Here is a 94226-nt window from a genome sequence, read left to right on the forward strand (position 1 = left end):
GCCGTCCTTCCGACCAACCAACACCGCCTCAGCAGCGCCGGTGAAGGGCGTTCTAAGGATAACTACAAATCACCGCAAGCAGAAAATGACAGGAATAGGAAAAAAATCGCGAAAACAAAAACTATTGTTTATTTTCAATATATTGTTGCCGTCATACCTCCCCAGAACTCAGTTTTTGCCTAGGCCTCGCAGTGAGAAATCACTCACTGTCTGACTTGCCCACATGGTTACCCACAGCCCAGCCCCCGAGTCATGCGGAATCGGCGTGCCGGGACGCCGTATTGAATGCCGGTTTGGGCAGCCGCAGCAGCAACAGGGCAAGAATCACGAACAGGTAGATCAGAGGCTCGATCTGAAAGCCCTTCACCAGCATGACGTAATGCAGCCCCGCAAGAATGGCTGCCGGGTAGACCAGCTTGTGCAGGCGCCTCCAAGCTGCCCCCAGCCACCGGACCGAGGCATTGTTCGACGTGATCCCAAGCGGCAGCATCAGAACGAATGCCACCATGCCGACCGTGATGTAGGGTCGCTTTATGATGTCTGCCCAAATTTGACCTGGGTCTTGCACGTCCAGAACCAGCCAAACCAAAAGGTGGCACACCACATAGGACAGGGTCAAAATGCCGATGGCCCGTCTGAACTTCATGAGGTTCAAGCCGGTGAGCCGCCTCAACGGCGTGACCGCCAAACCCAGGATCATCAACTGAAGTGCCAGTTCTCCATATTCATGTTCCAAAGCCTCGATCGGTTCGACCCCAAGGCCACCGGTCATACCTTGGTAGAACAACCAGGGCACCGGAACCAATCCGGCGATGTAGACCGCCCAGACAGGAACGCGGCGCAGTATTTGGTTCAGCTTGTGCATGGCATCAGTAGTATTCCCTGAGATCCATACCGTTATAAAGCCCTGCGACCTCTTCTTCGTAACCGTTGAACATCAGTGTTGGTTGTCGCTTGGCAAACAACCCGCCGCCGATGCGGCGTTCCGAGGCCTGAGACCACCGCGGATGATCCACGGTCGGGTTCACGTTGCTGTAGAACCCGTATTCACGCGGGTTGGCCATGTTCCAACTGGTTAGCGGCTCTTCGTCGGTCAAAGTGATGCGTACGATCGATTTGATCGACTTGAAGCCATATTTCCACGGAACCACCAGGCGCAGCGGGGCGCCGTTCTGATTGGGGATCGGGCGGCCATAGATACCCGTTGCCATGATCGTCAACGGATGCATGGCTTCATCCAGCCTTAGACCTTCCCGATACGGCCAGTCCAGAACCGGATATGCAACTCCCGGCATCTCGTCGGGGCGCAGCGCGGTTTCGAAGGCCACGTATTTCGCCCCCTCCTGCACACCCGCCATGTTCAGCAGATCGGCCAGCTCGAACCCGTTCCAGGGCACGACCATCGACCAGGCCTCGACACAGCGGAAACGGTAGATGCGTTCTTCGATCGTCATTTCGGACATGATGTCCTGGAAATCATACTCTCCCGGGCGGTCAACCAACCCGTCGATCGTGACGCTCCATGGTTCGGTCTTGAGGGTATGGGCGTATTTCGCAGGGTCGTCCTTGCGGGTCCCGAACTCATAGTAGTTGTTGTAGGACGTGATCTCTTCCCACGTGTTCTGCTCCAGCGCATCTTCCGCACCTGCACGGCCCGCGATCATCGCCAGTCCCGATCCGGCGAGTCCCGCCATGATCTGTCGGCGGTTCAGGAACGCCGCCCGCGGGGTCGTATCGGCTTGTGTCAGAGTGTTGATCCAGCGGTGCGCCATTCCGTTCTCCGTTCATTTACAAAAATCAGCCTTGAATTAGCCCCGTTTTAACACCGGACCAACGCAACTTGCGTCACGATTGAGAGACGGGACTGTAACGAAGCCTGCGTTGCATTCCCGTCGCGCACAGACGAACACCTGTTTGGAACGGCATCAACGGGATGGAAGCTGCACATCCGATAAGGTATCGCCGAAACCACCAGAGACTGTGTGAAGGCCGCCCCGTGTTACTGACCAAAACCATTCCTTTGTCCCTTTCGATCCTGTGGCGCTTTGCGGTGACGTTCCCGATCCTGCTCATCGGCCTTTTTCTGTACGGCGCGTTGGGTGGCGTGATCGGGTTCGTCATCGGGTTGATCCTGCCCGGAACACTGTTCATCGCAACCTTCCTGATCAGCGCCTCATCCGGCGTGATCCCGATCATGGTCGGCGCCCGGTTCGGGTTCCAGTCAAAGCTGATCCGACCCGGCGTGGGCTATCGCAAGCTGATCGTTCCCGCCATTGCCTATGGCGCGGCGGAGTCCCTGGCGATCGGCCTGATCCTTGCGCCAGTGGTCGGGTTGGCCTTTGTTCAGGTCGCGCCCAATCTGGTCGATCTGACCAAGACCCCCGAAACACCGGCACTGGACTGGCTGACCTCGGCCGGCGCGTCGGTTTCGGTGGCGGGCCTCGTCGTCACGGTTGCGGTATTCACGGTAGCCTCGGCTGCGCGGGCCAGTCTGCTGGTTCCCCTGGCTGCGGCGGCCTTGGGCAGCGATCCTGACGACCGACCCTATACGCCCTTCCGCAATCTGGGTGCCTCCTTCTGGCCGCTCTTTGCTTTGGTAGCCATCAGCTATGTGTCGATGATGGTGCTTTACGTCCTCGCCTTTCTGGCCGTAGCATTCGTGGCGGGGCTACCGGCGTTGGCAACGTCCGTCACCGAAATCGAAGGCCTGTTCCGAGGCGGCGCCATCGAAAACCCGATCTGGCCTGCCGTGGCCTTGTTTCTCAGCTTTATCCTGGTCGGGCTTTGGGGGCTGAGCCTGCAATCCGCTGGCGCGGTATTGGCCTATCTGAAACTGCAGGGCGGGCGCCCCAGCCGCCATATGGTGGATCCGGCCCAGCGCATGGCTCCGCCGGCACCCCCACCATCGCCCGAGTCCGGTCCGCGCCTGAGTGCCGACGACTTGCGAGCATTGCGCAAAAGCCGTCAGAACCACGACTGATTGGTGCGCATGAAAAAGGCCCGCCATTTCTGGCGGGCCTTTCCTGTTTCAGCCAAGCCGCAGGTTAGTGGACCACGGCCTCGTCCGGGCGCGGGCGGTCGCTGGTGCCCAACCGGTCGCCGATGATCAGACCATCGGGTCCGGCAGTTACCGGCACGGTGTCGCCATCCCGGATGTCGCCGGCCAGCAAAGCCTCGGCCAGCGGGTTCTGTAGGGCACGCTGGATCACGCGCTTGAGCGGACGCGCCCCGAAGACCGGGTCGTAGCCTTCGTTGGCCAGCCACTCCTTGGCAGCATCGTCCAGCACAAGATCGATCTTGCGCCCAGCAAGCCGCTTCCGCAGGCGGGACAGCTGGATGTCGACGATTGCATCCATGTCCGACCGCTGAAGCCGGTCGAAGATGATGGTCTCATCCAGACGGTTCAGGAACTCGGGCCGGAAATGCGCCCGGACCGCGTCCATCACATCGCGCTTGGCCTGCGCCGTGTCGGCCCCTTCAGCCAACTGGCTGAGCGCCTGCGACCCAAGGTTCGAGGTCAGCACGATCAGCGTCTGCTTGAAGTCGACCGTACGGCCCTGGCCATCGGTCAGCACACCGTCATCCAGCACCTGCAACAGCACGTTGAACACGTCCGGATGTGCCTTCTCGACCTCGTCGAACAGCACCACCTGGTACGGCCGGCGGCGGACGGCTTCGGTCAGAACGCCGCCTTCCTCATAGCCGACATAGCCCGGCGGAGCACCGATCAGGCGGGCGACGGCATGTTTCTCCATGAACTCGGACATGTCGATCCGCACCATCGCGTGTTCGTCGTCGAACAGGTATTCGGCGACGGCCTTGGTCAGCTCGGTCTTACCCACACCGGTCGGGCCGAGGAACAGGAACGAGCCCAGCGGGCGGTTCTCGTCGTTCAGACCGGCCCGGGCCCGGCGCACGGCATTGGCCACGGCGCGCACGGCCTCGTCCTGGCCGACCACGCGGGCATGCAGCGCTTCTTCCATGCGCAGCAGCTTTTCGCGCTCGCCTTCCAGCATCTTCGAGGTCGGGATACCCGTCCAGCGTTCGACCACGGCCGCGATCTGTTCGGGACGCACCGTTTCCTTGGCCATGACCGCGTTGCTTTCCTGGCTTTCGGCCTCGGCCAGCTTGCGCTCCAGCTCGGGGATCACGCCATAGGACAGCTCACCGGCCTTGGCCAGATTGCCTTCGCGCTTGGCGATCTCCAGCTCGGCACGAGCCTTGTCCAGCTGTTCCTTCAACTCGCGGGCGCTGGCCAGCTTGTCCCGCTCGGCCTGCCACTGGGCGGTCATCTCAGCGGATTTCTCCTTGAGCTCGGCCAGTTCCTTCTGCAAGGCCTCAAGCCGATCTTTCGAAGCCGCGTCATCTTCAAGCTTCAGCGCCTCTTCCTCGATCTGGAGCTGCAGGATCTGGCGATCCAACTGGTCCAGCTCTTCGGGCTTGCTGTCCACTTCCATGCGCAGACGCGAGGCGGCCTCATCCACGAGGTCGATCGCTTTGTCAGGCAGGAAGCGGTCGGTGATGTAGCGGTGCGACAAGGTCGCGGCCGACACCAGCGCCGAATCCGAGATGCGCACGCCGTGGTGCAGCTCGTATTTCTCTTTGATGCCACGCAGGATGCTGATCGTGTCTTCGACCGTGGGCTCCTGCACGAAGACGGGCTGGAACCGGCGGGCGAGGGCCGCGTCCTTTTCGACGTATTTGCGGTACTCGTCCAGCGTGGTGGCGCCGATGCAGTGCAGCTCGCCCCGCGCCAGCGCGGGCTTGATCAGGTTGGCCGCATCCATCGCACCGTCGGATTTGCCGGCACCGACCAGCGTGTGCATCTCGTCGATGAACAGGATGATCTCGCCGGCGGCGGCGGTGACCTCGTTCAGAACGGCCTTCAGGCGTTCCTCGAACTCGCCACGGTATTTCGCACCGGCGATCAAGGCACCCATGTCCAGCGCCAGCAGCTTTTTGTCCTTCAGCGATTCCGGAACGTCGCCGTTCACGATGCGCAAAGCCAGACCTTCAGCGATGGCGGTCTTGCCCACACCGGGCTCACCGATCAGAACCGGGTTGTTCTTGGTCCGGCGCGACAGAACCTGCATGGCGCGGCGGATTTCCTCGTCGCGGCCGATGATCGGGTCGATCTTGCCCTCGCGGGCGGCCTCGGTCAGGTCGCGGGCATATTTCTTCAGCGCGTCATAGCCTTCTTCGGCATTGGCGCTGTCGGCGGTGCGGCCCTTGCGGATGTCATTGATCGCCTCGTTCAGCTTCTGGGCGGACACGGCACCGGCTTCCAGGGCCTCCTTGGCCTTGGATTTGACGATGCACAGCGCCATCAGCACGCGCTCGACCGGCACGAAGCTGTCGCCGGCCTTCTTGGCGATCTTCTCGGCCTCGTCCAGAACCTTGGCGGTCTGGCCGTCCAGATAGACCTGGCCTGCGTCGCCGCTGACCTTCGGGATCTTGGCCAGGGCAACATCCAGCGCCTCGATCACGCGCTCGGGCGCGCCGCCCGCACGTTTGATCAGGTTGCTGGCCAGCCCCTGGTCATCATCCATTAGTGCTTTCAGAATATGTTCGGGAGCCAATCTCTGGTGTCCCTCGCGCAGCGCAATGGTCTGCGCTGCCTGCACGAAACCTCGTGCACGCTCGGTGAACTTGTTCAAGTCCATGGCATTCTCCTTTTCCAAGCGCCCGTTAGATTTGCGCCTGCTTGGCAGCACGCAGTGGTCCGGGCCTCATGGATCAATTTGGGAAATGTTCCCGCTGCTTCAAGAGGGTAGCGGGTGAAAAAACGCTCAGCCGCGGGGAATCGTATAGACGGAATAGCCGCCGGTTTCTGCCACCTGCTGAGCATTCTGCATTTCGACCAGCGACTGCGCGGCGGCGCTGCCGGTGGGGCACGAGACGAGGTCGGCCGTGTGGTCCAGGAAATTGACGGTAAAGGCGGTTTCGCCGGTCAACTGGCACCAGTCATCCTCGGACCGATAGCCGCCGACCAGGTACAAATCATCGTTGGTGGGCGGCGGGGCAGCGCCCGTCTCGGGTTGTGGAGGGGTGTCTTCACAAGCGGCGAGCGCGGCCACGGCGGCCAGCGGAAATAGGTGCTTCATGGTCTGTCCCTTTGGTGCAATTTTTGGTCCTGAATGGCGGCACCATAGCACAGTTGGGCCAAAGCGGGGAAACCAGGGTCTCCCCTGCCAGCCGGGGGGGTCAATCGCCTTCGATTTCCCGGATCAGTTTTGTTGCAACGTCGTCGCCCTGCTCGGCTGCAAGACGGTAATATTTCAACGCGCCTTCGATCTCGCCCGCCTCGTGCAGCAGCCGGCCGAACTTACGCTGCGAGGCCATATGACCAAGCTCGGCCGCCCTGCCCCAGAGCACAAAAGCCGCCTGCGTGTCCTGGGGCACGCCGTCCCGCCCGTGATAGGTCAGCGACCCCAGATTATGCAGCGCCACGACGTCATCCTCTTCGGCGGCCTGAAAATAATACTCCAGCGCCTTTTCGATATCCTTGGGATATCCATTCTGGCCGGTTTCGTAGATCAAGCCCAGATGCACCGCGGCATCGACGTTTTCGTGATCGGCGGCCCGCTCCAGATAGTCGACCGCGCGGTCCATGTCCTGTGCGACATGCGTGCCGTCTCGGTAGAACAAGCCCAGCCGCAACAAAGACCGATCATATCCAAGGAATGCGGCCTTTTCGTAATATTCCAGAGCCTTGTCGATGTCGGGCGCAACACCTTCCCCGTTCTCGTAGCCATAGGCGACGTTGTGCATCCCCATCGACAGCCCGGCATCGGCGGCCGCCATGTACCACCCGAACGCCGTTTCATCGTCTTCGGGAACGATCTCACCCTCATTATAGAGCGCGCCGAGCGTGTTCATGGCCAGCCCGCTCCACTCCATCGCAGCCATTTCGGAAAACTCAAGCGCCATCTGCAATTCGCCGCCCTTCAGAAGCGCGCGGGCAAACGCCGCCACAACTTCGGCATCAGCTTCGTCCGCGTTCAATAGGGCATCGGCGCAGATGCCGATTGCGTCCTCAGCGTCCATGTCGGACCAATCCACCCCATTAATATAAGGGGACTGCCCCGGAGCAGAGGCGACCACCAGGCACTCATATTCTCCGTCCGAATAGTCGGGCTCGTATGGCGGATCGTCGGGGTCTGGTTCCGGCCGGGGTCGCAGGTCGGTAACAAGCAGGCGTCGTGTGTCTTCATTGGGGGCGCTGACCTCCTCCGGTTCAGGTGCGCCTCCATTGAATTCGACCAGTTGCTCGCGTGCAAGTTGCGAGTAGATCGGGCACTCCGCATAGACCTCGGCAAAGCTTTGGATGGCCGCCGCCGACCCGCTGTCCTTGACGTCCGCCCAGACCAGTCGGGCCTCTCCGCAATCGGTTTCGCCGGCCCAGACAGCGCCCGCCCCGGCCAAAACAGCTGCCGAAGCCATCACACCCAACCGTATCATCCTGTACTTCCCTGCGTCTTTTCTTGTCTGATTGCGCCACACGCTCTACAGAAGCGCCGATCCCGTCAAGCCTGAAAGGTCGAAACAATGCCCAAAGCCCTGCCCCAAACCGCAGATGACCGCCTGATCGTCGCCCTCGACGTGCCCAACGCGCTGGAAGGGCTGAAAATGGCCGAGACGCTGGGCGACGCGGTATCGTTTTACAAGATCGGTCTGGGGATGCTGACCGGTGGTGGGTTGGCCTTGGCAAACGAGTTGAAGCAAGAGCACGGCAAGCGCATCTTTCTGGACATGAAGCTGTTCGACATCGGCAACACGGTCGAGAATGCAGTGCGGGGGCTGGCGCAGTTCGATCTGGATTTCCTCACGGTGCATGGCGACCCCCACGTTGTGCGTGCCGCCAAGGAAGGCGCAGCAGGCAAGGACCTGAAGATCCTGGCGGTGACCATCCTGACCTCGCTGAACCGTGACGATCTGGATGCAGGTTTGATGAAGTCCGGCGACATGCAGGACATGGTTCTGGAACGCGCGGCCCGCGCATTCGAGGCGGGCGCCGACGGCGTGATCGCCAGTCCGAAAGAGGCGGCCCCGATCCGCGCCCTGCCCCAGGCCAACGGCCGACTGATCGTCACCCCTGGCGTGCGGCCGTCCGGATCGGATCTTGGCGATCAGAAACGCGTCGCGACACCCGCCGCCGCAATCAGTGACGGGGCCGATCACATCGTGGTCGGGCGGCCGATTTATCAGGCCGCCGACCCCAAAGCTGCAGCCGACGCCGTACTGGCCGAGTTGCGTTCGGTGTAACATTTCGAGGGCAAGTCGCGTCAAATCCCCATTCCAGAAGCACGATTTGGCCCGCAAGCGGTTGACCTTGCGTCACTTTTGGCCGCTGCCGCGCCAAATTGCCTCTGTGCCCCAAAACACACATGAAAAACACGAGTTTTAGGACCTGCTTCGTAGGCCTATCGAAATCGACATTTTTGGGCGATTCTGATCAAGAGACACTCCCCAACGGGCCGCGTCTTCCTGAGGCCCGTTACCTCCCCCCGCGAAACTGCGGGGGGTCTTCTTGTCGGCCCCACCTTTTCGTTCAATCGCTTTGCGCTGCAGCGTGCTGTGTTGTACTTTTGGCACCTCGGACAGGCCGCTCATTCGCGGTGCCCGTGGAAAGGAAATGATGCCCGCTCTCTGTCGCGATTGCCTTGCCAGTCTTCACGACGAACGGCGCTGCCCCTCCTGCGGCAGCCCGCGGGTGTTGCGGCATCCAGAGCTGTTCGATCTGACAATCGCCCATATGGATTGCGACGCGTTCTATGCCTCGGTCGAAAAGCGCGACAACCCCGAACTGGCGGGCAAGCCGGTGATCATCGGCGGGGGGCGGCGTGGCGTGGTGTCAACAGCCTGCTATGTGGCGCGTATTCGCGGCGTGCGCTCGGCCATGCCAATGTTTCAGGCGCTGAAACTATGCCCCGATGCAGTGGTGATCAAACCGCGCATGTCCATCTATGTCGAGGTCTCACGACAGATCCGCGCGATGATGGACGAACTGACACCGGATATCGAACCCCTGTCACTGGACGAGGCGTTCATGGACCTGTCAGGCACTCAGCGGCTGCATGGCGCGCCGCCCGCGGTGATGCTGGCACGGCTGGTCAAACGCATGAAAGACGAGCTGGGTCTGACCGGCTCGATCGGGCTTTCGCACAACAAGTTTCTGGCCAAGGTGGCGTCCGATCTGGACAAACCGCGCGGGTTTTCCGTGATCGGCATGGCGGAAACCGCCGAGTTTCTGAACGACAAGCCGGTGCGGTTGATCTGGGGCATCGGACCGGCTGCGCAGGAGTCACTGGAGCGGGCCGGCATTCGCGTATTCTCAGACTTACTGCGATGGGATCAAGAGGCCCTCACGGCGCGCTTTGGCTCGATGGGCTATCGGCTGTGGCACCTGGCCAGAGGGCAGGACAAGCGGCGCGTTTCAGCCCACGAGCCGATGAAGTCGATCAGCAATGAAACAACGTTTTTCGAGGACACCGCCAACCCCGACATTCTGGACGGCCACCTTTGGCGCATGGCCGAAAAGGTGGCCGACCGAGCGAAGGCCAAGGGGCTGGCCGGGCGGGTCGTGACGCTGAAGCTCAAAAAGGCCAACCACAAACTGCTGACCCGCCGGGTCTCGTTGCGGGATGCGACACAGATGGCTGACCGCATCTACCGCACCGCTCGCGGGCTGTTCGATCAGGTCGGCGATCAGGGCCCCTATCGTCTGCTGGGCTGCGGATTGTCAGACCTATGCGCCGAAGATCAGGCCGACATATCCGGCGACCTGCTGGACCCTGGAGCCACGCAACGCTCGAAAGCGGAACGTGCGACCGACGAGATCCGCCGAAAATATGGAACTGATGCAATCGTGAAGGGCCGAGCGCTGCGGTGACTCTTCCTATTCGGCGGCCAACCGTGCCGGCTGAGATCCAATTCGGGCGATATCCGCGATGACTTCTTCCAGAACATCCCTGAACGCCAGAAAATTGGCGTTGGGCTCGATCGTGTTCTCATTCATGTAGAGCGCCCGGTCGATCTCGATCTGAATCGCATGCTGATGACGGGCGGGACGTCCGTAGGTTTGGGTCACGTACGCCCCTGCAAAGGGCGTGTTGCGGGCCACGGTCAGACCGGCGGACGAAAAGGCCGCTTCGATCTGATCAACAATGACGCCCGATGCCGAGGCACCAAATCGATCCCCCAGCACGATCTCGGGACGGCGCCCCTTGGGGTTCCCGGCCATGGCAACGGCCTCGTGCGGCATCGAGTGGCAGTCGATCAAAATGGCCTGTCCGAACATGTCGATCGAGTCGGCCAAAAGAGACTTCAGGCGGGCGTGATAGGGGCGCCAATAAGTGTCGATGCGCAGGCGCGCTTCGTCCATCGTAAGCTTGCCGCTGTAGATTGCGCGACCGTTGGATACGACACGGGGGATCACGCCCAACCCCGATACCACGCGCGGGTTGTGTCCCTGACGGCGCGCGCCCAGAATCAACGCAGGATCCAGTTCCTCGGCGCTGCGATTGAGGTCAAGGAACGCGCGCGGCATCTGTGCCGCAATCAACGGTGCGCCATGGATCGAGGCGGAAGCGAACAGTTGATCGACAAAGGCATCTTCGGAAGAGCGAATCACATTGCGGTTCAGAACCGAACGATCCAGAAAGCCCGGCAAATAGTTCCGGCCGCTATGTGGCGAAGAAAAAACAACGCACGACGTGCGTTCTGCGGGTATTTCCAAAGCGTATGCGGCGCTGTGCATGGCCTCTCCTTCTTTGCCGATAACATAGACCGGAAAATTGTTGGACCAAACCCCTTGAACCCCTTCGCGACTCCTTTTATAGACCCCTCCACCGGCGCGGAGATCCGCGCCCCGTTTCGTTATGGGGTAGGATACGCAAAGGGAAAGTGGGCGGTTAGCTCAGCGGTAGAGCACTTCGTTGACATCGAAGGGGTCACAAGTTCGATCCTTGTACCGCCCACCATCGTTTCACTGTTTCGGGTCTGACCCGAGGCACCCGCTAACCCAGGCGCTGGCCACGTCCTTGATGAAGGCGCCGCAGAATTGGAGAGAGACCATGAAGGTCAAGAACTCGCTCCGCTCGCTCAAGAACCGGCACCGCGACTGCCGGGTTGTGCGTCGCAAAGGCCGCGTCTATGTGATCAACAAGACGCAGCGCAAGTTCAAAGCTCGTCAGGGCTGAGAACGGCAAATCGCTGTTTCAAAGAACCGCGCCTCCGGGCGCGGTTTTTTTGTGCCGCGCGCCGAGACTGACCGTTCGTGTTAGGCTGTTGAAAACAGCCGGGAGCGCGAAACGGATGAAACACTCTTGCATCGACATATTGGTGGGCACCACCAAGGGTGCCTTCGTGATCATCGGAGACCGGGAGCGCGAATCTTGGCGCGTTACGGGTCCGCATTGCGGCGGCTGGCCCATCAACCACGTCGTCGGAGATGACGAAACCGGGACACTCTGGGCCGGCGGCGGCGGCGACTGGCACGGAGCCGGCGTCTGGCGCTCCGAGGATGGGGGTGAGAGCTGGGCGGTCACCAAGCTCACCCAAGGGCAGCAAGACGAGTGGGCCGCAAACGATCCCGACTTTGCCGAGTTAATCGGATGGACCGGGGAAGCAGCACCTTTCAGCGATGAATTCTCGCAGATCTGGTCGCTGCATTATTCAGGCGGCGCCTTGTACGCGGGAGCAAAACCGGCGCGGTTGTTGGTCAGTTCGGATGCTGGGCAGACCTGGGAAACGGTCAATGGCCTGACCGATCACCCCTCAGCCGAAGACTGGTCACCGGGGGCCGCAGGCTTGGTGCTGCACACGATCGTTTCCGATCCAGACGATGCGCAAAAGCTGTGGGTGGGCATATCGGCGGCCGGAGTATTCGCCTCGGAAGACGGCGGCACTACGTGGGAGCGGCGCAACCGGCTGTCGAACGCCGAGAGTTGCGGGCAGCACGACCATCCGGCCGCGCCGCGGGACGGTCAAATCGGTCATTGCGTACACAACATGGTCCGGGCGCCCGGCACCAAAGGGCTGCTGTATCAACAGAACCATCATGGCGTCTGGCGTTCGTCCGATGGCGGGCGCAGCTGGGACGATATCTCCGGCGGGTTGCCGTCGACCTTTGGATTCCCAATCCACGTCCATCCCCACGATCCCGATACGATCTGGACCATTCCCCTGAATGGAGACAGCATCGGACGGTATCCGCCGGATGCGGCGGCGGCGGTCTGGAAATCGACCGATGGTGGCCAAAGCTGGACCGCTTGTCGCGAAGGGCTGCCGCAGACCAGCTGCTTTTTCACTGTTCTGCGCCAGGCGATGGCAGGAGATTGTCGTGACCCTGCGGGTGTCTATTTCGGAACCAACAGCGGCTCGGTGTTTGCAAGCGCCGACGAAGGCGAAACCTGGACCGAGATCGCCAGGCATCTGCCGACCATTTTGTCGGTCGAGACAATTCAACGCGCGCGCTAACCATCCCAGCCCGGCGCACCCAAACACGCTGCGGCAAATTAGACCAAGTAATTTTGTCGGATTTTCTTGCATCCCGCCCGAAATCGTTTAATTGAGCAAATCAGTCGGGAAATACCCCGCTCATGAGATTCGACAACCGGGACATCCACAGATGAAAACCACGAGCTTTATCGCCGCCGCACTGTCGGCCCTGATCGCCGGATCGGCCGCCGCTGAAGGCGAGCTGAACCTGTACTCCTCGCGCCACTACGACACCGACGAGCGTCTCTACACCGATTTCGAAGAAGCCACCGGCATCAAGATCAACCGCATCGAAGGCAAGGCCGACGAGCTGATCGCACGGATGGAAGCGGAAGGCGCGAACTCGCCCGCCGACATCCTGCTGACCGTTGACACCTCGCGCTTGGCGCGGGCCAAGAACGCGGGCCTGCTGCAGGCGGTCGACAGCGAAGTTCTGGAAGAGCGCATCCCCGCCAACCTGCAGGACGAAGATAACCAGTGGTTCGGCTTCTCGCAGCGCGCGCGCATCATCTTCTACGACAAGAATGACGTGACCAACCCGCCGGCCACCTACCTGGATCTGGCCGACCCCGAATACAAAGGGCTGGTTTGCATCCGGTCGTCCAGCAACACCTACAACCAGACCCTGCTGGCCTCGATCATCACCCATCACGGCGCCGAAAAGGCCAAAGAATGGGCCGAGGGAGTCGTGGCCAACATGGCGCGTGAACCTCAGGGTGGCGACACCGATCAGCTGCGTGGAATCGTGTCCGGTGAATGCGAAATCGCCGTGTCGAACTCGTACTACTTTGCACGTGCTCTACGCAAAGACGTCAAGGGCCTGTCGGACAGCGTCGACATGATCGGAATTCAATTCCCCGCGCAGGATGCCGAAGGCGCACACATGAACCTGTCGGGTGCGGGCGTCGCGGCCCATGCCCCGAACAAGGACAACGCGGTCAAGTTCCTGGAATACCTCGCCAGCGATCAGGCACAGGTCTACTTCTCGAACGGCAACGATGAATTCCCCGCCGTCCAAGGCGTTGAGCTGGCCGAGAACGTGGCCGCTCTGGGTGAATTCAAGGCCGACGAAGTGAACCTGTCTGAAGTCGCCAAGAACATCCCCGAGGCCCAGAAGATCTTCAACGAGGTTGGCTGGAAGTAAGCCGCCATCATATCGAGCAGTTGAAGGGGCGCAGCAAAGGCGCCCCTTTTTATTTTATTTATTTCTGCTAACTTTCTCATTATCGAAACTGATTCTCGGATATGAGAAATGCTCGACAACCTGTCCAGCCGCCTCGCGCGCCACCTGAGCGACCTGCGCCGCAGCCGGGGCTGGTCGCTTGAACAACTCGCCCAGGCCAGCGGGGTCAGCCGGGCCACCCTGTCGCGCATGGAGAAGGCCGAGGTCAGCCCGACGGCCGAGAATCTTGGCCGATTGTGCGCAGCCTACGGACTGCCGATGTCGCGCCTGTTGATGATGGTCGAGGACAGCTTCGACCCCAAGGTTCCTTACGAACGGCAGATCGAATGGCGCGACCCCGAAACCGGGTTCACGCGGCGGTCGGTGTCGCCGCCCTCGGCGGGGCTGACGGGCGAGGTTCTGGAATGTCACCTCCCACCCGGCACAACGATCACCTATGGCGCACCGCCTCGTCCCGGGCAGGAACATCACTTGATCGTGCTGGATGGCGCAATGACCCTGACCGTTGATGGAACGTCCCATGCGCTGAACGGGGGTGATTGCCTGCGTTATCATCTGGCAGGCGCGACCCGTTTTGAAACCGAGGCGTCCCGCGGCGCCCGCTACATTATGGTGCTGATATGATTGCACTCCTGACCGAAACGACTTTTGACCAAGCGGTGGAGGATCTGGCGGATATCCTGCATGGCTGCGTGCATACCGGCGCCAGCATAGGGTTCGTTCTGCCGTTTTCCCGTGACGCCGCGCGCGCCTATTGGCAGGAGCGCGTGCGCCCTGCGCTGTCAGCCGGAGAGTTGGATCTTTTCGTGGCCTATGGCGACGGACGCATCCAAGGGACGGTTCAGCTGATTCCGGCTGCGATGCCCAACCAGCCGCACCGCGCCGATGTGGCCAAGCTGCTGGTGCATCCCGACGCACGGCGGCGCGGGCTGGGCCGCGCCTTGATGGGTGCCCTGCAAGAGCGCGCCGTCGAACTTGGCCGAACCCTGTTGGTGCTGGACACGCGCAGCACCGACCCGTCGCGCATCCTGTACCAAAGCCTGGGATTCGAAACCGCCGGAGAGGTTCCCGGCTATTGCCGCAACCCGTTCGAACCCGTGTTCGAACCCACCACCTACATGTACAAGGCGCTGGGCTAACGCAGCACCAGGTCGGCAGCGCCCGAGTTCTGCACCGCGCGTCGGGCGTTGGGAATGTCATTGGCGAAGGCTCGGCGCTCGGCTTCGTCGCGCGGCAGGCCCAGCCCGATCCAACGGTCCAGCAGGCGCGCCTCGAGTGTCGGCAGGGGCACGTCCAGAAACACGGTCAGCGCCCACAGGTCGCGCAGATCGTGCCACCCCGGTTCGTCCAGCAGGAGATAGTTCCCCTCGACGATCACCACCCGCTGGTCGCGGGTCACGAACGAACAGGCTGCTATGGACTTGTCGAGCACGCGGTCGAACTCGGGCACGGCGACCTCGTCTTCGGCCTGAAGGCGGCGCAACAAGGCATGAAAACCCGGCAGGTCGAATGTCTCGGGCGCGCCCTTGCGCGGCAGCAGATCGCGTGCCGTCAGGATCTGGTTGTCATAGTGGAAACCATCCATCGACAGCAGCCCGGTCGGAATGCCGCGCCCCTGCAGCGCCTGTTGGGCAAGAGCGGCCACGGTGGATTTCCCCGCACCCGGCGGCCCGGCCACGGCGACAAGCTGGCGCGCTTCGCCGCTCGCCAGCCCGGCTGCGGCGTCGGCGATCCGCTCGGCCAGCGCCTGTGGCGATGACCCTTCGGCCGTCATGCCGCGCGATCCTGTTCCGGCGGTTCTTTGGCGCCCGTCATGAAGGCCACGGCATCGGACATGGTGTAGTCTTTGGGGTCGATCACGCAAAGCCGCTTGCCAAGTCGATGCACATGGATGCGGTCGGCCACTTCGAACACATGGGGCATGTTGTGGCTGATCAGAATGATCGGAATGCCACGGGATTTCACGTCCTGGATCAGTTCCAGAACCCGCCGGCTTTCCTTGACGCCAAGCGCCGCGGTGGGTTCATCAAGGATGATGACTTTGGACCCGAACGCCGCCGCACGGGCCACGGCCACGCCCTGACGTTGTCCACCCGACAAGGTCTCGACCGCCTGGTTGATGTTCTGGATCGTCATCAGCCCCAGTTCGTTCAGCTTGTCGCGGGCGAACTTCTCCATCGCCGGACGGTCGAGCATCCGGAATACCGAGCCCAACGGCCCCTTGCGCCGGATCTCGCGCCCCATGAACATGTTGTCGGTGATCGACAGGGCGGGCGACATGGCCAACGTCTGATAGACCGTTTCGATCCCGGCTTCGCGCGCGTCGATGGGCGAGTGGAAATCGACCTTGCGCCCTTCCAGCCAGATCTCGCCCTCATCCGGGGCGACGGCACCGGAAACCGCCTTGATCAAGGTCGATTTACCTGCGCCGTTGTCGCCGATCACGGCCAGGATTTCGCCCGGCATAAGGTCGAAATCGCAGTGATCCAGCGCCGTGACCTTGCCATAGCGTTTGACCAGATTGCGCCCTTTGAGAATGGGTTCCATCACGCTGCTACCTTTCTGATCCACTGGTCCACGGCCACGGCGGCGATGATCAGCATACCGATAAGAAGGAATGTCCACTGCGCATCCGCGCCCAACAACCGCAGGCCCAGGGTGAACACGCCGACGATCAGCGCCCCGAACAACGAGCCCAGGATCGACCCGCGCCCCCCGAACAATGAAATGCCTCCGATCACGACGGCGGTGATGCTTTCGATGTTGGCCAACTGTCCTGAGGTGGGCGAGACCGAGCCTATGCGCCCGATCAGCGCCCAGCCGGCAAATGCGCAGATCAGCCCCGACAGCATGTAGACCGACATCAACGTGCGATGCACGTTCACGCCCGACAGCTCGGCGGCCTCGGGGTCGTCGCCCACGGCATAGACATGGCGCCCCCACGCGGTATGCCGCAGCGCATAGGCCAGCACCAGGATCAGCACCAGCATGAAGATCACCCCGACCGTGAACACAGCCCCGCCGACATTGAACTTGGCGCCGAACAGCTGAAGGATCGGGGCGTTGGCCTCGATTTCCTGCGACCGGATGGTTTCATTCTGTGAATACAGGAAGTTGGCTGCCAGAACGATCTGCCACATGCCCAGCGTCACGATGAAGGGCGGCAGCTTGACCCGGCTGACCAGGAACCCATTCACCGCGCCGATGGCGGTCCCGATGGCCAGACCGCACAGGATCGCCACCGTGGGCGGCAGCCCATAGCGGAAGGTGAACTGGCCCATCACCACCGAGGACATGACCATGATCGCGCCCACGCTCAGATCGATGCCGGCGGTCAGGATCACCAAGCTCTGGGCGGCGGCCACGATGCCGACGATCTGCACTTGCTGCAGGATCAGGGTCAGTGCGAAAGGCGAAAAGAACTTGGCGCCCAACAAGGCGCCGAAAATCAGGATTGCAGCGACCAAAACGATCAGCGGCACCAGCGAAGGGTTCACATGCAGAAAGTGTTGGACCGTCCCCATGAACCCGCGGTGGTGATCTTCGAATTCGGCAACTTGTTCCGGGCTGCCTTTGGCTGCGGCTTCGAAGTCGTCGGACTGTCTAGATGTGTCGGACATCAGTAAGGTTCCCCCATGCGTCAAGCTCCCGTCTTGGGGCGACTCTAGCAAAATTTCGGGTGAGGTCGTGGTTCAATTCAGGGGCCGCGCTGCGGCCCCTGAAGGGATCAGATCAGCCCCAGCAGAGGTCCATGCCCTCTTTGACCGAGATCGACTCAACGCCTTCGGCCGGCTTGTCCGTCACCAGCGCAACACCGGTGTCATAGAAGTCCTTGCCGGGCGTGTTCTCGGGCTTCACGCCCTCGTCGGCCCATTTCTTGACCGCCTCGACGCCAAGCGACGCCATCAGCAGCGGGTATTGCTGCGAGGTTGCGCCGATCACACCGTCGGCCACGTTCTGCACACCGGGGCAGCCGCCGTCGACCGAAACGATCAGCACATCGTTTTCGCGGCCGATGGCCTTGAGCGCCTCATACGCACCGGCGGCAGCCGGTTCGTTGATCGTATAGACCACGTTGACCATCGGGTCCTTGGCCAGAAGGTTCTCCATGGCCTTGCGGCCACCCTCTTCGTTCCCGGCGGTGACGTCATGGCCTACGATGCGCGGGTCGGTCTCGTCGCCCCATTTGTTCGGGTCGCCCAAGTCAATGCCGAAGCCCTGCAGGAATCCCTGGTCGCGCAGCACCCCGACCGAGGGCTGGCTGACTGCGAGATCCAACATCGCGATCTTCGCGTTCTGGGCTTCGTCTCCCAGCGTGGCTGCGGCCCATTTGCCGATCAGCTCGCCCGCCAGAAAGTTGTCGGTTGCAAAAGTCGCATCCGCCGAGTTGATCGGTTCGAGCGGTGTATCCAGCGCGATGACCAGCACACCGGCGTCGCGCGCCTGCTGGACGGCCGGAACGATCGACGATGTATCGGATGCGGTCAACAGGATACCCTTGGCGCCGTCCAGAATGCAGGTCTCGATCGCCTGCACCTGAGTTTCATGGTCGCCGTCGATCTTGCCGGCGAACGCCTTGAGCGTCATGCCCAGCTCTTCGGCCTTGGCTGTGGCACCCTCTTTCATCTTCACGAAGAAGGGGTTGGTGTCGGTTTTGGTGATCAGGCAGACCGTGTCCTGCGCGGCGGCAGCGCCTGCCATGGCTGTAAGGGCCAGCGCGGTCGCGCCAGCGAATGCTGAAATCTTCAAGGCTTTTCCTCCCAATATCTCCGATACCCGATGGGCATCTAAGGAGTCCGGACGGAATTCTGCCGGCTCCCATATGTAAAACCATCCGGTGATTCTCGGGTTCTGTCAATAAATAAATCACTCTTATTTATTATTGACACCGGGTAGGCGCATCCACATTCTTGATCGTAGGAGGAGCGGCCCGTGCCCGAGGAACAATCAGCGCAGAGCAATCCGCCCGAGCGCGTTTCGACCGTGCGCGGGACGAACCAAAGTGGCATGCGCGCCCACAACGAACGACTGGTGCTGTCACTGGTCCGCCGGCACCAGGCGCTCGCCAAGTCGGAGCTGGCCCGCATGACCGGATTGTCGGCGCAGACTGTCTCGGTGATCATGCGCCAACTGGAAAGCGATGGGTTGCTGCTTAGGGGCGAGCCACAACGTGGCAAGGTTGGGCAACCCTCCGTGCCAATGCGCCTGAATCCGGATGGGGCCTATTTTCTGGGGCTGAAGGTCGGCCGCCGCAGCACCGAGTTGGTATTGACCGATTTCCTGGGCAAAGTACGGGAGCGCGCGCGCGAGACCTATGACTATCCCACCCCCGGTGCGACATTGGATTTCGCCACGGGCACATTGGACCGGATGATGCACCAGATGCCGGAAGCATCGCGTGACCGGGTTGCCGGGTTGGGCATTGCGATGCCCTTCTATCTCTGGGATTGGGCGCAGACCCTGAATGTCCCACAAGAAAGGATGGATCCATGGCGCTCAGCCGATCTGCAAGCCAGTCTTTCCCAAGCGCGAGACATCCCCGTCTATTTGCAGAATGATGCCACCGCGGCTTGCGGGGCAGAGTTGGTGTTCGGGCCATCCGAAAGGCCGCGGAACTTTCTGTATTTCTACATGGGGTACTTCATTGGCGGGGGTGTCGTCCTCAACGGCGTCATTTTTTCCGGGCGCGGGAATGCAGGCGCCTTGGGTCCGTTGCCGGTTCCCGTCGGCTCGGGCGAAGTCAAACCCCTGATCGATGTCGCCAGCCTGTGCGTGCTTGAGCAGAAGCTTGTCGCCGCAGGGCTGGATCCCTTCCACATGTGGGAGACCCCGGACCATTGGGAAATGCCGGACACGCTTCTCGAAGCATGGATGGACGAGGCCGCGAAAGGTCTGGCCTATGCGATCCTGTCTTCCTGCAGCCTGATCGACTTTGAAACGGTGAAAATCGACGGCTGGATGCCCGAGAGCGTTACCGCGCGCTTGATCGAACGTGTTGAGACGCATCTCTCCCAGCTCAACTTCACCGGGCTCGAGCAACCCTCGGTTCTGGCCGGGTCGGTGGGTCCGGATGCCCGCGCCCTGGGGGCAGCCAGCTTGCCTCTGTCGGACAGATACCTTGTCGAAACCTGAGCGACAGCTGCGGACCTCCAATAGCATTGGCGAGGTTTCGCCTGACGAACGATCACAAAGCCCCCGCCAACCCTTCCCCGTACAGCTGGTCTAAGATATTACAGGCACGGCGCCAGCACTGCTTGGCGGGCTGCAGGTACCACGTGTTCAGAATGAGGTTCTATCATTGAAACTGCGTCACCTTTTACCCGCCCTTATCGCATGGTCAGCCCTCCCCCTTGCGGCTGATGCGCAATCATCTGACGCCGATGGCGCAGGGTTGTCACTGGAACTCAACGCGGCGCAGGATGTGGGGCAGGCCTGTCGGCTGTCATTTCTGATCACCAACGAAACCGGACAGGCGATCGACAAAGCCGTTTTCGAAACCGTGATCTTCGACACGCAGGGTTCGGTGATCAAACTGTCATTGTTCGATTTTCGGGATTTGCCGCAGGACCGCCCGCGTGTGCGCCAGTTCGACCTGCCCGACAGACCATGCGCAACGGTCGGGCGCGTTCTGATAAACGGAGCCAGTTCCTGCGTAACAGACGGTTCCGAGAGTGATCTTTGCAATTCGGCCCTGTCGGTGACCAGCCGCTTGGAAATGGAGCTTTTGGGATGAACATCTTCAACGCGCTTGGCCAGATCCTTGCATTGGGCGGGCCAGTAGTGGCGATCCTTCTTGTGATGTCGATCCTGACCGTGGCGGTATCGATCTACAAGCTCTGGCAGTTTGCGGCCTGTGGCGTCGGCCGCCATATGGTGCTGTCCCAGGCATTGGCAGCCTGGGATGCCGGAGACCACGACACTGCGCGCGAGCGTCTGGCCGCCAGCAGCAGCTACCTTGCCCCGATCGTGGGTGCGGCAATGAACGCCCCGGATACGGCGGGGCTGGACGAACGGCTGGACGCCGAAGCCGGATTGGCGTTGGCCGGGCTCGAGCGCGGTTTCCGGCTTTTGGATACGGTCGCGCAGTTGGCCCCCTTGCTGGGGTTGTTCGGCACGGTTCTGGGCATGATCGAAGCGTTCCAAAGCCTGCAGACGGCCGGGGCCGGTGTAGATCCGTCGCTGCTGGCTGGTGGGATCTGGGTTGCGCTGGTGACGACAGCGGTGGGTCTGGCGGTTGCGATGCCCACATCCATGGTCTTGTCCTGGTTCGAGAGCCGTACCGCGCGCGAGCGGGTGTTCGCAGATAAGGCCTTGCGCACGATTCTCGTGCCGACCCAGGCGCTGCCTACAGCAACGACCAGCACCGCGTTTGTCGCCGCGCCGGGACATGCGTAACGCGGCCCCATTTGTCCGGCGCGCCATGTCGATGACACCGCTCATCGACGTGATTTTTCTGCTTTTGCTGTTCTTTATGCTAACGTCGACCTTTTCGACATTCGGAGAGATTCAACTCAGCAGCGCAGCCGCGGGCCCATCAGAGCCCAGCGCCCCGTCGGATCGCGCTTTTGTGCAATTGGGGGCGAACCGCGTGGTGCTGAACGGAGCACCGCTCTCGCTGGATGAATTGGCACAGGCACTGCAGCCCGGGCAGGTGCTGGTCAGTCTTGACGGCGACGTCACCGCCCAACGGCTTGTTGACTTTCTGGCGAAATTGCGCGGCCTTGACGGTCTGTCGGTAACGGTTCTGGAGTGACGCCATGATCCGCCACGACCGCCCAAGCCGCAAGCGCGACTCGACCATTCCGTTGATCAACGTGGTCTTTCTGATGCTGATCTTCTTTTTGATCGCCGGAACCGTTGCTCAACCGTTGGACCCGGACTTGGAACTGGTCAACACATCCGATCTGGACGGCCGCGAACCGCCCGATGCACTGGTTCTTCACGCGGACGGGACGCTCAGCTTTCGCGGAACACCGACGGATCCGCAGACCTACATGACCGGCCGGGGGGAAGAACCCGTGCGGATCGTGCCTGACCGGAACGTTTCCGGGGCACGCCTGATCGAAGTCACCGGCGCCTTGCGCCGTCTCGGCGCCACCGCAGTCTTTGCGGTGACCGAACGGGCGCTCGAATGATCCGGGAATCTCTGTTTGTCGCGGCGCTGGCTGTTGTGCTTTCGGTGCTGTTCCACCTTTTCCTGCTGCTGCCAGCCGCGCGGGACCCTGCGGAACCTGCGACGGCCGGACCGCAACCGGACACGGTTGCATTGGGCAACGCGTTCGAGGATCTGGCGGAAACCGCGACCCCGCCCGAGCCGCCAACCCCCGCAAAAGAGCCCGAGCCCGATGTCGAACAGCCGACAGAGCCGGACCGGGCCGAAATACCCGTCAGCGAAACACTGGTCGCCTCGTCGGACCCGCAAAAGGTCAACTCGCCTGATATCGGACAAACCAACCCGGTGCAGCCTGATCAGCCCGTTCCGGAAATCGTTGAGCCGGCGGACTCGGCCGAAGGTGATCGGCAGGCCGCCGATGAGGTCGACGAAACACCCCCCGTCCAAGCCGAAACGCAGTCCGCAGCGGCGCCCGAAGCACCGGTCGAACCCATAGAGGCCCCGGTTTCGGAACCAGAGCAACTGGCTGCCCTGCCTGCCCCCTCACCGGTTCCGGAGCCTTCAGTGCCGGCAGAGGAGCAGCAACCGGTCGAAAGCGACACCGAAGACGGCGTCTCGGATCTGGCGGTTGCAACATCGATCCGCCCGCGCCTTCCGGACCGGCCCCCTGCTCCGGCCCCTGTACCCGACCAAAGGGCCAGTCGGCTCGACAGTTTTGACAACCTGCGATTTCCCAACAAGCAGATCGACTCGCCGCTGACGACCTATCGCCGACAGGGGGTCGATGCCTTCACCCGAGGGAGCAATTCCAATCAGTCCGGCGGTCGAGGCCCAGGCAACTCGAATGTCACCAATTACGCCGGGCAGGTTCTTGTCCACCTCAACAGAACTCCGCCGGTCTATGTCTCGGTTCGCGGCTTTGCCAAAGTTTTCTTTGAAATCAACCCGGACGGAACACTGGCCTGGGTCGATATTATCGACAGTTCTGGCTCGACCGAGGTCGACAGGGCCGCCAAGGAACAGGTCCGCCGCGCATCGCCCTTCCCGAAACCTCCGGGCGGGGTCAGCCGGAAGCTGTCGTTCTACTTTCAGAACGGCTAATCGGGCCTTTGCTGCGCTGGCCCGAAGCAACTGGACGCAATCAGTCAGTCTAATGATCTTTCCCACGGAGGCTTCACGCCGATCTCGGTGATCAGAAAATCCATGAAGACCCGCACCTTTGGCGACAATACGTTCGACTTGGGATAGATCAGCCAAAGCACGTTGTCTTCCGCCGCCTCATATTCGGGAAGGACATGACGCAACTTGCCCGAGGCAAGCTCCTCCTGAACGCTCCACAGTGAGTTCATCGAGATCCCCGCCCCTGCCACGGTGGCCAGCTTCTGGCTGAGACCGTCATCCATGATCAATGGACATTTCGTGGCTCCGGGATCGAAACTTGCGACAGCTCCCCGGGCAGTTTTCAGCGCCCGGGCCCGGGTGTGGCGAAATGCAATCAGCCGATGATGCGCCAGATCATCCGGCGTCTTGGGCTCTCCGTGGGCCGACAGGTAATCTGGTGCCGAGCAGAGGATGCGTTTGTCATCCGCCAGCTTGCGCCCCTTGAGGCTGGTATCGATCAGCGGTGCGTTCCGCAAAGCAAGATCATAGCTGCCTTCGATCAGATCAAACTGAGCATCCGACAGACGCAGGTCCAGGGTCACACCCGGATGCTGTTCCTGGAACTTTGCAAGGATCGGAGCAATGTAGAGCTGTGCAAACGTGCTGGGCGCAGTAAACCGCAGTGTGCCGGTGGCTTGGGCCGACCCCTGCCCCAAAGCGGCCAAGGCCGCATTCTCCTGCGCCAGAATCTCGCGCGCATAAGGTAGAAACTCAGCGCCCTCCAGAGACAACGATACTTTCCGGGTCGAGCGGTGAAGCAACTCGACACCCAGATGATGCTCCAGCTTGGCAAGTCGGGCGCTGGAGACTGCGGGCACCAAACCCAGTTCGCGCCCGGCGGCCGATATGTTCAGCTTGTCCGCTGCAAGCACGAAAAGACGAAGCGCTTGTGTGTCCATTAGCTTATTATACGCAAAATCCGAAAACTGAAACCTGATATCCGCCGTTTCATCGGATTCTGCAAGTGATATTTCTGGCTCCACGGAAGACAAACCAAATGGAGCCACAAATGTCCGTTCGCCCGAACGTTCAGTCTCAGATCCTCGAAGCCTTCAATTTCCGGCACGCGACAAAGGTCTTTGATCCCGACCGCAAGATCAGCAACGCCGATTTCGAAACCATTCTTGAAGCTGGCCGCCTGTCGCCCACCTCTTTCGGGCACGAGCCATTCAAGATTCTTGTCATCCAATCGCCCGACAAACGGGAGCTTTTGCGCGAGTTTTCCTGGGGCGCCAATGGCATGATGAACGGCAGCTCCGGCCAATTGGGGACAGCCAGCCATTTTGGCATCATTCTGGCCAGCACTGCGGCAACCATGACCGCTGGGTCTGATTATCTGCAGGACCACTATCGCAAGGTCAAACAACTGCCCGAGGACGTCATCGAATTATTCAACGGTGCGTATGGCAAGTTCCAGTCAACCGACCATCGCATCACCACTGAACGCGAGATCACCGACTGGTCCGGCAAACAGGCCTATATCGTTCTGGCCAACATGATGACGACCGCAGCCTTGATGGGTATCGATTCCTGCCCCATCGAAGGGTTTGACATGGAACTCACCACCCAGACTCTGGCCGAGCATTTCGGGGTGGATACCTCGAAATGGAAACCCGCGGTGATGTTTGCCTTTGGGTATCGCGCCAGTGATCCGCAATTCCCCAAGACCCGCCGCCCGATGGCCGAAACCGTGAACTGGTTCTGAGCCAACGTCGATTAAGCCAGGGGCTGCGTCATCCGCAACTCAGTGAGATTACAGATGCAACGAACCGGTATCGTAAACTATCACGTTCACAAACCTGAACGGCAGGCGTTCCAACTGGACGCCAGCGGCATTGTCGGCAACCTGATTTCGCCGGAACTGTTGCCGACACAGGTGAACCTGACTGATATGCGGACATCGGGGCAACCCCTGCGCTTTGACCCCGACGGCGTCGAGTTTCTGAATGCGCCCAGTGCCATCCGCGATTTTTCCGGGGATCAGTGGAAACGGACCTACGAACACGAGCTCACTCAACTGCTGACCAAAAAGATCGGCGTTCGCGAGGTCGTGATCTTTGACCATACCTTGCGCGTGGACGACCCAAAGGCGACACGCAAGCCGGCGCGCAATGTCCACAGCGATTACAGCGCGGACGGCGCTCGGCAACGACTGGTGGATTTGCTTGGCCCCGAGCGGGCGGCCGAGTGGAGCAAAGGGCACTATGCCTTTGTCAATCTATGGCGGCCGGTCGGTCACCCGATCAACAGCGCGCCGCTGGGGTTTGTCCGTCCTTCGTCCGTCGAACCCAAAGACTGGATCCTGCTTGACCTGATCTATCCTGACCGCAAAGGGCAGATCATGGGGCTTGTCGGGAATGCAAGCCATGACTGGGTCTATCTGTCTCGAATGAGCCCGGATGAAATCGCTATTTTCAACATCTACGACAATCGGGGGTTGCCTTCCGTCGCTCACAGCGCGCTCGATATGGTCGAGGACCCGACCGTCAACACCATCCGGAAGAGCATCGAGACCCGCACTTTGGTGCGGTACTGAGCAAGGAACCATCATGTTGGACAAAAACCAAAACCTGTCCTTTGCCCCGATCAACAAGGCCTACGGTCAGGTTTTTCGGCCAGATCAGCTGACGCTAGGGCTGGTATTGCCGCTCGAGGCCTACCCGGTGGGATCCGAGCCCACGATGAAGGGCCACATGAAGGCCGCGCAATTGGCCGAGTCTCTGGGCTTTGCCGCGCTTTGGCTGCGCGACGTGCCGTTCAATGTTCCAAGTTTCGGGGACCCCGGCCAGATCTTTGATCCGTTCGTCTATCTGGGTGCACTAGCGACCGCGACGGATCGCATTGCCCTGGGGACCGCCAGCATCGTTTTGCCGCTGCGCCATCCGGCCCATGTGGCAAAGGCAGCCGCGTCGGCGGATGTTTTGTCCGATGGCCGTCTGCTGTTGGGTGTGGCGTCTGGCGATCGACCGGAAGAGTATCCGGCAATGCGTCAATCCTTCCCCGATCGAGGTGAACGGTTCCGCGACAGTGTCGACTATATCCGCGCAACGGCAACACCCTATCCGAAGCATGAAAGCCTGCAGGGACATCTGTCCGGCGACATTGACCTCCTGCCGAAACCCTCGAGAACGCGCCTGCCTTTGTTGATCACGGGCGGCAGTCGGCAATCCCCGGATTGGGTGGCTGAAAACGGCGATGGGTGGATGACCTATCCGCGCGATGCGGCATCGCAGGGGCGCGCGGTGGCCGATTACCGAATTCGTCTGAAAGCACTGGGGCAACCGGACAAACCGGTGATGCAGTCGCTCTATGTCGACTTGCTGGAAGACCCAAATGCCCCCGCACGTCCCATACATCTGGGGTTCCAGTCGGGTTCGAATTTCCTGCGCCGCTACTTGGCTGAAATCCGTGACTTGGGGATGAATCACGTCGCCCTGAACCTGCGTTTCAACGAGGCTGCCATCGAACCGACACTCAAACGCCTGGCAGATACGATCCTGCCGGAATTCTCATAAGGAACTGATCACATGACCAAAACCATTCTGATCACAGGCGCTACCGACGGTATCGGACTGCTCACCGCCAAGAAGCTGGCGGCTGACGGTCACCGTGTTCTGTTGCACGGGCGGAACACTACAAAGTTGGAGGCAGCCGCCCTGGAGGTTGGAGGGCAGCCGGAAACCTACAGCGCCGATCTGTCCGACCTATCAGCCGTGAGGTCGTTGGCGGAGGCCATCCGGTCCAATCACGACCGGCTGGATGTGCTGATCAACAACGCCGGCGTCCTGAAGGCTCCGCAGACCACTCTCGAAAACGGTCTCGATATCCGCTTCGTCGTCAACACGCTCGCGCCTTATTTGCTGACCGAACTTCTGCTTCCGATCATTCCCAAGACTGGCCGCGTCGTGAACCTGTCCTCGGCCGCACAGGCCCCTGTGGATGTGGATGCGTTGACCGGCAAAACGCGGTTGGCCGATATGAGCGCATATGCTCAAAGCAAGTTGGCAATCACGATATGGACGCGCGAACAGGCCCGCGCCCTGCCCGCTGGACCGGCGTTGATTGCGGTCAATCCGGGTTCATTGCTGGCGTCCAAAATGGTCAAGGACGGTTTCGGAGTCGCCGGCAACGACCTCAACATCGGCGCCGACATCCTGACCGACGCCGCACTTAGCGATCGGTTCGCGCAGGCGTCGGGCGCCTATTTCGACAATGACGGCGGTACCTTTGCAGACCCGCACCCCGCGGCGCTGAAGCCCGAACACGCAGCCGACGTCATGAAGGCCATTCAAGACACTATCCGCCAATACGGCTGAGCCGGGCGCACTCCCGCGCCCTGCCAATTCACGCAAACCCTCGCATCTTTGATGGCGAGAACAGGAGAGGACTGTCCAATGAAATACGAAAATTTCCAGACCTTCGACGTCGCGGTCGAGAATGCAATTGCCACCGTGACGTTCAACTTCGGAGCGGTCAATGTTCAGGGCCAGGAGATGCTGGCCGACCTCAACAGCCTTGCGATGCGGCTGGAGCGGGACCGGGAAACCAAAGTGGTGATCTTCCAGTCTGCGAACCCCGAAATCTGGGTCTGTCACTACGATACCGAGTTGCTCAAGGATCTTTCGACCGAAGCCGTCTCGCGCGAAGACGCCCAGCTGCTGGACCTGCAGTCCGTGTGCGAACGGCTGAGCAAGGTCCCGCAGGCAACAATCGCAAAGCTTGAAGGCTTCGCGCGTGGCGGCGGACACGAACTCGCACTCGCGCTGGACATGCGTTTTGCGGCACGTGGGAAGTTCAAGTTCATGCAGATGGAAGTTGGCATGGGTATCCTGCCCTGCGGCGGCGGAGCTTCGCGCATGGCGCGCCAAACTGGACTTGGCCGGGCATTGGAAATCATCCTGAGTGCGCAGGACTACGATGCCGACGATGCCGAGCGCATGGGCACCATCAACAAGGCGCTGGATTCCGACGAGATCGGTCCCTATGTCGATGCTCTGGCCAGGCGCATTGCCCAGTTCCCCGCCGAATCCATCAACGCGTGCAAGCAGATGGTCTACGAATCCATCGACAAACCTATTTCCGAGGCGTTGAGGGCCGAGGCCTATTGGCTGTACCAAGCGACAAGCAAGACGCCGGCGGTCAAACGCTTTCGAATTGCCGATGAACAAGGGCTCGAGCATGATATCGAGAACCAGCGAAACTGGAACGAATTGGTCATGAAGGTGCAAGAAATCACCAACTGACCATTGCCCCTTGATCCGCTGAAATCGGTTTCAGCGGATCATATCCCGCAGCAGGTTTGGGCGTTCCGACGGCAAGGGGGCGGAGGCACGCAGGTCGCGATGCTGCGGTTGTCAAGGAATCCAAACACCAATGTTCCGAAGCCGGCGATAGGCCAAACGATGGACGGCAGCAGCACCGACAGCCGGGTTGATCAACGGTGCGCGGCGCTTTTCGGTCGCCAACGCACGGGATCGAATGTGCCGGAACGACCGACAGACTTACTGAACACACACCAAAAAACGTTCAGCAGGCCGTTCTTTGCTCCAAAAGCAGAAGAAGTGCTCCAGAAACCGCATTGGCGTGGCTCCGAGGTTCGACGTAACTCGTCTTGATCAACCACGCCTTGAAGCGCGGAGAAAAGTCTCGGCCGGCTCGTAAATCAAAGCCATCAAAGTCGATCGGATCTCTTGGATCACTTGCGCGTTTCCGCCCGAAATCCCGAAAGCCGCAAGAACACCGACAAAACCGCCAAATTTGTGGTAGGTTACTCGGTATTAACAAGAAATTTTGGGAGGACGAAAATGAAATACAAAACAAGATCAACAATAATGGCGGCCTTGTTTGCTGCAGCTGCCACAGCCGTTTCCGCACAAGATGATCCCCCCCTGAACTTCCTGATTATTTGGGGAGATGACATTGGATTTTGGAATATCAGTGCCTACAACCATGGCATGATGGGGTATCAGACACCCAACATCGACCGCATAGCCAAAGAAGGCGCGCTATTTACTGATTGGTACGGTGAGCAGTCCTGCACCGCAGGACGAGCGGCCTTTATCACAGGACAATCTCCCATCCGCACGGGCTTGACCAAAGTCGGCCTTCCAGGCGCGCCCGAGGGCATGCCTGTCGAAGACCCAACCATCGCCGGGCTGCTCAAAAACCATGGTTACATGACTGGCCAGTTCGGCAAAAACCATTTGGGTGACCGTGACGAGCACCTCCCAACAAACCATGGTTTCGATGAATTTTTCGGAAACCTTTACCATCTCAACGCAGAAGAAGAGCCCGAAAACCCTGACTACCCCAAGGATGAAGCCTTCAGGGAAAACTTCGGCCCGCGCGGGGTGATCAAGTCGACCGCTGATGGCTCGATCGAGGACACCGGGCCGCTTACGAAAAAGCGCATGGAAACCGTTGACGAAGAAGTCACGGCCAGCGCGTTGGATTTCATGGATAGAGCCGTCGAACAGGACAAACCTTTCTTCCTTTGGTGGAATTCAACCCGCATGCACATTTTCACGCATCTGAAGGAAGAATCCGAGGGAGTGACGGGACTTGGAGTTTATCCCGACGGCATGGTCGAGCATGATGGGCATGTCGGTGTACTGCTTGATAAACTTGATGAGCTCGGAATCGCGGACAACACCGTCGTCATGTATTCAACCGACAACGGAGCGGAGACGTTCACGTGGCCAGACGGCGGTACGACACCCTTCCGCGGTGAGAAAAACACGCAGTGGGAAGGTGGCTATCGCGTCCCGACGGTCATCAAGTGGCCGGGCGTCATCGAGCCGGGATCGAAGGTCAATGGCGTAGTATCGCACACGGATATGTTGCCTACCATTCTGGCTGCGGTGGGTGAGCCGGACATCAAAGAAAAGTTGCTCGATGGCGACGTTGAAGCGATCGGTCGCCAATACAAAGCCCACCTTGACGGCTACAATCTTCTGCCGTCGCTCTCAGGTGAAACGGATGAGTGGCCGCGCAGCGAGTTCATCTATTGGACCGATGATGGCAGCGTCGCCGCCTTGCGATACGAACAGTACAAGGTGACATTCCTGAAGCAGAATGCGCATGGGCTTGATGTATGGCTCTCACCGTTTGAAGTCCTGCGCGCACCGATGCTGGCAAACCTCCGCAGCGATCCGTTCGAGCGAGCCGAGGAAGAGAACGCTATGGGATACCAGCGCTGGTTCCTCGAGCATATGTTCGCGATAGCTCCGGCCTCCGCCTTCGTTGGGCAATGGCTGCAAAGCTTCGAGGAGTTTCCGCCAAGGCAAAAGCCCGGCAGCTTCAACCTCGACAACGTCATGGAGGAACTCACGAGCCGTGCCGGGAACCAATAGCACCAACGGGACGCCGTGAGCTGTGTTCGCCAGCCTGAATTCGCAAACAACTGTTTGTCGAATTCAGGCTGGTAAATCATGCCCTTGGACTGAAGACCAGCGCAGTCCAAGGGAAGGGATGAACGGCGGCTTGGTTCCGTTTTTCGGGTATTGAGCGCTGCTTGCTGGACAGAACCCTGAGCGGTCTTTGGAATAACGTACAGGTGCTGCTCCGCTATCATTCTGTTGCCGACCTGACTCAACAAGGCAGCAACTGGCTTTTTGGGCTTTCTGCCATGAGAACCAGTCGCCTTTCACTTTCATTCCACTTTTCCTGAACCAATTCGCGCGGAGGAGTTTTCAGACGTGAAAAACCGAAAGCTCTACCTTGGCCCCCTGACCGACAATAGACGCTGGGATATGGTTCGCATCCGCCCCGATGATGTGTTCGTGGTGACACCTCCGAAATGCGGCACGACCTGGATGCAAACCATCGTATCGCTGTTGTTTTCTGGTGATCCCGAAGTTGAAACGGAGTTGTCAGTGAAGATGCCGTGGGTAGACATCCGAATCCGAGAAATGCCTGAAGTCGCAGAGCGGCTCGAAGCCATGCAGCATCGGCGTAGCATGAAAAGCCACACACCGATGGATGGGTTACCTCTGGATGATCAAGCACAGTACATCTGTGTTTTTCGTCATCCCCTCGATGCGCATTTCTCGTTTCGCAAACACATCAGAAACATTCCAATGACCTGGTTTGACACCTGGTATCCCGAGAACGATGAAGAAGGAATCACATTCCGTCGCTTTCTGGACGGCGGGGCGGAAGGGTTCGATACCGATGCGATGCCACTGGCACATATCATCCGGCATTACAAAGCCGCTGCGGCGGTTTCCGACCGGCCGAACGTGTCGCTTTTCCACTACGCAGACATGACCCGGGACTTGAGAGGAACGTTCTTCAGGCTGGCTGACACCCTGGGCACGACCCATTCAGAGGCAGTCATGGATCAATTGGTTCAAGCTGCGACCTTCGACAATATGAAGGACAAAGCAGAACGCTATGCCCCCTCAGGTGGCAAAGGGTTCTTCAAGTCGGATGCCGAGTTTTTTCACAGCGGAACGAGCGGCAAATGGCGCGGAAAACTGACGGCGGAAGAACTGGCAAGCTACGACGCGATGATGGATGCACACCTAGATCCCGAAGACCGCGACTGGTTGGAATATGGCTCTCAGGGGAGCTTCGCTGCGTAGATATCGCTACCCCGGGCGAACCAGCAAAAACCGAAGACCTTTTTCACGATTGAATATGGAACAGAGGTTTCCCGAGGTCGCCAATCTGAGGGGGCGGCATTCAGGCAAGCATTTCCCCGGGTTGGCCGACACTTAGGGTTCCGCCTTTCGTCACTTCGACATAGACCCCCATATCCATGTGCCCCATCAACTTCCTAATAAGATAGGGTATTTTCAAGTCACGCTCGGCCGTGTCCGGGTTCACTTCAGTGGCCGCACACCTTTTCGTTCGCGATAGTATCTTCAACTCAACATCGCCAAATCTCAGAACTGATCCGACCGCCTCCAACTCGAACAACGCAGGTAAGCCGTCTATCTCGATGTTCGCGCGGAACCGCGCTGGCTGGATCTCTGCGTTCAGTTTTTCACCCAACTCTCTCACCGACGCGCGATTAAGAACGGATATCGCGTTCATCATTTTTGGTGAGACGACGGACACATCCGTAAACCGATGAGGAGCGGACGAGACGAATTCCGGCAGTTCGGGATCTTTCAAGCCGATCTCTGAGGACAGGAAGCTTGCCGCATTCATCCGGTCGTCTAGTGTTCGCATATTGAAGCTTTGCGTTTTGCCGTTCGCTTTGATCTCAAGATCTTGGGTCTCAAAATCAAAACTCGTCTCGACGCCTGCCAGCGCTGCCTCATTCAACAGAACAACAAAGCGATCTTTCGGCAGTGGCTGAGGGTTCTGTGGGTCGAAACCGGAATTGTAGCGCGCAAATCCGAACAGGCGATCACCTGGGATCCCCTCCCCTGCCAGCAGCGTCACGGTTTGCATTGGCTCTGCACTCAAGCCTTTGATTGGGAACCGGTTCAATCTGACGATAGAGAGCGTGTTCATACGTCTGCACCTGTCAATACGAGTCACGCACGATCCAGAGTGACCCGTGCCGTTTGACGCTATCTCCAATCCTCAAAGGTATCGACCGAATAATCCGCTGGAGCCTGATAAGCGGGCTCCAAAATCCGGTTGGCCGCATGATGGCCGTGATTGTGAGCTGGGCCAATTTTGGCGGGTGCGGCCCTTAAGTGCCTCACTGCTGAAAATACATGCACACCGACGAAATGGAATAAAATTACATGAAATCAGTGGTTAAGAGGAGAACTAATCGTCAACCACCGCCCGCTTGAGGTACGAACCTCAAAAATATCTAGACTTGATGTGCGTACCTCAAATAGCCTTGGAGGTATGCCGCGATTCGCACATCCTCGATTGACGGCGAAAAAAGGGAGGAATGGATGACTTACACAAAACTGGCCTCGGCCAGCGCAATAGTCCTTGCCGCTACTACTCTTTCCACCAAGGCGAATGCTGAAGATCTGACGCTTTGTTGGGCTGCATGGGACCCGGCCAACGCGCTTGTTGAGCTTTCAAAGGAATTCGAAGCCGAATCCGGTCACACGATGAACTTCGAGTTTGTTCCCTGGCCGAATTTTGCGGATCGGATGCTGAACGAGCTGAACTCTGGGGGCAAGCTCTGCGACTTGTTGATCGGTGACAGCCAGTGGATCGGCGGGGGCGCTGAGAATGGCCACTATGTCAAACTGAACGACTTCTTCGATGCTGAAGGCATCAGCATGGACGATTTCGCGCCGGCCACCGTCTATGCGTACTCGACCTGGCCCAAGGGCACGCCGAACTACTATGCGCTGCCAGCGATGGGTGATGCGAATGGCTGGTTCTACCGCAAGGACTGGTTCGAAAACCCCGACATCCAAGCCGCTTACAAAGAGGCGACGGGTCAGGATCTTCGCGAGCCTCAATCGCAAAAAGAACTTCTGCAGATCGCACAGTTTTTCCAAGGTCGTGAGATCGACGGCAAGACTGTCTATGGTGCAGCCATCTTTACCGAGCGCGGCTCGGAAGGGATCACCATGGGTGTGACCGGAGCGCTGTATCCTTGGGGTTTCAAATACGAAAACACGCCGGGTTCCTATGACATGGAAGGCGCCGTGAACTCGCCCGAAGCGGTTGAAGCTCTGGAATTCTACAAGGAATTCTACGAAACGGCGACGCCTCCGGGATATACCAACTCTTACATGGGTGAGAGTCTGGACGCCTTTAAGTCCGGTCAGGTCGCCATGGCGATGAACTGGTTTGCGTTCTTCCCGGGTCTCTACGCCGATCCCAATACCGGCGGTGACAAAATCGACTTCTTCGTGAACCCACCACAAAATCAGGCAGGTTCGACACTGGGCGGACAAGGTATCTCTGTTGTCAGCTACTCTGACAAACAAGACGCCGCACTTGAGTACATCAAGTGGTTTGCACAGCCGGACGTTCAGGCCAAATGGTGGGAGCTCGGCGGCTACTCGGCCCATAACTCCGTACTGGAAGATCCGGGTTTTGTTGACAGCCAGCCGTTTGCCGGTGACTTCCTGGAAGCGATGGCCGGGGTGCAGGATTTCTGGCAGGAGCCTGCTTATGCGGAACTGCTGCTGGCGATGCAGAAGCGCATCCACGACTACGTGGTTGCGGACCAGGGCACCGCTCAAGAAGCGCTTGACCTTCTGATCCAAGACTGGACCGAAGTCTTCGAAGACGAAGGCAAGCTGTAGTCCGGACACAGGCAGGAGCGGGTGCAATCCCGCTCCACCTTCACCCGTGAGTCCTAAACCAACAAGAGCTGGCAAAGAGATGTCTGACAGGACCGTAGATCGCGTTGCGCAGGCAACGCCCGAGCGAGTTGCGCGAAAAATCCGGGGATTGTCCGACCGCGCGATCGCCTGGATTTTCATCTCCCCAACGATTTTTCTATTGCTGGCGATCAACATCTTTCCGTTGATCTGGACCATCCAGCTGAGCTTTACCAACTACAAGGCCAACCGGATCGGGCGCGAAGTCAAAGACGTCGGACTCAGGAACTACGAGCGTATCCTGACGGACTCGGATACCTGGCTGAATATGCAGGCAACAGCGCATTTCCTGTTCTGGACAATCTTTTTCCAGGTCCTGATCGGGTTCACGCTGGCGTGGTTGATCAACAAGAAATTCAAGGGCAACGATCTTTGGACCACGATCATCGTGCTGCCGATGATGCTGTCCCCGGCCGTCGTCGGGAATTTCTGGAAATTCCTGTATCAGCCTCAAATCGGCCTGTTCAACTACATCGTGTCCTGGTTCACCGGCAAGGACCCCTCAAGCTTTGAAATGCTGGGGTCGGTCACTTTGGCCCCTTGGGCGATCGTGATCGTTGACACCTGGATGTGGACCCCCTTCGTGATGCTGATCTGTCTGGCCGGGCTGCGCAGCATCCCCGACTACATCTACGAGGCGGCTGAGATCGACAGGGCCAGCAAGCTGCGACAGTTCTTTACGATTACCATTCCGATGGTGCTGCCGTTCCTGATGCTCGCGGTGCTGTTTCGAGGGATCGAGAACTTCAAGATGTTCGACCTGGTTGTTCAGTTGACAGGCGGTGGGCCGGGATCTGTAACGGAACTCACCTCAATCAATCTCAAGCGAGAGGCGTTTGAGAAGTGGCGGACGGGCTACGCCTCGGCCTATGCGATCATCTTGTTCGTCACCGTGTTCGGCCTTGCGTCGATCTACGTCAAAGCCCTGAACAAGGTGAAACAGCGATGAGCAGTTTTTCGGTCACTGAACCTTCGAACCGGTCCAAATGGATCGCAGGCTTCCTGGTCATCACTTATGCGCTGATCACGATGATCCCGCTGGTTTGGATCTTGCTGACTGGCTTCAAGTCTCCGGCCGACGCGATCAGCTACCCGCCCAAAGTGGTCTTTGACCCAACGCTCGAAGGCTACGTAAACCTTTTCACCACACGCACCAGGCAGACGCAGGAGTTTCTGGAAGCCAACCCGCCGCAGAACTGGGCCGATGAGATCGTACGCCAATACGACATGGTGATCGTTGGGCCCTCCAAGTTCGGCGAGCGCTTCATGAATTCGGTCATCATCGGATTTGGCTCGACGTTCTTGAGTATCTTCCTTGGCACGTTGGCTGCCTATGCGTTCAGCCGATTTAAGGTCCCGCTTAAGGATGACCTTCTGTTCTTCATCCTGAGTACAAGGATGATGCCTCCGGTCGCTGTCGCCATCCCTATCTTCCTGATGTTCAGAAACCTCGGTTTAAGCGACACGCATCTCGGGATGATCCTGCTCTACACGGGCGTGAATATCTCCCTGGCGGTCTGGTTGCTGAAAGGATTCATCGACGAAATCCCCAGAGAGTACGAAGAAGCCGCCCTTATCGATGGGTACACGAGGTTTCAGGCCTTCTACAAAGTGGTGCTGCCGCAAGCCGCTACCGGAATTGCGTCAACTGCGATCTTCTGCCTGATCTTCGCCTGGAATGAGTACGCGTTCGCCGTGCTGCTAACATCCGCAAACGCGCAAACTGCACCACCGTTCATCCCGACCATCATCGGTATCGGCGGCTTGGACTGGCCTGCCGTTGCGGCCGGCGCGACGATCTTCCTGATCCCGGTCATGATTTTCACCATCCTGATGCGCAAACACTTGCTGCGCGGGATAACATTCGGAGCCGTACGCAAATGAGCGAGTTTCTTTCCGGATTGGTGCGGCTCCGCCGCGGCCCATGGGAGATGGTCGCAACCATCCTCATCGCACTGGGTGTCTTCATGCTGATGCAGCCCTTTGTCCTTTGGGCCTTCACTTACTCTTTCATCGTCACGCTGATCGGAACCGTCATGTTCATCATCGTCAGCCATTTCCCGGAGTAGAAATGGCCCAGATCGTAGTCAAAAACGTAAAGAAGATGTTCGGCGATTTCACGGCTGTCCGCGAAAGTTCGTTCACGATTGAAGACGGCGAGTTTTTCATGCTGCTGGGCCCCTCCGGTTGCGGGAAAACGACGACGCTGCGGATGATCGCGGGATTGGAGCTTCCAACGTCGGGCGAAATCTATCTGGACGGCGAAGAGATCAGCCAGCGGCCGCCATCAGAGCGGGACATTGCCTTCGTGTTCCAGATGTTCGCGCTGTATCCCCACATGAACGTGCGCAAGAACATCAGCTATCCGCTTATTTCGCAGGGCATGCCGCGTGCTGCTGTCAAAGCCAAAGTCGAAGAAGTCGCGGGAATTCTGGGGATCAACGACATCCTCGACAGCCCGGTGGGTGGGCTTTCAGGTGGCGACAGGCAACGCGTGGCGCTGGGTCGCGCAATTGTTCGCGAACCCAAGGCATTCATGATGGACGAACCTCTTGGCGCTTTGGATGCCGAGTTTCGTGAGCACATGGCCGAAGAACTGCGCGCGCTCCACGATCGCATGGGCGCAACCACTGTTTACGTCACACATGACCAGTTGGAAGCCATGCAAATGGGCGACAAGATCGTTGTGATGAACAACGCTGTGATCGAGCAATTCGGCACGCCTCAGGAAATCTACGACAAACCGGCCACAATGTTCGTTGCGGATTTTATCGGGTCTCCGTCGATGAACTTCCTGCCGTTTCAAGGAAAGGTCGCGCCTGGCTCGGAAATGGTTCGACTGAATGGCCATGACGAAGCCGTGCCCAAACTGATGGAAGGTGCGGAAGGTGACTTGGTTTTCGGCGTTCGACCCGAGCATGTTTTTCTGTCAGATGCCAGCGCCTACCGTGCCAAGGTGCTGGCCGCAGAATATCTTGGAACCACCCAGATCGTGACGCTGCAAAGCCCGAACGGAGAGTTGAAAGCCCGGATTGATGCACGCGAAACCGTCAATCCCGGCGAGACGGTCGGATTGGAATTCCGCTCATCCGCAGTAACCCTTTTCGAAAAATCTACCGGACGCGCGTTGAGGTCCGCACTGAACGACGAGGTACTGAGCAATGGCTGAAGTCGTTCTGGAAAACATTTCGAAGTCATTCGGCGACATCAAAGCGGTGGATGATATCTCAATGACGATCCCCAACGGAGCCTTTGTGGTGTTGTTGGGTCCGACGGGTGCGGGAAAAACAACGACGCTGAGATTGATATCCGGGCTCGAGAAACTGGATTCAGGCACAGTTCGCATTGCCGGGCGCGACGTCGGGATGGATACACCCGCCCAGCGCGACGTGGCGATGGTTTTCCAGCAATACTCGCTGTACCCGCATATGACCGTGCGTGAAAACCTGTCTTTCCCTCTGCGGTCGCCGATCCTGAAAACACCAGAGGATGAGATCGCGAGGAAGGTCAAAGAAGTCTCGGAGATCCTGCAGATCCCGCACAAGCTGGATAACAAAGCCACTGAACTGTCAGGGGGCGAAATGCAGCGTGTGTCGATCGGACGAGCGCTGGTGCGCGACCCCCAGATCTTCCTGATGGACGAACCGCTCAGCTCTTTGGACGCCAAGCTTCGGGCGGATTTGCGGGTCGAACTGAAAAGAATTCAGGCCGACCTGGGATCAACCTTGCTTTATGTGACCCATGATCAGGTGGAAGCCATGACAATGGCCACACATATCGGCGTTTTGGAGAACGGAAGGCTGGTTCAATACGGTACCCCTCGCGATATCTATGAAAACCCCGGCAGCGTTTACGTGGCCAGCAGGTTGGGTCTGCCACGGATCAACATCCTGCCGTCCGAGTTGTTCGGAGGCGACCACAAGGGTCCGCAGATTGGGCTTCGCCCGGAAAACATCGTTGAAGGTGAAGGCAGTGAGGCGCGCGTGATACGCGCCGAGCATCTGGGCGATCAAACACGGCTGCACCTGGACCTAAACGGTCACCCGGTCGTGACGTTGATAGATGTCCACCAGGACTATCCATCTGGAAAAATTATTAAAATCCGCCCCCACAACCCATTGTATTTTGACGCGTCCGGCGCGCGGGTGAATTAAGGAGCAAAGCATGGCCCAGTTCCTCAACACAAAAGAAACTCTGGTTACAGATGCGATAGACGGTCTTCTGGCCTCCTCGGGAGGGAGGCTTACCCGGCTGGACGGCTACCCGCATATCAAAGTTGTCTACAGGTCGGATTGGGACAAGTCGAAGGTGGCGTTGGTGTCCGGTGGAGGGTCAGGTCACGAACCCGCCCACGCGGGCTTTGTCGGCGCTGGTATGCTGACGGCCGCAGTCTGCGGCGAAGTGTTTGCGTCCCCGTCGGTTGAGGCGGTTCTGGCGGGCATTCTTGCGGTCACGGGTGAGGCAGGGTGCTTGCTGATCGTCAAGAATTACACCGGTGACCGGCTGAACTTTGGGCTGGCCGCTGAACGCGCCCGTGCATTGGGTCGCAAGGTTGAGATGGTGGTCGTCGACGACGACATCGCCCTGCCCGACCTGCCGCAACCACGTGGCGTGGCAGGCACGTTGTTCGTGCACAAAATCGCCGGAGCGCTTGCGGAAAGCGGTGCTGACCTGGACACCGTTGCCAAAGCAGCCAGTAGCACCATCGAGAAGGTTGTCAGCATTGGTATGAGCCTGGACACCTGTACCGTTCCGGGATCTCCGAAAGAAGAGAGGATCGCACCCGGCAAGGCGGAACTTGGTTTGGGCATCCATGGCGAGCCGGGTGTGCAGCAAGTCGAGTTCTCAAATGCCGTCTCGGCCATGTCCACAGTGGTGGAGAAGCTGAGGCAACGGCTTACGGCCGGAGAATGTGTGGCATTGGTCAACAACCTCGGTTCCACGACTCCGCTGGAAATGGCCGTCCTCACGCACGCCTTGTCCGAAACCGGTATTGCCCACCATATCATCGGCCCGGCCCCCATGATGACATCACTGGATATGCACGGGTTTTCTGTTTCCATTCTACCCGTGGATCAGGCCAATTTGTCAGCTCTTGAAGAACCCGTTGATCTGGCCGCGTGGCCCGGGGTCAATTCCATCGACCCGATCAAAGTGGCGCCATTGCCAGACGGCCTGACGCCGATCGATCCAATTCCTTCGAACAATCCCACCACAAGGGAAACGATCTCGCGCTTGTCTGAACTCCTCATCAACGCCGAGAAGAACCTGAACGAACTGGACGCGAAATCCGGTGATGGCGATACAGGAAGCACATTGGCGACGGCCGCAAGAGCGCTGCAAGGCAGCCTTGATCGCATGCCGCTCGCTGATTTGACTCAGCTGTTTCCGGCGTTGGGCAATGAATTGAGCCAGACTATGGGTGGCTCCTCCGGCGTGATACTTGCAATTTTCTTCAATGCAGCTGGTGACGCATGTGCCAATGGGGCAACCGTAGCCAAATCCCTGGAAGAAGGCCTGAAACGCGTCAGCCAAGTTGGAGGCGCCAAGGTCGGCGACAGAACTATGATTGACGCCTTGGCACCCGCGCTTGCCGCTCTCCCATCGGGGTTGACCCATGCCGCACATGCCGCCCGCGAAGGAGCGAACAATACGGCCAAAATTCGCCGTGCGAAGGCGGGCCGAGCAGCTTATGTTCCCGAAGAAAACCTAGTTGGACATAACGATCCCGGCGCTGAGGCCGTTGCCTTGTTGTTCGAGGGCTTGGCGCGGGAGCTTGAGGGCTGAGGAACACGTGGCAGACCAAAAACAAAAACTAGAATTGGTGAAGAAGCCAACCGTCAATGACATCGCGCGGGTTGCGGGCGTCAGTCTTGCGACTGTGGACCGGGTCTTGAACAGGCGCCCCGGCGTGCGCGCAGTAACCGTTCAGAAAGTACAAAAGGCAATTGATGAACTGGGGTATGTGCGCGACACCGCCGCGGCCAACCTCGCACGAAACCGGGTTTACAATTTCCTTTTTGTTTTGCCGGACACCGACAATGAATTTGTGGAAGCGATCAGCAACCAGATCGCAGAGCAATCCCGTGACCAGTTTATCGAGCGGACACGCATTACGATCAAAAGGGTCGCTCCGTTTGAACCGCAGGATATCGTCAACATTCTGGATGCTGTCGATAGTTTGGATGTTGATGGAGTTGCCGTTTTCGGACCCGAAACGCCTTCTGTTCGCGATGCCGTGAGACGGCTCAAGGACAAAGGGGTTCCGGTGGTTGCCTTGGTGTCTGACCTGCCGAGTTCCGAGCGAGACCACTTTGTAGGAATTGACAACGTTTCCGCAGGACGAACCGCCGGTCAATTGATGGGGCGTTTCGTGCATCGGGAAGGCAAGGTCCTAGTTCTGACTGGCTCTCGTTTGGCACGTGACCACCTAGAGCGTCGCCAGGGCTTTGATCTTGTTGTGGCCGAGGAGTTTCCGCATCTCGAGGTCGTGGCGTCTGTTGAGGGCCGGGATGACCCGGATCTGATTTACAAGATGATGCCCGAGATCTTCGAAACCTACCCGGATCTGGTCGGAATATACTCGTCAGCAGCGGGCAATGCCGGCCTTATTCAATTCCTTTCGGAAAACAAGCTCAGCAAGGATCTTGTGATCATAGCGCATGAGCTGACTCCGCTTAGTCGAGAGGCTCTGAGGCTTGGCACGTTTGACGCTCTGATCTCGCAAGACACCGGGCACATTGTTCGTTCAGCCGTCCGCCTTCTGCGTGCGACTTCAGACAAAGTCCCATTCAACAAAGCGCAGGAACGTATCCGTATCGACATCTATCTGAGGGAAAATTTACCGCCATAGCGGCTTAGGTTTTGGGGAGGAAACTTATGAAAACGATCAAAGGTCCAGCATTATTTCTTGCACAATTCGCAGGGGACGAAGCACCGTTCAATTCGTGGGACGCGATTACCAAATGGGCGGCTGACTGTGGATACAAGGGCGTCCAGGTTCCCAGTTGGGATGGCCGGTTGTTCGACCTTGAACAGGCCGCGTCCAGCGCCGGATATTGCGATGACTTCAAAGGCAAAGCCAGAGAAAACGGCGTCGAAGTCACTGAACTGTCAACGCACCTTCAGGGTCAGCTTGTGGCCGTTCACCCAGCCTATGACAGCGCCTTTGATGGCTTTGCCGCCGAGAGCGTCAGAGGAAACCCGAAAGCCCGGCAAGAATGGGCCGTAGACCAGGTCAAAAAAGCATTGTCCGCTTCGAAGAACCTGGGCATTTCGGCGCATGCGACATTCTCGGGCGCGTTGGCGTGGCCCTACGTCTATCCCTGGCCGCAGCGCCCTGCCGGCTTGATTGAGACGGCATTTGATGAACTCGCCCGCCGCTGGGGGCCAATCCTTGATCACGCCGAGGAATGCGGCGTTGATGTCTGCTATGAAATTCACCCCGGAGAGGACCTCCACGACGGCGTGACCTACGAGATGTTCCTCGAACGGACAGGCAATCACCCAAGGGCTTGCATGTTGTACGACCCGTCGCACTACGTACTGCAATGCCTCGACTATCTGGACAATATCGACATCTACAAGGATCGGATCCGGATGTTCCATGTCAAAGATGCCGAGTTCAACCCGACCGGGCGGCAAGGGGTTTATTCAGGATACCAAAGCTGGGTGGATCGTGCCGGCCGGTTCCGGTCGCTTGGTGATGGCCAGGTGGATTTCGGGGCAGTCTTCTCAAAAATGGCGGCGAACGACTTTGATGGCTGGGCTGTGGTCGAATGGGAATGCTGTCTCAAACACCCCGAGGATGGAGCGCGTGAGGGCGCTCAGTTTGTGTCGGATCACATCATCCGTGTGACCGAGAAAGCCTTTGATGATTTCGCGGACGGTGGCACTGACGAAGCCGCCAATCGCAAAATGCTGGGGATCGAATAATGGTTACTGGACGCAGTGAAGAAGCCTCGGGTCGCATTCGGCTTGGCATGGTCGGCGGCGGAAATGACGCCTTCATAGGCGGCGTTCATCGCATAGCAGCACGATTGGACGACAGGTTCGAGCTGGTTGCAGGCGCTTTGTCTTCGACGCCTGAAAAATCCATTGAAAGCGGCCGGGCATTGGGTCTCGAACGGGTCTATGAAGACTTCAAACAAATGGCGATCCGGGAAGCCCGGCTCAAATCCGGGATCGAGGCGGTCTCAATCGTCACGCCAAATCACGTCCACTATGCCGCCGCGCGTGAATTCCTGAAACGTGGGATTCACGTCATTTGTGACAAGCCACTCACCTCGACCCTTGCCGATGCAAAAAAACTGGTCAAAGCGGCGGAAAGCGCGAATGCCCTGTTCATACTGACCCACAACTACACGGGCTACCCGATGGTTCGGCAGGCGCGTGAAATGGTTGCCAACGGCGATATTGGCAAAATCCGCGTCGTCCAGGTTGAATACCCGCAGGACTGGCTGACCGAGCAGCAGGATTTCAAACAGGCGGAGTGGCGAACCGATCCCGAACGCTCGGGCGCGGGCGGATCAACCGGTGACATCGGAACCCATGCCTACAACCTCGCTTGTTTTGTGACCGGGCTGAGGGCGGAAAGCCTCGCGGCGGATCTGCAGGCCTTTGTGCCGGGGCGCAAAGTCGATGACAACGCACATGTCTTGCTTCGCTTCGAGGGCGGAGCGCGGGGTATGCTGTGGTCCTCTCAGGTGGCTCCTGGCAACGAAAACGCACTTCGGTTGCGGGTCTACGGCGAAAAAGGTGGGCTGGAGTGGGCTCAGGAAGACCCGAACTATCTCTGGTTTACGCCCTACAACGAGCCAAAGCGTCTGATCACACGCAATGGCGCTGGAGCTGGTGACGCTGCCAATCGCTTGAGCAGAGTTCCTCCGGGCCATCCCGAGGGATATCTTGAAGGGTTCGCCAATATATATGGAGAGGCTGCTGAGGCGATCCAGGCTTTCCGAAATGGGATTTCACCTGAGGCGAGCGTTGTTTACCCAACCGTGCATGACGGGCTAGACGGTGTTAAATTTGTAGCCGCTTGTGTGCAAAGCTCGTCCAGAAACGCGGCTTGGGTCAAGTTGGAGTAAGTCTGGCTGTGGGCATAGGGTAGGCACCGGATACTGAGCCAGACAACCCTTCCCTGCCACTCGGCTCGTCCGACCACCAGTTCGCCGCAGTATTGAAACTCTGTGGCCGCCAAAACCACGGCCCGCCGGCGAAGCAATCCTTCGCCGCATCGTCCACCGATGGCCGCTCTGCGGACGAAGCCGCCAACGCGGCCAGCAAGTACAAATGGCCCGAACCGGCCCACAAAGGAACTATCGGCAAGAGCGTCAATCCAGCACATCGGCTCAAAGATATCGGCAACCGCTTTCAGAAAGATCGCTGCAACGGAAGGCGATCACGGCAAAACTGGATGGGTACGAATAGCCTCCAACCATCACGTATCCGCTGCCGGATTTTGAGGTCTCGGTTTGCGCCTCCAGGCCAAGCAACCGAGCGCGCCAGCCCCCTCGATTTGAAGACCCTGTATTTTTTCTGATAGATACCACGCCCTTTCCCAAAAAAAGGAGGACCTGCAGATGTGGGTAGCATTCTCGACGCCCGAGGGTTCGGGCTTTTTCTCAGCCGTTGCCAAGGATGAGGACGGCAACACCAGCGGGCCGCACATGGGATCCCGCGTCTGCCTGCGGTTTCGCCGCGCACAGGACGCCGAATTGCTGCGCGACTATGGCATGGACGGTCAGGTGATCGAAACACCGGGCGGCGATTTCCGTTACCGGGCATTCATACCGCGCAACCACCTCGTGACCGTGCTGATGAACTTGGGCAACCACATATCTTACCCCAATTTCAAGGCCAGCATCCCAAAAGATGATGTGGCGTTCGAGCGCGCCTGTAACGAGGTTTGGGCGGCATTCGGCGAACTATAGGAAGGCGGACCATATGGAATGGGGTGAAACACCCTGTTTAACCCAACGCGGTTGCCTCGAAGTTGTCTTGAGACAAAACACCTCGGGTTCACTACATGGGCCACACTGCCAAAAACACTGTTTTTCGGGAGTTACCAGTGGCGGACCGAGGAGGATTCGAACCCCCGACCCCTTGATTCGTAGTCAAGTACTCTATCCAGCTGAGCTATCGGTCCGCGTTGGTGAGGCGGTATTTAGACCCGGCGTTCGGGACGTGCAACCCGATTCTTAAAAAATAATTCAAAAACCCATCTCCCCCCGTGGGAGCCTTATTTCAAAGACCGTGCCCTCGGGGCCGGTGCTGGTCAGCACCAATTCTCCCCCGTGGCCGCGCACCAGTTCCTGCGAAATCGCCAGACCCAGTCCCGAGCCACCTTTGCGCACACCACCCTGAAACGGCGTGAACAGATTCTCCTGCGCTCGTGGCGGCAAACCGGGGCCGGTATCCCGAACCTCGATGACCCATGCGTCCTGATCTTCGCCGGCCGAGATCGTGATTTTTCCTAGTTGGCCGGATGTCATCAGTGCTTGGCGTGCGTTGCGCACAAGGTTCATGATGACCCGGAACATCTGTTCCGGATCGGCCCGAACGACCAGGTCTTCGGGAACGTCGTTGGCAATTTCGATACAACCGCCGTCTACGGCCAGAGCCTCGCTGGACGCTACGTCGGCAGCGATATCGCGCAACCGCACCATGGTCAGGGTGGGCGCGGGCTCTTCCGCCCGCCCGAAGGCCAGCGTACTTTCGCACAGGGACACCGCCCGGGTGATCGAGTTGACCAGCTTGGGCGCCATCCGTCGGACCAACGGGTCGTCGCTGGCTTCGATCCGGTCAGTGAACAGCTGGGCCGAGGTCAGGATGTTGCGCAGATCGTGGCTGACCTTGGCCACCGCGCCACCCAGCTGAGCCAGCCTCTCGCGCTGTTTCAGGGCCTGGGTCAGGTCGGTCTGCAGCATCTGCAGGGCTTCTTCAGCCTCGCGCAGTTCGGTCACCTTGGATTGGGGGGAGATGATGCCGCGCGCATCCTCGGGTGCACGGGCGTAACGCTGCATGTAGCCCACCACGCTTTTGATCGGGCGCACCAGAACCACCCGCACCGCAAGGAACAGGAAAAACGCGGTGATGATCGAGATGACAAAGGACAGGCCGAGGATGCGCAGGCCATAGTCGATCATCGCCATACGCAGGGGCGCGCTGTCCATGGTGACTTCGATAAGCAGACCCGCATCCCGCACAGGCTGCCCGATGACGCGAATGACCTGGTTCTCGGGCGTGAAGAAACGGATCATCGCGTCCCGAATGAGAACCCAGGGCCCGGCGCCTCGCAGATCATAGGTCTTGGCGACCTGGTCTGGGATAGGGGAAGACAGCATCAGCTGGCGCACTTCGTCCCGGCGCAGCACCACGTTGTAGACCCCGGCATTGGCCAAAAGCTCGGCCTCCAGCTCGTCGGCCAGCATGTCGTCTGCCAGCAGCGCGAGCGAGGCGATCTGGGCGCGTTCCAGCCGGTTCAGAAGAAAATCCTCTCGGAAGCGCGCGATCGACGGCACGAAGATCAGCACCTCGGCCAACATCACGAAGACCGTCGTCAAGATCAGGAAACGACCCGACAGCGAGTTCAAGTGGCGCTCCTTTCCCGATCAGGGGATCCAGCGCTGGACCAGCCTGACCACTCGTTCAACCATCTGATTCTCAAACAGTCTTGGCGAGAAATAGGCGCCCGCCACCCGTTTGTTAAGCTCTCCGATCGTGGGATAGGGCGACACCATCGCCGCGATCTGGCTCATCTTCAGGTTATTGGCCAGCGCCAGAGACCACAAGTTGATCAGTTCGCCCGCCTGATGACCCACGATTGTGGCCCCCACCGGGCGCCCCTTGACGACCATGACCTTGATGAACCCGGTCGTTTTGCGTTCGGCCACGGCGCGATCGTTGTGGGCATAGTCGAACCGGGCGATCTCGACCTTGTCGCCGTGGCGGTCGCGCGCCTGCGCCTCGGTCAGGCCGAGCTGGGCCAGTTCGGGGTCGGTATAGGTCGCCCAGGGGATGTGCGCCGTCTTGGCCTTGGACGGCAACCCGAACAGGGCCGACCGGATGATGACCCCTGCGTGATACCCCGCCACATGGGTGAACTGCAGCCCGCCCGCGACGTCGCCGATCGCATAGACCTTTCGGTTGGTGGTGCGCAGGCTGTCATCCACCTTGATGCCCGTGCGCGTCTGGTCGATGCCGGCAGCCTGCAGGTTCAGGCGGTCGGTGTTGGCCTTGCGGCCCACCGCCAGCAGCAGGTGCGTGCCTGCATGGACCACGCCGTCCTCGGTGACGACCTCGACCGCCCCGGCCTTCCCGCGCACCCGGGCCACCATTGCATGTTCCAGAATTTCGACCCCTTCGGCGCGCAGAGCCTCCAATACCACTGCGGCCGCCTCGGGGTCATCCTTGCCCAGCGCCCGCGCGCCTTCGATCACCGTCACCTTGCAGCCCAGCCGGACATGGGCCTGCGCCATTTCCATGCCGATGGGTCCCCCGCCGATGATCAGCAGGTGGTCGGGCTTGTCGCGCAGGTCGAAGATGGTCTCGTTGGTCTCAAACGGCACGCCATCCAGCCCCGGGATCGGCGGAACCAGCGGGGACGAGCCCGTGGCCAGCACCACGCGACGGGCGGTGATGACGAAATCGCCGGCCTGAACCTGCCTGGGCGACAGAAAGGTCCCCCAGTCGCGAATGACGCGCACGCCGAAACCTTCGAACCGTTCCTGGCTGTCCATGGGCTCAATCTGCGCGATCACGTCCCGCACATGATCCTTGGCGGCGGCATAGTCCACCTGCGGCGCGTGGTCGGCAACGCCGAACGGCGCGGCATGGCTCTGCGCATGGGCCAGCTTGGCGCTGGCCAGCAGGGCCTTGGACGGGACGCAGCCATAGTTCAGGCAGTCGCCACCCATCTTATGCCCTTCCAGCAGGATCACGTCGGCGCCCATCTGGCTGGCCCCGGCAGCCACCGACAGGCCGCCCGACCCGGCCCCGATTACCAGGATGTCGGTCTTGAGCTCTTGCATAGATCAAAGGCCCCTTCGGCCGCGAATGAGTTTGAGGAGAATAGGCAAAGCCGCCAGCGCACACAGCCCCAGGATCGGGCCGATCACGAAAGGCTCGGTCAGCAGCGACAGGTCCGGCGTCTCGCCCCGGTCGAACACGCCACCCAGACCGACGCCGATCCAGGTATAGACGATGCCGCCCGGAATGATGCCCAGCGCCGTGGTCAGCAGAAAGTTCCGGAACTTTACCCCCACCAGCGCCGGCACCAGATTGGCGACAAAGAACGGCACCATCGGCACCAGCCGCATTAGGAACAGCACCGGGATCTCGTTCTCGCGCAACCCGTCCTTGATTCGCTTGACGGTGCCTTCCGAAGCCTCCAGCCGCGCCGTCAACGTCTCACCCAACCCCCAACGGGCCGCCAGAAAGATCGCCGAGGCCCCCACGGTTGCGGCAAATACGTTGAACACGGTGCCCGCGAACAGCCCGAACAGGAACCCGCCCGTCATCGAGGCCACGGCCGCACCGGGCAAAGAAAAGGTGACGATCAGGACGTAAAACAGGATGAAAACGCCCGCCAACGACCAGTAATTGGCATCGCGCCAGGCCAACAGCGCCTCGCGATTGTCGCGTAGGGTCTCAAAGGTCAGGTAGTCGCCCAGCGCAAAAAAGCCGACGACGGCAACCGTCAGGATCACGATCAGGGGAATATGTCGTGCCAGCCCGCTGCGCGGCACCTGGGTGGTTTCGGTCATTTCGTCGTCCGGGTTCGAATGCTTCATCTGCCCCACAAGATGCGCACTTGACCCTCTGTGCAACAGGGTCCTCACGCCGGGTTGAACACGCACCGGTTCAATGTGAGAAATCCGCCGTCCTCGGGCTGATTCTGAAACTTTTGCCCGGTCGCCCGACAGAATTGTTGCAAAAGGCACGAAAACCGTTGCGATGGGGTTTGACTTGCCCGCCGGTTCCCAGTAGAGGACGGGCTTCGAACACCACGGGCAGGCGAATCCGCGCCGCACCCGACCGCCAAAGATTGGAGACGGAGCGATGAAACGCACCTATCAGCCTTCGAACCTGGTTCGCAAACGCCGCCACGGTTTCCGCGCGCGCATGGCCACCAAGGCCGGCCGCAAGATCCTGAACGCACGCCGTGCCCGCGGCCGCAAGTCGCTGAGCGCATAAACCGCGCGACCTTTCAGGTTTTGAACATGACGCCGCCGGAGGCCCCTGTGGATGGCACTGACCACCCCGGGGATATGCCCCCGGCGGCGTCCGTTTGCGCGCCTGCCCTGTCGGTGCTGCGCAAGCGCAGCGATTTCCTCAGGGCCGCACGGGCGCGCAGACAGGGCACGCCTTCCATGATGGTGCAGGCCCGCAAGCGCGCCCCGGATGAGGCCGAGGGCATTCGTGTCGGATTCACCTGCTCAAAAAAGGTCGGCAATGCCGTAGCCCGCAACCGGGCCAAGCGCCGCCTGCGCGAGGCGGCCCGCGCCGTTCTGCCGGACCATGGCCGGGACGGGTGGGATTACGTCCTGATCGGACGGGTCGAGGTGACCGCCGCCCGCCCCTTTGACGCTTTGCTGGACGATCTGCGCCAAGCCCTGCGCAAGATCCACAGCCCGCGCAAATGACCCTGCTTGCCCATATCCTCGCGCTGCCTGTCCGGGCCTACCGGCTGATCTTCAGCCCCTGGGTGGGGTTCAACTGCCGCTATCAACCGACCTGCTCGGCCTATGCGCTGGAAGCGCTGGAAAAGCACGGCCCGATCAAGGGCGCATGGCTGGCCGCGCGCCGCATCGGGCGCTGCCACCCCTGGGGCGGCGACGGCTATGACCCGGTGCCCGACGACACCCCCGACGCACCCTGATCTGACACCCCGTCACGCTTGACCCAAGGGGGGTGCGCCGCTGAACATCGGTTTCATCAACAACCGTCCGAGGCGCCCATGTCCAGATCCAACGCCCGCCAGTCTCTGCCCACGCATGAGGTGACGAACCAACCGCCCGAGCGCGGCGACGTTGACCTGTGGACCTCGGACCCGGTTCTGCGCGATTGCGCCACGCGCGCCGGGGCACGGGCGGCCCCGCTGGCCGCCTACGGGGCCGCTCTAGGTCGGGCCGAAACGCGCGACGCCGGGCGCGACGCCAACCTGCACCCGCCCGAACTCTGCCTGTTTGACCGGGGCGGCCGCCGCCTGGACGAGGTGCGGTTCCACCCGGCCTATCATCACATGATGGATCTGAGCCAATCGGCAGGCTATGCCGCGCTCGCCTGGAACGGAGCACCGGGCGGTCACGCGACCCATGCCGCGATGGTCTATCTGGCCAGCCAGGTCGAGCCGGGCCATTGCTGCCCGCTGACCATGACCTATGCCGCCGTGCCGGCGCTGGCCGCCAACCCCGAACTGGCCGAAATCTGGCGCCCGAAACTGACCGCCGACACTTTTGACCCAGCCCCCCGCCCGATCTGGGAAAAACGCTCGGCGACCTTGGGAATGGCGATGACCGAAAAACAGGGCGGCTCGGACGTGCGTGCCAATACCACCACCGCCACCCGCGACGGCGATGCCTGGCGGCTGCGCGGCCACAAATGGTTCTGCTCGGCCCCGATGTCCGACGGGTTCCTCACGCTGGCGCAGGCGCCGGGCGGGCTGACCTGTTTTCTGCTGCCCCGATGGCTGGAAGGCGAGCGCAACGCCATCCACCTGATGCGCCTCAAGGACAAGCTGGGCAACCGCGCCAACGCCTCGTCCGAAGTCGAGTTCCATGACGCGCTGGCCTATCAGCTGGGGGATGAGGGGGCCGGCGTGCGCACGATCATCGAGATGGTGCATCACACCCGGCTCGACACCGCGATGGCTCCCGCCGGCCTGATGCGCGCGGCCCTGTCCGAAGCGCATCACTGGGTCAGCCACCGCAGCGCCTTTCAGCGCCGCCTGATCGACCAGCCTCTGATGCGCGCAGTTCTGGCCGATCTGGTGCTGGACTGGGAAGGCGCGCTGACGCTGGGCCTACGTGTGGCCCGCGCCTTTGACGGAAACACCGCCGAAGACCGCGCCTTTGCCCGGATCGGGGTGGCGCTGGCCAAGTTCCTGTCGAACAAGCGCTGCCCGGTCGTGGCGGTCGAGGCGATGGAGGTGCTGGGCGGCATGGGCTATGTCGAGGACACGCCGATGCCGATGATCTATCGCGAGGCCCCCCTGAACGGCATCTGGGAGGGGTCCGGCAACGTGATCTGCCTGGACATTCTGCGCAGCCTTGCGCGCGATCCGCTGGCCGCGCAGACCGTGCAGGCCGAACTGGACGCCGCAACCGGAGCCGACCGCCGCTATGACGCCGCCCTGAAGGCGCATCGTGACCGCTGGCCGACCCTGCCCCCCGAGACCGAGGCCCGCTGGTTCGCCGAGGCCACCGCGCATCTGCTGACCGCCGCACTGCTGCTGCGCCATGCGCCCGGTGCGGTGGCCGATGGATACATCGCCACCCGGGTTCTGGGCGAAAGCGGGCGCATTCCCGGATCGGTCTCCGGGCTGGACACCGATGCCCTGCTGGGCCGGCTGTCCGGCTAGGCGGACCTTGCCCGGCCGGCGCATCTGCGGTAGGGGCTGCGCATGTTCGACGAAGCCGACGATATCCATCCGCTGTTTGCCGGTGCGCCCTCGACCACCGAGTTCAAGAAACTGCGAAAACGCATCGTGCGCCAGACGCGCGAGGCGATCGAGCAATACGGCATGGTTGACCCGTCGGCCCACGAAAAGGACGGCAAGCCGCCGCGCTGGCTGGTCTGCCTGTCCGGCGGCAAGGACAGCTATACCCTGCTGGCCGTTCTGTACGAGTTGAAATGGCGCGGCCTGCTGCCCGTGGACCTGCTGGCTTGCAATCTGGATCAGGGGCAGCCGGGCTTTCCGGCCACCGTGCTGCCCGAGTTTCTGGAACGGGTGGGCGTGCCGCACCGGATCGAGTATCAGGACACCTATTCCATCGTGGTCGACAAGGTGCCGCAGGGGCGCACCTATTGCGCCCTGTGCTCGCGTCTGCGCCGTGGCAACCTGTACCGGATCGCGCGCGAGGAAGGATGCTCGGCCGTGGTGCTGGGGCATCACCGCGATGACATTCTGGAAACCTTCTTCATGAACCTGTTCCACGGCGGCCGTCTGGCGACCATGCCCCCGAAACTGGTGAACGAAGAAGGCGACCTGTTCGTCTACCGCCCGCTGGCCCATGTGGCCGAGGCCGATTGCGAGAAATTCGCCAAGGCGATGAACTATCCGATCATTCCCTGCGACCTGTGCGGCAGTCAGGACGGCCTGCAACGCCAGCAGGTCAAACAGATTCTGGACCAATGGGAAAAGAACAGCCCCGGACGCCGGCAGGTGATGTTCCGTGCGCTTACCAATGCTCGGCCTTCGCACCTTCTGGACTCGAAACTTTTCGATTTTGCCGGCCTGATGCTGGACCCCGGCAAAAACGGCGAAAATCCGGAAGAGATTCCGCTTCTGCGTTAACGTCTGGCTCAGATTGATTTCCTAGCCTCCCATTGGACGCAGTTCGCGCAATTGGAAGGCCGGAATCGATGCTGAAAAAATTCTCACCCCAGAGTCTCCAGAATGCTCTGCTGACCGTTCTGGCAATGCCGCAGGTTTTGGCATTCGTACCTGCATTGTGCCTGGCTGCTTTCTGGCTGGGCGGCGACACGGCGTTGGTCGTTGTCGCCCTGGGGCTACCCTTGTTGTTTTCGGCCGCCCAACGGCTGCAACCGGGTGTGGGTCTTGGTTCGGCGACGCACATGCGGCCCAGGGGACTGTTACCACGTGATGTTTTCTACGCCGAGATGGAGTATTTGCACAGCACATCGCGGGCAACCGGAGAGGATTCAGCCTGCATCGTTGTGTCACTGGATGATTTCGACGATATTGAAGAGCTGCACGGAACCGCGGCAGCCGGCTATGTGGCAGGGCGCTTCTGCGACCGCATCCTGGCGGTGATCCGAAGCGAGGATATTGCAACACGCCTGTCGAGAAACACGTTCCTGATCGGGTTGCGGCCCTCACGGCATCTGGACTTGGAAAGCTGCATCCAAACCTCGGGCCGCATACAAAGCACGGTGGAGGAACCGATCGCTTTGGACAATGCCAGCCTCTATCTGTCCTGCTCTGCTGGATTTTGCCTGCACTCTGCCGTTGCCGATGAAGCGCCGGACAGCTGGATCGAGGCCGCTCGGGCCGCGCTGGCCGAAGCACAGCGGAACGGGCCTTCCACGATCCGCGCCTACTCCGAGGCCACGCGACGCAGATCAGTCGTCCATATCAATTTCCGCAAGGAGTTGGAGACTGCTCTGGAAACCGGTCAGATCCGCCCATGGTTTCAACCACAGGTTTCAACGGACACCGGCGACATCACCGGGTTTGAGGCCCTTGCTCGATGGGAACACCCTTCCAAGGGAGTTGTCGGGCCGCAGGTGTTTCTGCCTTTTGCCGAACAGGCCAAGCTGATGCCCAAGCTGGGCCAGACGATCCGCCACAAAGCCTTTCGCGCGATGCGTGACTGGGACTGCGCTGGTGCCGTCATTCCTCGGATCGGCATCAACTTTTCGTCGGACGAATTGCGGGACCCCTCACTTGTTGACCGGGTGCGATGGGAGTTGGACCAGTTCGACATTTCGCCGGACCGGCTGGCCGTGGAAATCCTCGAAACCGTTTTTTCGCGCCGCCCCGATGATGTCATCACCCGCAACGTGACCCAGTTGTCCAAGCTCGGCTGTTGCATCGATCTGGACGATTTCGGCACTGGTCACGCATCATTTTCGTCGATCAAACGCTTTGATGTCTCCCGCATCAAGATCGACCGGTCTTTCGTGTCCAACGCGGACCGGGATCCGTCCCAGCAGAAAATGGTCAGCGCCATTCTGATGATGGCCGAGAGGTTGAACCTTGAAACCCTGGCCGAGGGGGTGGAAACCCCCGGCGAGCACGCGCTGATGGCGCAATTGGGGTGTCACCATGTCCAGGGGTTTGGGATCGGCAAGCCGATGCCGGTCGAGCATACGCTCGACTGGATCAAGGACCGCCGCGCGAAACTGGAAGGCGCACCGCGGATTGGCCGCGAAATGGGCCGGAAATCCTGATTTCGGGGACTGGATTGCCCTACACTCAAGATTTCCGGGGCGATTCCGCTTGACCTTTTGGGCTGCACTCTGTTGAACCCTGCGGTGTCTTTCACTGCTCAAGGTGGCTGTCCCAGATGGACGATCAGAACAAGAATCTCATCCTTGCAACCGCGCTTAGTTTCCTTGTGATCCTGGTCTGGTTTGTGCTGTTCCCCCCACCGGAACCGACCACAACGCCTGAGCAGGCTGAAATCAGCGCCTCGGAGGGGGAAGAGATTCAGACGCCCAGCGCCGGAAGCACGACTGTCGGCGAGGCAACCGCCACCGCAGAGGAAACCCTGCCGGAAGCCACCGCGCCGCGGATCCAAATCGACACGCCGCGTCTGTCGGGCAGCCTGTCGCTTTCGGGTGGACGGATCGACGAACTGTATCTGAAAGACTACAAGGTCTCGATCGACGAAGGCGCTCCGATCGTCGAACTGCTGTCGCCCGTTGGGTCCAATTCGGCCTACTACGCCCTCTACGGGTGGGCGCCCGGTGCCGGTTTGGCTGGCTCGGACGTGCCGGGCCCGAATACCATCTGGACGCTGGAACAGGGCGAGACTCTGTCGGTAGACAGCCCCGTAACCCTGAAATGGGAAAATGGCGCGGGCCTGACATTCCGCCGCACGATCGGTGTGGATGCGGATTACATGTTCACCGTGACCCAATCCGTCGAAAACGGCACCGGAGCCGAGGTCGGAATGGCCCCATACGGCATTCTGGCCCGCCACGGCATCGGCGAGGATGGCGATCTGCCGGGGTTGAAGAACTTCTTCATCCTGCATGAAGGTGTGATCGGCATGGCCGACGGGACCCTGTCCGAGGTCGACTATGGCGATGTCCGCGATTTCGACATCGACCCCAACGAACGGGCGCAGGCCGAGGTCTATCAGGTCAAGGAAAACGGCTGGATCGGCTTTACCGATCATTATTGGATGACCACGCTGATCCCCGATCCGGGGTCGGCTTTCAAGGCGGCCGCGAAATATGACGCGCGTCGGAAGATCTACCAGGCGGAAACGGTGTTGCCGACGATGACGGTTGCCCCCGGCGAATCCGCCGAGGTTACCACCCGGCTGTTTGCCGGGGCCAAGGAATGGGAGACCATCCGCGAATATCAGGCCCAGGGCGTTCAGAAGTTTATCGACAGCATTGACTGGGGTTGGTTCTTCTTTCTGACCAAGCCGATCTTCTGGCTGCTGCACAACATCAACGCCCTGATCGGCAACATGGGTTGGTCGATCATCGGGCTGACCCTGATCATCAAGGCAATCCTGTTCCCTCTGGCGTTCAAATCCTACGTCTCGATGGCGAAGATGAAGGAACTGCAGCCACAAATGGAAGCCCTGAAAGAAGCTGCTGGCGACGACCGCCAGAAGATGCAGCAGGGCATGATGGAGCTGTACAAAAAGGAAAAGGTCAACCCGGCCGCCGGCTGTCTGCCGATCCTGATGCAGATCCCGATCTTCTTTTCTCTCTACAAGGTGATCTTCGTCACCATCGAACTTCGGCAAGCCCCCTGGTTCGGTCCTTTCCGGGACCTGAGTGCGCCGGATCCAACCTCGATCATCAACTTCTTCGGCTGGCTGCCGTGGGCCGGACCTGAGCCGGGCACGCTGATGGCGACGATTTTCATCGGCATCCTGCCGCTGCTGCTGGGGATCTCGATGTGGCTGCAGCAAAAGCTGAACCCGGCGCCCACCGACGCGACCCAGGCCATGATCTTTGCCTGGATGCCATGGGTATTCATGTTCATGCTGGGCAGCTTTGCCAGCGGCCTGGTCGTTTACTGGATCGCGAACAACACCATCACGTTCACCCAGCAATACCTGATCATGCGCAGCCAGGGCTATACGCCGGATGTGTTTGGCAACATCAAGTCGGGGTTCAAGAAAACCCCCAAGACGGACAAGAAATGACCGGACAAGTCACGCAGATCTGGCGCCATCCGATCAAGAGCCATGGCAGGGAATCCCTGCAGGAAGTCACCGTTATCCCCGGGCAGACCATGCCCGGGGATCGCGTTTGGGCGGTGGCGCATGAGATGTCCAAGGCCGACGGATCCGAGTGGGCGCCCTGCGCCAATTTCAGCCGCGGCTCTAAGGTGCCCCAGCTGATGGCGATATCGGCCGTTCTGGACGGGGATCGCGTGACCCTCAGCCACCCGGATCGGCCCGATCTGACCTTCCACCCGGACACAGAACAAGACCTGTTTCTGGAGTGGGTCCGCCCGCTGATGCCCGCCGACCGCGCCGCATCGGCGCGGGTCGTCCGGGTTCCTGGCCGTGGTATGACCGACAGTGACTATCCTTCGGTCAGCCTGTGCAACATGGCCTCGCACCGGGCGGTCGAGCAGCGTCTGGGCCGCGAACTGTCGATCTGCCGCTGGCGTGGCAACATCTGGTTCGATGGCCTTCCTCTTTGGGAAGAATTCGATTGGCTGGATAAGGATGTGCAGATCGGCGAGGCCGTATTTCACGTGCGCGAACGGATTACGCGCTGCATGGCAACGACTGCGAACCCCGACACCGGAGTGCGGGACGCGGATACGCTGGGCGCTCTGCGCAGCTGGGACCATCAGGATTTCGGAGTATACGCCGAAGTCATTCGCCAAGGCACGATCCGCCCCGGAGACAAGGTGCAGGTTCTATGAAAGCTCTGCCATTTCCCCTGGCGGCCGATCCCGACGACCACGCAAAAGAGGCCGGCCGCAAGCTGTTTGCCGGACCGTCCGAGTTCGTCAAGGGCGTGGTGGCAATGAACGGCCTGCCCGCCCCCGACCGGCTTGAGGTCTGTTTCGCCGGCCGCTCGAACGTGGGCAAGTCCAGCCTGATCAACGCTCTGACCGGCACCAAGGGGTTGGCTCGCGCCTCGAACACGCCGGGCCGCACGCAAGAGATCAACTTTTTCACCCAGGGCCCCGACCTGTATCTGGTTGACCTGCCCGGCTATGGCTATGCCAACGCGCCGGTCAAGGTGGTCGAGAAATGGCAACGCCTGCTGAAACAGTATCTGAGCGGGCGGCAGACCCTACGCCGGGCCTTCGTGCTGATCGACTCCCGCCACGGCGTGAAACCCGTGGATGACGAGATCATGAAGCTGCTGGACACCAGCGCCGTGACCTTTCAATGCGTGATGACCAAGGCCGACAAGGTCAAGGCCAAGGACCGCGAAAAGGTTCTGGAACAGGTGCGGGGCGCCCTGTCCAAGCACCCCGCCGCCTATCCCGAGATCGTGCTGACCTCGTCCGAGAAGGGCGATGGCATCCCGACGCTGCGTTCGATCATCGCCAATTTGGAATGATGCTGCGGATGCGCGTCATTTCGGTGCTGACGCTGGTTGCCGTGATGGTAGCCGGTACAATCCCGATGGGCTGGATGCCCACGCGCAGCTCGGACGGGGCGATCCTGATGGTGATCTGCACCGGCGACGGCCCGGTCGAGCGCTGGATCGATCCGGGCGAGGACGCCCCGGACCACAACGAAACCGACGAACGCAGCGCCTGCCCCTATGGCGGGATTGTTCTGGCAGGCCAATTGCCCGAAGTCGGCGCAGTGCTGCCCGCCGACTGGCCGATTGCCGCGCGTTGGGCGCATGTGGATTTCACCCATCGCAGCGCGGGCTTTTTCGCCCGGTACGATGCCCGAGGTCCACCCCACCTCTCCTGAAACCGCGAACAAGACCTGAAACCTCGGCCGCCCGGCCGGGGACGTTCCGAATTTCTGGAGACTGAAATGGCACAAGACAGCCAAACCGGGGTCGCGCAGACGGCCCGGCGCGAGCACGCGCAAAAATTCTATAGGGCCGCTTGGCGGTGGCGCTTCTATGCGGGGCTTTTTGTTGTCCCCTTCCCGATCATCCTGGCGGTGACCGGCCTGATGATGATGTTCATTACCCAAACCGATGGCCGCGACGGAGAAAAGATCGCGGTCGAGATCACGGGCCAGGCGATGCCCGCATCCGAACTGGCCGATCTGGTGCAGGCCCGCGTTCCGGGCCGCGTGGTCGAATGGATCGGCCCCAAGGCGCCGGATCTGGCAACCGTGTTCCGCGTCAAGGCCGAAACCGGCCAGCGCATGGTGGCGATCGACCAGTATTCCGGCGAGGTGATCCAGGTCTGGGACCGCCGCGCGGGGTGGTACGATCTGGCCGACAACATCCACTCCACCCTGCTGATGGGCGATACTGGCGACCGGATTCTGGAAATCGCGGCCGGGATGGCGCTGCTGCTGGTGTTCACCGGCCTTTACATGTGGTGGCCGCGCGGCAACGTGGTGGCGGCCCTGGTGCCCGACCTGCGGGCGCGGGGCCGGGCCCTGTGGAAATCCCTGCACGCGGTCACCGGGTTCTGGATGTCGCTGTTGCTGGTCGGGTTCCTGATCTCGGGCATGTCCTGGACCGGGATCTGGGGCGGCAAGTTCGTGCAGGCCTGGAGCAGCTTTCCGGCCGAGAAATGGGACGACGTCCCACTGTCGGACGACCTGCATGCCAGCATGAACCACGGCAGCCAGAACGACGTGCCCTGGGCGCTGGAACAGACACCGATGCCGGCGTCGGGTTCGGAAGCGGGCGTGGCCGGGATACCGGCGGGCGTTGCGGTCAATATCGATGCGATGGTTGCGCTGGGTGAGTCCCTGGGCATGCAGAACCGGTTCCGCGTCGCCTATCCCAACGGTGACACGGGCGTGTGGACCCTGAACCGCGACAGCATGAGCGGCGATTCGACCGACGCCACCGAGGACCGCACCGTCCATATCGACCAGTACACCGGAAAGATTCTGGCCGACGTGCGGTTTCAGGACTACTCGCTGATGGGCAAGGCAATGGCGGTGGGCATTCCTCTGCATATGGGTCTGGCGGGTCTATGGAACTTTGTCCTGAACGTGGTGTTCTGCCTGTCGGTGATCTTTGTCTGTGTGTCCGGCGTGGTCATGTGGATCAAGCGGCGGCCCTCCGGCGCCAGCCGTCTGGCGGCGCCGCCGATGCCGTCTGAGATGCCCCTGTGGAAGGGCGCGGTGCTGGTCGGGCTGTTCACGGCCATGGCCTTTCCGCTGGTCGGGCTGACGCTGCTTGCGGTGCTGGCCGTCGACCTGCTGGTGGTCAGCAACATCCCCGCGGTTCGGCGCGCATTCAGTTGACCGGTTCGGGCGGTGCCCCTGGGGTCCGCCCGTCTGCGTGGCGCGACAGCGTCCCCCTTTTGGCGCGCCACGCAACAAAACCTGCGGCCTACCCGTTCCGGGCTTGGCAGTTCCGGCCAAAGGCCCTAACAGGGAAGGCCAGAGGGACGACAGTCATGAAGAAACAGGACATGAACCGGGATTGGATAGCCACCGCCGCCACGCTCAACAGCGCCCTGCCCTATCTGCAGCGTTATGACGGGGCAATCGTCGTGATCAAGCTGGGCGGGCACGCCATGGGCAGCGACGAAGCGATGGAGAGCTTTGCCCGCGACGTGGTGCTGATGCGTCAGGTCGGCGTGAACCCGGTGGTCGTGCATGGCGGCGGGCCGATGATCAACGCGATGCTGGACAAGCTGGACATCCAGTCCGAGTTCGTGAACGGCAAGCGCGTCACCGATGCCGCCACGGTCGAAGTGGTCGAGATGGTTTTGTCCGGCGTGGTGAACAAGCGCATCGTGCAGGCCATCAATGCTCAGGGCGGAACGGCCGTTGGCCTGTCGGGCAAGGATGCCAACCTGATGACCTGTGACCAGACCGACGGGTCGCTGGGCTATGTCGGCACGCCCGCCGAAATGAACCCCAAGATCCTGCACGACCTGTTCTCGCACGACGTAATCCCGGTGATCGCTCCGCTGGGGGCGGGCCGCAATGGCGAGACGTTCAACGTGAACGGTGATACCGCTGCCGGAGCGATTGCCTCGGCGCTGAAGGCCGACCGCCTGCTGCTGCTGACCGACGTATCGGGCGTCAAGAACGCCGCCGGAGAGGTCGTGACCGAACTGAAGGCCGGCCAGATCCGCGAAATGACCCGCGAGGGCACCATCGCAGGCGGCATGATCCCAAAGACCGAAACCGCGCTGGACGCGCTGCACAGCGGCGTGCGCGCCGTGGTCATTCTGGACGGCCGTGCCCCCAATGCCGTACTGCTGGAATTGTTCACCGAACATGGTGCGGGGTCTCTGATCCGCCCCGACTGAAGCGAGCAAGCCCGCCCTTGCAGTTCACATTCACATGCTTAAATTTGAATGCATGGAGTGTGAACTCATCATCCGCTTGGGCATCTTTCTGACGCTGCTTCTGACCTTCGCGTTGGCCGAAAGGCTTGCCCCGCGCCGCCCGCTACGCGTGCCTCGATCGCGCCGCTGGCTGACCAACCTGTCGGTCACCCTTTTGAACACACTGACACTGCGGGCGATGGCGATCGGGTTCCCTTTGCTGGCGGTCGGGGCGGCTTTGGATGCCGGCCGGTTGGGCGTCGGAGTTTTCAACACTCTGGACTGGCCCAAATGGGTCGAGGTCACCCTTTGTGTCCTGGTGCTGGATTTCGCCATCTGGGCGCAACATCTGATCACCCACAAGGTGCCGATCCTGTGGCGTCTTCATCGTGTGCACCACGCCGACCGGGATATGGATGTCACCACGGCCGTTCGCTTTCATCCGGTCGAAATCGCCTTGTCGATGGGTCTGAAGATCGGTCTCGTCTACCTGCTGGGGCCCAGCGCGCTGGCGGTCATCCTGTTCGAAGTCCTGCTGAACGGCACCGCTTTGTTCAACCATTCGAACATCCGCCTGCCCTCCGCCGTGGATGCCACCATGCGCCGAATACTGGTCACACCGGACATGCACCGGGTCCACCATTCGGTGCTGCGCAGGGAACATGACAGCAATTATGGCTTTGCATTATCCATCTGGGATCGTTTGATGGGGACGTATGTGGCACAGCCCGAGGCCGGCCACGACGACATGACGGTGGGGCTGGAATGGCAGGACGATCGACCGACGAAGCTGGGGTGGAGCCTCGCTCTGCCGTTTCGGCGCAAGTGACCTATGATAAAGTGGTGGCCACATCCGAGACCGCGGGCCTGATCGTTATGGGCGCGCAACACCCGCACGTAAGTGGCGCCAAACAATTAAATGGTGGCACGCTTATTCTGCTCGGGGCAGGCAGCAGCTTTTGGCCGGTCCTCACCGCTTCGGCCGAGTGGTTGGACGGCAAGCCGGATCCGGTCGACCGTTGGTCGCTCCGAGTGGTCGGCACTCTTGCAGAAAACCTGCGCGCCCAGGCGTGGTATCCATTCGGCGGCCCCCCGTATGCGCCATTCATAGATTGGGCGTTGAAATCGGGACGTACGTTTCAAAGCCCGGTGGGCGCGCTGGTGCACGACACGGTGGGAATGATGATTTCATTCCGTGGGGCCCTGCATTTTGATCACGAGTTCGACATTCCCGTCGCAGATGACCCGTCGCCATGTATCAATTGCCCTGCGCCCTGCGCATCGGCCTGCCCGGTTGGGGCCTTGAACGCTAAGACGTTCTACGACGTCGACGCCTGCCACGGCTACTTGAGAACTCCGCCTGGTCAGGCCTGCAAGACACAGGGATGCGCGGCCCGGCTGGCCTGTCCGCTCAGCGCGGGGGCCGGACGTCGGGCCGAGCAATCCGCCCATCACATGAAAGCCTTTCACCCGGAATGACCTGCACGCTTATCCTGACCCGCCACGCAAAATCCAGTTGGGACCATCCCGGCCTGCCCGATCATGACCGACCGTTGAACAAGCGCGGCCGAGCCTCCGCCTCCGCCATCGGCGATTGGCTGCGGCGCAAGGGGTACTTGCCAGACGAGGTCCTGAGTTCTTCATCCGAACGCACGCGTGAGACCTGGCTTCGGATGGGGCTGAGTGCGTGCAACATCCGGTTCCTCTCCGAACTCTATCATGCCTCGCCCGATCAGATCCGGCAGGCGCTGTCCAGGGCGACGGGTCAAACGGTCCTGCTGCTGGGCCACAATCCGGGGATCGCGGAATTCGCGGAACGTATTGCTCGGTCTGCACCAGAGCACCCGCGGTTCCTCGACTATCCGACCTGTGCGACCACGGTTCTTCGTTTTGATATGGCGGACTGGTCCGGAATAGGTTGGCACGGCGGCCGGGTGAGCGAATTCGTCACGCCGCGCGCGTTGCTGGAATGAAAAAAGGGCGGGATCACCCCGCCCTTTCCAACGTAGTACTCAACCCGCGTCAGTGACCCAGAATCTGGCTGAGGAACAGCTTGGTGCGTTCGCTCTGCGGGTTGTTGAAGAACTCTTCCGGCTCGTTCTGTTCAACGATCTGACCGGCATCCATGAAGATCACCCGGTTTGCCACCTGGCGGGCAAAGCCCATCTCGTGCGTCACGCAGAGCATGGTCATGCCTTCCTCGGCCAGCTCGATCATCGTGTCGAGCACCTCTTTGATCATCTCGGGGTCCAACGCCGATGTCGGCTCGTCGAACAACATGATCCGCGGCATCATGCACAGCGAGCGGGCAATCGCCACACGCTGTTGCTGACCACCGGACAGCTGTCCCGGATATTTCAACGCCTGATCCGGGATCTTCACCTTCTCAAGGAAATGCATCGCGCGCTCTTCGGCCTCTTTCTTGGGCGTTTTACGCACCCAGATCGGGGCCAGCGTGCAGTTCTCCAGAATGGTCAGATGCGGGAACAGGTTGAAGTGCTGGAACACCATGCCAACCTCGGACCGGATCTTGTCGATGTTTTTCAGATCGTTCGACAACTCGGTTCCGTCCACCACGATCTTGCCCTGCTGGTGTTCTTCCAGCGCGTTCAGGCAGCGGATCAGAGTGGATTTGCCCGACCCCGACGGCCCCGCGATCACGATCCGCTCGCCCTGATTGACGGTCAGATTGATGTCGCGCAGCACGTGGAAGGACCCGTACCACTTGTTCATGTTGGTGATTTCGATGGCGACCTCGTCGCTCACCTGCATTTTAGAGCGGTCAATTTCGCGGTCGATTGCAAGTTCAGACATGTGTTGAACTCCTTAGTGATGGTCCGTGGCAAGGCGACGCTCGAGCCACTGGGAATATTGAGAGATGCCGTAGCAGACGACGAAGAACAGAAGCGCGGCAAAGCCCAGAAGCTCCCAATAGACGCCGTTCCATTCGGTCGACGCCAGGATGGGACCCCGGATCATGCCCACCAGATCGAACATCGAGATGACCGAAACCAGCGTTGTATCTTTGAACAGACCAACGGCCACGTTCACGATACCAGGGATTGAGATCTTCAAGGCCTGCGGCAGGATGATCAGACGCATCGCCTGCGGGTAGTCCAGACCCAGACTGTCTGCTGCCTCATACTGACCGCGCGGAAGCGCCGCCAGACCGCCGCGGATCACCTCGGCGATGTAGGCGGCAGAGAACATGGTGATCATGATCACGACGCGCAGGAACAGGTCGACCGTGCTGTCAGGCGGGAAGAAATAAGCCAGCATCACCGAAGCCACGAACAGCAGCGTGATCAAAGGCACGCCACGGATGAATTCGATGAAGATGACGCAAACCCACTTGATCAGCGGCATATCGGACTGACGACCCAGAGCCAGTGCAATACCCAAGGGCAAGGACAGTGACACACAGGTCACGCCCAGCATCAGGTTCAGCATAAAACCACCCAGGTCACGGCTGGGCACCGCAGTCAGCAGCGCACCTTCGTTGGCGTCTTCGGGAATGAGTGCCCCGCCGACATTCCACACGACCAGCGCCACGACAATGGCCCCAAAGAACCCGGCTGCAAAGCTGTTGCGGCCAAATTTCTGGAACACCACGCCTGCCGCGACACAGCCCAGCAGGGCCACGATGGGCACCATGATGGTTCCACCCCAAATCAGCCAGAAAGCGATAAACGGGTAGAGCGCCGTAAACAGCAGCAACTTACGAGGCAGGTCGAAGAACAGAACAGGTGCCACAGCGACCAGCATCAGCACAAACGCCAAGTTCGGGCGCCAATACGCTTCTACTGGATATTTGAACCCGTAGATCAGTTGATGCCAGCGTTCGGTCAGTACTGCGAAACAGGCCCCAGTTTTGCCGTCCAGAATCTCGCGGCATTGCGCCAGCGAGTCCGCATTCCAAACGCCGTTCAGAATCCACGGCAAGGTGTTCTTGAGAAGCACATAGATCAGCAGAATCGACAGAAGGGTGAGGATCGTGTTTGTGACGCCCGAGAACAGGTTCTCGCGCAGCCATTTGACGATACCCGTCTGGTTTGCCGGCGGAGGCGACGGAGGAATGGTGCCGTCGGCCACAAAGGCGATCGGATTTGTTGTTTGATCAGCCATGGCTCAGCGCTCCTTCAACTTGACGGATGCGTTGTAGATGTTCATCGCCATCGAAATCAGCAGCGAGGCTGTCAGATAGAACAGCATCAGCAGCAAGACGCACTCGATCGCGCGACCGGTTTGGTTCAGCGTGATGCCACCCAGCGTTGCGGTGATATCCGCATAGCCGACTGCAATCGCCAGAGACGAGTTCTTGGTGATGTTCAGATATTGCGAGATCAACGGCGGGATGATGACCCGCAGCGCCTGAGGCAGGATCACAAGATTCATGATCCGACCGGGACGCAGGCCCAGCGCGGCCGCAGCCTCGGTCTGACCTTTTGAAATCGCCTGAATACCCGCACGTACGTTTTCTGCGATGAAGGCGCCGGTATAAATCGACAAAGCGAACCACAATGCGATCAGCGGACCGCCGACCTTGATACCACCGCTGAAGTTGAAACCTTTCAGCGCGGGGACATCCCAGGTCAGGCCCATCAAAATCATCAGCAGCGCAAAAGGCACAAGCCAAACTGCAAGCTTCACAAGGCCAGTCTTTGGACGCTCGCCCGTCTGTTCCTGTTTGAGCGTGGCGCGTTTCTCAATTTCACGAGACGCAAACCAGGAAGCGACCAAAACCGCGATGACCAGCAGCCAATTCAGAAAGGTCGAACCGAACAGCCCATTCGCAAACACAGGGCGCGGGACATAGACGCCGCGGTTGGTAAAGGCGAACAGATCAAACAGCATGCTGGATGTTGGGTTATCGCCCCGGAACTCCCTCGGTCCCGGCAGAACGGCTGTCATGATCGTGAAGATGATGATGATCCAGATCAGAACCGGAATATTCCGGAAGATTTCCACGTAGACCGCCATCAGCTTGGATACGAGCCAGTTGTTTGACAGGCGTAAAACACCTGCGATCACGCCAAACACCGTCGCAGTGATACAAGCCAGGAATGCAACCAAAAGCGTGTTGAGAATGCCGACGACAGCCGCACGCCCATGCGAGGACTGGCTGTCATATTCGATCAAACGCTGGTTGATGTCATACCCGGACGGATCGCCCAGGAAAGAATAGGAAATGTTGAGCCCTGCGGCCCTAAGGTTCTGGATCAGGTTGTTACCAAGATACCAGATGCTGAGCGCAATAACGATTGCCGCGATCACCTGAAATGTAAGAGAGCGATAGCGTGTATCGTTTATGAGCATCGACAACCGAAAGTCAGCCTTCGGTGGGTCAGTCATAGTCGACATATTTTGGGATCCCCGTGCTTTTCGGACGCTTCCTTCCCGGCAGGGTTTTCCCCGCTCCCGAGCAGCCCGTAGCATTCTGTTCTGCGAAAAAGGGCGCAGGTTACCCTGCGCCCTTTTCCGTGGATTTTAGCGGAACGGCGGCGAGTACAGCAGACCACCATCGGTCCACTGTGCGTTCAGACCGCGTGCCAGACCGATCGGGGTTTCCTCACCGATGTTCTTGGCAAACACTTCGCCGTAGTTGCCACCCGCCTTGATTGCGCGCATAGCCCACTGTGCGTCCAGACCCAGCATCTCGCCCAGGGTGCCTTCGCTACCCAGCAGACGGTTGATTTCCGGGTTCTCGGTACCTGCAGCCATCTCGTCGATGTTCGCCGAGGTGATGCCCAGCTCTTCGGCCGAGATCAGAGCGTTCAGGGTCCAGCGAACGATGTCGCCCCACTCGTTGTCGCCGTGACGGACCAGCGGGCCCAGCGGCTCTTTCGAGATGATTTCGGGCAGCAGAACGTGATCACCGGGGTTTTCGAACGTGGCGCGGGTTGCGGCCAGGCCCGAAGCGTCGGTGGTGTAAACGTCACAGGCACCTGCCAGGTACTGCTGCTGCGCTTCGGCGTTGGTTTCGATCGGAACCGGCTCGTAGCTGATGTTGTTCGAGCGGAAGAAGTCCGCCAGGTTCAGCTCGGTGGTGGTGCCGGTCTGGATGCAGACAGTGGCGCCGTCCAGTTCCTTGGCCGAGCTGACGCCCAGTGCCTTGGGAACCATGAAGCCCTGACCGTCGTAGTAGTTCACACCCACGAATTCGAACTTCAGGTCGACGTCGCGGCTGAAGGTCCAGGTGGTGTTACGGGCCAGCATGTCAACTTCGCCCGAAGCCAGAGCGGTGAAGCGGGTCTTGCCGGTGGTGGGAACGAATTCAACAGCGTTCGCGTCACCCAGAACGGCGGCGGCTACTGCGCGGCATACAGCAACGTCAAAGCCCTGCCATTCGCCATTCGCGTCAGGTGCAGCAAAGCCAACCAGACCGGTGGTTACACCGCAGTTCAGCTTGCCGCGCGCTTTGACGTCGTCCATGGTTCCTGCCGCGGCCGCGCCGGCAGCAAGACCGGCAATCGTCGCCGCGCCCAAGATTACGGATTTTTTCATTTTTACCTCTTCCTGATTTCCCGCCCCATCCCGGGACGGATCTTGTCCGACACACAAAGGTAGCCGGATAGGTTACCCCAAAGGTGTCTCCCCTTTAGTGCGCCCGAGTTTGGGCGCATTCATAAACAAACGTCAAGGGTCGGATCAGTGAAAACGATATGTTCCCGGCAAGGCAACTGCCCAAGCCTCTCAAATCAGGACCAGAAAGGCTCAAACCGATAGATCGTAGAAGGTTTTCGCGTGCAAAAAGGCGATCTTCTTCAGTTCGGCGGCTTGGACCGCCTCGTCGTCATCGCCCCATTGCTCGGCCTGCCACGATTCATCCAGCCGAGAAATGCGCCATATCTCGTCCGGGTTGCGCCAGTTTTGGGCAGCAGCAAAACCCAGAATCAACGAACCCGACAGACTCACAAGGTCGTGAAACGCTGCCAGACGGAACGCGTCCAGGTCGTGAACCTGCCGACGCAGCCGGTCCAGTGCCTCGGGGGCCTGAGGCTGATGCCGTACGCCTTCGACCGGGATCAGTCTGGCGCCCAGCGTTTCCGCGGCCCAGTCCAGCGCGGGATCCCATTCGCGGCGCTGACGTTCGATCAGGGCTTCGGGGTGGGTTGCGCGATAGCACAGCAGGTCCGAATCGCCATAGTCCGACAACATGTCGGCCACTTCCGCGTGCTGATGCTGCACCTTGTCGATTGCCGCGTTGGCCGAGCGGGTGAAGGGCATCGCCGCCGGATCGATTTCCTTTTCCTGCGCGTCCCACTCGCGGGCCACCGCCTCGGCCATGGCCCGGGTGGGCAGGACCAGAGCAGCCTTGGCCGGTGTCCGCACCCGGCGGCCATCCAACTCGACGGTAAAACCGCTATCGGTCGCGACCACGGCACTGGCTGTCCAAAAGCGTTTCGGTTTCCACTCACTCATATCGTTATCCCCAGACTGCGGTCAGGACGCCGGGCAGCTGCTCGAACCGGTCGATCACCGCGGTCGCCGCACCCAGCTGCGACCGTTCATGATAGCCCCAGCCCACGCCGATCCCCGCAACCCCGGCGGCCCGCGCCATTTCCATGTCAAAGCTGGTGTCGCCGATCATCACCGCATCACCGGCCGACACCCCTGTTTCAAAAAGCGCCGTTTCGATCATCGAGGGATGCGGCTTGGAAGGATGATGGTCCGCCACCTGACGGGTGACGAAGACAGAGTCCAACCCGTGCGCCTCGAGCAAGGCATCCAACCCCCGCTGCGATTTACCCGTCGCCACGCCAAGAAGGATCTCGGGCACGGCCTGCAACGATCCGATAACCTCGCGCGCGCCGGGATAGAGCGGAGAACTTGCCGCCCCCATCTCAAGCCGATGAGCGTGATACGCCTCTTTGTAACCCTCGACCAACCGGTGTTGAGTTGCCTGCGACTGATCCGGCGCGAGGCGTGCGATTGCAATCGGCAAGGACAGCCCCACGATCGACAGGATCGCCGCGCGATCTGGCACCGGAAGGGACAGAGCTTGGAAACTGGCGGTCATGGCCGACACGATACTGGCCTGGCTGTCCACCAGCGTGCCGTCGACATCGAACAGAACCAGGCGCAGAGGCGCGGTCATTGCAACTCCTCGAACGGGTCCTGGGCGGCCAGATCCTCGGTCCATCCCAAGGTGTCCCAGCTGTCCTTCATGTGCGGCGGCAGCGGGGCATTAATCGTGACCTGCTTGCCGGTCATCGGATGCTTGAACGACGCGGTTCGGGCGTGCAGATGCAGCTTCTTGCTGATGACGCCGCCCAATTGTGCGCCCCAGCCGTCGCCCAGGTTTTCCTGACCCGAGCCGCCATATTTACCATCGCCGACGATCGGGTGCCCGATGGCCGCCATATGCGCGCGCAACTGGTGCGTGCGGCCGGTGACAGGCTCCATCGCGACCCAAGATGCGCGCCCCGCCACCCGATACAGCGTGGCATAAAGCGTATGGGCCCGTTTGGCACCCGGCGTGCTGTCGATCTCGTTCAGGTGGACGGCGATCATCTTTTCGCCCTCGCCCTGCTTGCCATGGCCGGGGGCCTTGACCAGCCCGGTCTTGATCTCGCCCAGATACGGGGTCGGCACACCAGCCACCAGCGCCCAATAGATCTTGCGCGTGTTGCGATGCCGGAAGGCCGCGGTCAGCCCCTTGGCCGCTTCGCGCGTACGCGCCATCAGCAGAACGCCCGAGGTGTCCTTGTCGAGCCGGTGCACCAGCCGCGGGTTCTCGTCATAGCCAAAACGCAGCGCCTCGGCGAGGCCGTCCACATGCCGGGCCTGGCCGCTGCCGCCCTGAACGGGCAGGCCATGGGGCTTGTTCAGTGCCAGCACGTCGTCGTCGCGATAGATCACGCAGGACTGGATCATTTTCGCATCGGCATCCGTCACGCGGGGGCGGGCCGGGGCCGGTTTGTGATCCGGGTCCGGCAGGGGCGGCACGCGCACCACCTGCCCCGCCTGCAAGCGGGTCGAGCCCTTGACCCGGCCGCCGTCCACGCGCAGTTCACCCTTGCGGCACATCTTTTCGATCCGGCCCTGGCTGACATGCGGGAACAGGCGCCGCAACCAGCGGTCCAACCGCTGGTCGCCGTCGCCCGGCTCGACCGTGATCATCTGTACGCCGCTCATGCCAATACCTCTTGCGACCGGATGCTGCGCGCCCGGAAAATCGCCCGTGTCAGTGCCTCAGAAAACATCCGCGTCTGTCGCGCGCCGCAAGGCAAGAGTCAAGCAGGCTGACGGGTTCGGGGGCCAAGGCCGCTCAGATATCAGTGAAATCCCCGTGCCGCCCGGCCCCATCGCGGAACCGAGCCGCGCCGGATGTGCCCTCGCGGCGGATGGCGTCCAGCCCGTTGGCCCATTCGACCTTCAACGCCTCGTGCATCGGCATCCCCCGGGTTTCGATGATCGAGCGGCGGTCGGCGCGGACGGCCTCCTGCGGGAACCGGGCAATCTCTTGCGCCATCGCTTCAGCCGCCATTCGGGTTTCACCCTGCGGCACGATTTTCTCGGCAAGTCCGATCCGTTCGCACTCGTCAGCCTTGACCTTGCGCCCTGTCAGCGCGATCTCGAGCGCCTTGCCCTGCCCGACCAGCCGCGGCAGCCGCACCGAACCGCCATCCATAAGCGTGATCCCCCAGCGGCGGCAATAGACGCCCATATAGGCGTCCTCGGCCATCACCCGGATGTCGCACCACAGGGCCAGTTCCATGCCGCCGGCCACTGCGGCACCCTCGATCGCGCCGATGACCGGCTTTGACAATTCCAGCCGCGATGGACCCATCGGCCCCAGCAACGACGGCGCCGCCCCGACCGGAAAGGCGTGCTTGTCGAAATACGGCTCACGCAGGTCCGGGTCGGACAGCGTGGCTGCCATCTTGAGGTCCCAGCCCGCGCAGAAATTACCGCCTTTGCCCCAGAACACGGCGGCTTTGGCCGCGCTGTCCTCGAAGGCGATGAAGGCCTCGGCCAAGGCTGCCGCGTGTTCGGCATCCACGGCGTTTCTGGCCTGGGGCCGATCGTGGATGATGGTCCACACGTCGTCTGTCTTGTCGATGGAAACGGTCATCTGCGCTCCTCCCTGGCGGCATGTAACCCTAGGGAAACCTGGCCGGGCCTTAGGTGTCGCGCAAAACGCGACGGCACGGACTGATCTGACCTTGCGTCACGACCCGTTGCGTTGACTGCGCAGTTTCGAAAAGTAGTCCAGACGCTTTTTCAACTCGCGCTCGAACCCGCGTTCGACCGGCTGGTACAGGACCGGGCGCTTCATGGTCTCGGGAAAGTAGTTCTGCCCCGAGAACCCGTCCTCGGCATCGTGGTCATAGGCATAGCCCGCGCCGTAGCCCTGATCCTTCATCAACCCGGTCGGCGCATTCAGGATGTGTTTGGGCGGCGGCTCGCTGCCCGACTGTTTGGCCAGACGCATCGCCGCCTTGTAGCCCACATAGGCCCCGTTGGATTTGGGCGCCAGCGCCAGATACACGACCGCCTGCGCCAGCGCCAACTCACCCTCGGGCGACCCGAGCCGCTCGTAAACTTCCCACGCATGCAGGCAGATCGACTGGGCCTGCGGATCGGCCAAGCCGATATCCTCGACCGCCATCCGGGTGATGCGGCGGGCCAGGTACCGCGGATCTTCGCCCCCGGTCAGCATCCGGGCGAACCAGTACAGCGCCGCATCCGGGTCGGACCCGCGCACCGATTTGTGCAGCGCCGAGATCAGGTTGTAGTGCTCGTCCCCCGATTTGTCGTATTTCGCGGCGCGGCGCATCAGGCGCTTGGCCAGCGCGTCGGGGTCCAGCGGCGCGTCCACCGACCAGGCCGCGATCTGTTCGATCAGGTTCAACAGCGCCCGGCCGTCTCCATCCGCCATTTCCTGCAGCGCGTCCCGCGCCGCGGGCGTCAGGGGCAGCGCCTTGCCCAGCTCTTTTTCGGCACGCTGTGTCAGGCGTTCCAGATCGGCCAGATCCAGCCGTTCCAGCACCAGCACCTGCGCGCGGCTGAGCACGGCGGCGTTCAACTCGAACGAGGGGTTTTCGGTGGTCGCCCCCACCAGAAGGATCGTCCCGTCCTCCATATGCGGCAGGAACCCGTCCTGCTGGGCCTTGTTGAAGCGATGGATCTCGTCCACGAACAACAGCGTCCCCCGGCCGTTTCGCCGCCGCAACTTGGCAGCCTCGAACACCTTCTTGAGGTCGGGAACACCAGTGAAGATCGCGCTGATCTGTTCGAAATGAAGGTCGGTTTCCTTGGCCAGCAGCCGCGCGATCGTGGTTTTTCCCACCCCCGGTGGCCCCCAGAAGATCAGGCTGGAAAGGCTGCCCGACGCCAGCATCACCCCCAGCGGCGCCTCGGGGCCCAGAACCTGTCGCTGCCCGATCACCTCGGACAGCGCCTGGGGCCGCAGCCGGTCGGCCAGCGGGCGGTTCGGGGCCGGTTCCGAGGCCTGGTCTTCGGTATCGAACAGGTCACTCATGCGGTCACAGCCTGAACCGCAACGACACGGGTTTGCCACCGCGCACCAGGTCGATCTGCACACGCCGCCCCGGATCGCGCAGCGCCCTAACGACGTCACGCGGGCGTTCAGCCTTTCGCCCGTTCACGGCATTGATGACATCACCGGGCCGCAACCCGGCCCGCGCGCCATAGGGGCCGGGGTCGACCACGACCACACCGGTCTGCGACAGCAGCAGACCCATCTTGGCAATCATTGCCGGGTTGATGCGCGCAACCGTCATTCCCGGAAGAACCGTGCGATCGTCCAGAGTGGTTTCCTCGGCCGGAGGCGTCTCGGGCGCGGGGACCAGATCGACGGCGACCTCAGCGCGCTCGCTGCCGCGGAGCCGGGTCAGAACGGATGTCCCACCAACACCCGCCACAGACATGCGGAACTTCATCTCAGCCGGAGAATTCACCTCCTCGCCATCCACGTGGGTCACAATATCGCCAACCCGCAACCCGGCCTCGGCCAACGGGCTGAGCGGATGGAGGTCCGAGATCACAACGCCCTGCGGCAGCGAAAGCCCAAGGGATTCGGCGATGTCCGCGCTCATGGTCTGTCCGGCCATACCCGCCCAAGGGCTGACGAAACCTTCGTTTCCTTCCTGGGCCTGCCGCAGAAACTCTGCGACCAGATTGGCCGGAATGGCGAAGCCAATCCCATTGGACCCACCCGACCGCGTCAGGATCGAGGTGTTGATGCCGATCAGGTCACCATTCACGTCGATCAGGGCGCCACCGGAATTGCCCGGGTTGATGGGCGCGTCTGTCTGGATGAAATAGCCCCGTGCATTGCCGGTGGCGGTGCCAGACCGCGCCAACCCCGAGATGATGCCAGACGACACGGTCTGCCCGACGCCGAACGGATTGCCGATGGCCAGAGCCAGTTCCCCCACCTCGACATGGTCAGAATCCCGCAGACGCAGAAACGGCAGTCCCTGCGCGTCCTGCAGGCGCAGGATGGCAATGTCGCTTTCCTCGTCGCCCAGAACGACCTCGGCCTGGAACTCGCGACGATCCGTGGTCACGACCCGGATCTCGGTCGCGGTGCCGACAACGTGATAGTTCGAGACGACATAGCCGTCCTCGGTCAGGATGACGCCCGACCCCAGCGAGTTTTGCACCCGCGGCCGCGGTGCACCGAACCCACCGCCGAAAAAGTCGCGAAAGAACGGATCCGTGAAAATCGGGCTGCTGCGCCCAGGCCGGACGATCTTGGCATAGATGTTCACCACCGCCGGGGCAGCCTTTTTGACCACCGGGGCAAAACCCATGGAAATCTCGACCTGTGACTGAGGAACCCGTGTCTCGGCACCGGCATGGGTGGCCAGTGTCATCAGGCATACGGCCAGGATCGTGCGTATCATGACAGCTCCGTTCATCATCCGCCGAAGATATGCGGAGGTCGGCACGCGAATGCAATAGAGCACGCGAAACCTTGCCGCTGCCATGTCCGCCGCAAGCGTGGCGATCCATAAGAAAAAGCCCCTGACCGGGATATCCGGACAGGGGCCATGAAACGGCAATGCAGCCGGTTCTTATTCTTCGTCAACGTCCACTTCTTCAGCGGCGACGCGGGCCTTGTCGGCTGCGCCTTTGGCGTCGATGTCACGATCAACGAATTCGATGATCGCCATCGGAGCCATGTCGCCATAGCGGAAGCCAGCTTTCAGGATACGGACATAGCCGCCCTGACGGTCCTTGTAGCGCGGGCCCAGAACCTCGAACAGCTTGGCGACGTCCTTGTCTTCCTTCAGCTGAGCTGCGGCCTGACGGCGGGCGTGCAGGTCGCCGCGCTTGCCCAGGGTGATCAGTTTTTCAACGATCGGGCGCAGTTCTTTTGCCTTGGGCAGGGTCGTCTTGATCTGTTCGTGCTCGATCAGCGAGCCGGCCATGTTCGAGAACAGGGCCTTGCGGTGCTCATGAGTACGGTTCAGGCGGCGGTAACCACGTGCGTGACGCATTTTTCAATTCCTTCTTTCGCGTTTTGCTTTGTCTGGCCGGCGATGCGTGTCACCGGCTCTCCTTGGGGCGGAAATGCCCATACGGTCCCCGGCAGCCCGGGCATTGGCGAAGACGCGTTTAGAACGCGTCTTCGAATTTCTTGGCCAGATCTTCGATGTTGTCGGGCGGCCAATCCTCGACATCCATGCCGAGGTGCAGACCCATGCCGGACAACACTTCTTTGATCTCGTTCAGCGACTTGCGGCCGAAGTTCGGGGTGCGCAGCATCTCGGCTTCGGTCTTCTGGATCAGATCGCCGATATAGACGATGTTGTCGTTCTTCAGGCAGTTCGCCGAACGGACCGACAGTTCCAGCTCGTCCACTTTCTTCAGCAGCAGCGGGTTGAACTCCAGACCATCGTCCTCGTCCTGGCGACCGGCCGATTCCGGTTCGTCGAAGTTGACGAAGATCGACAGCTGATCCTGCAGGATGCGGGCGGCGAAGGCCAGCGCGTCCTCGGGCGTGATCGAGCCGTCGGTTTCGATCTTCATGGTCAGCTTGTCATAGTCCAGAACCTGGCCTTCACGGGTCGGCTGAACGTCATAGGCGACTTTCTTGACCGGCGAGTAGATCGCGTCGATCGGGATCAGGCCGATGGGCGCATCTTCGGGCTTGTTCTTCTCGGCCGAGACATAGCCTTTGCCGGTGTTGACGGTCAGTTCCATGAACAGCTCGGCGCCATCGTCCAGGTGGCAGATGACGTGATCACGGTTCAGAACCTCGATGCCGGCGCTTTCGCTGATATCACCGGCGGTGACAACTGCGGGGCCTTTGGCATTGATCGACAGGCGCTTGGGCCCTTCGACTTCCATGCGCAGAGCGACCTGCTTGAGGTTCAGGATGATGTCGGTGACGTCTTCACGAACGCCTGCGACCGAGCTGAACTCGTGCAGGACGTTGTCGATCTGGACGCTGGTGATGGCCGCGCCTTGCAGCGAGCTCATCAGAACACGGCGCAGTGCGTTGCCCAGGGTCAGACCAAAGCCACGCTCAAGCGGCTCCGCAACCAGGGTTGCCTGCCGCGCGGGATCGTTGCCCGGCTTACCTTCCAGCTGGGTCGGCTTGATCAATTCTGCCCAATTCTTGTGGATCATGTAATCCCTCCATTCCTGTCTGCGCCCCATGACCAATCAGGTGCAGACGCCCGAGGTTTCAAAACGGCGAACCGGGGCCGTGTAAAAACACGGCCCCAGCCTGGTAATTCGATCGGTTAGACGCGGCGGCGCTTCGGCGGGCGGCAGCCATTGTGGGCAATCGGGGTCACGTCGCGGATCGACGTGATATTGAAGCCCACGGCAGCCAGCGCACGCAGAGCCGATTCACGACCCGAACCGGGGCCCTGAACTTCGACTTCCAGCGTCTTGACGCCATGTTCCTGCGCCTTCTTGCCTGCGTCTTCTGCAGCCATCTGAGCGGCGTAGGGGGTCGATTTCCGCGATCCCTTGAAGCCCATGGTACCGGCCGACGACCACGAAATGGCGTTGCCCTGCACGTCCGAGATCAGGATCTTGGTGTTGTTGAAGGTCGAATTCACATGGGCGACGCCCGATGCGATGTTCTTACGCTCTTTGCGCTTAACGCGAGTCTTGTCACGTGCCATCAGTCAGACCCTCCCTTATTTCTTCTTACCAGCAATGGCCTTTGCGGGGCCTTTGCGGGTACGAGCGTTGGTGTGGGTACGCTGACCGCGAACCGGCAGGTTGCGGCGGTGACGCAGACCGCGATAGCAGCCCAGGTCCATCAGACGCTTGATGTTCATCTGAACTTCGCGACGCAGGTCACCTTCGACGGTGAAGTTGGCGTCGATGTATTCGCGGATGGCCAGAACTTCGGCATCCGACAGTTCATTGACGCGACGGGTCGTGTCGATGCCAACGGCTTCGCAGATCGCTTTGGCCGAGGTGTTGCCGATACCGGTGATATATGTGAGGGCGATTGGTACCCGCTTTGCAGTCGGGATGTTTACGCCGGCAATACGTGCCACGTGTCACTTTCCTTTCGTTGCGGTTCCGTAGTTCCAGAACCTTTTTTCACAACGCCTAACCGTGGCAGTGTGGCCAGAGGGTTCAGCATTATTCGAGGTGGTCTATACATGCGGAACGAATCCCGCGTGCGCGATTGATTCCCCAAAGGGATGGGGGTCGATATGGGCTTTTGCGCTTGGCGTCAAGCCCTTTGCAAGCTTAACCCAGTATGGCTGCGATCGAGGCCCGGACTTCCTTGATGTCCGCCAGCCCGTTCACCGGTCGAAGATCGCCCTTGGCATAGTAATAGCCAATCAATGGCGATGTCTTCTTGTAATACTCCATAAGCCGGGTGCGCAGGCTTTCCTCGTTGTCGTCGGCACGACGGACGAAATCGTTTTCCTTGCCGCAATTGGTACATTTGCCATCGGCCGGGATCGGTTTGGTCTTGTCATTGTAGACCTCGCCGCAACCGCCACAAGTCGACCGAGCAGTGATCCGTTCAACCAGAGCCTCGTCATCCACGCGCATTTCGATCACGGTGTGCAGCGACTGGCCCAGCTTGGTCAGAAGGGCCGACAAGGCGTCAGCCTGGGCCAAGGTGCGCGGAAAGCCGTCGAAGATGAAGCCTGCGCCCTTTTCGGTGGTCAGTTTCTCTTCGATCAGGCCAATCACGATCTCGTCGGTGACAAGCTTGCCCGCGTCCATGATCGCGGCCACCTTCTTGCCCATCTCGGTTCCCGAGCTGCGGGCCTCGCGCAGCATGTCACCGGTGCTGAGCTGGATCATGCCCCGCGTTTCAACCAGGTGACGTGCCTGCGTACCCTTGCCTGCCCCCGGGGGGCCCAGAAGAATGATATTCATCGACGAGCGGGTCCCTTCCTGCCGCGTTTCTTGCCTTTACCGCGCAACTGGGACTTTTCGATCAGCCCTTCGTATTGATGCGCCAACAGGTGGCTCTGAACCTGTTGGATCGTGTCCATGGTCACAGAGACGATGATCAGAACCGAGGTGCCGCCGAAATAGAACGGAATGGCGAACTGGCCGCGCAGAATTTCAGGCAGCAGGCAGACCGCCGCAAGATAGGCCGAACCCAGCACCAGCACGCGGTTGACGACGTATTCCAGATATTCGGCGGTCTTTTTGCCAGGGCGAATGCCGGGCACAAAGCCGTTCTGCTTTTTCAGGTTGTCCGCCACGTCATCCGGCTTGAACGACACGTTGAACGTGTAGAAATAGGCAAAGAACACGATCATCGAAGCGAAGAACAGCAGGTACAGCGGCTGTCCCGGTCCGAAATTTGCCAGCAGCCACGACATGATCGGCCCGTTTGCAGCGCCCGACGAGAAGGTCGAGATCGTGACCGGCAGCAGCAGCAGCGAGCTGGCGAAGATCGCCGGAATAACGCCGGCCGGGTTGACTTTGACCGGCAGGTGGCTCGAGCCGCCCTCGTAGACCTTCATGCCGACATTGCGGCGCGGGTACTGGATGTGGATCTTGCGGAGCGCGCGCTCCATGAACACCACGAAGGTGATAACGGCGATCACCATCACGATCACGCCGACGATCACGGCAGGGCTGATCGCGCCCGAACGGCCCGAGGCCAGGAACTGGGCCAGTGCGGCCGGAACCTCGGCGATGATGCCGACGAAGATGATCAGCGAGATGCCGTTGCCGATACCGCGCGCGGTGATCTGTTCACCCAGCCACATCAGGAACATGGTGCCGCCGACCAGCGTGATCATCGTGGACAGGCGGAAATACAGGCCCGGATCGGTGGCCAAATCGCCCGATTCCAGCGAAACCGCAAGGCCATAGGCCTGCACGGTGGCCAGCGCCACGGTGCCGAAACGGGTGTACTGGTTGATCTTCTTGCGGCCCTGCTCGCCCTCTTTCTTGAGCTGTTCGAGCGCGGGCACCATCGAGGTCAGCAGCTGTACGATGATCGATGCCGAAATATAGGGCATGATGCCGAGGGCAAAGATACCCATCCGCCCCAGCGCCCCGCCGGTGAACATCGAAACCATCCCACCGATGCCCTGCCCCGCTTGTTCCATGAACTCGCGCAGCGCCTGACCGTCGATCCCCGGCACCGGAATGAAGGTGCCCAGACGATAGACGATCAGCAAACCCAGCGTGAACAGGATGCGGTTGCGCAGATCGGTGGCCTTGCCCAGAGCAGCCCAGCTTGTGTTGGCTGCCATTTGTTCTGCTGCTGATACCATAAATCGGTCTCTCTTATGAAAACGCCGCCCGGAACCGTTTTCCGGCTCGGGCGGCGTCTTGGAAAACTCTGAGGTCTATGTAAGCGGGTCGGCGCCCGCTCACAAGCGCTTACTCTGCCGCAGCGGCTTTTGTGACCTTCAGTGAGCCGCCCGCTTTTTCCACGGCTTCGATCGCCGCTTTCGAGGCGCCGGTCACTTCCAGGTTCAGCTTGGCGCTGATTTCGCCTTTGGCCAGAACGCGGATACCGTCCAGCTTGCGGCGCACCAGACCCGAGGCGACCAGTGCGTCCTCGGTGATGGCCGATTTAACGTCCAGTTTGCCGGCGTCGACGAATTTCTGGATCAGGCCCAGGTTGATGACGGCAAATTCTTTGCGGTTCGGCTTGTTGAAGCCGCGCTTGGGCAGGCGCTGATACAGCGGCATCTGGCCGCCTTCGTAGCCGTTGATGGCCACACCCGAACGAGATTTCTGGCCTTTGATACCGCGGCCACCCATTTTACCCTTGCCAGAGCCGGGACCACGGCCAACGCGGGTGCGTTTCTTGACGGCGCCGGGATTGTCGCGCAATTCGTGCAGTTTCATGTCGCTTCTCCTAAGCCGGATATGACCCCGAAGCGTGATGGGCCAAACACGGCATTTCTTGGTTTTGATTCTCGTGGCAAACACGCCACCGGAGCGCAGTACAGCCTCGCGCCCCGAGTTGCAAGTTTTGATTGCCCGGCAGCAGCGGCTCAGTCGTCGCGGCCAGCAATGGGCGCATCTTGGGGCACAATTCCATGTTTGGCCACAAGTCGCCCGACCAGGCTGTCGGGATGTGGTATTCCACCGTGGTTCTTGCGCATGATCGCCCGCATCCGGCGCCCGTATAGATGGATCGAGACGGTATCCTCGTGAAAAAACCGGTCAAGATTTTCGTTCGGCCGGGCAAGGGCCCGGCGCCGCGAAAAGTTGATCGGGTAAAAAACATGCTCTGGCAGGGCGTATTTTATCTCGCCTGTTTCCTTCAGCGCCCAGGTGAATGCCTTTGGCCCCCACACGCCCCACAACACCTCGGGAACGTTGGTCGGGTTCCCGGCGTCCCGCGCCTCTTCCAGCGGTCGGCGGTGGCGCGGCGGTAACCAAGGAGGAATAAGGTAGGGATCATTCGTGTACTCGATCAGCTTGGCCAGAGTTTCACTGTCCTGCGGCAGGCCCGGAACCCCAATCGCCACCTCACCCTCGAGATACCCATAGTAATGACCATTCGCCGTTGAATAGGGTTTCAGGCAATAGGCATCGGTGTCGGCCCAGATCAGGTCGGGCTCCTGAGCCAGCATCCGGTAGCGGAACTTGTCGGAATGCGGCGCGGGGCTATTGGTACGCTCATGAGTGATAAATTCGGAATCCGGCAGGATCTCGCGGGCATCACGGTGCTCGACACCCTCGGGGATGTTCGTCACATTGCTATAGGTATAAAGCCGCACGCTGTGGCCCATATCCAAGTAAGACTGGATGCACAGCAGTTCCAAAAAGCTGAGCGGCCCCTCGACCCACAGCATTGCAATCTGGAAGTCCCGTGCCATGTTCTGCCCTCTCTGCCCAATGTGTTCATGCCTTGACGGCTTGCCTGCATTGGAGTGACCCAATTCCCGGCGCCGCGCAACGTCGCAGTTGTGGTAGCAACTATTTTCCTGCCCGTGTGGGATCCGTAAACACAAAAGAGGCGCCACTTGGGCGCCTCTGCTTCATATGTTGTCGTCCCGTATCTTACGAGCAGTAGGCGTGCTCGCGGGCGATGTCGGCGATGTCGCACCGGCGGATGCCGATGTCGTTCAACTCGCGGTCGCTCAGACGCTGCAACTCGGTATACGTGCGGGTGTATTCGCTGGCCCGGGCGCGGTTTTCTTTCACGCGCTCGATCAGGTTTGCGATACGGGCGGTCAGGTTGAAGCCGCCATGTGTCAGGGTCGCTGTGTGTGCCATTATCTCATTTCCTTTCGAATGTCGGGGCGTATTCCCCGATGTCACTTACTTGGTTCCTGTCTTGGACAGGGTTGAGATAGGGACTTCAGTTATCGCTAACAACGATGGTTTTGGACTGGCCGCTATGCATTTTTGGCATAGCGGCGCAAATCAGGAGTGACCGCTACCGGCCGCAAGCCGGGACAGGTTGTCCAAAGCAGCAGACCAGCCACCTTTGTAGTCCTGAAACAGTTCTGGCCCGGCCAGGCTTGTGATCTGCAACGTGACGCGCAGCGTACTGCCACGGCCATTCGGCATGATTTCGTGTCCGCACAGCGAGACCGAGACCAACTCACCCTGAATGACCAGTGTTTCGGTCAATGAAAGAAATTCCGACGAGACCACGTGGAACAGGCTGGTCGTATTGAACTCGGGCGCTTCTTTCGGTCCACACCGCGTTTCCTCACGGCCTCCGGGTCGACAGTCGAACACATCGATCAAAACTACGCTTTCATCGTCTGGTGCGGCCCATTTCTGGCGCAACTCGCGGTCGGTCAACACCTGAAACAGCCGGTCAGGAGCGCAGGCAATCTCGCGTTCCAGGATCAAAGTTTCGTAATCAGCCATCATCGGATTCCTTTTCAATTTGCTCGGCAAGTGCGGACAGGCGATCCAGCCGGCCTTCCCAGAGGTGACGTTGTTGTTTCAACCAACCTTCCGCCTCGGCGATCGGGGCGGCTTCGATATGCAACATGCGAACCCGACCGATCTTCTCCGAACGGATCATTCCAGCGGTTTCCAGCTTGCCCAGATGCTTCAGAAACGATGGCAACGCCATGTCGTGCGCTTCGTGCAGCTCTGACACGGCCGCTGGGCCAATGATCAGCCGTTCGATTACGGCACGCCGGGTCGGATCGGCCAGCGCAGAAAAAAATGTATCGAGTTTGTTAGCCATAAGGCTAAGTATTTCAACGCACCGCCCGCGTCAAGAAAAAGTTAGCCGTTTGGCTATGTTTTGAATTTAAAGGTCAGGACAGAGGGCAAAAAGGTGTCTACCTGCGAGTTCCTGGCCGGGCCTTGGCCTAGCTCACCGCAAAAGGCGGTCTTCCGACATTCCGCGCAGGCGACGGCCAGAAATGAAAACGCCCCCGATCAGATCGGAGGCGTTCATTGGGCTTTCGAAGCTGGCGCTCAGCCGCGCTCTTCGATGATCTCAACCAGATGCGGGATCTTGTTGACCATGCCGCGGATCGACGGAGTGTCTTCCAATTCGCGGGTCTTGTGCATCTTGTTCAGGCCCAGACCGATCAGGGTTGCGCGCTGTTCGGCGGGGCGACGGATCGGGGAACCGATCTGCTTGACGACGATGGTTTTTGCCATTGCTCGCTCTCCTTACGCTTCGGCTTCAGCCGGTGCTTCATCCCGCTTGGGCAGGATATCTGCGACTTTCTTGCCACGACGCGCGGCAACCGAACGCGGGCTCTGTTCTTTTTTCAGGCCGTCGATGGTGGCGCGGATCATGTTGTACGGGTTCTGCGAGCCCAGCGACTTGGACACAACGTCCTTGACGCCCAGCATTTCGAACACGGCACGCATCGGACCACCGGCGATGATACCGGTACCTTCCGGTGCGGTGCGCATGACCACTTTACCGGCGCCGTGACGGCCCTCGATGTCGTGGTGCAGAGTCCGCCCTTCGCGCAGCTGCACGCGGATCATCTGACGCTTGGCTTGCTCGGTCGCCTTGCGGATGGCTTCAGGTACTTCTTTCGCTTTACCTTTGCCAAAGCCCACGCGGCCTTTCTGATCGCCAACAACCACCAGAGCGGCGAAGCCAAAGCGCTTACCACCTTTTACGGTTTTCGACACGCGGTTGATTGCGACCAGACGATCGGCAAATTCCGGTGCTTCTTCACGGTCGCGGCCACGGCCCCGACGGTTTTCACGTTCTGCCATTTGGCATCCCTTTTCTCATGTGGCGCTTGGCGCCGTTTTCTTCAATCCAAGTGAGCCTCGACTGACGCCGAGGCCCCCGGATCATCGGGGCGGATCGAAACCCGCCCACAGGTCTTAGATTTTCAGGCCGCCTTCACGCGCGGCGTCGGCAACTGCCTTCACCTTGCCGTGGAACAGGAAGCCGCCACGATCGAAATAAGCCTCTTCGACGCCGGCCTTCTTGGCCCGCTCGGCGATGGCTGCGCCCACTTTGGTGGCCGCTTCGACGTTGTTCTTGCCAACAACACCCAGATCCTTTTCCAGGGTCGAGGCCGAGGCCAGGGTCACGCCACGTACGTCGTCGATCAGCTGAACGGAGATGTTCTTGTTCGAACGGTGTACGGACAGACGCGGACGACCCGCGTTGACCTTGCGAAGTTTGTTCCGAACGCGCAGGCGGCGCTTCAGAAACAGGGTTCTTTTGCTGTTTGCCATTGTGTTCGTCCTTACTTCTTCTTGCCTTCCTTGCGGAAGATGAACTCGCCCTTGTAGCGGATGCCCTTGCCTTTGTACGGCTCGGGACGGCGCCACTCGCGGATTTTCGCCGCGGTTTCGCCCACCAGCTGCTGGTCGATGCCTTCCACAACGATCTCTGTCTGCTTCGGCGCGGTGATGGTGACACCTTCCGGAGCAACGAAATCAACATCGTGGCTGTAGCCCAGGTTCAGCTTCAGGGTGTTGCCCTGCATCTGAGCGCGGTAACCCACACCCTGGATTTCCAGTTCCTTCTTGAAGCCTTCGGTCACACCGGTCACCAGGTTGGCGACCATGGTGCGGCTCATGCCCCACTGCTGACGCGCACGCTTGGACGAACCACGCGGGTCGATTTTGACCACGTTGTCTTCGACCGTCAGAGTGACGTCATCGGTTGCGGTGAAGCTGCGGGTGCCTTTCGGACCTTTGACTTCGATGGTCTGACCCGACACAGAGGCGGTAACGCCGCTGGGCAGCTCGACCGGTTTCTTACCAATACGAGACATTGCAGACCTCCTTAGAAGACGGTGCAGAGCACTTCGCCGCCAACGTTGTTGGAGCGAGCGTTTGCGTCCGACATCACACCTTTCGGAGTGCTGACAATCGACACGCCCAGGCCCTGACGAACCTGCGGGATGTCATTGACGCCCATGTATACGCGACGGCCGGGCTTCGAGACCCGCTTCAGTTCGCGAATGACAGGGGTGCCTTCGTAGTATTTCAGGCTGATTTCCAGAGCCGGATGACCGTTTTCACCGGTCGTCTTTTCATAGCCGCGGATATAGCCTTCGTCCGCCAGCACGTCCAGAACCCAAGCGCGCAGTTTCGACGCCGGAGTGATCACGGTGGACTTGCCGCGCATTTGCGCGTTGCGGATGCGGGTGAGCATATCGCCGATAGGATCGTTCATATCTGTCTCTCCCTTACCAGCTCGATTTCACCATGCCGGGGATCTGACCAGCAGAACCCAGCTCGCGCAGCGCGATACGGCTGACCTTCAGCTTACGGTAGTAAGCGTGGGGACGACCGGTCAGCTGACAACGGTTGTGCAGACGGGTAGCCGAGCTGTTGCGCGGCAGTTTCGCCAGTTTCAGACGCGCCTTGAAGCGCTCTTCCATCGGCTTGCTCTCGTCATTCGCGATCTCTTTCAGAGCCGCACGCTTTTCGGCATACTGTGCCACCAGGCGTGCGCGCTTCTTCTCGCGTTCGATCATTGCTTTTTTAGCCATGTCTCAATCCTCCCGGCGCTTACGCGTTGAACGGCATGTTGAAAGCTTTCAACAGTGCCTTTGCTTCAGCGTCGGTTTTCGCTGTGGTGGCAATTACGATGTCCATGCCCCAGACCTCGTCGACCTTGTCGAAGTCGATTTCCGGGAACACGATGTGCTCTTTCATGCCCATGGCAAAGTTGCCACGGCCATCGAAGGACGGTTTCACACCGCGGAAGTCACGTACGCGAGGCATCGCGATGGTGATCAGACGGTCCAGGAATTCGTACATCCGGTCGCCGCGCAGGGTCACCTTGGCGCCCAGCGGCATGTCTTCACGGACGCGGAAACCCGCGATCGACTTCTTCGCCTTGGTCGAAACGGCCTTCTGACCGGCGATCGCCGTCAGATCCTCGACCGCGGCTTTCGCCTTCTTCGAGTCCTTCACCGCCTCGGCACCACAGCCGATGTTCAGAACGATCTTCTCCAGCTTGGGGATCTGCATATCGTTCTTGTAGCCGAACTCTTCTTTCAGAGCGGCGCGGATGGTTTCAGCGTACTGAGCTTTCAGACGCGGGGTGTAGGTTGCAGCATCAAGCATCGATCACGTCCCCCGTGGTCTTGGCGTAACGAACCTTCTTGTCACCTTCCATGCGGAAGCCGACGCGGGTTGCCTTGCCGTTCTTGTCCAGCAGGGCCAGGTTCGACAGGTCGATCGGCAGAGCCTTGGGCAGGCGGCCACCTTGCGACGTTTGCGACTGGCGGGTGTGGCGGATGGCGATGTTGACGCCATCAACGACAGCTTTGCCGGCTTTGGGGTCGACCGAGGTGATAGTCCCCTCTTTGCCCTTGTCCTTGCCGGCCAGCACGACGACCTTGTCGCCTTTGCGGAGTTTAGCAGCCATGATTACAGCACCTCCGGAGCCAGCGAGATGATCTTCATGAAGTTCTTCGCGCGCAGTTCACGAACAACGGGGCCGAAGATACGGGTACCGACGGGCTCGTTGTTGTTGTTCAGGATGACGGCGGCGTTGCGATCGAAGCGGATCGCGGTGCCATCTTCGCGACGGACTTCTTTGGCGGTGCGCACGACGACGGCCTTGCGGACGTCACCTTTCTTCACGCGGCCGCGCGGGATGGCTTCCTTCACCGAGACGACAATGATGTCGCCGACGGAGGCGTATTTACGCTTGGAACCACCCAGGACCTTGATGCACTGAACTCGGCGGGCGCCAGAGTTGTCAGCGACATCCAGATTGGTCTGCATCTGGATCATGTGGTTTCTCCCGACCTGTGGGGGCTGGTCTTGTTAAATCCCCCAGGGTTTCGACAAATGGAAAAGTCCCGGAGGCTTAGGCCTCCAGAACCTCCCAACGTTTCGTCTTCGATTTCGGCGCGCATTCGATGATGCGTACGGTGTCGCCGACCTTGAAGGCGTTCTTTTCGTCGTGAGCCCGGTATTTCTTGGACTTACGAACGGTTTTCTGCAGCAGAGGGTGCTTGAAACGGCGCTCGACCAGAACGGTGATGGTCTGTTCGTTGGCGTCGCTGGTCACGGTGCCTTGCAGGATACGCTTGGGCATCTGATTACTCCTCGGATGCCGCGGCAGCGGCCTTTTCGTTCAGAATGGTTTTGACGCGGGCAGCATTGCGGCGGGCCGCTTTGATACCAGCAGTGTTTTCCAGCTGACCGGTGGCCTGTTGAAAGCGCAGGTTGAAGCTTTCTTTCTTCAGGTTGGCCAGTTCCTCGCGGAGCTGGTCCGGGGTCTTTTCACGCAGTTCTTGGGCGTTCATCGCCTTTTCCTTTGCTCAAAACACCAGAAGGCCCCGTATACGGGTCACCTTGGACCTGGTGGATGAATGATAGACATGCGAATCGCCCGACAACGCCGGGAGACCGCAGGATGCCGCCGTATAAGGGTTTGGTGGGTTGGTGACAAGAGGAAGTTTTGCAACCAGAACCGGGCAACCAACGGGTCACGTCAGAACCTGACCACTTGCGCGTTGTCTTCTGTGGAAACGGGTTTGGCCGAAACTCAAAAGACACGTGAAACCCTTGAAGTATCTTTATCCCGCTGACTTAGGAACGGTGGAAAAAATGGAACTGGTTGTCCTAATTGGGTTTGCGGCACTTCTAGTTGTTTTAAAATCAAGAAAGCCACGCTTTGTCGCCCGTCATAGAGGCCATCAAAAACCTCCGCAAGCCTCCACACCGAACCGCGCAATCCCGCGACAACAGCCGAGTGTTGTTCCCTCCAACCGCGTTCTGACGGGGCGCGCTTATGTGATCGATGGCGACACAATCATTGTCCGTGGGACAAAGATCCGTCTAGCCGGCATTGATGCGCCCGAGCTGGACATGCCATGGGGTCTAAAGGCAAAGTGGACGATGGTCGAAATCTGCAAAGGTCAGGAGATTACCGTCAAGCTGAACGGCGAAACATCCTACGACCGGTTAGTTGGAATTGGATACCTACCCAATGGGCAGGACATCGGCGCGGAGCTGGTCAAAAGGGGGCTTGCGCTGGACCTGCCTTTCTTTTCACAGGGAAAGTATAGGCATCTGGAACCGACCGGCGCCAGAGAACGACTGCGGAATGGGGCTTTCGGTCACGCATCGATTTCGGTTCGCAGGACGACGACCGTCGTCGCCTATCGGCGCAGATCAAACCGGCACAATGCGGGCAGTTGAGTTCGCCCTTCAAGGCTCACTCCCACTTGTAGTTGAAACTCACCGAAATCCTCTCATCCTCGGCCATGTTCATCGGCACCTCGTGGCGCAGCCAGCTTTCCCACAGCAGGACGTCGCCGACCTTCGGCTTCATATAAATGAAGGGCTGCAATTCGCGTCGGGCGCCCTTGCGACGCACCGGCGCGGCCATCATGCGGCCCGAGCGGGGGTCTTCCAGCTTCAGCGCGCTGGCGCCTTCCGGCATTGACACATAGGTCGTTCCAGAAATCACACTGTGCGGATGGATGTGGCTGGCGTGCATTCCACCCTCGGGCAGGATGTTGATCCAAAGATCCTCCAGCTTCAATTCCCGGTCATCCAGATCAAACTCAAGGTCTTTTGCGAATGCAGCCACGTGCTGATCCAAAGTCTTCACCAAGTCCTGAAAGATAGGGAACCGCCAGGGCAGATCAGTCAACGAGGCATAGCTGGTGTAACCCGGATAGCCGTTCTTTTCGCACCACTCCTGCCCGGCCTCGTCATCCTCAGCGATGACAAGACACGAGTTCTCCAACTCCTCCGGATCGATCCTTGGTTCGAACTCAGACAGAGCGGCGCGGTAGAGACGGGTAACGAAGAGTGATTCAATCTGTGCCATGGGCGTCCATTACCCCATTCGACGCCAAGGCGCGATAGAGGAACTTTCTTCGAATTTTGAAAACTGCCGCAGCTGTCACAAGTCAATATAGGGCAACGGGTCGCTGTGATGCGCGATCAGCTTCCACGCTCCACCTTCATGGCGATAGACATTCGTGCCGCGCATCCGGATACCGGACCCATCGCCCTGCCCCGACGCCTCGGCGACGTGATGCACAGTGGCAAGCGTATCCCCAAGCACAACATGCCGGTTCAGCACTTTGATCGACCCGCCCAGATGCGCCCGACCCTGCGCGATCCAATCCTGATCCGTGACTTTCCACCCAACGTGGAACAGATCGGGTGACGGGCCCATATAGATGACATCGTCCGCATGCGACCACAGCGCCTCCATCGGTGCAACGTCACCCTCGAACATTGCGTTCAGTGCGGCAAAGAAGCCGTCGTCAATCTTTTCAATCTCTGACGTCGAAACCATTTGAGGCCCCCTTGTTCTAGGCTTTTCCGAAGTATCAAAAGCTGAAGCTGAGCCTAACCCAAACCATCCGAAAAACAAAAAACCCCGCCGGTTCGGCGGGGTTTTCTGAAGTCTTGGCAAGACCGGTTTACCAGTCCTCGCGGACCACCACACGGGTCTTGATCGGCAGCTTCATCGCAGCCAGGCGCAAAGCCTCGCGCGCGATTTCATCGTTGACGCCGTCGATCTCGAACATCACGCGACCGGGCTTCACTTTGGCTGCCCAATAGTCGACCGAGCCTTTACCTTTACCCATACGGACTTCGGTAGGCTTCGAGGTCACCGGAGTATCCGGGAAGATCCGGATCCAGACGCGACCTTGACGCTTCATGTGACGGGTCATGGCACGACGCGCAGCTTCGATCTGGCGTGCAGTGACGCGCTCGGGCTGCAGGGCCTTCAGACCGTAGGTGCCAAAGTTCAGATCAGAGCCGCCTTTGGCTTCGCCCTTGATCCGGCCTTTGTGCATCTTGCGGAATTTTGTACGCTTTGGTTGAAGCATATCTTTCCCTCCTTAGCGACGACCGCCACCAGCACCACGAGGTGCAGGGCCGTCCTGGAGTTCCTGTGCTTTACGGTCACGTGCCTGCGGATCGTGCTCCATGATCTCACCTTTGAAGATCCAGACCTTGATCCCGATGATCCCGTAGGGGGTCATCGCTTCGGCATGTGCGTAATCGATGTCGGCACGCAGGGTGTGCAGAGGCACGCGGCCTTCGCGGTACCATTCGGTCCGTGCGATTTCGGCGCCGCCCAGACGACCAGCGACGTTCACCCGGATACCCAGGGCGCCCATGCGCATGGCATTCTGAACCGACCGCTTCATCGCGCGGCGGAACGAAACGCGGCGCTCCAGCTGCTGAGCGATCGACTCGGCAACCAGCTGCGCGTCGAGTTCCGGCTTGCGCACTTCGACGATGTTCAGGTGCAGTTCGCTGTCGGTCATCTGCGCGATCTTCTTGCGCAGAACTTCGATGTCCGCGCCTTTCTTGCCGATGATGACACCGGGACGCGCGGTGTGGATCGTGACGCGGCACTTCTTGTGCGGACGTTCGATGATCACACGGGCGATGCCGGCTTGCTTGCACTCTTTCTTGATGAACTCACGGATCTTGAGGTCTTCCAGCAGAAGATCACCGTAGTCCTTGGTATCTGCGTACCAACGGCTGTCCCAGGTACGGTTGACCTGAAGGCGCATGCCGATCGGATTGACTTTATGTCCCATTAGGCTTGCTCCTCAACTTGACGCACCTTGATGGTGATCTCCGAGAACGGCTTCATGATCTTGCCGAAACGGCCACGGGCACGCGGACGGCCGCGCTTCATGACCAGGTTCTTACCAACCCATGCTTCGGCGACGATCAGCTCGTCCACGTCCAGGTTGTGGTTGTTTTCGGCGTTCGCGATTGCGGACTGCAGGCACTTTTTTACGTCCTGCGCGACACGCTTGTTCGAGAAAGTCAGGTCGGTCAGAGCCTTCTCGACTTTCTTGCCGCGGATCATTTGCGCAACCAGGTTCAGTTTCTGCGGGCTGGTGCGAAGCATACGGGTTTTTGCCATTGCTTCGTTTTCAGCCACGCGGCGGGGGTTCTTTTCCTTGCCCATGACTTACTTCCGCTTCGCTTTTTTGTCTGCGGCATGGCCATAATAGGTCCGGGTCGGCGAGTACTCACCGAACTTCTGACCGATCATGTCTTCCGAGACGTTTACCGGGATATGCTTCTGGCCGTTGTACACACCAAAGGTCAGACCCACGAACTGGGGCAGAATGGTGGAACGACGCGACCAGATCTTGATGACTTCGTTGCGGCCCGACTCGCGCGCAGCTTCGGCTTTTTTCAGCACGTAAGCGTCGACGAAAGGACCCTTCCAAACAGAGCGAGACATGTCTTAACGCCCTTTCTTCTTGGCGTGCCGCGAGCGGATGATCAGCTTCTGGGACGCTTTGTTCTTGTTGCGGGTACGCTTACCCTTGGTGTCCTTACCCCAAGGCGTAACCGGCGTACGGCCACCCGAGGTCCGGCCTTCACCACCACCGTGGGGGTGATCGATCGGGTTCATGGCAACACCACGGACCGACGGACGCACGCCCTTGTGGCGCATACGACCGGCTTTGCCGAGGTTCTGGTTGCTGTTGTCGGGGTTCGACACGGCACCGACGGTGGCCATGCATTCCTGGCGCACCATGCGCAGCTCGCCCGAGCTCAGACGGATCTGGGCATAGCCACCATCACGGCCGACGAACTGGGCGTAGGTGCCCGCTGCACGTGCGATCTGACCGCCCTTGCCGGGCTTCATCTCGATGTTGTGCACGATGGTACCGATCGGCATGCCCGAGAACGGCATTGCGTTGCCGGGCTTGATGTCGGCCTTGGCCGAAGCGATGACCTTGTCGCCAACCGCCAGACGCTGCGGCGCCAGGATATAGGCCTGCTCGCCATCGTCATATTTGATCAGTGCGATGAATGCGGTCCGGTTCGGGTCGTATTCGATCCGCTCGACGGTTGCCGCCACATCCAGTTTGTTCCGTTTGAAGTCAACGATCCGGTAGAGACGCTTTGCGCCACCGCCACGGCGGCGTGAAGTGATCCGTCCGGTGTTGTTCCGGCCGCCCGATTTGGTCAAACCCTCGGTGAGAGACTTGACCGGACGTCCTTTCCAAAGCTCCGAACGGTCGATCAGCACCAGCCCGCGCTGGCCCGGCGTCGTCGGTTTGTACGACTTGAGTGCCATGCTTTCTGTCTTCCGTTTAGCAAGCGCGAGGATCAATCCCCGCTATGTGAGAGGCCCCCGTAGGTGCCCAAGTTATAGGGCCCCGAAGGTCCCCGGTTGCAAATATCAGAGGCCCCGGAACGAATCCGAGGCCGCTAAGCAGCCGCTGGTTACGTTAGTCAGCTACTCAGGTCAAGTTGTATCTCATACTTTCAAGTAAGCTATGTCTGAAGCACCCAATTCGAATTCTTCTGGCAGTGCATTTGTAGCCTTATTGGCATGAGGCCAGCTTCCCTCATAAACATAGTTAATACTTCCAGTAGCCAAATCATTAGCCGAAGTTAGCTCTACCTTCGTTCTTGTTGAGCTAACTTTAAAACGCCGACTGTTGATTACTACCTCAAATTCAAAACCGTCTGGGGTTTCGTCAGCCACACCTATGAAGTGCAGCTTAGACAACCAACTCGCTATTTCATCAAGAAACGCAGAGTTTCGTAGCTCGTTAAAATCAATGTCCTTATAGTTCTCAATAAAGTGCTTTAGTGCCATTCTCTTAACTAAATCAGCTGCTTTAGTATCTTTCTCGACAGCCCGCTTTAGCACTAATACCTGAGATGGTAGTGTCAACGAAAAGTCTGAAACTTGCCGCGTTTCGCTCTTCATGGCCTTCACCCTTCCTACCTCAAAAATATGGGCTCTACATCTATCCCATAATCGCTGAATCTATCACGCACATTCTCAAGATGAGTTGACTTTCGTGTTAAACCTGCACCAAAGCGCCCTGATGAGTTCGTCAGTTTCCAACCAGGACGTAGTATTCCCCAACCCAAATCATATACCAGCTCACCACCGATTCGCCCCTCTCCTTCCACCAAAGAAGGATGTCCAAGCCTTGTTTCGTCCTTTCCAGGATTTAGCCCGCGAATTCTCGGCCTCAAATAACGGCGTGAGTGTTTAGTGACAATTTCTTCTAGCGCGAGCCAAATATCGCCATTGCGATCGACCGCCCAAAGAATAGGGGTCTGTGCGTAGACACAATTGACCAAGGATAGGCAAGTGACCTCTTGAGACATCAAAGTCTTGAGTGCCGGCACACTTCTTTCATCCAGCTTAACTAGGGATTCCGGCCTTGAATTCAACTCTTCAGGTGCACATGGGACTTGTTGGTCTCCCAATTCAGATCGATCACGAGCCACTGCCGTCAGTACTACGCCAAAAACTTCGTCGAGACTCAATACACCCACCTCAAAAACACAATATGGTCAATGAGACCAGATAATCCCAATTTTGTCAGAAAAATCAAGCCGCGTCAGTAGGCAGCTCTGGTCGCGCTAACTTAGCATTCATATCGGCACAGCCCCAGTGAAGAGCATGCGGAAACAAAAAACCCCCGCTTTCGCGGGGGCCTTTATCTCTTTCCAAAGACGGGTCCGATCAGAGACCGGTGGTCACGTCGATGGTGTTGCCCTCTTCCAGGGTCACATAGGCCTTCTTGACGTCTTTCCGCTTGCCCAGCTGGCCGCGGAACCGCTTGACCTTGCCTTTGGTCACGGTGGTGTTCACCGCTTTGACCTTCACACCAAACAGCGCCTCGACGGCCTCTTTGATCTGCGGCTTGTTGCTGTCGATCGCCACTTCAAAGACAACCGCGCCGTTCTCAGAGGCCATGGTCGTTTTCTCGGTGATGATCGGCTTGCGGATCACGTCGTAGTGTTCTGCCTTCGCGCTCATTTCAGTCGAGCCTCCAGTGCTTCGACACCCGCCTTGGTGAGCACCAGGGTGTCACGCTTGAGGATGTCATAGACGTTTGCGCCCATCGACGGCAGGATATCCAGACCTTCGATGTTGCGGGCTGCGCGGGCGAACCCTTCGTTCACGGTGGCGCCGTCGATGACCAGAGCGCGCTTCCAGCCCAGGTTTGCAACCTGTTTGGCCAGTGCGGCGGTCTTGCCTTCGGCTTCGGCGCTTTCGATCACGACTAGCTCACCAGCTTTGGCCTTGGCCGACAGTGCGTGGCGCAGGCCCAGCTTGCGGAACTTCTTCGGCAGGTCGTGGCCGTGCGAACGCGGGGTCGGACCCTTGTAGATGCCACCTTTGCGGAAGATCGGCGCGTTGCGGTCACCGTGACGTGCGCCACCGGTACCCTTCTGGCGATAGATCTTCTTGGTCGAGTAGCTGGTTTCCGAGCGGGTCTTCACCTTGTGGGTGCCGGCCTGCGCGTTGTTGCGCTGCCAACGGACCACACGGTGCAGGATGTCCGCGCGCGGCTCCAGACCGAACAGGTCCGCATCCAGCTCGATGTTGCCGGCCTTCTTGCCGTCCAGTTTGATTACATCAAGTTTCATGCTTCACCACCTTCCGCGGGTGCTTCTTCCGCAGGTGCTTCGGTTACAGCCGATTTCACAGCAGCCGGGAAAGGCAGGCCTTCCGGTGCTTTCTTCTTGACGGCGTCCTTGACGGTAACCCAGCCCGATTTCGGTCCGGGAACGGCGCCTTTGATGAAGACCAGACCACGGTCGGCGTCGGTTTTGACAACCTCGAGGTTCTGGGTGGTAACACGGGCAGCACCCATGTGACCGGCCATCTTCTTGCCTTTGAACACCTTGCCCGGGTCCTGACACTGACCGGTCGAACCGTGCGAACGGTGGCTGATCGAAACACCGTGCGAGGCGCGCAGACCACCGAAGTTGTGGCGCTTCATTGCACCGGCAAAGCCTTTACCGATCGAGGTGCCCGAAACGTCAACTTTCTGACCAGCCAGGAAGTGATCTGCCGAGATCTCGGCGCCCACTTCGATCAGCGCGTCTTCCGACACGCGGAACTCGGCCAGCTTGCGCTTGGGCTCGACCTTGGCGGCGGCGAAGTGGCCGCGCATGGCCTTCGAGGTGCGTTTTGCCTTGGCGGCACCGGCGCCCAGCTGAACGGCGGTGTAGCCGTCTTTGTCAGCGGTACGCTGTGCAACAACCTGCAGGTTGTCCAGGTGAAGAACGGTTACAGGGATCTGCTTGCCGTCTTCCATGAACAGGCGGGTCATGCCGACTTTTTTTGCGATAATACCAGAGCGCATCATCAATACCCTCCGATCTTACGACTGCAGCTTGATCTCGACGTCCACACCAGCGGCCAGGTCGAGCTTCATCAGCGCGTCCACGGTCTGGGGGGTCGGATCTACGATGTCCAAGAGACGCTTGTGCGTACGGATCTCGAACTGATCGCGGGATTTCTTGTCAACGTGAGGGCCACGGAGAACCGTGAACTTCTCGATCTTGTTCGGCAGCGGGATCGGGCCGCGCACATTCGCGCCGGTCCGCTTTGCAGTGTTGACGATCTCTTGCGTGCTGGCATCCAGGACGCGATAGTCAAATGCCTTCAGCCGAATACGGATGTTTTGGCTTTGCATATTAACAGCCTTTTTTCAGGCGTTGGAGTTGAGAGGAGGACGGGCGCTCATCGCCAACCCTCATCGAACCCAAAAGGCGGGAATCACCCCGCCTTCACGTTCTCACCGAGAACTCGCGCGGTTTAGTGGGGTTGGCGCTGTTTGGCAAGGGGGAAATGCCACCAAGCCCCAAATGCGGATTGTCCAACAAGTGATAGGCCGCCGCGCTGAATCTTGAAGACCCTACCCGGCTTCAGGATCGTTTTGGGATTGCCCCAATTCCGCCAGCTCTGTCCAGACCGCATCCGGGATAGACCAGTCGGCCCATTCGAATGTCTGGTCCACGTGCTGCGGCCATGTCGCGCCGCAGATTGTCGAAGCTATATCTGCGTTTTTGACCGAGAATTGCAACGCTAGCGCCCCCAACGGGACATCGTAGCGGGAACAGATACTCTCGACAGCACGAACCGGGCCCAGAACAGCTTCGGTTGCAGGCTGATAGACGTAGAAATGATGAGCAGAACTTCCCTTGGCCAATATTCCTCCGGAATAAGGCGCCGCATTCAGAACGGTCACTCCCTTGGAACGCGCAAGTTCAATCAACGGCGCGGAATTCATGTTGACGACTGTATGCCTGTTGTGCGTCAGAAGGACGTCGAACTCACGATCGCGTAGCATAGGCATCAGGACGTCAATTCGACCACCGGCAAGCCCCACAGCTTTGGCCAGGCCTTCTTCCTTCATCCGAAACAGCTCATCAAGCGCGCCGCCCGTGCCGGTCACTTCGGAAAGATCTGCGGCGTATTCAGGGTCATGAAGGTGAAGAATATCCACCTGGTCGACGCCAAGGGCTTCAAGGCTTGCTTCAAGCGACCTTCGCGCTTGTGTCGCATCAAACCTGTTGCTCTCCATATCCCGGTCCAGTTTCGTGGACAGAACCCGGCCCTCGGGCCACCCGCCCAGCTCGCGAATGACTTGCCCGATACGTTCTTCGCTTCGGCCCAAGGCATATCCGCGCGCCGTATCAATGAAGCCATCCGGACGCTGTAGAATTGCCCTGATGGTATCCAGTGCACGGCTTTCGTCTACTTCGTATCCATATATCTGTGGAATGCTTCCCAGCCCTGTTGAGCCGAACCCTATTTGCGGCAACCTGACCCCAGTCCGGCCGATTTCAACATGCTTGGTCATCCCACCATCCTCCCCTTCTGGACAATTCTGACTGCAATTGTGTCGAGGGGCGCGGCTCAACGCAAGCTTGGCGTATTCGCGTGCAACACCAGGATGTGCGCAACCAATGTTTTGTGGACATAACGAAAAAGGCCGCCCCGGTTTGGGACGGCCTTCTTTTGTTTCTCACCGAGTTGCTTTCGGCTGGCTTCGCTTTGGAAAACCACCTGCCGCAACC

110 protein-coding genes and 2 tRNA genes are annotated in these 94226 nt (G+C 59.9%); 50 read left to right on the plus strand and 62 right to left on the minus strand.

The annotated features are described in order from the left end of the window. Positions 1-183 (plus strand): hypothetical protein (locus ACR0DA_RS17825; RefSeq protein ID WP_480755124.1); only part of this gene is annotated, 183 nt, incomplete at its 5' end. A 67-nt stretch (positions 184-250) separates the two neighbouring features. On the opposite strand, the gene msrQ is transcribed toward ACR0DA_RS17825, so the two are convergent. Both msrQ and msrP read right to left on the minus strand, forming a co-directional pair. Then, positions 251-865 (minus strand): protein-methionine-sulfoxide reductase heme-binding subunit MsrQ, encoded by a 615-nt coding sequence (msrQ, locus tag ACR0DA_RS17830; protein ID WP_170436434.1) that lies wholly within the window; start codon positions 863-865, stop codon positions 251-253. Positions 866-869: 4 nt separating this feature from the next. Then, complete coding sequence (msrP, locus tag ACR0DA_RS17835; RefSeq protein WP_480755126.1) at positions 870-1772, minus strand: protein-methionine-sulfoxide reductase catalytic subunit MsrP; 903 nt, start codon at positions 1770-1772, stop codon at positions 870-872. A 224-nt stretch (positions 1773-1996) separates the two neighbouring features. Between msrP and ACR0DA_RS17840 the strand changes: the two genes are divergently transcribed. After that, entirely contained in the window at positions 1997-2980 is a 984-nt protein-coding gene (locus ACR0DA_RS17840) for a hypothetical protein (RefSeq protein ID WP_170368111.1), read from the plus strand. Between the two features lie 64 nt (positions 2981-3044). Here the strand turns inward: ACR0DA_RS17840 and clpB are convergent, their stop codons facing one another. The 3 genes from clpB to ACR0DA_RS17855 all read right to left on the minus strand — a co-directional run bounded on the left by clpB (position 3045) and on the right by ACR0DA_RS17855 (position 7461). Beyond that, on the minus strand, positions 3045-5663 hold the full coding sequence (clpB, locus tag ACR0DA_RS17845) for an ATP-dependent chaperone ClpB (RefSeq protein ID WP_480755128.1): 2619 nt from the start codon (positions 5661-5663) through the stop codon (positions 3045-3047). A gap of 126 nt (positions 5664-5789) precedes the next feature. Then, positions 5790-6104, minus strand: a complete 315-nt coding sequence (locus tag ACR0DA_RS17850) for a hypothetical protein (protein ID WP_170601308.1) — start codon at positions 6102-6104, stop codon at positions 5790-5792. A gap of 100 nt (positions 6105-6204) precedes the next feature. Then, positions 6205-7461, minus strand: a complete 1257-nt coding sequence (locus ACR0DA_RS17855; protein WP_480755129.1) for a tetratricopeptide repeat protein — start codon at positions 7459-7461, stop codon at positions 6205-6207. Between the two features lie 87 nt (positions 7462-7548). On the opposite strand from ACR0DA_RS17855, the gene pyrF reads away from it, so the two are divergent. Further along, on the plus strand, positions 7549-8265 hold the full coding sequence (pyrF, locus tag ACR0DA_RS17860) for an orotidine-5'-phosphate decarboxylase (protein ID WP_170601310.1): 717 nt from the start codon (positions 7549-7551) through the stop codon (positions 8263-8265). 373 nt (positions 8266-8638) lie between these two features. Beyond that, entirely contained in the window at positions 8639-9892 is a 1254-nt protein-coding gene (locus tag ACR0DA_RS17865; protein WP_480755131.1) for a DNA polymerase IV, read from the plus strand. Between the two features lie 6 nt (positions 9893-9898). On the opposite strand, the gene ACR0DA_RS17870 is transcribed toward ACR0DA_RS17865, so the two are convergent. Continuing rightward, the gene (locus ACR0DA_RS17870) at positions 9899-10759 is read right to left on the minus strand and encodes an N-formylglutamate amidohydrolase (protein ID WP_480755133.1); all 861 of its coding nucleotides are present in this window, start codon (positions 10757-10759) and stop codon (positions 9899-9901) included. Positions 10760-10907: 148 nt separating this feature from the next. Between ACR0DA_RS17870 and ACR0DA_RS17875 the strand changes: the two genes are divergently transcribed. The 6 genes from ACR0DA_RS17875 (at position 10908) to ACR0DA_RS17900 (ending at position 14823) form a co-directional block, all read left to right on the plus strand. After that, a tRNA-Val gene (locus ACR0DA_RS17875) sits at positions 10908-10982 on the plus strand. 93 nt (positions 10983-11075) lie between these two features. After that, positions 11076-11201: a type B 50S ribosomal protein L36 gene (ykgO, locus tag ACR0DA_RS17880; RefSeq protein WP_005648635.1), complete on the plus strand. Its 126-nt coding sequence runs from the start codon at positions 11076-11078 to the stop codon at positions 11199-11201. 115 nt (positions 11202-11316) lie between these two features. Then, a complete protein-coding gene (locus ACR0DA_RS17885) occupies positions 11317-12480 on the plus strand; it encodes a WD40/YVTN/BNR-like repeat-containing protein (RefSeq protein ID WP_480755134.1) in 1164 nt (387 codons plus the stop codon). Between the two features lie 151 nt (positions 12481-12631). Continuing rightward, positions 12632-13645, plus strand: a complete 1014-nt coding sequence (locus tag ACR0DA_RS17890) for a Fe(3+) ABC transporter substrate-binding protein (protein ID WP_170589788.1) — start codon at positions 12632-12634, stop codon at positions 13643-13645. A 108-nt stretch (positions 13646-13753) separates the two neighbouring features. Next, positions 13754-14308, plus strand: coding sequence for a helix-turn-helix domain-containing protein (locus ACR0DA_RS17895; protein WP_480755135.1), 555 nt, complete (start codon positions 13754-13756; stop codon positions 14306-14308). Then, positions 14305-14823 (plus strand): N-acetyltransferase family protein, encoded by a 519-nt coding sequence (locus ACR0DA_RS17900; protein WP_480755137.1) that lies wholly within the window; start codon positions 14305-14307, stop codon positions 14821-14823. The genes ACR0DA_RS17895 and ACR0DA_RS17900 overlap by 4 nt, the downstream gene beginning before the upstream one ends. Here the strand turns inward: ACR0DA_RS17900 and ACR0DA_RS17905 are convergent. The 4 genes from ACR0DA_RS17905 to ACR0DA_RS17920 all read right to left on the minus strand — a co-directional run bounded on the left by ACR0DA_RS17905 (position 14820) and on the right by ACR0DA_RS17920 (position 18385). Next, positions 14820-15458, minus strand: coding sequence for a nucleoside/nucleotide kinase family protein (locus ACR0DA_RS17905; protein ID WP_480755139.1), 639 nt, complete (start codon positions 15456-15458; stop codon positions 14820-14822). The genes ACR0DA_RS17900 and ACR0DA_RS17905 overlap by 4 nt on opposite strands. Next, on the minus strand, positions 15455-16231 hold the full coding sequence (locus tag ACR0DA_RS17910; protein WP_170342885.1) for an ATP-binding cassette domain-containing protein: 777 nt from the start codon (positions 16229-16231) through the stop codon (positions 15455-15457). Before ACR0DA_RS17910 ends, ACR0DA_RS17905 begins: the two co-directional genes overlap by 4 nt. Next, complete coding sequence (locus ACR0DA_RS17915) at positions 16231-17304, minus strand: ABC transporter permease (protein WP_093965462.1); 1074 nt, start codon at positions 17302-17304, stop codon at positions 16231-16233. The genes ACR0DA_RS17910 and ACR0DA_RS17915 overlap by 1 nt, the downstream gene beginning before the upstream one ends. Before the next feature lie 112 nt (positions 17305-17416). Next, positions 17417-18385 carry a substrate-binding domain-containing protein gene (locus ACR0DA_RS17920; protein ID WP_480755193.1) on the minus strand — a complete coding sequence of 323 codons (969 nt, stop codon included), beginning with the start codon at positions 18383-18385 and terminating at the stop codon, positions 17417-17419. A 306-nt stretch (positions 18386-18691) separates the two neighbouring features. Between ACR0DA_RS17920 and ACR0DA_RS17925 the strand changes: the two genes are divergently transcribed. The 6 genes from ACR0DA_RS17925 to ACR0DA_RS17950 all read left to right on the plus strand — a co-directional run bounded on the left by ACR0DA_RS17925 (position 18692) and on the right by ACR0DA_RS17950 (position 22898). Beyond that, the gene (locus tag ACR0DA_RS17925) at positions 18692-19816 is read left to right on the plus strand and encodes an ROK family transcriptional regulator (RefSeq protein ID WP_480755194.1); all 1125 of its coding nucleotides are present in this window, start codon (positions 18692-18694) and stop codon (positions 19814-19816) included. 259 nt (positions 19817-20075) lie between these two features. After that, a complete protein-coding gene (locus ACR0DA_RS17930; protein WP_480755140.1) occupies positions 20076-20417 on the plus strand; it encodes a hypothetical protein in 342 nt (113 codons plus the stop codon). Then, positions 20414-21079 carry a MotA/TolQ/ExbB proton channel family protein gene (locus ACR0DA_RS17935; RefSeq protein ID WP_170451986.1) on the plus strand — a complete coding sequence of 222 codons (666 nt, stop codon included), beginning with the start codon at positions 20414-20416 and terminating at the stop codon, positions 21077-21079. Before ACR0DA_RS17930 ends, ACR0DA_RS17935 begins: the two co-directional genes overlap by 4 nt. Continuing rightward, positions 21072-21437, plus strand: a complete 366-nt coding sequence (locus ACR0DA_RS17940; protein WP_480755141.1) for an ExbD/TolR family protein — start codon at positions 21072-21074, stop codon at positions 21435-21437. The genes ACR0DA_RS17935 and ACR0DA_RS17940 overlap by 8 nt, the downstream gene beginning before the upstream one ends. 4 nt (positions 21438-21441) lie before the next feature. Continuing rightward, on the plus strand, positions 21442-21819 hold the full coding sequence (locus ACR0DA_RS17945) for an ExbD/TolR family protein (protein WP_170343511.1): 378 nt from the start codon (positions 21442-21444) through the stop codon (positions 21817-21819). Then, the gene (locus tag ACR0DA_RS17950; RefSeq protein ID WP_480755142.1) at positions 21816-22898 is read left to right on the plus strand and encodes an energy transducer TonB family protein; all 1083 of its coding nucleotides are present in this window, start codon (positions 21816-21818) and stop codon (positions 22896-22898) included. Before ACR0DA_RS17945 ends, ACR0DA_RS17950 begins: the two co-directional genes overlap by 4 nt. Before the next feature lie 44 nt (positions 22899-22942). Here ACR0DA_RS17950 and ACR0DA_RS17955 read toward each other — a convergent pair whose 3' ends face one another. After that, positions 22943-23857 carry a LysR family transcriptional regulator gene (locus ACR0DA_RS17955; protein WP_170408043.1) on the minus strand — a complete coding sequence of 305 codons (915 nt, stop codon included), beginning with the start codon at positions 23855-23857 and terminating at the stop codon, positions 22943-22945. 110 nt (positions 23858-23967) lie between these two features. Here ACR0DA_RS17955 and ACR0DA_RS17960 point away from each other — a divergent pair, with 110 nt between their 5' ends. From ACR0DA_RS17960 to ACR0DA_RS17990, 7 genes are all read left to right on the plus strand, one after another. Then, positions 23968-24663, plus strand: coding sequence for an NAD(P)H-dependent oxidoreductase (locus ACR0DA_RS17960; protein WP_170361616.1), 696 nt, complete (start codon positions 23968-23970; stop codon positions 24661-24663). 54 nt (positions 24664-24717) lie between these two features. Continuing rightward, a complete protein-coding gene (locus ACR0DA_RS17965; protein ID WP_480755143.1) occupies positions 24718-25494 on the plus strand; it encodes a CmcJ/NvfI family oxidoreductase in 777 nt (258 codons plus the stop codon). Positions 25495-25507: 13 nt separating this feature from the next. Continuing rightward, the gene (locus ACR0DA_RS17970) at positions 25508-26473 is read left to right on the plus strand and encodes an LLM class oxidoreductase (protein WP_480755144.1); all 966 of its coding nucleotides are present in this window, start codon (positions 25508-25510) and stop codon (positions 26471-26473) included. A 12-nt stretch (positions 26474-26485) separates the two neighbouring features. Then, positions 26486-27274, plus strand: coding sequence for an SDR family NAD(P)-dependent oxidoreductase (locus tag ACR0DA_RS17975; protein ID WP_480755146.1), 789 nt, complete (start codon positions 26486-26488; stop codon positions 27272-27274). Positions 27275-27352: 78 nt separating this feature from the next. Continuing rightward, on the plus strand, positions 27353-28201 hold the full coding sequence (locus ACR0DA_RS17980) for an enoyl-CoA hydratase/isomerase family protein (RefSeq protein WP_480755148.1): 849 nt from the start codon (positions 27353-27355) through the stop codon (positions 28199-28201). A 561-nt stretch (positions 28202-28762) separates the two neighbouring features. After that, the gene (locus tag ACR0DA_RS17985; RefSeq protein ID WP_480755150.1) at positions 28763-30310 is read left to right on the plus strand and encodes an arylsulfatase; all 1548 of its coding nucleotides are present in this window, start codon (positions 28763-28765) and stop codon (positions 30308-30310) included. Between the two features lie 345 nt (positions 30311-30655). Then, positions 30656-31543 (plus strand): sulfotransferase domain-containing protein, encoded by an 888-nt coding sequence (locus ACR0DA_RS17990; protein ID WP_480755151.1) that lies wholly within the window; start codon positions 30656-30658, stop codon positions 31541-31543. A 100-nt stretch (positions 31544-31643) separates the two neighbouring features. Here the strand turns inward: ACR0DA_RS17990 and ACR0DA_RS17995 are convergent, their stop codons facing one another. Then, the gene (locus ACR0DA_RS17995; RefSeq protein WP_170448957.1) at positions 31644-32423 is read right to left on the minus strand and encodes an MOSC domain-containing protein; all 780 of its coding nucleotides are present in this window, start codon (positions 32421-32423) and stop codon (positions 31644-31646) included. A 398-nt stretch (positions 32424-32821) separates the two neighbouring features. On the opposite strand from ACR0DA_RS17995, the gene ACR0DA_RS18000 reads away from it, so the two are divergent. From ACR0DA_RS18000 to ACR0DA_RS18050, 11 genes are all read left to right on the plus strand, one after another. Further along, positions 32822-34141 (plus strand): ABC transporter substrate-binding protein, encoded by a 1320-nt coding sequence (locus tag ACR0DA_RS18000; RefSeq protein ID WP_093965439.1) that lies wholly within the window; start codon positions 32822-32824, stop codon positions 34139-34141. Between the two features lie 79 nt (positions 34142-34220). Beyond that, positions 34221-35168, plus strand: coding sequence for a carbohydrate ABC transporter permease (locus ACR0DA_RS18005; RefSeq protein ID WP_170332156.1), 948 nt, complete (start codon positions 34221-34223; stop codon positions 35166-35168). After that, positions 35165-36103: a carbohydrate ABC transporter permease gene (locus ACR0DA_RS18010; RefSeq protein ID WP_010442361.1), complete on the plus strand. Its 939-nt coding sequence runs from the start codon at positions 35165-35167 to the stop codon at positions 36101-36103. The genes ACR0DA_RS18005 and ACR0DA_RS18010 overlap by 4 nt, the downstream gene beginning before the upstream one ends. Then, on the plus strand, positions 36100-36288 hold the full coding sequence (locus ACR0DA_RS18015) for a hypothetical protein (protein ID WP_170343500.1): 189 nt from the start codon (positions 36100-36102) through the stop codon (positions 36286-36288). Before ACR0DA_RS18010 ends, ACR0DA_RS18015 begins: the two co-directional genes overlap by 4 nt. Positions 36289-36290: 2 nt before the next feature. After that, positions 36291-37388 carry an ABC transporter ATP-binding protein gene (locus ACR0DA_RS18020; RefSeq protein WP_170368062.1) on the plus strand — a complete coding sequence of 366 codons (1098 nt, stop codon included), beginning with the start codon at positions 36291-36293 and terminating at the stop codon, positions 37386-37388. Next, positions 37381-38373, plus strand: a complete 993-nt coding sequence (locus ACR0DA_RS18025) for an ABC transporter ATP-binding protein (RefSeq protein WP_170361635.1) — start codon at positions 37381-37383, stop codon at positions 38371-38373. The genes ACR0DA_RS18020 and ACR0DA_RS18025 overlap by 8 nt, the downstream gene beginning before the upstream one ends. Before the next feature lie 10 nt (positions 38374-38383). After that, positions 38384-40006 (plus strand): dihydroxyacetone kinase subunit DhaK, encoded by a 1623-nt coding sequence (locus tag ACR0DA_RS18030; protein ID WP_480755153.1) that lies wholly within the window; start codon positions 38384-38386, stop codon positions 40004-40006. Positions 40007-40013: 7 nt separating this feature from the next. Then, positions 40014-41072 carry a LacI family DNA-binding transcriptional regulator gene (locus tag ACR0DA_RS18035; RefSeq protein ID WP_170343496.1) on the plus strand — a complete coding sequence of 353 codons (1059 nt, stop codon included), beginning with the start codon at positions 40014-40016 and terminating at the stop codon, positions 41070-41072. 26 nt (positions 41073-41098) lie between these two features. Beyond that, the gene (locus ACR0DA_RS18040) at positions 41099-42154 is read left to right on the plus strand and encodes a sugar phosphate isomerase/epimerase family protein (RefSeq protein WP_480755154.1); all 1056 of its coding nucleotides are present in this window, start codon (positions 41099-41101) and stop codon (positions 42152-42154) included. After that, entirely contained in the window at positions 42154-43308 is a 1155-nt protein-coding gene (locus ACR0DA_RS18045) for a Gfo/Idh/MocA family protein (RefSeq protein ID WP_170589829.1), read from the plus strand. The genes ACR0DA_RS18040 and ACR0DA_RS18045 overlap by 1 nt, the downstream gene beginning before the upstream one ends. A gap of 495 nt (positions 43309-43803) precedes the next feature. Continuing rightward, positions 43804-44154, plus strand: a complete 351-nt coding sequence (locus tag ACR0DA_RS18050; protein WP_480755156.1) for a hypothetical protein — start codon at positions 43804-43806, stop codon at positions 44152-44154. A 138-nt stretch (positions 44155-44292) separates the two neighbouring features. Here the strand turns inward: ACR0DA_RS18050 and ACR0DA_RS18055 are convergent. The 4 genes from ACR0DA_RS18055 to ACR0DA_RS18070 all read right to left on the minus strand — a co-directional run bounded on the left by ACR0DA_RS18055 (position 44293) and on the right by ACR0DA_RS18070 (position 47988). Continuing rightward, positions 44293-44369, minus strand: a tRNA-Arg gene (locus tag ACR0DA_RS18055). Between the two features lie 64 nt (positions 44370-44433). After that, positions 44434-45816: a sensor histidine kinase gene (locus ACR0DA_RS18060; protein WP_480755157.1), complete on the minus strand. Its 1383-nt coding sequence runs from the start codon at positions 45814-45816 to the stop codon at positions 44434-44436. 18 nt (positions 45817-45834) lie between these two features. Next, positions 45835-47253, minus strand: coding sequence for a dihydrolipoyl dehydrogenase family protein (locus ACR0DA_RS18065; RefSeq protein WP_480755159.1), 1419 nt, complete (start codon positions 47251-47253; stop codon positions 45835-45837). A 3-nt stretch (positions 47254-47256) separates the two neighbouring features. Next, positions 47257-47988 (minus strand): TVP38/TMEM64 family protein, encoded by a 732-nt coding sequence (locus tag ACR0DA_RS18070; RefSeq protein ID WP_170372876.1) that lies wholly within the window; start codon positions 47986-47988, stop codon positions 47257-47259. A gap of 295 nt (positions 47989-48283) precedes the next feature. On the opposite strand from ACR0DA_RS18070, the gene rpmH reads away from it, so the two are divergent. The 15 genes from rpmH (at position 48284) to ACR0DA_RS18145 (ending at position 61531) form a co-directional block, all read left to right on the plus strand. Continuing rightward, positions 48284-48418, plus strand: a complete 135-nt coding sequence (gene rpmH / locus ACR0DA_RS18075) for a 50S ribosomal protein L34 (protein ID WP_005980833.1) — start codon at positions 48284-48286, stop codon at positions 48416-48418. Positions 48419-48444: 26 nt separating this feature from the next. Continuing rightward, entirely contained in the window at positions 48445-48867 is a 423-nt protein-coding gene (rnpA, locus tag ACR0DA_RS18080) for a ribonuclease P protein component (RefSeq protein WP_170601341.1), read from the plus strand. Then, entirely contained in the window at positions 48864-49103 is a 240-nt protein-coding gene (gene yidD / locus ACR0DA_RS18085) for a membrane protein insertion efficiency factor YidD (protein ID WP_170366389.1), read from the plus strand. The genes rnpA and yidD overlap by 4 nt, the downstream gene beginning before the upstream one ends. Before the next feature lie 78 nt (positions 49104-49181). Then, positions 49182-50804 (plus strand): acyl-CoA dehydrogenase family protein, encoded by a 1623-nt coding sequence (locus ACR0DA_RS18090; RefSeq protein ID WP_480755160.1) that lies wholly within the window; start codon positions 49182-49184, stop codon positions 50802-50804. A 42-nt stretch (positions 50805-50846) separates the two neighbouring features. Next, positions 50847-51740 (plus strand): tRNA 2-thiocytidine(32) synthetase TtcA, encoded by an 894-nt coding sequence (ttcA, locus tag ACR0DA_RS18095; protein WP_170372831.1) that lies wholly within the window; start codon positions 50847-50849, stop codon positions 51738-51740. A 68-nt stretch (positions 51741-51808) separates the two neighbouring features. Beyond that, complete coding sequence (locus ACR0DA_RS18100; RefSeq protein WP_480755162.1) at positions 51809-53359, plus strand: putative bifunctional diguanylate cyclase/phosphodiesterase; 1551 nt, start codon at positions 51809-51811, stop codon at positions 53357-53359. A gap of 116 nt (positions 53360-53475) precedes the next feature. Further along, positions 53476-55302, plus strand: a complete 1827-nt coding sequence (yidC, locus tag ACR0DA_RS18105) for a membrane protein insertase YidC (protein WP_170366397.1) — start codon at positions 53476-53478, stop codon at positions 55300-55302. Further along, positions 55299-56036, plus strand: coding sequence for an MOSC domain-containing protein (locus ACR0DA_RS18110; protein WP_170373373.1), 738 nt, complete (start codon positions 55299-55301; stop codon positions 56034-56036). Before yidC ends, ACR0DA_RS18110 begins: the two co-directional genes overlap by 4 nt. After that, the gene (yihA, locus tag ACR0DA_RS18115; RefSeq protein ID WP_480755163.1) at positions 56033-56686 is read left to right on the plus strand and encodes a ribosome biogenesis GTP-binding protein YihA/YsxC; all 654 of its coding nucleotides are present in this window, start codon (positions 56033-56035) and stop codon (positions 56684-56686) included. Before ACR0DA_RS18110 ends, yihA begins: the two co-directional genes overlap by 4 nt. Positions 56687-56694: 8 nt before the next feature. After that, the gene (locus tag ACR0DA_RS18120; protein ID WP_254429449.1) at positions 56695-57051 is read left to right on the plus strand and encodes a DUF2946 family protein; all 357 of its coding nucleotides are present in this window, start codon (positions 56695-56697) and stop codon (positions 57049-57051) included. A 66-nt stretch (positions 57052-57117) separates the two neighbouring features. Then, positions 57118-58521: a PepSY-associated TM helix domain-containing protein gene (locus tag ACR0DA_RS18125; protein WP_480755165.1), complete on the plus strand. Its 1404-nt coding sequence runs from the start codon at positions 57118-57120 to the stop codon at positions 58519-58521. A gap of 155 nt (positions 58522-58676) precedes the next feature. Further along, entirely contained in the window at positions 58677-59540 is an 864-nt protein-coding gene (argB, locus tag ACR0DA_RS18130) for an acetylglutamate kinase (RefSeq protein WP_480755167.1), read from the plus strand. 52 nt (positions 59541-59592) lie between these two features. Beyond that, on the plus strand, positions 59593-60387 hold the full coding sequence (locus ACR0DA_RS18135) for a sterol desaturase family protein (RefSeq protein WP_480755196.1): 795 nt from the start codon (positions 59593-59595) through the stop codon (positions 60385-60387). Continuing rightward, positions 60384-61037 (plus strand): ferredoxin, encoded by a 654-nt coding sequence (locus ACR0DA_RS18140; RefSeq protein ID WP_480755169.1) that lies wholly within the window; start codon positions 60384-60386, stop codon positions 61035-61037. Before ACR0DA_RS18135 ends, ACR0DA_RS18140 begins: the two co-directional genes overlap by 4 nt. Next, positions 61034-61531: a SixA phosphatase family protein gene (locus tag ACR0DA_RS18145; protein WP_480755171.1), complete on the plus strand. Its 498-nt coding sequence runs from the start codon at positions 61034-61036 to the stop codon at positions 61529-61531. Before ACR0DA_RS18140 ends, ACR0DA_RS18145 begins: the two co-directional genes overlap by 4 nt. A 49-nt stretch (positions 61532-61580) precedes the next feature. Here the strand turns inward: ACR0DA_RS18145 and ACR0DA_RS18150 are convergent, their stop codons facing one another. From ACR0DA_RS18150 to rpmC, 32 genes are all read right to left on the minus strand, one after another. Continuing rightward, positions 61581-62372: an amino acid ABC transporter ATP-binding protein gene (locus ACR0DA_RS18150; RefSeq protein ID WP_170361666.1), complete on the minus strand. Its 792-nt coding sequence runs from the start codon at positions 62370-62372 to the stop codon at positions 61581-61583. Positions 62373-62384: 12 nt separating this feature from the next. Further along, positions 62385-63683, minus strand: coding sequence for an amino acid ABC transporter permease (locus ACR0DA_RS18155; protein ID WP_170342939.1), 1299 nt, complete (start codon positions 63681-63683; stop codon positions 62385-62387). Positions 63684-63686: 3 nt separating this feature from the next. Then, positions 63687-64919 carry an amino acid ABC transporter permease gene (locus ACR0DA_RS18160; protein WP_170601355.1) on the minus strand — a complete coding sequence of 411 codons (1233 nt, stop codon included), beginning with the start codon at positions 64917-64919 and terminating at the stop codon, positions 63687-63689. 126 nt (positions 64920-65045) lie between these two features. Continuing rightward, the gene (locus ACR0DA_RS18165; protein ID WP_170343472.1) at positions 65046-66062 is read right to left on the minus strand and encodes an amino acid ABC transporter substrate-binding protein; all 1017 of its coding nucleotides are present in this window, start codon (positions 66060-66062) and stop codon (positions 65046-65048) included. Between the two features lie 210 nt (positions 66063-66272). Then, positions 66273-66980 carry an ATP12 family chaperone protein gene (locus ACR0DA_RS18170; protein WP_480755173.1) on the minus strand — a complete coding sequence of 236 codons (708 nt, stop codon included), beginning with the start codon at positions 66978-66980 and terminating at the stop codon, positions 66273-66275. Between the two features lie 4 nt (positions 66981-66984). Continuing rightward, positions 66985-67656, minus strand: a complete 672-nt coding sequence (locus ACR0DA_RS18175; RefSeq protein ID WP_480755174.1) for an HAD-IA family hydrolase — start codon at positions 67654-67656, stop codon at positions 66985-66987. Continuing rightward, positions 67653-68696, minus strand: coding sequence for an RluA family pseudouridine synthase (locus tag ACR0DA_RS18180; RefSeq protein ID WP_480755176.1), 1044 nt, complete (start codon positions 68694-68696; stop codon positions 67653-67655). Before ACR0DA_RS18180 ends, ACR0DA_RS18175 begins: the two co-directional genes overlap by 4 nt. 133 nt (positions 68697-68829) lie before the next feature. Beyond that, positions 68830-69636, minus strand: a complete 807-nt coding sequence (locus tag ACR0DA_RS18185; protein ID WP_480755178.1) for a crotonase/enoyl-CoA hydratase family protein — start codon at positions 69634-69636, stop codon at positions 68830-68832. A 96-nt stretch (positions 69637-69732) separates the two neighbouring features. Then, on the minus strand, positions 69733-71046 hold the full coding sequence (locus ACR0DA_RS18190) for a replication-associated recombination protein A (RefSeq protein ID WP_170436541.1): 1314 nt from the start codon (positions 71044-71046) through the stop codon (positions 69733-69735). 4 nt (positions 71047-71050) lie between these two features. Beyond that, positions 71051-72436, minus strand: a complete 1386-nt coding sequence (locus tag ACR0DA_RS18195) for a trypsin-like peptidase domain-containing protein (RefSeq protein ID WP_170368008.1) — start codon at positions 72434-72436, stop codon at positions 71051-71053. 171 nt (positions 72437-72607) lie between these two features. Continuing rightward, a complete protein-coding gene (gene rplQ / locus ACR0DA_RS18200) occupies positions 72608-73033 on the minus strand; it encodes a 50S ribosomal protein L17 (RefSeq protein ID WP_093965383.1) in 426 nt (141 codons plus the stop codon). 118 nt (positions 73034-73151) lie between these two features. Continuing rightward, positions 73152-74168: a DNA-directed RNA polymerase subunit alpha gene (locus tag ACR0DA_RS18205; RefSeq protein ID WP_170342951.1), complete on the minus strand. Its 1017-nt coding sequence runs from the start codon at positions 74166-74168 to the stop codon at positions 73152-73154. 116 nt (positions 74169-74284) lie between these two features. Further along, entirely contained in the window at positions 74285-74674 is a 390-nt protein-coding gene (rpsK, locus tag ACR0DA_RS18210) for a 30S ribosomal protein S11 (RefSeq protein ID WP_008757289.1), read from the minus strand. A gap of 15 nt (positions 74675-74689) precedes the next feature. Continuing rightward, positions 74690-75058, minus strand: coding sequence for a 30S ribosomal protein S13 (gene rpsM, locus ACR0DA_RS18215; RefSeq protein ID WP_093965378.1), 369 nt, complete (start codon positions 75056-75058; stop codon positions 74690-74692). Between the two features lie 199 nt (positions 75059-75257). Next, on the minus strand, positions 75258-75902 hold the full coding sequence (locus tag ACR0DA_RS18220; protein ID WP_093965377.1) for an adenylate kinase: 645 nt from the start codon (positions 75900-75902) through the stop codon (positions 75258-75260). After that, positions 75899-77263, minus strand: coding sequence for a preprotein translocase subunit SecY (secY, locus tag ACR0DA_RS18225; protein WP_093965375.1), 1365 nt, complete (start codon positions 77261-77263; stop codon positions 75899-75901). The genes ACR0DA_RS18220 and secY overlap by 4 nt, the downstream gene beginning before the upstream one ends. 109 nt (positions 77264-77372) lie before the next feature. Next, on the minus strand, positions 77373-77846 hold the full coding sequence (gene rplO, locus ACR0DA_RS18230; protein WP_170342955.1) for a 50S ribosomal protein L15: 474 nt from the start codon (positions 77844-77846) through the stop codon (positions 77373-77375). Positions 77847-77995: 149 nt separating this feature from the next. Continuing rightward, a complete protein-coding gene (locus tag ACR0DA_RS18235; RefSeq protein WP_480755181.1) occupies positions 77996-78826 on the minus strand; it encodes a hypothetical protein in 831 nt (276 codons plus the stop codon). Positions 78827-79010: 184 nt separating this feature from the next. Beyond that, positions 79011-79226, minus strand: coding sequence for a DUF1127 domain-containing protein (locus ACR0DA_RS18240; RefSeq protein WP_170343462.1), 216 nt, complete (start codon positions 79224-79226; stop codon positions 79011-79013). Between the two features lie 150 nt (positions 79227-79376). Continuing rightward, positions 79377-79832 (minus strand): SRPBCC domain-containing protein, encoded by a 456-nt coding sequence (locus tag ACR0DA_RS18245; protein WP_480755183.1) that lies wholly within the window; start codon positions 79830-79832, stop codon positions 79377-79379. Next, a complete protein-coding gene (locus ACR0DA_RS18250; protein WP_170408104.1) occupies positions 79825-80160 on the minus strand; it encodes an ArsR/SmtB family transcription factor in 336 nt (111 codons plus the stop codon). Before ACR0DA_RS18250 ends, ACR0DA_RS18245 begins: the two co-directional genes overlap by 8 nt. A gap of 236 nt (positions 80161-80396) precedes the next feature. Then, the gene (rpmD, locus tag ACR0DA_RS18255) at positions 80397-80585 is read right to left on the minus strand and encodes a 50S ribosomal protein L30 (protein ID WP_093965366.1); all 189 of its coding nucleotides are present in this window, start codon (positions 80583-80585) and stop codon (positions 80397-80399) included. Positions 80586-80597: 12 nt separating this feature from the next. Next, entirely contained in the window at positions 80598-81161 is a 564-nt protein-coding gene (gene rpsE / locus ACR0DA_RS18260; RefSeq protein ID WP_093965365.1) for a 30S ribosomal protein S5, read from the minus strand. Between the two features lie 114 nt (positions 81162-81275). Then, on the minus strand, positions 81276-81635 hold the full coding sequence (gene rplR / locus ACR0DA_RS18265; RefSeq protein WP_010437103.1) for a 50S ribosomal protein L18: 360 nt from the start codon (positions 81633-81635) through the stop codon (positions 81276-81278). Positions 81636-81646: 11 nt separating this feature from the next. Beyond that, complete coding sequence (gene rplF, locus ACR0DA_RS18270; protein ID WP_093965363.1) at positions 81647-82180, minus strand: 50S ribosomal protein L6; 534 nt, start codon at positions 82178-82180, stop codon at positions 81647-81649. Between the two features lie 11 nt (positions 82181-82191). Further along, a complete protein-coding gene (gene rpsH / locus ACR0DA_RS18275) occupies positions 82192-82584 on the minus strand; it encodes a 30S ribosomal protein S8 (protein ID WP_093965361.1) in 393 nt (130 codons plus the stop codon). 13 nt (positions 82585-82597) lie between these two features. After that, positions 82598-82903 carry a 30S ribosomal protein S14 gene (rpsN, locus tag ACR0DA_RS18280; RefSeq protein WP_093965360.1) on the minus strand — a complete coding sequence of 102 codons (306 nt, stop codon included), beginning with the start codon at positions 82901-82903 and terminating at the stop codon, positions 82598-82600. A 19-nt stretch (positions 82904-82922) separates the two neighbouring features. Further along, positions 82923-83483, minus strand: a complete 561-nt coding sequence (gene rplE / locus ACR0DA_RS18285; protein WP_093965358.1) for a 50S ribosomal protein L5 — start codon at positions 83481-83483, stop codon at positions 82923-82925. Further along, on the minus strand, positions 83476-83787 hold the full coding sequence (gene rplX, locus ACR0DA_RS18290; protein WP_093965356.1) for a 50S ribosomal protein L24: 312 nt from the start codon (positions 83785-83787) through the stop codon (positions 83476-83478). Before rplX ends, rplE begins: the two co-directional genes overlap by 8 nt. 2 nt (positions 83788-83789) lie before the next feature. Then, on the minus strand, positions 83790-84158 hold the full coding sequence (gene rplN, locus ACR0DA_RS18295; RefSeq protein ID WP_005621870.1) for a 50S ribosomal protein L14: 369 nt from the start codon (positions 84156-84158) through the stop codon (positions 83790-83792). 76 nt (positions 84159-84234) lie between these two features. Then, positions 84235-84465, minus strand: a complete 231-nt coding sequence (gene rpsQ / locus ACR0DA_RS18300) for a 30S ribosomal protein S17 (RefSeq protein WP_170342963.1) — start codon at positions 84463-84465, stop codon at positions 84235-84237. Positions 84466-84469: 4 nt separating this feature from the next. Beyond that, positions 84470-84676, minus strand: a complete 207-nt coding sequence (gene rpmC, locus ACR0DA_RS18305) for a 50S ribosomal protein L29 (RefSeq protein ID WP_093965352.1) — start codon at positions 84674-84676, stop codon at positions 84470-84472. 262 nt (positions 84677-84938) lie between these two features. On the opposite strand from rpmC, the gene ACR0DA_RS18310 reads away from it, so the two are divergent. After that, positions 84939-85574 carry a thermonuclease family protein gene (locus ACR0DA_RS18310; RefSeq protein WP_480755185.1) on the plus strand — a complete coding sequence of 212 codons (636 nt, stop codon included), beginning with the start codon at positions 84939-84941 and terminating at the stop codon, positions 85572-85574. A gap of 16 nt (positions 85575-85590) precedes the next feature. On the opposite strand, the gene ACR0DA_RS18315 is transcribed toward ACR0DA_RS18310, so the two are convergent. From ACR0DA_RS18315 to ACR0DA_RS18380, 14 genes are all read right to left on the minus strand, one after another. Further along, entirely contained in the window at positions 85591-86211 is a 621-nt protein-coding gene (locus tag ACR0DA_RS18315) for a 2OG-Fe(II) oxygenase family protein (RefSeq protein ID WP_170372868.1), read from the minus strand. 75 nt (positions 86212-86286) lie between these two features. Further along, a complete protein-coding gene (locus ACR0DA_RS18320; protein ID WP_170372869.1) occupies positions 86287-86688 on the minus strand; it encodes a YybH family protein in 402 nt (133 codons plus the stop codon). Positions 86689-86815: 127 nt separating this feature from the next. After that, a complete protein-coding gene (gene rplP, locus ACR0DA_RS18325; protein ID WP_005980704.1) occupies positions 86816-87229 on the minus strand; it encodes a 50S ribosomal protein L16 in 414 nt (137 codons plus the stop codon). A 12-nt stretch (positions 87230-87241) separates the two neighbouring features. Next, positions 87242-87952 carry a 30S ribosomal protein S3 gene (rpsC, locus tag ACR0DA_RS18330; RefSeq protein WP_093965346.1) on the minus strand — a complete coding sequence of 237 codons (711 nt, stop codon included), beginning with the start codon at positions 87950-87952 and terminating at the stop codon, positions 87242-87244. Then, positions 87952-88332 carry a 50S ribosomal protein L22 gene (rplV, locus tag ACR0DA_RS18335; RefSeq protein ID WP_039538267.1) on the minus strand — a complete coding sequence of 127 codons (381 nt, stop codon included), beginning with the start codon at positions 88330-88332 and terminating at the stop codon, positions 87952-87954. The genes rpsC and rplV overlap by 1 nt, the downstream gene beginning before the upstream one ends. Before the next feature lie 3 nt (positions 88333-88335). Continuing rightward, positions 88336-88614: a 30S ribosomal protein S19 gene (gene rpsS / locus ACR0DA_RS18340; RefSeq protein ID WP_005980699.1), complete on the minus strand. Its 279-nt coding sequence runs from the start codon at positions 88612-88614 to the stop codon at positions 88336-88338. 3 nt (positions 88615-88617) lie between these two features. Continuing rightward, positions 88618-89460, minus strand: a complete 843-nt coding sequence (rplB, locus tag ACR0DA_RS18345; protein ID WP_093965344.1) for a 50S ribosomal protein L2 — start codon at positions 89458-89460, stop codon at positions 88618-88620. Positions 89461-89643: 183 nt separating this feature from the next. Further along, positions 89644-90102 carry a hypothetical protein gene (locus tag ACR0DA_RS18350; protein ID WP_170601365.1) on the minus strand — a complete coding sequence of 153 codons (459 nt, stop codon included), beginning with the start codon at positions 90100-90102 and terminating at the stop codon, positions 89644-89646. Positions 90103-90116: 14 nt separating this feature from the next. Beyond that, complete coding sequence (locus tag ACR0DA_RS18355) at positions 90117-90674, minus strand: hypothetical protein (protein WP_480755188.1); 558 nt, start codon at positions 90672-90674, stop codon at positions 90117-90119. Between the two features lie 199 nt (positions 90675-90873). Then, positions 90874-91170, minus strand: coding sequence for a 50S ribosomal protein L23 (locus ACR0DA_RS18360; protein WP_093965341.1), 297 nt, complete (start codon positions 91168-91170; stop codon positions 90874-90876). Then, positions 91167-91784, minus strand: a complete 618-nt coding sequence (gene rplD, locus ACR0DA_RS18365; protein WP_170342972.1) for a 50S ribosomal protein L4 — start codon at positions 91782-91784, stop codon at positions 91167-91169. Before rplD ends, ACR0DA_RS18360 begins: the two co-directional genes overlap by 4 nt. Next, the gene (rplC, locus tag ACR0DA_RS18370; protein WP_480755190.1) at positions 91781-92506 is read right to left on the minus strand and encodes a 50S ribosomal protein L3; all 726 of its coding nucleotides are present in this window, start codon (positions 92504-92506) and stop codon (positions 91781-91783) included. Before rplC ends, rplD begins: the two co-directional genes overlap by 4 nt. Positions 92507-92524: 18 nt before the next feature. Beyond that, complete coding sequence (gene rpsJ, locus ACR0DA_RS18375) at positions 92525-92839, minus strand: 30S ribosomal protein S10 (RefSeq protein WP_008756422.1); 315 nt, start codon at positions 92837-92839, stop codon at positions 92525-92527. Positions 92840-93061: 222 nt separating this feature from the next. Continuing rightward, positions 93062-94009 (minus strand): aldo/keto reductase, encoded by a 948-nt coding sequence (locus tag ACR0DA_RS18380; RefSeq protein WP_480755192.1) that lies wholly within the window; start codon positions 94007-94009, stop codon positions 93062-93064. Positions 94010-94226: the final 217 nt, after the last annotated feature.

The organism is Ruegeria sp. CI8 (genome assembly GCF_056536865.1).

Bases quoted from the DNA above. Each gene is read 5' to 3' on its own strand.
- msrQ (WP_170436434.1), bottom strand. From the start codon at position 865: ATGCACAAGCTGAACCAAATACTGCGCCGCGTTCCTGTCTGGGCGGTC.
- msrP (WP_480755126.1), bottom strand. From the start codon at position 1,772: ATGGCGCACCGCTGGATCAACACTCTGACACAAGCCGATACGACCCCG.
- clpB (WP_480755128.1), bottom strand. From the start codon at position 5,663: ATGGACTTGAACAAGTTCACCGAGCGTGCACGAGGTTTCGTGCAGGCA.
- ACR0DA_RS17850 (WP_170601308.1), bottom strand. From the start codon at position 6,104: ATGAAGCACCTATTTCCGCTGGCCGCCGTGGCCGCGCTCGCCGCTTGT.
- ACR0DA_RS17855 (WP_480755129.1), bottom strand. From the start codon at position 7,461: ATGATACGGTTGGGTGTGATGGCTTCGGCAGCTGTTTTGGCCGGGGCG.
- pyrF (WP_170601310.1), top strand. From the start codon at position 7,549: ATGCCCAAAGCCCTGCCCCAAACCGCAGATGACCGCCTGATCGTCGCC.
- ACR0DA_RS17865 (WP_480755131.1), top strand. From the start codon at position 8,639: ATGCCCGCTCTCTGTCGCGATTGCCTTGCCAGTCTTCACGACGAACGG.
- ACR0DA_RS17870 (WP_480755133.1), bottom strand. From the start codon at position 10,759: ATGCACAGCGCCGCATACGCTTTGGAAATACCCGCAGAACGCACGTCG.
- ykgO (WP_005648635.1), top strand. From the start codon at position 11,076: ATGAAGGTCAAGAACTCGCTCCGCTCGCTCAAGAACCGGCACCGCGAC.
- ACR0DA_RS17885 (WP_480755134.1), top strand. From the start codon at position 11,317: ATGAAACACTCTTGCATCGACATATTGGTGGGCACCACCAAGGGTGCC.
- ACR0DA_RS17890 (WP_170589788.1), top strand. From the start codon at position 12,632: ATGAAAACCACGAGCTTTATCGCCGCCGCACTGTCGGCCCTGATCGCC.
- ACR0DA_RS17895 (WP_480755135.1), top strand. From the start codon at position 13,754: ATGCTCGACAACCTGTCCAGCCGCCTCGCGCGCCACCTGAGCGACCTG.
- ACR0DA_RS17900 (WP_480755137.1), top strand. From the start codon at position 14,305: ATGATTGCACTCCTGACCGAAACGACTTTTGACCAAGCGGTGGAGGAT.
- ACR0DA_RS17905 (WP_480755139.1), bottom strand. From the start codon at position 15,458: ATGACGGCCGAAGGGTCATCGCCACAGGCGCTGGCCGAGCGGATCGCC.
- ACR0DA_RS17910 (WP_170342885.1), bottom strand. From the start codon at position 16,231: ATGGAACCCATTCTCAAAGGGCGCAATCTGGTCAAACGCTATGGCAAG.
- ACR0DA_RS17915 (WP_093965462.1), bottom strand. From the start codon at position 17,304: ATGTCCGACACATCTAGACAGTCCGACGACTTCGAAGCCGCAGCCAAA.
- ACR0DA_RS17920 (WP_480755193.1), bottom strand. From the start codon at position 18,385: ATGGCAGGCGCTGCCGCCGCGCAGGACACGGTCTGCCTGATCACCAAA.
- ACR0DA_RS17925 (WP_480755194.1), top strand. From the start codon at position 18,692: ATGCGCGCCCACAACGAACGACTGGTGCTGTCACTGGTCCGCCGGCAC.
- ACR0DA_RS17935 (WP_170451986.1), top strand. From the start codon at position 20,414: ATGAACATCTTCAACGCGCTTGGCCAGATCCTTGCATTGGGCGGGCCA.
- ACR0DA_RS17940 (WP_480755141.1), top strand. From the start codon at position 21,072: ATGCGTAACGCGGCCCCATTTGTCCGGCGCGCCATGTCGATGACACCG.
- ACR0DA_RS17945 (WP_170343511.1), top strand. From the start codon at position 21,442: ATGATCCGCCACGACCGCCCAAGCCGCAAGCGCGACTCGACCATTCCG.
- ACR0DA_RS17950 (WP_480755142.1), top strand. From the start codon at position 21,816: ATGATCCGGGAATCTCTGTTTGTCGCGGCGCTGGCTGTTGTGCTTTCG.
- ACR0DA_RS17955 (WP_170408043.1), bottom strand. From the start codon at position 23,857: ATGGACACACAAGCGCTTCGTCTTTTCGTGCTTGCAGCGGACAAGCTG.
- ACR0DA_RS17960 (WP_170361616.1), top strand. From the start codon at position 23,968: ATGTCCGTTCGCCCGAACGTTCAGTCTCAGATCCTCGAAGCCTTCAAT.
- ACR0DA_RS17965 (WP_480755143.1), top strand. From the start codon at position 24,718: ATGCAACGAACCGGTATCGTAAACTATCACGTTCACAAACCTGAACGG.
- ACR0DA_RS17970 (WP_480755144.1), top strand. From the start codon at position 25,508: ATGTTGGACAAAAACCAAAACCTGTCCTTTGCCCCGATCAACAAGGCC.
- ACR0DA_RS17975 (WP_480755146.1), top strand. From the start codon at position 26,486: ATGACCAAAACCATTCTGATCACAGGCGCTACCGACGGTATCGGACTG.
- ACR0DA_RS17980 (WP_480755148.1), top strand. From the start codon at position 27,353: ATGAAATACGAAAATTTCCAGACCTTCGACGTCGCGGTCGAGAATGCA.
- ACR0DA_RS17985 (WP_480755150.1), top strand. From the start codon at position 28,763: ATGAAATACAAAACAAGATCAACAATAATGGCGGCCTTGTTTGCTGCA.
- ACR0DA_RS17995 (WP_170448957.1), bottom strand. From the start codon at position 32,423: ATGAACACGCTCTCTATCGTCAGATTGAACCGGTTCCCAATCAAAGGC.
- ACR0DA_RS18000 (WP_093965439.1), top strand. From the start codon at position 32,822: ATGACTTACACAAAACTGGCCTCGGCCAGCGCAATAGTCCTTGCCGCT.
- ACR0DA_RS18005 (WP_170332156.1), top strand. From the start codon at position 34,221: ATGTCTGACAGGACCGTAGATCGCGTTGCGCAGGCAACGCCCGAGCGA.
- ACR0DA_RS18010 (WP_010442361.1), top strand. From the start codon at position 35,165: ATGAGCAGTTTTTCGGTCACTGAACCTTCGAACCGGTCCAAATGGATC.
- ACR0DA_RS18015 (WP_170343500.1), top strand. From the start codon at position 36,100: ATGAGCGAGTTTCTTTCCGGATTGGTGCGGCTCCGCCGCGGCCCATGG.
- ACR0DA_RS18020 (WP_170368062.1), top strand. From the start codon at position 36,291: ATGGCCCAGATCGTAGTCAAAAACGTAAAGAAGATGTTCGGCGATTTC.
- ACR0DA_RS18025 (WP_170361635.1), top strand. From the start codon at position 37,381: ATGGCTGAAGTCGTTCTGGAAAACATTTCGAAGTCATTCGGCGACATC.
- ACR0DA_RS18030 (WP_480755153.1), top strand. From the start codon at position 38,384: ATGGCCCAGTTCCTCAACACAAAAGAAACTCTGGTTACAGATGCGATA.
- ACR0DA_RS18040 (WP_480755154.1), top strand. From the start codon at position 41,099: ATGAAAACGATCAAAGGTCCAGCATTATTTCTTGCACAATTCGCAGGG.
- ACR0DA_RS18045 (WP_170589829.1), top strand. From the start codon at position 42,154: ATGGTTACTGGACGCAGTGAAGAAGCCTCGGGTCGCATTCGGCTTGGC.
- ACR0DA_RS18050 (WP_480755156.1), top strand. From the start codon at position 43,804: ATGTGGGTAGCATTCTCGACGCCCGAGGGTTCGGGCTTTTTCTCAGCC.
- ACR0DA_RS18065 (WP_480755159.1), bottom strand. From the start codon at position 47,253: ATGCAAGAGCTCAAGACCGACATCCTGGTAATCGGGGCCGGGTCGGGC.
- ACR0DA_RS18070 (WP_170372876.1), bottom strand. From the start codon at position 47,988: ATGACCGAAACCACCCAGGTGCCGCGCAGCGGGCTGGCACGACATATT.
- rpmH (WP_005980833.1), top strand. From the start codon at position 48,284: ATGAAACGCACCTATCAGCCTTCGAACCTGGTTCGCAAACGCCGCCAC.
- rnpA (WP_170601341.1), top strand. From the start codon at position 48,445: ATGACGCCGCCGGAGGCCCCTGTGGATGGCACTGACCACCCCGGGGAT.
- yidD (WP_170366389.1), top strand. From the start codon at position 48,864: ATGACCCTGCTTGCCCATATCCTCGCGCTGCCTGTCCGGGCCTACCGG.
- ACR0DA_RS18090 (WP_480755160.1), top strand. From the start codon at position 49,182: ATGTCCAGATCCAACGCCCGCCAGTCTCTGCCCACGCATGAGGTGACG.
- ttcA (WP_170372831.1), top strand. From the start codon at position 50,847: ATGTTCGACGAAGCCGACGATATCCATCCGCTGTTTGCCGGTGCGCCC.
- ACR0DA_RS18100 (WP_480755162.1), top strand. From the start codon at position 51,809: ATGCTGAAAAAATTCTCACCCCAGAGTCTCCAGAATGCTCTGCTGACC.
- yidC (WP_170366397.1), top strand. From the start codon at position 53,476: ATGGACGATCAGAACAAGAATCTCATCCTTGCAACCGCGCTTAGTTTC.
- ACR0DA_RS18110 (WP_170373373.1), top strand. From the start codon at position 55,299: ATGACCGGACAAGTCACGCAGATCTGGCGCCATCCGATCAAGAGCCAT.
- yihA (WP_480755163.1), top strand. From the start codon at position 56,033: ATGAAAGCTCTGCCATTTCCCCTGGCGGCCGATCCCGACGACCACGCA.
- ACR0DA_RS18120 (WP_254429449.1), top strand. From the start codon at position 56,695: ATGCGCGTCATTTCGGTGCTGACGCTGGTTGCCGTGATGGTAGCCGGT.
- ACR0DA_RS18125 (WP_480755165.1), top strand. From the start codon at position 57,118: ATGGCACAAGACAGCCAAACCGGGGTCGCGCAGACGGCCCGGCGCGAG.
- argB (WP_480755167.1), top strand. From the start codon at position 58,677: ATGAAGAAACAGGACATGAACCGGGATTGGATAGCCACCGCCGCCACG.
- ACR0DA_RS18135 (WP_480755196.1), top strand. From the start codon at position 59,593: ATGGAGTGTGAACTCATCATCCGCTTGGGCATCTTTCTGACGCTGCTT.
- ACR0DA_RS18145 (WP_480755171.1), top strand. From the start codon at position 61,034: ATGACCTGCACGCTTATCCTGACCCGCCACGCAAAATCCAGTTGGGAC.
- ACR0DA_RS18150 (WP_170361666.1), bottom strand. From the start codon at position 62,372: ATGTCTGAACTTGCAATCGACCGCGAAATTGACCGCTCTAAAATGCAG.
- ACR0DA_RS18155 (WP_170342939.1), bottom strand. From the start codon at position 63,683: ATGGCTGATCAAACAACAAATCCGATCGCCTTTGTGGCCGACGGCACC.
- ACR0DA_RS18160 (WP_170601355.1), bottom strand. From the start codon at position 64,919: ATGTCGACTATGACTGACCCACCGAAGGCTGACTTTCGGTTGTCGATG.
- ACR0DA_RS18165 (WP_170343472.1), bottom strand. From the start codon at position 66,062: ATGAAAAAATCCGTAATCTTGGGCGCGGCGACGATTGCCGGTCTTGCT.
- ACR0DA_RS18170 (WP_480755173.1), bottom strand. From the start codon at position 66,980: ATGAGTGAGTGGAAACCGAAACGCTTTTGGACAGCCAGTGCCGTGGTC.
- ACR0DA_RS18175 (WP_480755174.1), bottom strand. From the start codon at position 67,656: ATGACCGCGCCTCTGCGCCTGGTTCTGTTCGATGTCGACGGCACGCTG.
- ACR0DA_RS18180 (WP_480755176.1), bottom strand. From the start codon at position 68,696: ATGAGCGGCGTACAGATGATCACGGTCGAGCCGGGCGACGGCGACCAG.
- ACR0DA_RS18185 (WP_480755178.1), bottom strand. From the start codon at position 69,636: ATGACCGTTTCCATCGACAAGACAGACGACGTGTGGACCATCATCCAC.
- ACR0DA_RS18190 (WP_170436541.1), bottom strand. From the start codon at position 71,046: ATGAGTGACCTGTTCGATACCGAAGACCAGGCCTCGGAACCGGCCCCG.
- ACR0DA_RS18195 (WP_170368008.1), bottom strand. From the start codon at position 72,436: ATGATACGCACGATCCTGGCCGTATGCCTGATGACACTGGCCACCCAT.
- rplQ (WP_093965383.1), bottom strand. From the start codon at position 73,033: ATGCGTCACGCACGTGGTTACCGCCGCCTGAACCGTACTCATGAGCAC.
- ACR0DA_RS18205 (WP_170342951.1), bottom strand. From the start codon at position 74,168: ATGATCCACAAGAATTGGGCAGAATTGATCAAGCCGACCCAGCTGGAA.
- rpsK (WP_008757289.1), bottom strand. From the start codon at position 74,674: ATGGCACGTGACAAGACTCGCGTTAAGCGCAAAGAGCGTAAGAACATC.
- ACR0DA_RS18220 (WP_093965377.1), bottom strand. From the start codon at position 75,902: ATGAATATCATTCTTCTGGGCCCCCCGGGGGCAGGCAAGGGTACGCAG.
- secY (WP_093965375.1), bottom strand. From the start codon at position 77,263: ATGGTATCAGCAGCAGAACAAATGGCAGCCAACACAAGCTGGGCTGCT.
- rplO (WP_170342955.1), bottom strand. From the start codon at position 77,846: ATGAAACTGCACGAATTGCGCGACAATCCCGGCGCCGTCAAGAAACGC.
- ACR0DA_RS18235 (WP_480755181.1), bottom strand. From the start codon at position 78,826: ATGGCACGGGACTTCCAGATTGCAATGCTGTGGGTCGAGGGGCCGCTC.
- ACR0DA_RS18240 (WP_170343462.1), bottom strand. From the start codon at position 79,226: ATGGCACACACAGCGACCCTGACACATGGCGGCTTCAACCTGACCGCC.
- ACR0DA_RS18245 (WP_480755183.1), bottom strand. From the start codon at position 79,832: ATGGCTGATTACGAAACTTTGATCCTGGAACGCGAGATTGCCTGCGCT.
- ACR0DA_RS18250 (WP_170408104.1), bottom strand. From the start codon at position 80,160: ATGGCTAACAAACTCGATACATTTTTTTCTGCGCTGGCCGATCCGACC.
- rpmD (WP_093965366.1), bottom strand. From the start codon at position 80,585: ATGGCAAAAACCATCGTCGTCAAGCAGATCGGTTCCCCGATCCGTCGC.
- rpsE (WP_093965365.1), bottom strand. From the start codon at position 81,161: ATGGCAGAACGTGAAAACCGTCGGGGCCGTGGCCGCGACCGTGAAGAA.
- rplR (WP_010437103.1), bottom strand. From the start codon at position 81,635: ATGGCAAACAGCAAAAGAACCCTGTTTCTGAAGCGCCGCCTGCGCGTT.
- rplF (WP_093965363.1), bottom strand. From the start codon at position 82,180: ATGTCTCGTATTGGTAAGAAACCGGTCGAGCTGCCCAGCGGCGTTACC.
- rpsH (WP_093965361.1), bottom strand. From the start codon at position 82,584: ATGAACGATCCTATCGGCGATATGCTCACCCGCATCCGCAACGCGCAA.
- rpsN (WP_093965360.1), bottom strand. From the start codon at position 82,903: ATGGCTAAAAAAGCAATGATCGAACGCGAGAAGAAGCGCGCACGCCTG.
- rplE (WP_093965358.1), bottom strand. From the start codon at position 83,483: ATGCTTGATGCTGCAACCTACACCCCGCGTCTGAAAGCTCAGTACGCT.
- rplX (WP_093965356.1), bottom strand. From the start codon at position 83,787: ATGGCTGCTAAACTCCGCAAAGGCGACAAGGTCGTCGTGCTGGCCGGC.
- rplN (WP_005621870.1), bottom strand. From the start codon at position 84,158: ATGATCCAGATGCAGACCAATCTGGATGTCGCTGACAACTCTGGCGCC.
- rpsQ (WP_170342963.1), bottom strand. From the start codon at position 84,465: ATGCCCAAGCGTATCCTGCAAGGCACCGTGACCAGCGACGCCAACGAA.
- rpmC (WP_093965352.1), bottom strand. From the start codon at position 84,676: ATGAACGCCCAAGAACTGCGTGAAAAGACCCCGGACCAGCTCCGCGAG.
- ACR0DA_RS18315 (WP_170372868.1), bottom strand. From the start codon at position 86,211: ATGGCACAGATTGAATCACTCTTCGTTACCCGTCTCTACCGCGCCGCT.
- ACR0DA_RS18320 (WP_170372869.1), bottom strand. From the start codon at position 86,688: ATGGTTTCGACGTCAGAGATTGAAAAGATTGACGACGGCTTCTTTGCC.
- rplP (WP_005980704.1), bottom strand. From the start codon at position 87,229: ATGCTTCAACCAAAGCGTACAAAATTCCGCAAGATGCACAAAGGCCGG.
- rpsC (WP_093965346.1), bottom strand. From the start codon at position 87,952: ATGGGACATAAAGTCAATCCGATCGGCATGCGCCTTCAGGTCAACCGT.
- rplV (WP_039538267.1), bottom strand. From the start codon at position 88,332: ATGGGCAAGGAAAAGAACCCCCGCCGCGTGGCTGAAAACGAAGCAATG.
- rpsS (WP_005980699.1), bottom strand. From the start codon at position 88,614: ATGTCTCGCTCTGTTTGGAAGGGTCCTTTCGTCGACGCTTACGTGCTG.
- rplB (WP_093965344.1), bottom strand. From the start codon at position 89,460: ATGGCACTCAAGTCGTACAAACCGACGACGCCGGGCCAGCGCGGGCTG.
- ACR0DA_RS18350 (WP_170601365.1), bottom strand. From the start codon at position 90,102: ATGAAGAGCGAAACGCGGCAAGTTTCAGACTTTTCGTTGACACTACCA.
- ACR0DA_RS18360 (WP_093965341.1), bottom strand. From the start codon at position 91,170: ATGAGCGCGAAGGCAGAACACTACGACGTGATCCGCAAGCCGATCATC.
- rplD (WP_170342972.1), bottom strand. From the start codon at position 91,784: ATGAAACTTGATGTAATCAAACTGGACGGCAAGAAGGCCGGCAACATC.
- rplC (WP_480755190.1), bottom strand. From the start codon at position 92,506: ATGCGCTCTGGTATTATCGCAAAAAAAGTCGGCATGACCCGCCTGTTC.
- rpsJ (WP_008756422.1), bottom strand. From the start codon at position 92,839: ATGCAAAGCCAAAACATCCGTATTCGGCTGAAGGCATTTGACTATCGC.
- ACR0DA_RS18380 (WP_480755192.1), bottom strand. From the start codon at position 94,009: ATGACCAAGCATGTTGAAATCGGCCGGACTGGGGTCAGGTTGCCGCAA.